This window comes from Paenibacillus paeoniae (assembly GCF_003388735.1).
GTDB lineage: Bacteria > Bacillota > Bacilli > Paenibacillales > Paenibacillaceae > Pristimantibacillus > Pristimantibacillus paeoniae.
In genome coordinates this window covers 173,015-288,357 of record NZ_QUBQ01000006.1, presented here as the reverse complement: position 1 = coordinate 288,357, position 115,343 = coordinate 173,015, and the positions used below count along the sequence as shown (strand labels likewise).

Here is a 115,343-nt window from a genome sequence, read left to right as displayed (position 1 = left end):
TAATGTTGAAGTAGCAGAACTTTACTATGAAATGAATGAATATAATGAGTCAATATTATGGTTCGAAAAAGGTTGGAATGAATATTATAAGCAGCCTAGTTGGGTTGAAGAATACATATATGTTTTGATTAAAACTAATCGAATGGAAGCTGCTAAAGAAAAGCTGAAAATAGCGATGGAAGAAAAACAGTTAGAAATTGAAGGTAGTGAGCAAGACGAATGTAATGAAGTTTGGACGCAGCTAGACAAAGATATGAATATACAACATTTGAACGAAGAATATATGCAATATCAATCTTTAATAGAGCGTATTTTATCGGGATATACTCCAAAGATAAAGTTTACAACATCGCTTTACTCAGGATGCTATTTATTTGGTTGCAAACGCCATAATAACACTTAATATGGACAGTAATAGCATCGTAATGGATGTTTAGATTTGAATTGAAAGGAATAAAAATTTCAAGACAATATGAGTTTCTTTCTGATTTAGAGAGGAACTATTCGAGAACAATTTCCTTTATTGCCGTTTGAGGAAACAATTGTCATTGCAGATGGATTAGGTCTTAAACATCCTACAAACCCAAAAACGAATGAGCCAGTTGAGATGAAAACGGATTTTTTATGAATTTTTGGAAGAATCTAAACGAGAATTCTTCCTGTCTTCTGGTAGCGTGCCAGCTAGAATTAGGGTAAGGGGCAAAAGTTGAAGATTCGGCAACGAATTAAACAACTTTATTATCTCTATACAAATACAGGGAATATCAGTTTATAGACTCTGCCGAAATCGTCTCACACCCGTTGAATAACGCAAACTTTTGGAAACAACTGTTCAAGGCTGTTCGCAATTGTGTTGTTTGCTTCACACCTTTCTCGTACCAGATGTTTTTAACAACGAGCGTTCTAGTTTTTCGCTCCGCGATTATCTCGGCTCGTCCAATGAAGCTCTCTCCATATAATAGAGGCAGTACATAATAGCCGAATTTTCGTTTGATTGCAGGAGTGTAAATCTCCCAGGTGTAATCGAAGTCAAACAATTCGTTGATAAGTTTTCTGTCCCATATGAAATTATCTAGCGGGGCAATAAGCTCGCAACGCAATTTCGGCTCCTGATTTTGCAGAACGGCTTCAATAAGCGGTAAATCCTCCGCGAGGCAGTACAGCATATCCTTCATTTGTTCCACGGCAACAGCAACAATGTGAGCTTCCTGTAATAGCTGGCGGAAAACTTCGTTACGCTGTGCTGCTTTCAACCCCCATATGTTCAGCCATGCATCTGACGCACGATTCCATAAGAGACCAACAGAGCTAATTCGACGAAGTACCCGCCACTTATGATGCTCAAGCTCATCCTCCAACGGCTCTGATGCATTCAGTAGATTTGGTTGTATGTACTTCTTGGCGATATCGTAATATTTACGTGTTCCTTTTTTATGATGGATAATCAGCTCACCCGTCGAATACATCTGTTCCAGCACCGATCGAGATGAATTGTTTCCACCGCTCCAATGGATGACCGATTGCCAAGAGAAATCTCCATCCAATTTTAAATCATTCGAACTTAGCGCACCGTGATTTTGGATATGAGCCCGTACTTGCGTTGTCAACGCCTCCATTTCGGGATAGCGTTCGGCATGTTGTCGGGCGGCTTGCCTGTATCTCTCAAAATACGGCCAGTCCTCGACAGGGATAATGGCCAGGTTCTTGTCGGGATAATCGACAAGGCTTCTATCCTCATAAAGCAACTCGGCGAGCATTCCCTTGGTAAATCCCTTAATTCGCGACTGTAGCACCAATTCGGCATTTTTTCCGCAAACATCGATGGGGTCGTATTGAATACAGTTGACCTGCCGAGCAAAATCCAATACGCCCTGCTTCCCACTAAATTTATATTTGCCCAAAAGTCCATGCTTCAACAACAGAAATTGCCGTGCCTGGCGGTTTGTTAATTGAATCATGCTTGTTCGCACCTACCTCTAGTTAGTTTTTTTATTATATTACAGTGGAAGCTGGAGGGGAAAAGAAGGCGTGGAGAAAAATGTATTTCACGTACTCGCTGAGGGTGCTTCTTGTACTTTTTATTGGCTGGCTTGAGTCCAATGTATACCGAACTCAAACCAACCAATCAGCCGTATAATAAAAACTCTAACTTTAAGGAGTCACTACCAAGGAAGGCATCTTTTCGGTATTGCATTTATTTTGTTGGATCCATCACAGGCGGTACTGGAAAGCCTGCTTGACGTAATAGCAGCAGCATCATTTGGCCGCGGTGATGTGTTTGGTGGTCAATTAAGAAACGTAATACTGCGCCTTTTGTTGCAAGACTTGCAATGTCCCTTTCACAGCAACTGCCCATTCCTTTAAAAAATCATCCACTTGTCGATACATCCAAACGTCTCATCCATCATTCACTTCTCTTTTATCATACAAAATATTTGCTCAAAAGAAAAGAAAAATGCGAACTCTTGTTCTTAATCAAAAATGCGTACAAAAAATCTATATCCGCTAAACTTGAGAATACCACCAAACAGGTTAGCGAGGTATATAGATGCACGATCTGGGTGTTCTTCGGAAGTTGGAAATACTTTTTAATTTCGAGTTTTACAATAGGAAAGAGTAGAATTTTTTTGAAATATTGTACTTATAGTAACGGAGGGCATTAGTTGAAAAAGGCTCAATTAATTGATCAATCTTTTTTAAAATGGAGTTTTTGCATTTTCTGATAAATAAAGGTTGAAGGTGATTTTACATTATAGTTAAGTTCTTCTGTCCAATTACATCAAATAAACAAGAAAGAATCCCGATGAGCATATTTGCATCATCGGGATTCTTTGATTTAGTTAACTAATCCGGTTATTACCATTGCTGTGAGCCGATCCATCAATCCTATTTCCTTAAAGGGGTGTCTAAGGTGTTGACACGTCTAGGCTTAAGCTATACAAAAGCCACCTATACCTTGGCCCGCAACACCTCAAGTAATAATTGATCGCTTGTTTCTTCAGGTATAAAGTTTTTCAGTTCAATCTATATAGTATATAAGGATTGCGGCATTATATTAGATTACTAGAGTAGTTTTGCGTAGTTCATAAGCCCTAGTTTCCTTTCCCGTTAAGCAAAATATAGATTTATTTGCAACTTTATGTTCACATATGCCTGGAAATCAGGCTATACTTAATTTGGCAATTCTTCGTTTGTTTATTTTTTGTCCATTATCGAGTGGTAAAATAGGAAAGAAGCACTAAAGGGATGAATAGCTTTAGCAAATCTAAACAACAGGAGGGAAATTAGTGAGTAAACGGTGGCTGAAAAAGCTAGGAGTTTCCATGCTTAGCTTCACATTGATTGTTTCGCTAATCTCTGCAGCAGCAATACCAATTCATGCTAGCGCAGCAGAAGCAGTTGAGATTGGAATTGATGTACAGAAGGCCTATGATGTAGATGTCGTACTAGCGGTAGATAATTCTACGCAAAATATTGATACTTACAAAGAGGATCTTCAGCGTGCATTAGAGCTTAGAGGCGTAAATGCCAGCAATCTTAACATTCAATCTGTACAAGTAAATGAAACGAACATACTAGAAGGAAAATTTGAGCTTAATCTATACTGGCCTGCCTCAGGAAAGGATATGGATGCTCATGTAGAGTTCTGGAATGCAACTAGCAAAGTGGATGAACTATACTACTCAAAGAAATTAGTATATGGTAGCACATTGGACTATGACGATAGAACTGGCGGAGTTGGGGAAATTATTTCGTTAAGTCTGGACACCATTCCAGCTAATATTGTGGAGCTTAAAGTATACATTAATCCATTCTCAGGTTCAGAAACATCCACTATGTACTTACGTAAAACAATAAACAACGTTAAACAAGAAATTATTCGATATTCTGGCTATGTAACTTATCCTAATAAATTTTATTTTGGCAGCTTTAAGCGTAACCAGGATTCTTGGGATTTCCATTATAATAATGGAGCAATTTTTGCAGGTAAAGAGGTAGAGGTTATTTCAAAGGATTTCATGGAGGTTCTTCGTGAACCAGATTGGAGACCTTCAGCTAGAAAGTATATCGTTAACCTGAATGACCAGACGGTGCCTGATTTTGATGACTCCATTGCACTAGGCGAGATTGTGACAAGAATGGACAATGACCAAATCCATTATATTGGCTGGGGCGAAGATACTGACGGTACGGGAACGAATGACTTAACACAAAATCAAGCGGAATCCTTCATTAGAAAAAACAACGATAAGGGTACGTTTGTTAATCGCTCGGGTTCAACCTATCAGCAGCAAGTAGAAGCAATGGCTGATTACATTGCGAATCAATCGCGTAATGAAGCTAATAATGAATATTTGGAACTTGGTCAAAATTACGATTTAATCGTTTCTCCATCCTCCGAGCTTACGAATACGAAGGATGAGGATTGGCCACAAGGCAAATGGAGAATTGAGCATGACCCAAGCATTTATGATAATAACACAGGGGTTGTCCCATATAGCGGACAGTACTTAGATGACTTCCTTCCTATTTTCAATAAAGTTGGACAGTACGATATTTATTATTCAGACGTACTTGTGAAGACGCTATATGTGCACAGAAAACCAGTGAGTCGCTTCGATGTTGAGGTTAACGGTAATAACGAGGTTTCGTTAACGAATTTATCGTATGACCGCGATACGCAAGCTCAGAATAATGGCATTGAAGAAGCGATTTGGAAGTGGAAGCTTACGACTGATGAAGAATGGACAAGTGGCCAGCCTGAGCGCTTTGTGCCTAACCAGGATTACATTATTCAGCTTATGGTTAAGGACTATCAAGGCACATGGAGTACTGCTCGTTCACGTTATCAATCGACACAGTCAGGTGCAGGAAAGCCAATTGCTGATTTTGAGCTAAGTGCGAATCAACTCGTATGGCCGGAAAGTACGATAGAAATTGAGAATACAAGCTATGATCCTCGTAGTGCGGACATAACAGAGCAGCAATGGACCGTAACTAAAAATAATGATGTTGTCTACACAGGCAACTCACCAAAGCTTGATTTCACTAGTGATGGTGTGGGTACGTATAAGATTTCACTAAGAACGAGAAATGAAAGTGGTACGTGGTCAGAAACCTTTAGTCGCTTTTTGAAAATACTTCCTAACAGTCAACCTACGATTTCTAGCATTGGCAATCAATCGGTTACTGAAGGAGTAACAAAAGAAATTCCATTCCAGGTAACAGATGAAGAAACGGGTCCTTATAGTGTAACTGTAGTAGGCTCCTCCTCTAATACAACCATTATTCCTAATGAGAATATTGTTGTTACTGGAAATGGAAAGGATAGAGTTGTATCTATCACGCCAGTATTTGGACAAGCGGGTGTTGTCACAATCACATTGTCAGCTAATGATGGTGATATGACTGTTCAGCAAACCTTTACGATCACTGTCGTTGAAAAGTCAGCTCCAACCATAAGCAGTATTGAAGATCAAAGTATAAATATAAGTGATCCTTCGGATGTCATTGACTTTACGATAGGTGATGAGATTTTTGGGGCTGATCTGATTCATGTTACAGCTACTTCCTCTAATCAAGAGCTGATAGCTGACGCTAGTATTGTAATTGGTGGAAGGGATGAAAATCGTACAATTAGCTTTACTCCCGTTGCTGGTGCTTCTGGAACTGCTGATATTACGATTGAAGCAACTGATCCAAGTGGAAAAAAAGCAGTTCAAATTTTCACGGTTACGGTAAGTGATTTAGTACCGCCTAATATTGTTAGTGTTAATGTTGTTGATCCTGAGACTCGTTATAAAGCAGGAGACGTCATTCTTATTAAAGTGACTTTTGATGAGGATGTTAACGTTACGGGCTTGCCTGAGCTAGTACTGAATTTTGGCAAATCAACGCCTGGTTATGCACCCTATTCAAGCGGTAGCTCATCTAATGAGTTAATCTTTGAATATACCGTACAAGATGGTGACGATACAGAAGAAATTCGTATTGCAGCTGAACAGGCGCTACAACTAGCTGGTGGAACGATTAAGGATGGAAATAATAACAATGCGAATTTAGCATTGCCAGAAGACTTTGTTTGGGACACGCTCACTATAGATACGATAGCTCCAGATAGACCGAGTATAGAGTCTCAAACGGTGAAACCTGGTACAAGCATTGAAATTACATCTGATGCACCATCTGTAGGAGAAACAGCTTGGTTAGCACCTAGTGGTACGACAAGCTTTCAAGAAGGCTTGACCATGACGAAATTAGTTGGCGATGGATCGAGCGATACTATTCGAGCGCCTCTAGCAGAAGGAACATACTATTTGTATGTGATTGATGCTCACGGCAATATATCCGATGCTTCTGAACATGCAGTCATTGTAGATAACACGCCTCCTAATGTGGCTAGTATTCATTTACCAATAGCTAGAGACAACGTTATTAATTCATACGAGGCTGAACAGCTCATCGTTTCTGGTACAGCTGAACGAGATGCAAAAGTTGAAGTAACGTTCATAGATGAAGATTCAGAGACAATCGTTATTACAACATATGCTGATGGAAATGGTAATTGGAGCATTGATCCTAGCGATATTAGCTCTTTAGCTGATGGAGCCATTACGGTTAGTGTGAAAGTAATTGATGCAGCAGGTAATGAAAGTGTAGAGATCGAGCAAACCATTCAAAAAGACACCGTTACGCCTATTAACCAGGATGATGTACTTTCCAGTAATCAAGTCCTTAAAGGCAATAAAGTAATTACACTGGATGCAGCAGCTGGTGAAGGTTTGACTATCTTTGTAGCACCGCATGGAACAGCGCCAGAAGATTTAGTCGCAAATGGTACTACGATTAAGAGCGTTCCAGGAACTTATGATACGATTCATGCACCAACAACTGACGGCATCTATCATATTTATATTATGGATGCGGCAGGTAATGTATCAGAGCCTAGTAATGCCACCATTGTTGTTGATAATATTGCGCCAACGATTAATTCATTGAATCCAGATACAACAGACTGGGTGAAGGATTCGGTACTAATATCGATTGATGCTACGGATAGTGATGGCAGCGGGATTGCTAAAGTGAAGTATGCATATGGCCTTCAAATCGCTATCTATTTCATGGCAAATGGTATCTCTGTCAATGATAATAGTTTTGAAGTTGATACGAATGGTATTTATACCGTTTATGTTCGTGATTACGCAGGCAATGAGAGCATTCAGTTTATCCAAATTACCAATATTGATAAGGAGAAGCCAACTTCACCTGGTATACAGCTTCAGCCTAATCGAGATTTCTTTAACGGTGACTACACGATTTCAATCACTCCTGGTCAAGACACAGCATCAGGAGTAGATTATACAGAATATCGTATAACAGGCGCTGCTCAGGAAGATTGGACGGAATACGATGAAGCTCTAGTGTTTACTGAAGCGGGTACGTATACAATAGAAGCGAGAACCTATGACAATGTAGGAAATGTTAGTGATATTACTGTACGTACAATTGTTATTAATCGAGAGCTTACGGTATTCCCAACGATAAGTATCTCACCTGACAGAGCATTCAGTAATGAGAATATAACGGTAACCATTACAAAAACATTTGATGAAGAGCATCAGGATGAGGGCGAAAATTCTGTTATATACTACAAAATTCCTAGCCTCGGTGTGGATGAATATGTAGAATACACGGGAGCATTTGACATTACGGAAGAAGGAGAAACCGTAATTGAAATTATGGTTAAAGATAGAGCTGGTAATGAAGTTACTACAACAAAAGTTGTAAATATTGATAAGACAGCGCCTATCAATCAAGATCAAGTTCTTGAAGAAGATGTCCTTGCTCAAGGCAAGACGTTGATTACGATTCAGCCTTCTGATGATAGTGAAGATACAATTTGGTTAGCACCAGCCGGAACGACTTCGTTTACGGAAGGTACAACGATGACAAAAGCTTCTGGTCATTCAACTCAGATCGTTACACCATCCCTGGACGGAGATTATAAAATCTATGTTGTTGACAAGTCGGGGAATATTTCATTAGCTAGTGAAAAGACTGTGACAGTTGATAACATACCTCCAGCGGTAAACGGTATTGAGGATGATAAGATTTACAAGGAATACCCGACGGTAAGCTTTGGAGAAGGGGCGGCTACATTAAACGGCGAGCCGATTGAGAGTGGCACCAAGATTGAAGCGAACGGGGAATATACCTTTGTCGTAACGGATGCTGCGGGCAATAGTACGGTTATCACGTTTGTAGTGGACTATGACAAAGAATCTGTTGATAAGGACACTGCTGCGTTAGAGCTAGGCTTTGCTCCTGGTGATCATCCTGAATGGGTATCTACTCATATTTCACTAAGTGATAAAGGATTTTTTGATAGCGAAATCGAGTGGACAAGCAGTCACAAGGATATTTTATCCGTTGACGGAAAAGTTACACCTCCTTTGGTAGATACTGAAGTAACATTAACAGCAAAGATTACTAAGGGCGAATATACGCTAGAGAAGACCTTTACTGTGCTAGTTATGGCAGACCCAGTTAAGCCTGTCATCGCATTAAATGGCAGCAGAAACGTTATTGTAGAACAAGGTCAAATCTATGTAGAGCAGGGCGTTCAAGCCAATGATAACATAGACGGCAACATTACTGATAAAGTTACGATGAGTGGATTTATTGATACTAAAACGATTGGTGTATACACATTAATTTATACAGTATCAGACCAAGCTGGTAACATTACTCAAGTAGAACGTACCGTTACAGTTGTGAAACCATCAGTTCCAGCTAGTACAATTGTTCAAGTGGATGGTGATCAAAAGTCTACAGATAATAAGGTTAGAGATGCATTGCGAGAAGCTAAGAAGCAAAAGGCAGGTAAGATCGTACTTGTTGTTAATCAGTCAGTTGAGAATGGTGCTCCTGTTCAAGTTAGCATTAGTAAGGATCAACTGAAAACAGCATACGATCAAAATACGAAAATGGAGCTTCGTGCCGATAATGCTTCCATTGTTATACCGATTCGCGACCTTGATCTAACTCAATTCACAGGAAGCGCCAGATTAGAGCTAGTCATCAAGCAGGTGGATGTTGATCAAGCAGAAAACCAAGTATTAGTAACAGCTATTCAAAAAATGAATGCGAATTTTGCTATTTACGATAATAAGGTTTTCGACTTTAAGATGAGAGTGATCGAAGAAGATTCTCAAGGCAATGTTATTCGTACAAAAGAAATTAAAAATTTTCAAACAACAGAGGATATCGTATTAACGATTTCTGTTGGTACTAACATTGCTCAGCAGCTGAAATTTATGACCTTCTACTTCAATGAGACTTCAGAAGAGTGGGAGTATATTAGAAGCAGCTATGATCAGCAGTCTGGCAACATGACCTTATTAACAAATCATCTTAGTATTTACTCGGTTATGAGTGCGACTAAGGCTCAGAAGCAAGCAGAGCTAGTTCATATTTTGAACAAAGAAAATATAACGATCCAAGAAGTGCGCAGCATTATTGAGGATCCAGATATGGACTTTGATCAAGAAGCAATGAATAAGTATGATGTATTTACTGATGTTCATAAAAACGCTGTAGCTCAAGACATTATTAATAAAAAGCCGAATGGCGGTTATACGTATCCCTCGCTTAGCACGCAAGTCATTACTAGCGTGAATGATAAGCACAATTCAATTATTACGGATACAGTAAAGCCTGTCATAACCCTGTCTGGTCCTAGTACTGTGTATGTAACTAGAGGCAGCGCGTATATGGAGCAAGGTGTAACAGCTATTGATGATCAGGATGGTAATATCACTGGTCGAGTCATTTTAATAGGTTTAGTAGATACAACACAAAACGGAACCTACATTCTGCGTTATCTGATTACGGATATGAATGGTAATCAATCTGAAGTTAAGAGAACGGTAATTGTACGTAATCCTAGCTCCGTTGAAGAAGAGGTAGTAGAGGTAGTAGAGCCAGCATTGCCAGTAGTCATTTTGGATAGCCAGAAGGATCGTTATGTGATTAAAGAAAACAAAGATAATACGATTGTGTCTAAGAAGGAACCACAAATGAATATTGTGGGTAACATCTATACAATAGAAGCTGTTTCCAATGCAGCGACTGGACAAATCGTCGTACAAATGAAGTACGATCCAAGTCAGATTACTAACTTGAATCAGCTTGCTGTTTACATGTACGATGAGGTTGAACAACGTTGGGTATCTGTTGGTGGCATTATTGATGCTCAAAATCATACGGTTACGATTAAACTAGATTCCCCGGCAACAATCGCTTTAATGGAAAACAAAAAGATATTTAATGATCTAGATGGACATTGGGCAAAGGATATCGTTGAATTCCTGGCGGCAAGACAGATTATTACTGGCGACAGCGAAGGAAACTTTAATCCTAATATGGGTATTACGAGAGCTGAATTCTCAACACTAATTGTAAGAATGCTTAATCTTCCAATTAATGAATCAGCAAGTCCATTTACCGATGTAACAGGCCAATGGTATGAAGCATACATTACCACCGCTCAACAGTTTGGAATTGTTAAGGGTGTAAGTGATACTAGCTTTGATCCTGAGCGAGTTGTTTCTAGACAAGAGATGGCAGCTATTATTATTCGAACACTTAAGAAATATAAGGATGTAACTTTGACCGAGGAAGATCTTAAGTCTATAGCTGAATTTGCAGATACAGATAACATAAGCGCTTGGGCGTTTGAAGATGTATATGCGGCAAGAAAGCTAGAGCTAATGATCGGCAGAGAAGGTAATAAATTTGCACCTCAAAGTCCAACGCTAAGAGGCGAGGCAGCTTCAGTTATTTATAAGCTGCTGAAGGAGCTTGGACTAATTTAATAAGTAATGATAAAGGCATCCTATCTGTCCTTCGTGGACAGGTAGGATGCCTTTTGATTTAATTAAACGTATTTCAATTCATGATTAAATAAACGATACATGTATAGTACGCAATAATCCCTGCCTTCGATATTGTGCTGGAAAATCGTAACCCATCTGCGGAAACATTAATATCTACTCGTACACAATATAAGGCTCAACGTACTGATCAGCGCTTGACAGTCAAGCTAATTCATTGATGGCGGTTAAATTCCACGAAATTGTCATCTATATAGCGGCTTTTCATAAGGGAACACGTTCTTTGACGGTCATCATAGTCCGTTAGAAGCCGAAATGCTGCGATATGAGATTGTAACGGTCAAGAATGCCCCTTACAGGCTGAAAAAGGGGCGATTGAGGGGAAAAACGTATTCTAATAGCCACAAATGACCTTTAAAATCGGGAATATTTAAAAATCAGCCTCTAAAGGTCAGCGGTGACCGTTAGAGGCTGGCTCCTTCCGTAGTTGGAAGACTTCCTAGTTTTCACTGTTGTGATTGACGGATTTCGCATCGCTCTATTCCTCTTTTGTTGTTGGGCAGGATGCTCAACCATACAGGATGGGCAAAGAGGTGTTCCGTTTTCAACCTTGATTTATTCGTCAAGCACTGATTTTTTTTGAGCCCAATATAATGTGAACTTTTTTCTCACATATACCGCATGAGAGTGTAACAACTTTGATTATGAATGATGTGCCAAGTAGGCGACGAATTGCTAAATGCTTCACGTCGGCTTGCTAAAACACTAATTTGCCTCCCTCATCCCGACTTCGTTTTTCCCTCATTCGTTCGCCAAAAGCACCCTAAAAGAGCCTCCAATATTACTTGCAAATAAAACGGCATAATTCGAAAGTCGACTTCACAAAAACGTTAAAATTCCGCAAGGCTTGATACTGCGCGAATTTGACTGATTCTTTCATAATTCTTTTATTGGCCGTCTCTATAATGAAGTGTATTAGTTGTGCAGTTGCAGAAACCTATCCGCTTAGTAGAGGAGAAAAATCATGAAAAATTCAGTCATATGCCTATTAATTGCATTATTTGCGTTCGGGACTTCATTCTCGCAGATTCGAGCTGTAAATGCAGCCGAGAACGACTTTACTTTTACAGTCGGTTCCAACGGAGCAACGGTTGTGAGCTACGGGGGCACGGATCTGGACGTGATTATTCCCGCTACGTACGAAGGGACGGCTGTAACCGAGATTGGGAGATCAGCATTTGATACGAACGGTACGGGCAAACCTAAAATTAGGAGCGTCGTGATTCCGAACAGTGTGAAGGTCATTCAAACGTATGGATTTCGTTATACTAGCCTCACTTCCATAGACCTTCCTGACAGCTTGTTAACGATTGGCGCCAGCGCCTTCGAAAACAATCCGCTTACAACCGTCGTTTTTCCGGACAGTGTGACGATGGTCGGCAACTATTCATTTTATATGAATAGTTTGACATCGATTAAATTATCGGAAAATCTGAAGACGATTAATGGCGGGGCTTTCGACACCAATCACCTTACGAAACTGGTCATCCCGGCTGGTGTTACGAATGTCGCCAGTAGTTCGTTCTATAATAACAGATTGACAAGCGTAACAGTGTTAGGCAATGCAACAACTTTTGGGACAGGCGTATTTGCGGGTAATCCGGGCAATCTGAAAATATTTGGAACTGCAAATTCTCCCGCAGCCGCTTATGCGGCGAACAATGGACATGCGTTTGTGGACGGAACGGGATTGTTTCAAGCGCTTGCTAGCGCTAAGTCATTGTTGAAAAGTTACCCGTTGGGCACCGGAGTAGGACAAGTGCCGGCGAATGCCTATAACGACTTGTCTGCAGCCTATGACGCAGCCAAGCTTTTTATCGACGGAATCGAGAATGCCACCGTCGCCTCTGACCTGGCTGACGCCGCAACCCCACTGACCTCTTCAATCGCGGCATTCAATGCGCAAATTGTCCAAGCCGGCAATCCTGCGGCGTTGGGGGCGGCGATCGCGGCGGCGCAGCAAGCGTTAACGGATCATCCGCAAGGCGTAAACGTGGGACAAACGTCGGCGGGAGACCGCAACGCTTTGCAGAACGCAATTGCTGCAGCCCAGCAAATTTTCAATCAGGCCTCCCAATATCTGCAGGACGAATTGGAAGCGGCTGTCGCTAATTTGGAAACGGCGATAGATACATTTGAAGACATGATTATCTCATCCGGCGATCCGACAGCGCTAGCCGAGGCGATCACGTCGGCCAAGCAGGCATTGACGGATCATCCACAAGGCGTCAACTTGGGGCAGACGTCGGTGGAAACTCGCACTGCTCTGGAAACGGCCATCGGAACTGCGCAGCAGATTCTCGATAACGCGAGCCACTACACGCAGGATCAACTGGATACTGCTGTGAACCAGTTAAATTCAGCGGTTCAAGTCTTTAAAGCCGCTGTACTTCAACCGGGTAATCCGACGGCGCTGGGCGCAGCGATTGTGGCGGCGCAGCAGGCGTTGACGGATCATCCGGAAGGCATCAACGTGGGGCAGACGTCGGCGGGAACACGCACCGCGTTGGAAACGGCCATCGGAACTGCGCAGCAGATTCTTGATAATGCGAGCCAGTACACGCAGAATCAACTGGACACTGCCGTCGGTCAGTTAAATTCATCGGTTCAAGTCTTCAAGTCCGCTGTTCATCAACCGGGTATTCCGACGGCGCTGGGCGCGGCGATTGTGACGGCTCAGCAGGCGTTGACGGATCATCCGGAAGGCATCGACGTGGGGCAGACGTCGGCGGGAACTCGCACCGCGCTGGAAACGGCCATCGGAACTGCGCAGCAGATTCTTGATAATGCGAGCCAGTACACGCAGGATCAATTGGATACTGCCGTCGGTCAGTTAAATTCATCGGTTCAAGTCTTCAAGTCCGCTGTTCTTCAACCGGGTAATCCGACGGCGCTGGGCGCGGCGATTGTGGCGGCTCAGCAGGCATTGACGGATCATTCGGAGGGCGTCAACGTGGGACAGACGTCGGCGGGAACTCGCACTGAGCTGGAAACTGCTATCGGAACTGCGCAGCAGATTCTCGATAATGCGAGCAATTATACGCAGGAGCAACTGGATATTGTCGTCGGTCAATTAAATTCAGCGGTTCAAGTCTTTAAAGGCGCTGTCCATCAACCGGGCAATTCGACAGCGCTGGGCGCGGCGATCGCGGCGGCGAAGCAAGCAAAGACGGATCATCCGCAAGGCGTCAACGTGGGGCAGACGTCGGCAGAAACTCGCACCGCGCTGGAAACGGCCATCGGAACTGCGCAGCAGATTCTTGATAATGAGAGTAATTATACGCAGGACCAACTGGATATTGTTGTCGGTCAATTAAATTCATCGGTTCAAGTCTTTAAAGCCGCAGTTCTACAACCGGGCATTCCGACGGCGCTGGGCGCGGCGATCACGACGGCGCAGCAGGCGTTGACGGATCACCCGCAAGGCGTCAACGTGGGGCAGACGTCGGCGGAAACTCGCACTGTGCTGGAAACGGCCATCGGAACTGCGCAGCAGATTCTTGATAACGCGAGCCACTACACGCAGGATCAACTGGATACTGCCGTCGGTCATTTAAATTCATCGGTTCAAGTTTTTAAAGCCGCTGTCCTACAACCGGGCATTTCAACTTCGCTGGTTACAGCGATCGCGACGGCAAAGCAGGCGTTGACGGATCATCCGCAAGGCGTCAACGTGGGGCAGACGTCTGCTGGAACTCGCACCGCGCTGGAAACGGCCATCGAAACTGCGCAGCAGATTCTTGATAACGCGAGCCACTACACGCAGGATCAATTGGATACTGCCGTTAACCAGTTAAATTCATCGGTTCAAGTCTTTAAAGCCGCAGTTCTACAACCGGGCATTCCGACGGCGCTGGGCGCGGCGATCACGGCGGCGCAGCAGGCGTTGACGGATCATCCGGAAGGCGTCAATGTGGGGCAGACGTCGGCGGAAACTCGCACCGCGCTGGAAACGGCCATCGGAACTGCGCAGCAGATTCTTGATAACGCGAGCCACTACACGCAGGATCAACTGGATACTGCTGTAAACCAGTTGAATTCAGCGGTTCAAGTCTTCAAAGCCGCAGTTCTACAACCGGGCATTCCGACGGCGCTGGGCGCGGTAATTGTGGCGGCGAAGCAGGCATTGACGGATCATCCGCAAGGCGTCAACGTGGGGCAGACGTCGGCGGAAACTCGCACCGCGCTGGAGACGGCCATCGGAATTGCGCAGCAGATTCTTGATAACGCGAGCCACTACACGCAGGATCAACTGGATACTGCTGTAAACCAGTTGAATTCAGCGGTTCAAGTCTTCAAAGCCGCAGTCCATCAACCGGGCAATCCGACAGCGCTGGTCGCGGCGATTACGGCGGCGAAGCAGGCATTGACGGATCATCCGGAAGGCGTCAACGTGGGGCAGACGTCTGCAGACGACCGCGCTGCCCTGCAGACCGCAATAGATGCGGCGCAGGCTATTGCCGACAATGCGGAAAACCAAACTCAGATTCTATTAGATGAGGCCGCTGCGAGTTTGAGCAATGCTCTAGCGGAATTCAAAGCCGCTTGGGTGGAGTTGGTACTGACCGCCTCGGCTAATGATTTGTACGGCACGGGCGACACGCTTCGCTTTACGGTACTTTACGGATACGAAGTAACCGTAACCGGGACACCGGTCGTTCCGATCATGGTCGGAGACGATTCCGTCACTCAGACGGTATATGCCTCGTATACGGGGGCGCAGGGCACCGCTTTGACGGAACTTGCTTTCGAATACGAAGTTTCGGCCGGGATCGCGGATGTGGACGGTATTGAAGTTGCTGCTGCGCTTGTGCTCCCGAACGGCGCAAATATCGTTCGCACCTCCGGCGGGGCCGCCGCTTCGCTGACGTACAAAGCACCGGACACGAGCGGAATACGTATTGTGGCGATACCGCCCGATGTTACCCTGACGGTTGCACCGAACGGTTTGGCACGTAAAGCGATCAGCGTGACGGCAAGTGTGTACGGAGTAGCTGCGGGTAATGCGCTGACGGAGCTCCGTTGGCTGTCTGGAAGCCTTAGCGAGGCTGATTTTGCTGGAGGAACGGAAGGAACCGATATTTTGGCCGCACGTCAATTTACCATAACTGCCAACGGCCACTATACCGTATATGCCCGAGACGAAGCGGGCAATGAAGCAGTGAAAGCCATTACCATCACGGGCATCACAACACCGTCTTCGTCGAATGACGGCGATCAACCGATCACATTGGAGACGACCGTGAAGATAAATCAGAGTGCTGGGATTACTGTTCTTGTCGATCCAACCGACATCGAAGGGGTCACGCGTTCGGACGGCACTATGATCGAACAGGTCATTCTCTCAGAACGGACGAGAGAGCGAGTGCTGGAACTCCTGAAAGATGCGAAGGAACCGTTTGTCAGCATTGAAATCGCCGATCGGGAGCAAGCGGTACAGACCCGTTTTCCGGCTGACTGGATCGCGGATATGGCCAAAGACTATCCGAATGCGATTATCGAGGTGAGGCTGAACAACTCCAGCTTTCAATTGCGGGTAAGTGCGATCGATCTGACCGGTTTGGCGGAGCGTCTTGACGCGAAAGTATCGGATTTGACTGTGAGCATCATTCAGGAGCAGGCCGGGGAGGATGTTCGACAGGAGATCGATCGGATTGGCATTTCCCAAGGTTTTGTTGTATTCGCCAACGTCATCGACTACAAGGTGACGGCTGAAGCAAACGGTCAAACGTTGGAGGTGCGCGACTTCGGCGGATCGTACTTGATCCGGACTATTAAATTGGACGGAGAGAAAACGAACCGAAACTTGGTTGCCGTTCAGTATATCCCGGCAAACGGAACCATCGTTTTTGTTCCGGCACAGCTGAAAACCGGTCCAGACGGTACAACGGAAGCGATTCTGAACGTGCCACATAACAGCTTGTACACAGTCGTAGATGTGCAGGCCCGAAAGTTCGCAGACTTAAACGGATACTGGGCGAAGGCGGATGTAGAGCATCTGGCGTCCAAGCTGCTGGTGAACGGCGTGGCGGCTGGCCGTTTCGGGCCAGCGGGAACCATTACTCGAGCGGAGTTCACGGCCTTGCTCGTTCGCGGTCTGGGGCTGTCCGTGAGGGAGAGCGAGAGCGGTGCCCGTTTTGCGGATGTCCCTGTGTCCGCATGGTATGCGTCTGCGGTTGATGCGGCGGTGGCGAGCGGGTTGGTGAGCGGCATCGGTGATGGCCGTTTTGCGCCTAACGACCCGATTACCCGCGAGCAAATGGCCGTGTTGATCGGCCGCGCCTTAGCCTTCACCGGACATGGAAGCGGTGGCAATGGACAAGAGGGCGGTCGCCTGGCCGCTTTCACGGATCGAGACTCCATTTCTTCATGGGCAAAAGCGGCGGTAATCCGAGCATCGGAAGTCGGCATTATGAAAGGGAATGAAGACGGACGCTTCGCGCCGACAGAGTATGCAACGAGAGCGCAGGCAGCGGTTATGCTGAAGAGGTTCCTGCAATACGTACATTTTATCGATTAGTAGTTCCAAAAAGAAGAATTCATAGATGTAACCTCTTGAAAATCCAGTCCGTTTGACGGCGAGCTTACACAGCTTTATTTCTAAGGGAAAGTCTCTGCCCGAATGATGGTGTTTGCGTTCAGTAGCATTATGGACAGATTATTTGATGTCTGTGAGATTGGAAATAGTGTGAACTATTAATGGGATTACGCTAACGGAGAACGATAGCTCAATAAAAACTAGAAGGCAGCCGACTAGCGTGATCGGCTGTCTTTGTTCTATTAACGGACAGGATAACTCCAATAAGTGATATTTAATGTCGGACCAAGATCGGTATGATCTCCTGGAAGAGATTGACGATGCTATTGAGAAATCGGGACCGTCACCTATAGATAAAGAAGAAGCTGCAATGAGAATCCGATCATTAATAAGCACACTTTTTAAAACGGTTTATCAGTGTTCCAATTGCGGTAATTTCTTCATTGATAATAATTATCCTAGGCTAGAAATGTTCAGGGGAGCTAATCAAGTTAATAAAAACTTATTGGTGTCAGCTTTAGGGGACAAGTGGAGAGGTTTTATATATGCGGAGTGGAAAGATAATATTCCCGATTGGCAAACGTCCAATGGAACCCTATATAACGAAACGAATTCAAGCGCTCTAACCGGGCAATTGATCTCGTTAGATTTCCCGATAGGGCGTATCTGAGTGAAGGTAAAAACTTATGATCAATTGAACAATTAGGAAGAGTCAATGGTGAGAGGCCGCTACAATCGTAAAAAAGTCCTTTAATTTGTGTCCAGGTACCTGACAGAAATCCAATGGTCCGTTATTTCAAAAGGGTAGAAACGGATAAGCCAATCTCAAATATGAAGCAAAAAAGCCTTCAAAACCACGGAGAAAGTGGGTTTGAGGGCTTCTCTATTGCTTGAAATCCTGTCTATAGTGGGGGCTGAAAAATCATAAAACAACTTTTGGGATAACCCCTTTGAAGGTGTTTAAACATGTATCACTATATGAGAATAGTTGGTTAAATAAATTGCAACTTTTCAAGCAGGCGTACGATAAGCTGAGCACATTCAGCGCGGGTTAATAATTGTCGTGGTTGAATGTGTTTAGTACCATCACCTTCAACAATATTTGCTTGTAGTACTTTTATAACAGAATTTTTGGACCAATCTGAGATAGCGTTATAATCCGCATATTGTTGCAAATGAATTGAATCTGAATCTAAATCTGTTTGCTGTGATATATTTAGTGCTCTTGCAATAATGACAAAGGCTTGCTCACGTGTAAGTAATTGCTCAGGGTTAAATGTTTGATCTTCAAATCCTTGAATTAAGCCGTATGAACTGGTTGCTCTGACGGCTTGTTCGTACCATGTGTCTTGATGGACATCTGTGAAAGTAGAAGGGTTTAATACGGACGTTGCGCTCGTCAAGCCTAAGCCACGCGCTATAACAGCCGCAAATTCTGCTCTAGATACGTTTTCCGCAGCATTAAAATTCCCAAATTCATCACCGTATACTATTCCATGAGTCGCAAGTTTAGAGATAGCCTTTTCTGCCCAGTGACCATTTGTATCAGTAAAAGTTACTGGTTTACTTAAAACTGGAACAACAGTTCCGGTTGAAACAGTGTGAATGATCATAAAGTCCTTGCCATTCTCGGTTATTACTTTTGAAGGTAACATGTGTATACTTCCATCATCTTGCAATAGTAAAGCATTCCATACGGAAGAGTTAGTAGATAGATCGTTTAATGGTAGTTTTAAAGTAGCATAGCCTGGATGGGTATATTCATTATTTTTAATAATTGTATTCATATCAAATGAAAATGTAATTGGATCTCCTGACAAAGATAAATGATGTTTTTCTGCGTACATTAATAACTCTTGCCGTTTAGTTTGGTCTGATGAATGAAGCTGAATCTGTATGGTTTCGGGATTGTTTAGAGATGTTGTGTTTATTTGGTTGAGAGGTAATTCCAATTTGGCTAATCGAGTACTCAAACTCAATATTTTATGATTTTGTTTCATTGATTCAAGGATGGTACGATCGAACGTCACATTTACAGAATCAATCTGTGGAGCGTTGATTGCGATTATATCGTTATTCGTTAGTTTTGATACTAACGAATAGAAGGGTCCTTCTTTAATTACAAAATCAAGATGCCGTAATTGATTTATCGTAGAAACAGGAAAATCACCTAAAATCTCGCCATTAATATAAACAGAGTTTTCATTTGTTGGAGTAGTTATCTCTACTACTGGAGATGATGGTTTCGGTACGATATTGTTTACAACATAAGAACTTTCATCAGATATATTACCTGCAAGGTCACTTGATCGAGCATAGATTGTACCATTTTCAATCATTTTTATAGGCGTTGTATATAGGGTCCAGGCTCCGTCATTCATTTTATATTCTTTAACATGTGCATCATCTGGATAACTAATTGTTACATTGACGGGTTTACTTGTGTTTGCTGTTTCGTCAGCACTGAAGGTCGCAATTGCTGGAGGGATAACGTCGACCCATTTTGCATAAAAAATAATATTGCTGCTAACGGTATGGGGAAACGTAATTTTGTTTACAAAAAGCTCATCACTATACCATCCATCAAACAAATAACCTTCTTTAGTTATAACAGGTGGTGTTGTGATGACGCTGCCCATAGTAAGTCTAGAGTCGAACACAGTTTCTCCTACATTGGTAACGAACTTAACAGGGAAACGTAGTGGTCCAACAGTAAATGTTTCTGACTTTTGTGAGTCGGTATATTTATCTGAAGTATCCGTATACTCCGCCGTAAATTGCAAGTTACTGTTGGCTGGTACGGTATCAGCTGCAATGGTCCAAGTTACAATGCCTTCGCTATTTGGTGATTGCGCAGCGTATAGTGTATCTGCTTCATCACTTAAACTCACAGAACCTATAGTTACAGGGGTGCCAGATAGTGCATTGGATACTTTAGCTTGTACCTCAAACGCTTCTTGTCCATATAAGATTGAAGGCGACGTGGTTAGCGTTAGTGTGGTAGAGGCTACTTGCAAATCCAATAAATTTTCCCAAGAAACATGAATGGTATTATTACTTTGACCTATTAACGTAACACTTTGAGTAAGTTCATCGACAGTAATTCCTTTAATATATCGTGCGCCATTAAAACTTCTAAAATTGAAAATATCACCTATTTCATTATAGGAAGCAATCGTCATGGTTGTGTTATTGTTTGAATCACGGTAGACCCAGTAGGTAAACTCTCCCCATTTAATGACTGGGCAACTATTACTTGGGGTTTCATCAGCTGCATTGCAAATTAGAAGTGTATCTGGAGGGGTATATGAAGGTTTGCTATTGGTTGGTAAATATTCTACTGAAGGAGAATCAATAGGTTCAGCGTGCACAGTATACAATGTTACTCCCGGTACGATACTAGCGGAGTAGAGCAAGAAAACAAATGACAAAATGATTAATGAGAACTTGGAAGATAATTTCTTAGTGTCCATATTTCAATAAACTCCTTTTAAATGTGATAGTTGAGATATTGTGCATAGGAAAGAGCAGCTTGGTAATCGGGTTGTGGCTCCAATGAACTGGCTAGTTTCTTCATCTTGCGGTGGAGACACGTTTCTCCGTGACAAAAAACAGCAGATAGCCTCCTTTCCGCATTTTAGGTACAAAGAGATACCTCTTACCCCTATGTATGTCGAAGCGATGCACACGGTAGCCTGAACGGTATGCTTCATAGCGTCAAGGTTCCATTAAAATGAGGGCAGGTCATCGGTCAGTTCGTAGATACCGATGACTTTGCCTTTTTACTTTTGCGAACTTAATTGTACGTTTTTTATTCAAAATGTTACATTCACTGGACATCCTTTTCGAGTGTAGCATACTATACTTGCTCTAAATTTAAAGAATTCTTTAGGTTCAAAACCAAAATTAGCGGTTGACGAATTGAAATGAGCGTAGAACGGGGGGAAATGAAAAAGCATCTGCAAATCCTGTATGTTGTAAGTCCTGCCAAACAACATAAGGATGTAACAGATGCCACTCCTGTATATTAACGAACTGCTCGGATCACCAGAGCTACACCTTCATAAAATAGTTTCCACGATGTTCAAGTTTGCGCTCATGTTAATCCAGGTTCCCAGGAATCGAGTCCTAGCAATTTGCATCCTAATGGGGAGAGATAGGTCTGAAACGGTTTCGCATGCCAATACTGCAATCTTTCTTGTATGGTCACGTCATGGAATTGATTAGCGGGGATCATGGTCAGGGGGAGCCAAAATGAATCGAAGTCTAGATCAAGGTCAAGGTGACATCTCTCCGCATCGAAAATAATGAGATCGCACATATGTATTCTCTGAGGGCTATTGCTATTATGAATCGTTATCTCTGTTTGCAGGCATACTCTTCCTTGAATTTTAGTAGTCTCTTTCGGATCAAGACTAACCATTAAGGCCTGGTCGCCGAGAACTTCGCTGAAGGCATGATAGACAGGCTCATACATTCGAAGATCCCATAACGATTGATGATGAGTTGAATACGCGGCATTCATCCCGCCTCTTATCAACCATTGCATATAACGGAGAACGTGAAAGTGAGTTACGGCTTTGGGATATACAACATAGCCGTGTTGCCGCCAGTTGGAACCATGCTTTTCATTCGGTATGTCCAATGTATTTTCCCGCCCTTCATCAAGAAGTTGTGATCATTGTAGCAGATGATGCCTTAAAAAAACAAGTTGAAATCGCATGACAAACACTTATAATGACTTATGAATACTTAAATATTTGCAAGAGGTGGTGAGGGTGCCTTGTATCAGGAAGAACGTCTTAACAAAATTGTTGATTATTTAAAGCAGCATGGGCGTATTAGCATCCAAGATATTTGTCATTTTTTCGAAGTATCCCGAGACACAGCTCGTCGTGACCTTTTAAGGATGGAAGAGATGGGCCTAATCATTAGAACGCATGGAGGAGCCATTCTCCCTAAACAAGCGAATAAAGCTCATGAATACAGAGAACGTCTGGTACGTGAATCCGAAGAGAAGCATAGGATTGGGGTTTTTGCGGCCTCTCTAGTCAACAATGGCGACTTCATTCTGATGGATGCTTCAACAACGGTCCAATTTGCTGCTGAACATCTTACTTCTACTAATGTAGTCGTTGTTACAAATTCAATCGATAACGCGGATGTGCTCTCCAAAAAGCCTGCTGTTCGAACGTATCTTCTTGGCGGAGAATTACATTCTCAGCATAGATTCTTATATGGACAAGCGACTATCGACAAGCTAAGGGATTATCAAGCAGACAAATTGTTTCTTGGGGCTTGCAGTATTACATCTGATGGACTCTTTTACCTGAATGAAGAAGATGGGTTTGTCAAACGTGAAATGATTAAACGAGCAAGTCAAATTATCGTATTAGCCGACCATACGAAATTCGGAGTACCTATGTTCTATCGGGTCTGCGGGCTTGAAGCTATTGACTTGCTGATAACGGATAAACAACCTGAACAAGCTTTTGTAGAGATTCTTCAACAAAACAATGTTGAGTTGTTAGTTGTTTGATCAAATACTATACCAGTGAGCACATTCGAAGAGATTGGAGATGAATATATGACGGAAGAAGAACGAATTTTTAAGGGGATTTTATTTAGTCCTGGTCATCCCGAATTAAAGGCTATAAAGCGCCGTGCACATAACCTTAGCAGTCAATATAGTCGCACTTTTGAGGATCAGACAGAGGAACGCGAAGAGATACTTGAACAGCTGCTTGGCAAGATGGGGGAACGCAGCTTCATTCAGGGACCTATTTTCTTTCATTACGGGGTTCACACAGAAATCGGAAAGCACTTCTTTGGCAACTACAATCTTACCGTGCAGGATGATGCCAAGGTTACTATTGGGGATAATGTCAGTTTTGGTCCAAATGTAACGATTGTGACACCCATTCATCCGTTCATTGCCTCTGAACGCAGGCAAATGCTTGATCAAAATGGCGATCCTAAGTCGCTATGTTACGCCAAGCCAGTGACGATCGGCAACGATGTATGGCTCTCAGCCAATGTAACGGTATGCGGCGGTGTTACCATTGGAGACGGATGCGTAATAGGAGCAGGTAGCGTGGTGACTCAAGATATCCCGGAAGGCACCTTTGCTGCAGGAGTTCCATGCAGAGTAATTCGCCAGATCACACAAGCGGACAGTATGCAATTTAAACCGGAAGTGTTGGCGGATTGCCGTGTGATTTCGGATTTAGAGTCATAATGATAGAAGTTTATGATGAGGAGCCTGCCAAACAGTGGCAGGCTTTTTCTAATGCCGATCAAGCCAGTCTTGCAGCAAAAAAGCTCTGAATGAGAGCTAAAATTAGCAGTCTAAATGCGTTATCTCTATAAAAAACAGTAATATGCAAATTGTGAAGTAGATAGATGCTTCGTTATCTGCCATGCTTGATGGGATTCACGTATTCTAAACTACATGGTATGGAGGATAAAGAATGAAGCTGAATAAACAAGTGAACGTTTGGTGGAGCTCTGAACAGGAAGCACGCAGCCAACAGTGGTTTTTTGAGGACTTATCTAACCGTTATTGCTTGGAGCAGCAAGAAGCATCAGAGGTAGGACTGCCCGCTGTCGCAAAGTCGAATGAGACGACGATCGCTATTTTTCCAGAAATTACGTACCAGCAAATATTAGGTATTGGCACTTCCATGGAAGAAAGCACGGTATATAACTTGGCGAAAATGTCACCAGAAAAGCGTCTTGAGGTATTGAAATTGCTGGTAGATCAGCAAGACGGCGCAGGATTTAATTTGATCCGTATTACGATAGGCACTTCGGATTTCACGGCGCAAACTTTTTATTCTTATAATGATTTGCCAGAGGGCGAAACAGACTTTAAACTGGAGCATTTTTCTATTCAGCGTGATATTGATTTAGGTATAATAGATACAGTACAAGAGTTGCTTAAATTGAATCCGGAACTAAAAATATTCGGTTCCTGCTGGTCGCCGCCTGCCTGGATGAAGACAACCGGCAGTATGAATCGGGGAAGCTTAAAGGAAGGGATTCAATACGTAGAGGCTTATGCCAAGTATTTATGCAAAGCTGCAAGCGCTTACGAATCCCTTGGCATCCCGCTTTATAGCATGACGATGCAGAACGAGCCATTATTGGAGATTGATTATCCAAGCTGCTATATGTCTCCGGAACAACAAGCAGAGCTGGTTGTAATATTAAGGCAGGAGCTTGATGCGCAGGGGCTGGATGTGAAGCTATGGATCTTTGACCATAATTTCAGCGATGCATGGGGCTACACAACACCAATACTGAACAACAAGGCGGCTAATGAAGCGACAGCGGGTATTGCACTGCATGATTATGAGGGAGAACCAGCTATCATGACCGAGCTTAAAGCCGCTTACCCGGACAAGTCGATTTATTTGACCGAACGGTCATTATGGGGTGTATATGGAGCCGATCGCATCCTGCAGTTTTTCCGGAATTGGGCTTCAAGCTACAACGCGTGGGTAACGATGCTTGATAGTACAATCGGCACACATCAATGGGTCGGTACCCCGGATCCAACACTGCTGGTGCAAGACGCCAGTAACACTGATCATTACTGGGCAACACCTGAATTTTATCTAACTGCTCAATTCTCGCGCTTTATAGGGGCGGGCGCCTATCGAATTGAAAGTACACTAGGCTCGGCCGAGTCAGTTACCAATGTCGCTTTTGTCAATCCGGATGGATCGCTTGTTGTTGTCATTGTCAATCAGACAGAACTAGAACAGGCTTATCGCCTTGTAGCCGGGGGCTGGCAATATGGATCATCATTGCCTGCCAAATCAGCAGCTACTCTTGTTATAGCAGATCGGGGATAAACAAAGGAGCCAGATGTGATGTTTGCCGGATTACGATCGAGAAAGTATTTGCAGCGGATCCTCCTTTCACTTGCATTGTTTGCTCTATTTGTGTTGGTTGTTTATTCAGCATTCATGTATGTTACGATGAGAACTGCTATATTAAAAACACTTTCTGAGGCAAACGAGAAAGTATTATCGCAAGTCCAGTACAATGTCAGCTACATGGATGAGATAGCGAAAAATATGGCAATGTCCTTGTTTTTTGATAATGAGGTCATTCCATTGTTGTATGGCAAAAGCTTCGACTATGCGGATATTTCATTCAAATTATGGAAGCTGGATAAAATCGTAGACTCCTCGACCTATTTGCATTCGATTACGGTTTACAATGCCTACACAGACAAATATATTTCGACTTACCGCCCCTTTCAGGATAACTTGAATGGTGAAATTGCGTCTTATGAGCATCAACTCGCTGCATATCCTGAATGGCCCAAACTAACGATGATTCCGATCCAGGAAAAATCGGGTTCTGGTCAAATGGATGGCGAGGAGGTGCCCATTTCCTATTTTTCATATGTCTTGTATGATCAGCAGGGGGATACGCCTGGAGGGAAGAGTAAGCTCATTTTAAATGTGCAGGCTTCTTGGCTGTTCAATAATATTCAGAACGTTAATGACTTGGCATACAAACAAAGCAATACCTTGCTGCTGCTTGCTGATGAAGGACAACTCTATGCTGCCGACCGGCATGCAGGAGAAACGATACCTGATGCACTTATTGCCAGGCTGCAAACCAGTAACACAGAATTTGATAGCTTCACATTTGGTCGAGGAAGCGATAAGTCGATTGTGACCTTGATGCCTCTTGGCGTACAGAATTGGAAGATTGTCAATATTCAATCCTATGCTTTAGCCCTAGAGCCGCTCGCCAATATTCAAAAGACGATGCTGGTATCGATGCTTTTCTTTCTCTTACTGTCGCTTGCCCTCATTTTTCCGATATCGCAAAGGCTGTACCGACCTGTGGAACGCATGGTTCATCAAGTGAAAGGTTCTCCGAGCACAGAGATGGCTCAAGGGGCTGCCGATCACGATGAATGGTCCTACTTGAGTGGTGTATATACCAATCTGGTACAGCGAGTAGAACAAGTGAAACAGCATTATTCCAAAAATAAGAGCATGATTGAGCACTTTCATATTCATAATCTATTAACGGACAGTACACATTTGACACGGGAGGGCTTCGAGCAATGGGTGACGGATCGTCATGCCCATATGAAACCGGAAGGGCCGTTTTGTGTCTGTGCTTTGCAAATTGATGGTTACAAGCAAAGAAAAGTTCAAATGAAGGGCAAGGAGAACGACCTATATGTATTTGCAATAGGCAACATTACGGAAGAACTGCTCGCTGCAAGCTGTGATTGTATTTGGACGTATATGGGTGAGGGACTGTTCATATTTTTGGTCGTGCCCGATGACAACGGGCCGGGGCGCGAATTATATGGGGATGCTTTTTCTGAAGCGCAACGCGTCATTCAGTCTTATTATGGCTTATCTGTTACGTTATCCTTGAGTACATCTGTCCCATCCTTTGTGCAAATTACAGAGGCCTATTTGGAAGCCAGGGAACTGATCCAATACCGGATGCTGTATGGTTACCGTGCATTTATAACGTCAGAGAGAGTTGCGCAGCACCGTAACAAGAGGGCACTAGAGTCGATTCCTGCGCAAGAGAAGCGGATCATTGAAGAATTAAAGAGAGGGAACAGCAAGCAACTAACTGGGCAGATCGAGCTGTTTTTTGAGCTGTCCATGCAGCTGTCTTATGCGGAGTTTATACAGGCCGTATTGCATTTAACAATGGCAACGGTTGGAGCCATACAAGATATGAATGATGTGCGCCTACATCCGGTTCGAGTGGAATTGGTCCATTTGCATAAAGAAGTGATGGATAAGGAAACGATAGGGGAAATTAAAGCTATTTTTCTGGATTTGGCAGCTCGCCGAGTGCATGATACGGAGAGTTTGACCCATAAAAAAACAGAAATGATCTGTGGGACCATTAAAGATATTATTGCGGAGAATTGTGCGGATACAGAGTTCTACCAGCAGTCTGCAGCGGATATGCTGAAGATGTCCTCAGCCTACTTAGGGAGGCTGTTTAAACAAGGAACAGGACAGAGTTTCACGGAGTATTTAAATGATATTCGGTTAAGCAAAGCATTGGAATTACTTGATTCTGACCATATAAGCATTAATGAAGTGATGGAACAGTGCGGGTATCGATCGCAAAGCCATTTCTTTAAACTCTTTAAAATCAAATACGGTACAACGCCAGGGGAGTATCGGTTGAAACAAATTATGAAGAAGCAGGAGAAAGTGCAAGCAGAGCACTCCTGACGATTACAAGCTACACTATGCTCTTAGGCGGCAGCGAGCAGGACGGAATGGTACTATCCATTCCGTCCTGCTTTTCTGTATGGAGCTAAACAGGAGCATGGGAGGCCAGACAAAGCAAAATAGGATAGTAAACTGCAAAATCAGCATGTAAGAAAACAGTAAAGTACATTTTGTTAAGTGGTGCACCGCCCATTGTCTGAGCATAATGAAGGGCAGAGGGGAGGTGATAAAGTTGAAACATCCGTTGGCAAAGCAAAGTGTGTTCAGGCGTAACCGTGAACTATTCTTTCTCAGTGTGCCCGCCCTTGTGTTCAAGTTGATTTTTCAATACTTGCCGTTAGTGGGATTGATTTTAGCATTCAAAAACTTCCGCTATAATCTCGGGATTTTCGGCAGCCCATGGAACGGCTTGGACAATTTCAAGTTTTTCTTCGTTTCTGATAATGCTTGGCGTATTACTCGCAATACCATCCTGTACAATGCGGGCTTTATTATCATTACGCTAGTTTTTGCATTATTGTTTGCTATTTTGCTTAGTGAGCTGTCCAGCAGAGCCATCAAGCTGTATCAGACTGCCTTATTTCTGCCCTACTTTTTATCCTGGGTAGTCGTAGGTTATGTGGTACTGGCCTTTCTGGAACAGGAGCGCGGATTTCTGGATCAAATATGGCTCCTGTTTGGTTGGGATCCCATTAGCTGGTACCAGGAAGCGGAACGATGGCCCTATATATTAAATGGCGTGAACTTATGGAAGACAGTAGGTTTTTCCACCCTTGTGTACTATGCAGGCATTTTGGGAATCAATCCTTCCTATTATGAAGCGGCCCGTATAGATGGTGCAGGAAGATGGCAGATGATGAGGAGCATTACACTGCCTTTATTGACTCCCCTAATTATCGTACTGCTTATTATGGCGATTGGAGGAATGTTCCGCTCTGATTTTGGTTTGTTCTACTTTGTGCCTAACAATTCCAGCTTCCTGTATTCAACGACGGATGTCATTGATACGTATGTGTTCAGAGCTTTGCGTACAGTAGGCGATGTTGGCATGTCAGCTGCGGTGGGACTCTATCAGTCCGTTGTAGGCTTTTTGCTGGTCGTTCTGTCCAATTGGATTATTCGCCGAATAAATGAAGAGAATGCGCTGTGGTAGATGCAGAATAAGGCGCAAAAGGGCTGGTGAATAAACTAATCAGGAAGGAGCGAGTAGCAGCTATGAGGCCGTCTCTTCGTATAGTTACACATCTTATTTTTGTTCTCGTCACGGTTGCGATGGTGCTTCCTCTGCTGCTAGTTGTGATGGCATCGTTTTCTAGTGAGGATTCTATCATTAGAAAGGGATATCGTCTGTGGCCAGAGATATTCAGTCTTGAAGGGTATAAAATCGTCTTTCAATATCCGGGTATGCTGCTGAATGCTTATTCCATTACAGTTATGGTTACCGTAATGGGAACGATCATCAGTTTGCTGCTTACGGCAATGATTGCTTATGTCATGGCGCGCCGAGACTATGCGTATAGGAAAGCAACTTCATTTTTCGTTATTTTTACGATGTTGTTCAATGGCGGTCTGGTTCCCTTTTATATTTTGGTTGTGAAATATCTGCACCTAAAGGATACGCTGTGGGTCTTGATTTTGCCCTATCTGGTTAATCCGTTCTATGTCTTAATTATGAAAGGGTTCTTTGATCGGGTACCCATTGAAGTGGTGGAATCGGCCAAAATAGATGGAGCCAGTGAGTATCGTTCCTTTTTTACAATCGTTTTGCCTTTGGCAACACCAGCACTTGCTACTGTAGGGCTATTCATTTCATTTGTTTATTGGAATGATTGGTGGCTGGGACTATTGTTTATTGACAATAACAAACTTGTCTCGATACAGTTAATGCTATATCGAACGATGAATTCGATTGAATTTTTCGCCGCAAATGCAAGGTATATGAGCGGTCAGATTGATGTGACCAAATTTCCAAGCCTGACAGCGCGAATGGCTTTAGCCGTACTTGGCGCAGGGCCAATGATGTTTATTTTTCCGTTTTTCCAGCGGTATTTTGTGAAAGGGCTTACAGTGGGGTCCATAAAGGAATAACGTTGCACAAACCATAACAGGAGGGCGCACCATGATGGAATGGAGAAGGGGCAAGGCAGGACTTATTTTAATACTGGCGATTGTCGTCTTACTTACGGCTTGCTCAGAACGGAACGCAAATCATTTGCCAACGAAGGAAACGAATACACCAACGAAGGAAGCGCCGGAGGCGAGCCAGCAAGCGGGCGAATTACCGGCTGTTGAATTGACATGGTATTATCCGCAATGGAGCATACAACCGGAAACAGCCTCAGTTGAAGCAGAAATCAATAAAATTACAACTGCAGCGATTAATGCAACCATTAAGCTGATGCCAGTGGATGGAGGCAGCTACGAGTCGAAATTGCAGACCATGGTGGCAGCTTCAGAAAAGTTTGATATGGCCTGGACTTCATTTTGGATGTTCAATTACGCGCAGAACGCGCGTCGAGGGGCTTTCATCCAAATCGATGAGTGGCTTCAGTCCTCTGCATCCGAATTGTATGCCAGCATGCCTGGACAGGTATGGGACGCACTGAAAGTGGATGGAAAAACATATGCCATTCTAAACTATCAAACGATAACCAATAAAGAAGGTTTTCTGATTCAAAAGCGTTTTGCCGATAAATATCAGTTGGACGTCAATACGATAAAGACAGTCAAGGACATGGAGCCGTTCCTGCGGAAGATTAAAGAAAACGAGCCAGACATCATTCCATTTGCCTTGACTCGCAACGGCAATTTCGAAAACATGAAGACGACCTACAATCAATTGGAATTCATATCGAATGAAGCATTGGCTGGCATTTATCGAACAGATTCCGATATAAAGGTCGTAGATATGGTCAAGACGCCTGAATACCGTGAATATCTGGACTTAATGCACAGTTGGTACAAGGATGGATTAATTAATAAGGATGCGCCTGTTGTAAAAGCACTTGATGAACGCAAGAAAACAGGTCAGATTGCGGTTTCATTCGAAAATGTGTTGAAGCCGGGCAAAGAGGCTGAGGAAAAAAATGCTTCTGGCGGACAAGATATTGTGCTGGCGCCTACTTCCGATCCCTTCGTTGGAACGAATACGATCATACAGTCGATGCAGGCAATCAGCCAAACTTCCCTTAATCCAGAGCGAGCTATGATGTTTCTGAACTTGTTAAATACGAACCCGGAGCTGCTTAATCTGGTCAGCTACGGCATTGAAGGCAAGCATTATGAGAAGGTTGCCGACAATATCATCAAACCGCTGGAAGAAGGGGGCTATAACCCCAATCAGACGTGGGTTTTTGGAAACGGTTTCATTGCTTACCTGCAGGAAGGGCAGGATCCGGAGACACAATCGCTTACCCTTCAAGAAAATAAACAGGCGCAATCGTCGCCTATACTGGGCTTTACATTCGATCCTGAACCTGTCCAAACGGAAATAGCAAATCTGCAGACGGTCAATGACGAATACGGTCCGCGTCTTAATACCGGATCCGTTAGTGCGGATGAGAAGCTGGAGGAGTATATCGAAAAACGGCAGCGTGCTGGCATCGATAAAGTCATTGAAGAAATTGAGAGGCAATTGCAGGCTTGGAAGTTAGCAGTGGCTCAATAAAAATAATTAGGTTATGGGAGGATGTTTGGTATGAAGAAATGGAAGCGTTCTGGTATCCTAGCTGGTTTACTTGCATTCACGCTCGTATGGTCGAATTTATCAATAGTACCTACTGAAACCGTATCTGCAGCAGGAGAAACCGTACAGGTATGGCTCACAGATTCGGGGTTGTCGAGCAAGCTGGCTCCCCAAGCATCTCAGACTTTCTCCAAACATCGCAACCATGGCTACAATGCTATTTTTGTAGATGAGAACAGTACATTTCAGACTATTGAGGGGTTCGGGGCTTCGCTTACCGATTCCTCTGCCTACCTTATTAATGAAAAATTAAGTCCATCAGCAAGAACGGCCGTCATGACCAATTTATTTAGCCCAACTAATGGAATAGGCGTCAACTGGCTCAGGCAGCCGATGGGGGCTTCAGATTTCTCTCATGTAGGCAATTATAATTACAAAAACTCGCCCACAGCTCCATTTTCCATTGCTCATGATGAAATCAATATCATTCCATTGCTCCAGCAAGCGCGTGCCTTAAATCCAAACCTGAAAATTATGGCTTCGCCATGGAGTGCGCCAGGTTGGATGAAGGAAAATGGATCCATGCTTGGTGGAGATACTGCCAAATTGAAGACAGCCAACTATGGTGATTTTGCTACTTACTTTGCTAATTTTGTGGATGCCTACAATAGTAAAGGGTTGCCTATATACGCCGTTACACCGCAAAACGAGCCGCGCTGGGCGTCTACGGGTTATCCAGGGATGTATATGACCCCACAGGAGCAGGCCAACTTTGTGAAAAATAATTTGGGGCCGGCGCTTAGCGGTAAAAACGTTAAAATTTTTGCCTTTGACCATAACTGGGATATTGATTATTTTCTGCCTGAGTATTATACAGATGCAGCGGCAACTGCATACACGGATGGCTCCGCTTGGCATTGTTATGGCGGCGAGGCATCGGTTATGTCTACTATGCACTACCGAATCCCGAGCAAAGGCACGTATCAAACGGAGTGTACCAGCGGCATATGGACAGAACAAACAACGGGGCAATTCGATGTGGATATGAAAAATTTGACCAAAACGATGCGGCACTGGTCCAAAAACTTTATTGCCTGGAATCTTGCATTAGACACGAATAATGGACCTACCAATGGCGGTTGTACCACTTGTACAGGTCTGATTGAAATTAATCAGGCATCGGGGAATGTGAAGTATACCGAATCTTATTACTCGATGGGCCACTTTAGCAAGTTCGTTCTGCCGGGGGCAGTTCGCATTGCTTCAACAGGCTACGCGTGGGGTCTGCATAATGCAGCTTTCAAAAATCCGGATGGAAGCAAAGTGCTAGTTGCTTATAATGAGACGAGCTCCGATCATTCGTTTGATGTGGTATGGGGCGATCAGTCTTATTCGTACACGCTTCCTGCCAAATCAGCAGCTACCTTCAAATGGTCCGGAACCCAATCCAAACCTGCGACTGTCATTCCAGGCGACAGAGAGCTGCGTGCTTCTTCTTATCATGAAGCATTCGATATTGTACCGCAGACAAGTGAGGATACTCATGGCGGCCTGAATATCAGCTTTACGAAAAACAACAGCTGGCTGTTGTATAAAAATGTCGATATTGCCGGCATCAATGGCGTAACGGCCCGCGTGGCCAATGGCCATACCAACACCTCGATTGAAGTGCGGACCAATAGCCCTAGCGGTCCTTTGCTGGGTACAATTCCGGTCAATGGTACGGGTGGTTGGCAGAATTGGACTTCTGTCTCTGCATCCTTAACAGGTGCCTCGGGGGTAAAGGATATCTATCTTGTATTCAAAGGCGGAGCAAATCTGAATTCAATTCAATTTACTTCTGCGAACTTGCTCCAGAACCCTGGTTTTGAAAGCGGGAATACAACGAATTGGAGCGCGTGGTATCCATCCGGGGCCGCAAGTGTGCATAGCGTAGACAATGATTATCCGCACAGCGGCACTTACAAGCTGGTCCATCATAATGCGGCAGCTGCTTATCAGCAAACGACTTACCAGGCTGTGGGAGTCAGCAACGGCGTTTACCGGGCTACGGTATGGGTTCGTTCCAGCGGCGGGCAAAATCAGCTAAGGCTTGAGGCAAGCAATTATGGAGGAGCAGCACGATATGATTCTATTGACGGGCTGTCCATACCATGGAATTGGACACAGCTAGTTATAGATAATATTAATGTCACGAACGGTACCATAACCATTGGCGTACATTCCAATGCGGCAGCTGGAAACTGGGCCGCTATTGATGACTTTAAGCTAACTAGATTACAATAACCGGTGTAGCTTTCGAGAACAGCTGTTCATTACTGAGCAGCTGTTTTTTTTGTGACAACAAAATAGACAGACTAGGATATAGCTTAGGAAGCGGGCATTATAGTGACTTCGTTCTTACGGGGCAAAGCCACTTTATTGAGTTTCAAGTCGTTATTTTTGAGCCTGTTCATTATGAATAATATCATGAATTTGTTTTTCAAAGTTTACATCAGTAGGGGATAAAGGCATATATAAAATCAATATGTTATTTAATTGATACACGTAGGGAGGGACGTTAAATAGATCCTCTATATGTACACTTTTTAAAGCTTCAGCAAGATCATCCTCCGCTTTGAAAACGTAAATATATAAGCTATCATCCAATAATTCATAGACTCTTGGTTCTATGCTCATTACAATGGGGTAGCTATCTCCGGCTTGAGGTTTGAGATGGAGTTCTGCCTCTTCGAATAGTTGGGTAATGGTCGCTAAATCATATACTTTTGAACTATTGCTGCAGGCCGTAAGTAGAATGATTAACAGAACTAACGGGGATATTAGGGTTTTCATTTTCAACGTAACGACTCCTCATATATGCGCCTTGGTAAAGCTCACCTCATTGGCAACAGCTAAAAAATCTTAAAATCTCAGATGCCCACAGTTGTACCTTCGTAGTAGCATTGAAATTTTAGATGAAAACTATCTATTTATGTTCATTTTATGTGATGTTTGAAGAGAGGTAAATGATTTTAAGAAATAAATTACAGGAGGTATTCAACAGTGTTTGAAACCTGCTTGCCCAACAAACGCCGCTGCTGCTTTTGGATGAGCCGACGACCTATCTGGATATTGCACATCAAATTGAACTGCTCGAATTATTTACAGATCTCAATGAACAAGGTCATACTTTAGTGGCGGTGCTTCATGATTTAAACCATGTAGCCCGTTATGCCACCCATCTAATCGCGAGGAAGGAAAACTCTCTCTATCTACTTGAACAAATGTTCACCTTTACTAGAACTTAATTTCATGTTGATGTATCGATGACATTTCGGAACTACTCTATATGAGGCCATGATTCTAGTATTGATTCTAGTTCATGGATTCCCAAGGTAAAGAGAGGAGACAAAAAACATGCAGGGATGGATTTCTCGAATGAAGAGAAAGACAGGCATGGTGCTGGCAGCTGTTTTGCTAGTTGGCAGCACGCTCAGCAGTATCGGCGCCCCGGTAAAGGCGGCGGAGGCAAGTCATGTAGTGATTTCACAGGTGTATGGAGGCGGAGGAAACGCCGGAGCCGAGTATAAGCACGATTTCATCGAGCTGTACAATCCGACGAATCAACCCGTCACGATGACGGACTGGAAGGTGCGATATGCAAGCGCAACCGGGACGTTCAACGATGAGACGAATGTAACGAAAATTAGCGGAACTATTGACGCCAAAGGGTATTATCTCATACAGCAAGCGCCAGGAGCAGGCGGTACGAAGGAGTTGCCGACTCCAGATGCCAGTGGAGCTCTGGCTATGGCCGGAGCAAACGGAAAGGTAGATTTGGTAGACGGAACCGGCAGCACGATCGATCTGGTCGGCTACGGAACTGCCAATCAATCCGAGACAAGCCCAACTCCAGCGCTGACCAATACAACGGCAGCGATTCGGAAAGCAGCTGCGGGCGCACCTAGCTCCAGCCGCGGCGAGGATACGAACAATAACTTGGCAGACTTCGAAGTCAAGTCGCCGGACCCGCGCAACAGTGCCTACAATGAGCTGGCGGTAAGTGCGGTAACGGCTTCGCCTGCGCCTAATGCATGGCCTGCAGGTACGGAAGTGTCGCTGAACACAGCTACAGCAGGCGCATCCATTGAAGCGGCTGTTGGAGCAGGTACTTATGCACCGTATACAGGAGCGATCGTCCTTAACGAAGCGACGACGATCAAGGCATACGGTAAAGCGCCAGGCATGTCGGATAGCCCGGAATCGACTTTCGACTATACGATTCTGGAGAAAACGGATGTTGCTACGGCCCGAGTGAATGATAAGGGACAAAATGCATGGACGGAAGGCGTCGTAACGTTTATCGAGGGCGCTGAGATGTACATTCAGGATGAGACAGCAGGCATCGTGCTGTATGGCTACAACAATTTTGCCAAAGTCGGCGATCGTGTTGAAGTTGGCGGTGTCATGGACATTTATAGCAATCTGCAAGAGCTGAAGCCTCAGAGCGGGCTGACGTATAAGGTTGTCCAAGAAAATGTTGGATTGCCGGAGCCAAAGCTGGTTACGGGAGCTGATCTGTCGACAGCAAACGGCGAGGCACATGAAGCAGAGCTGGTTACGCTGGAGAACGTAACGATCGATAGCGTGAACGGCAGCCGAGTAACAGCAAGCCAAGGCGGCGCGAGCTTCACGATCTACTCCAGTCTGTCCAAGTTGAAAGCGGGCGCGACTTTCGAGAAGATTACAGGCGTGATCAAACAATTCAACGCAGACTATCAGTTTATTCCGCTTGGCGAGACAGCACTTGTCGAGAACATGCTGTCGGTTATGGCAAGTCCCGGAGCGGGCCGTATTATAATCGGCGGTGACGTGACGCTTACAAGCCCAATGAGCGGAGCGAAGATTTACTATACGCTGGATGGCTCCACTCCAACATCTGCAAGCAAACTGTACGATGGACCAATTAAGGTAAATGCAGATGTTGTCATCAAAGCCATTACAGTTGCCGGCAGCGAAGTGAGCGGAGTCTACACGTTCGCCTATGAAGTTTCTGAGCAGCTGCGCATTCACGATATTCAAGGCGAGTCTCATTCATCCGAGTATGCTGGCCAGCAAGTATCCGATGTGGAAGGCATTGTCACGCAATATGGATACACGTTCGCCACAGGCGCTTACAAAGGTTTCTTCATGCAAGATCCGGAGCCTGACGATAACGACAATACATCCGAAGGTATTTTTGTCTACAGCACGAGTGAGTTGCTGAAGCCGGCCGTCGGCGATCTGGTTGCCGTATCGGGTATGGTGTCCGAATTCAATGAAGGCAGCGCCAGCAATCTGACTTCGACACAAATTACGATGTCGTCGAGAACGATCAAGCCGGATCATCATTACAAGATGCCGGAGCCTGTTGTTTTGGGCAAAAACGGAAAAGCTATTCCTTCTTCAATAATCGACAACGATGAAATGAAGGAATTCCAGCCGGAAGAGGATGCTATCGATTTCTACGAATCGTTGGAAGGCATGCTCGTTACGTTGCCGACGCCAACCATTCTTAGCCCGTATTGGACAAGCGGTGGCGGCAATTCCATGCTGTACAACATCCCGACACGGATCGAGAATGATGATGCGGACGTTATTACGCCTGCTGGAGGCCTGGTGCTGAAGGAGCAGGACAACCTGAATCCGCAGCGTCTGCTGATCGCATACGGAAATCCGGGTCAAGAAGTGAATACAGGCGATAAATTCGCAGGAGACGTTACGGGTGTAATCGGCTACAACAACGGCAACTTCAAAGTCATCCCGGCCAACGGCAGCTTGCCTACCATTACGCGTGGCTCGTTCCAACAGGAGATGACGACGATTGATGTCGATGACAGCAAGTTGTTGGTTGCTTCTTACAATATCGAGAACTACTATCCGGGCGTAGGAGCAGACAAAACGAACAAATTAGCAGAATCCATCGTTTCCAATATGAAAAAGCCGGATATTATCGGCGTCGTTGAGATGCAGGACGGCAACGGTGAGACCGATAATGGCATGGTTGAAGCTGATGCATCTGCCTTGATTGCAGCGATTCAAGCAAAAGGCGGCCCCGAATACATCTACACGGACATTGCGCCACAAAATAAAAAGGACGGCGGAGCGCCGGGCGGCAATATCCGCGTTGGTTTCCTGTATAATCCGGATCGCGTAAGTCTGGCGGACAGTGCCAATGGCAAGGGAAGCGCGACCCAAGCTGTTCAATATACGGCTGCAGCGGATCAATTGACACACAATCCAGGCCGAATTGATCCGACGAACGAAGCGTTCGCGAGCTCGCGCAAGCCGCTTGCGGCCCAGTTCGTATTCAATGGCAAAAAAGTGATTGTGATCGCAAACCATTTCAACTCCAAGTCCGGCGACAATGGGCCGTTCGGTGTCGTTCAGCCGCCAGTCCTGTCGAGCGAAGCTCAGCGTCATAAGATCGCAGCCGTCGTCAACGACTTCGTGAAGAATGTGCTGGCGCAAAATCCGGATGCCAATATCGTCGCATTGGGCGACTTGAATGACTTCCAGTTCACCAAGACAGCGACGATTCTGAAAGGCAACGAGTTGGACAACCTGATCGACAAGCTTCCGCTGAACGAGCGTTATACTTATACGTTTGACGGAAATTCACAGGTGCTCGACCATATCCTGGTTAGCAAAAATCTGACTTCGCGCGCAGAAGTAGACGTTGTTCACTTGAATGCGGACTTCTCGCCTTCGGCTGGTCGTGTATCCGATCACGACGCGGTTATGGCGCAGATTGATCTGAGAGAGGGCTTCCCGCTCACGATCCTGCATACAAACGACACGCACGCGAACCTGGATACAACAAGCTCGCCGAATAGCATCCTGCGCCGTGTAACGGCGATCAAGGAAGCTAAGGCCAGCGCGACGAATCCGATTCTCGTCGATGCGGGAGACGTATTCTCCGGCACGCTTTACTTCAACAAATATTTGGGCCAAGCAGATTTGGAATTCATGAATTTGGTCGGTTATGATGCGATGACGTTCGGTAACCACGAGTTCGACAAAGACTCGAAGGTGCTATCTGACTTCATCGGCAATGCCGAGTTCCCATTCGTGTCATCCAACGTCGACTTCTCGGCGGATGCCATTCTGAAAGACATGTTCAAGAGCGAAATTGGCAAGCCAGGCCTTAAGAAAAATATTTACCCGGCCATTATTATGAATGTGGACGGCGAAGAGGTAGGCATTATTGGTTTGACGACAGAAGATACAGCGAATATCGCTTCTCCAGGCGATGTTAAATTCAAGGACGCGGTTAAGAGCGCTAAAGATACCGTTGCCATGCTGGAAGCGGAGAACATCAACAAGATTATCGTTCTTTCGCACTTGGGTTACGAAGCAGATCTGGAGCTTGCGAAAGCAGTCCCAGGCATTGACATCATCGTAGGCGGACACAGCCATACCAAGCTGGATGAAGCCATAGTAGACCGCACTCAGCCGAATGCACCAAAGCTGATCGTGCAGACCGGTGAGAAAGGCCAGTTCCTCGGCAGATTGAAAGTTCTGTTCGATGAAGCGGGCGTATTAGTAGATTGGAATACAGAGCTGATCTCTATTGATGCGAAGGATGGAGCCAACTATGTCATCGCTGAAGATCAAGAGGCGAAGCAGATTCTCGATACGAAATATAAGCCGGGCATTGTAGAGCTTACAGAAACTGTGGTTGGTCAGACCAATGTCGTACTAAACGGCGTACGGACGGATGTACGCTCCAAGGAAACGAATCTCGGCAACCTGATCGCTGACGGCATGCTTGCTGCGGCCAAGGCGGCAGGTACAAATGCAGTCATCGCTCTTCAGAACGGGGGCGGCATAAGAGATTCCATTAACGAGGGTCCAATTACGCAAGGTGAAGTGCTGACGGTGCTTCCGTTCAATAACGACCTCGTTACAATCATGCTGACAGGTCAAGAAATCAAGGAAGCGATGGAGAATGGCGTCTCCACGATTACGACAACGAAGGACGGTCGCTTCCCGCATATCGCGGGCATGCGCTTCGATTACGACTCGACGAAGCCGGTGAACGAGCGCGTTGTGCGCATCGAAGTGAAGAATGGCAACCGCTACGTACCGCTTGATCCGAAAAAGACTTATGAGGTGGCTACGAACGCATTTACAGCCAAGGGCGGCGACTTCTACGCTTCCTTAGAGAAGGCATATAAAGAAGGACGCGTCAATCTGCTGTATCTGCCGGATTATGAGGTGCTCACGAATTATATTCAGAAAGCAGGTACAATTACGGCCAAGACATCTGCTGTAGAAGGCCGCATCGTTGACTTGAAAGGAAGTCCGCTTCCGACACCGACACCAACGACACCGACTACACCAACGACGCCGGAACCTACACCAACACCAACGCCGACACCGACGCCAACGCCAACGCCGACACCAACACCGTCGCCTGAGGTATCGTTCGAAGATGTAGGCAGCCATTGGGCTAAGGAATCGATCAGCAAAGCAGTAGCTGCTGGCATAGTGAATGGGTACGGGGATGGCAGCTTCCGTCCAGACGGACAAGCGACTAGAGCAGAGTTCATTACGATGGTCGGTCGAGCGCTTAAGCTCGAAAATACCGCAGGCGGAAGCTTGAACTTCGCGGATGCCGGACAAGTGCCGGCATGGGCGCAAGCCTTCTTCGCCCAACTGATTAAGGATGGAGTCATTACGGGCTATGAGGATCATACACTCCGTCCGTCGAAGTCGCTGACGCGAACGGAGATGACCGTTATTCTGGTCCGTGCTCTCGGAATTAAGGTAGATCCGAACGCGAAGACGTCCTTTGCCGATACCAAAGACATTCAACCGTGGGCGCAGCCGTACATTGCGGCAGCAGTGGAAGCTGGCCTGGTTGAGGGGATGGGCGGCAACAGATTCGCACCGGAAGCCAAAGCGACTAGAGCCCAAGTAGTGACACTGCTGCTGTCTGTGCAGGAGTATGTGAAGGGCAAGCAAGAGTAAGGTATTTATCCATCTTTTCGTTGTAATGTATAGCGTCCCGGCTCACGATCATGCGTGAGTCGGGACGTTTTTATATGCGTGTGGTAGTCATTGTCAATTGAACATTCGTCTAGTATATTTTAGAAGGAGAATCTCGGCAGAAAAGAGTGGACATGATGGCGGATGAACGATTGGACGACAAGCTTGGCAAGATGATCGATGCGGCTAGGATGTATTACGAATGGAATCTGAATCAAGAGGAAATTGCCCAGAAGCTCGGCGTATCGCGGCCAACCATATCAAGGTTCCTGCAGCAGGCGAGGGACGAGGGTTATGTGCAAATCAAGATTGTCCACCCCAGTGAAAGTTATGACGCGCTAGCGGCAGGGCTGGAATCGAGGTTCGGATTGAAAAAAGCGGTCATTGCACCGGTATCGAACTACGATAACGAGGTCGTCAAAAAATATATTGGTGAAGCGGCGGCCAATTACTTGTACGATACGGTGGAGGATGGTGACGTTATCTCCGTCACTTGGGGGACGACTCTGTATCAGGTGGCCTTGCAACTGAAGCACAAGCCTCTCCGCGATGTTAAAGTCGTACAGCTTAATGGCGGCGTCAGCCATTCGGAGACGAATACGTATGCGCATGAGGTTGTCCATTTGTTCGGCAAGGCATTCTGTACCATGCCTTATTTCATTCCACTGCCTGCTTTGGTCGATCATAAAATCGTTAAGCAGACAATTGAGATGGACCGCCATATTAGCGGGATATTGGAACTTGGCAAGCAGTCCAAAATCGCCGTAGTCACGGTAGGTGCGCCAAGCGAAGATTCAGTTCTGATTCGGACGGACTACTTCACCGAGGAGGAGAAGAATATCATTCGTGCGAACGCAGTAGGCGACATTTGTTCCCGGTATATCAACCTTGCTGGAGAGATCTGCTCAGAAGAGCTTAATCAGCGTACGATAGGCATTAGCCTGGACGAGCTCAGGCGGAAGGAACGATCTATACTCGTTGCAGGCGGGGCGAATAAGATTGCTGGCATCATTGGCGCCCTAAAAGGCGGTTATGCGAACGTGCTTGTGACGGATCATATTACAGCGCGGCATTTGCTGGAGCGTGGGGAGTAACGGAAGTAGAGTAATCATTTAAACATATAAAAGATGAGTCATATTCAAAGCGGATAATAAACTCGTCTTTTTGCGATAGGATAGAATGCTCTTTGTTTTATAAGTGAACGGCTTCATGGCATCCGCCAAGAAGAATTACTATATTTAATAGTAGATAAAAGAAAAACTTTCTTTCTTTTTTTACTTAAAATTGTAATGTATAACAAGCTCGTATATAATCTTTTTACTACTAAAGAGCGATGTGAGCTAGTGCGAATCAGTAGTGCGAATGTGAAGCGCACATAAAATCCCTAGGAGATTCGCACCTCTAGATAAGTTTTAAAAAGACTATGTGTCATGAAAAAAAATTATAATGAGTAAAAAATTTGTTTAAATGATTGAATATTTCATTAAATTGATTGTTCTACCCATTTTGGGGTGGAAATCGCTGTCGCACCCTACGCGGGTGCGTGGATTGAAATCTAATATTATGCCATCCAAGTCTGAGGTTGGAAGGTCGCACCCTACGCGGGTGCGTGGATTGAAATTGATATGTCGTCACGTAGTTTGAATTTGAAGGGGGTCGCACCCTACGCGGGTGCGTGGATTGAAATTCATATTGCACCCGCAAAGGTTCATCCCGTTGCAAGTCGCACCCTACGCGGGTGCGTGGATTGAAATAGGGTAGTATCTAGTTTGGTCACTGGATATTACGTCGCACCCTACGCGGGTGCGTGGATTGAAATCTGCAAACGGTGAGTATAAGCAGCCACGCTTGAAGTCGCACCCTACGCGGGTGCGTGGATTGAAATCCTACTTGTTGTGGCGTAAGTTGATGAAACTTGAGTCGCACCCTACGCGGGTGCGTGGATTGAAATAAAGCACGAAGGCGGTAGACCGCAATACGAAGAGGTCGCACCCTACGCGGGTGCGTGGATTGAAATTCTCCTGGTCTTGTGAATTGTAAAGAACCAATCGTCGCACCCTACGCGGGTGCGTGGATTGAAATACAATAATATAAGTGTGTGATTTGGGTTACTCGTGTCGCACCCTACGCGGGTGCGTGGATTGAAATTTTTAGCAGGGCATATCGAAAAAGCACCGCATGAGTCGCACCCTACGCGGGTGCGTGGATTGAAATAGCTCGATTGCATCAATCGTATGCTTTAAGCCAGGTCGCACCCTACGCGGGTGCGTGGATTGAAATTTTCGCGTTTTTAACGGTAATGCCGTACTCGCCGGTCGCACCCTACGCGGGTGCGTGGATTGAAATTGCAGGAATCTGACATTGATCTCAATGAAAACTGGTCGCACCCTACGCGGGTGCGTGGATTGAAATCAGGGGTGTTCGCCAAATAGTGTAACAATCATCGTCGCACCCTACGCGGGTGCGTGGATTGAAATTCTGGAGTATCGTTGCTCTTTGGATAGCGATACAGTCGCACCCTACGCGGGTGCGTGGATTGAAATAGGGCAGGAATAAACAGTGGGCTTTTGTTGTGAAATGTCGCACCCTACGCGGGTGCGTGGATTGAAATGTATACCGCGTTGATCATAAGGTTCAATGTCTGTACGATCCCTAGCTCATCGCCCTCATATTTACTTTTATCTATGACAGGATCAGTCGCAACTTCTTTGAATTCATCAGCAGTTGATGTCTTATTCCCCAAAAACTATCTTCCAAAACTAACCTCTCCATTCAATTATCCATGCCAAATATCAAGACTCTAAATAGGATCGAAAGATTTCTGGGAATGAATAGAATAAATATAGTTTCTGAAATGTCCGCTCAACTTTTATATGATACAATATAGGGAAAATTTTACTAATAGTTTAGAACTAGAGGAGATGGGTTTTATGAAGAGTTTATTTCGAAATTTTGAGTTTAAGCAATTATCTTTGAGTTTAAGCGGTCCAGGGATTACGGTCGAAAGAAAAAATAATGCACTCGCTTATTTAGAAAATCAAAGTGATGAGACTAAACAAGAGGTGCTGAGAGAGCTGTTTGTGATTAGACATTCACTTTCTGAGTTTTATTATAGGTATAAATCTATTGAAAATACGAATTGGGATTTAGATGAAGATGAGATGAAAAGTGAGATAGCGGAAAGGTTGTTTTCAAGAGTTTTTGATTTATATGAAAAAATATCGAAAGATATTTTGGGAAGCAAATATTTCGTTTTAATGAGAAATGAACAAAGAAAACAAATTATTGAAGCATTTGATTATGTGATCAGTGAAAAGGTGTCCCTAGAGGAAGATAGTGACTATCCATTTGATGAAGATGAGGAGTATGCTTTTATCAGCCAATTAATTGAATTGTTTGAAGAAGTCAGCGACACAATAGATAACACCATGGAAAGCTTGTTACTAAAAAATTAAGTTAGATTCAATCGCAACGTTTAATCGATTAGGATAACATCGGGGACGTTCATTGATTTCCTACAACCAGTTGTTCAAGAGACGGTACATACAAGTACATGGATTCCTGCATCCTTTGCTTGTCATGAACACACGACAAAGCGGCAGCCAGGACTTGAAGTCCATGGCTGCCGCTTTTTATTATCTGAAAATGCTACATCTGGTCTATGAGCTGTGCCTGCTCAATCGGGATCATTGGATAAAGAAGAAAGGAAATGATACGAGGATTGCTCCGGTTTTGTTTTTTTGCCGTATTTGCTTGTGAGCTGTTCTAAGTAAGCCTTCAGATCCTTGGCCTCATCCGGCGTCATGAAGAGGTCGGTATTCATTAAGAGGGCGATGCCTGCTGATTTGGAGCGTTTATTGTTCAGATATCTTTCTTTGCTTTCATCGAATGTCCGGGCGATCAGCTTCTGGGCTTCGGAGGCATATACTTCCTTGATAGAGTCATCTACGATATCTTGATTAACCTCAATCGTACCTTCAAAAGCTGTATAATATTTGGCCGTAATGCCATTAATGAGTTTGGTCTCCGCCAGCTCCAAGAGCCCGATGCTCTCCAGCTTGCGCGCATGATAGTAGACTTTGGCGGGAACTTCTCCAAGCTTATCGGCAATTTCCTTGATCGTAGCCGGGCGTGAAGTCTTACGGTACTGGTTCATAATCTTCATACGGTAAGGATCGGAGAAAATCCGGATCTCCTCGATCGTCTTCAACACTTTTTTCTCGATAACGGCCACTCCTGTCTCTTGGAGAAGTATGGTTGAGTATTCAGTATACTATATTTTCATAAACTTTTTTTGGGTCAGGAGAAAGATAGGCGGAATCATTACAAGTATGCCTGCACTCATAAAGAGCCATTCCACATCTACAAAGCTTCCGGCTGCGCCAACGCCAACGGAGCCGAGTGGAATAAAGGCCATGCCGACCATGCTTGATACGGAGCTGACACGGCCGAGCATCGCCTGGGGAGCGGCCTCCATCATATACGTAGCCGCAGTTGTACTGATGAGTGGAAGGGCAAGCCCGCTGGCGAAAGCACCGCATCCCGCAATTACAAGCGGCAGTATAGAAGTGGAAGACGGAATGAATAAGCAAATCTGCCCTGTTCCTAGCAAGAAGCAACCAGATACGATTAGTGTACTTTTGCGAAACCGTGGTCCCCATATGCCTAGTCCAAACCCGCTTAGAATCATGCCGAGTGTCATTGCGCCTCCCAGCACACTTTGCGTTGCCGGACCTGCTTGAAGAATCTCCTGAACATAGACCGGCTGCATGACATTAATCGGCGTCAAGCCCATATTGATAACGGCGCTTGTGCTTAGGGTATAGAGCAAGATGCGCTCAGACCGGACGAATTGCAGACCTTGCTTGAGTTGCTGCCAGAATCGCAGCGGCTGAACTTCTGTTGCCTTCAAAGACGGTCCAACTTCCTTTCTCACGGAAGGAATTCGAATAAACAACACGATGAGAGCAGATACCAGAAAGGCTCCGGAACCGCCCCAGATGGCGCCGGCAAGTCCTATCCATGCAATGAGTGGACCAGTTACGGCCAGACCGGCAAGCTCGGCTACCCTGGAGGCGGAAGTAATGAGAGAATTGCCGCTGAGCAGCAGCCGCTTGGGCAGCAACCTTGGGACAAGCGAGGTTTCGGCTGGGGTAGAGAAGCATTCGAAGGTAGAATTCAGGAACGTAAATAAAAACAGATGCCAGGGTAGGATCCATCCTTTAATGAACAGAAAAGCGGTTAAAGCTACAATTACGAATCGCACAGCATAAGTCATTACCAGGAGCGGTTTTTTTGGCAAGCGGTCGACAAGGACGCCCGCGAACAGGCTGAACAAAATGCCCGGCACAAAATTCATAGCAAACAAGCTGCCCATGAGCATTTTGGAGCCGGTTAGCTGATAGACCATCCAACTGTAAGCAATGTAATCAATGGAATGCCCGAATCTCGTTACCATTCTGGCGAGGAGCAGAATAAGGAAGGACTTGTGAAATCTTAATGCGCTCATAGTAGATGATGTAGTGGTATGGGTGTGAGTCTGGGATGCAGGGACACTCATCTAAATCCTCCATTCAACGACGGTCATGAATAAAAGTGATCTTCGTTCAATTTTTATTAACGTTAAAAATAATTTAACGTTAATAAATGTTTAATGCAAGCTCTTTTTTTATCTGTTCCTCAACGCCATCCCGTCTGGGCTATCTATAACGACTTCATTTTGAGTTGTATGTTTCGCTTCATTTACCGTGTTAGCGATGGAACGAAGGCTGTTTTGGTGTGTCTTTCTTTAGGGGAGCGGGCTGTTTTTACATATACCACAATTGGCAAATACAATAAGGGGTGCAGAAGACACTCCTTGGAATGATAGATGAGCGTTATTTTTATTAATCCGCTTAATAAGGTACCCTAATACTACGGGCCTTTAATAAGACTGGATACTGGATCAATCATTTCCGTTTTCAAATAGAGCTGCAAAAGGAGGCACCGACTGTATGAAATCTAATCCGTCCGAACGTATAAAATTTCCGCCGGGATTCTGGGAGGGCGTCCGTCTCGTAGGCATTGCAGCGCATGACATAGCACGTAAAGCAGGGCTGCCCCTTGCGATTATGAATGAACCGGTCGTGACGACCGCCCATTACTTTGCGATCTGGCAGGCTTATTCCGATCTGATTGGCGATACGGCTGAGGGCATCATCAAGCTTGCTACCGCCTTTGAAACGGCCAAATACCCGCCTACGGTATTAGCGACTTATCATGCGCGCGATTATCGCGATGCGCTAACCCGAATGGCACGCTATAAGCAACTATGTCCTCCGGAAAGCCTACATATCACCGAACATGGCGAGAAATGTACCATCGAGCTGGCCTGGCTGTATACAGAACAACCTGGTCCCGCTATGTTAATCGGGATTACGCTGGCTTATCTTCTGGAGCTGGGGAGACGGGGAACCGGGCAGTATTTGACCGCTCAGCTTGTTGAGTTTTCACAGCCAATGGGAGATGTTCAAGCTCTTGAAGCTTATTTCGGCTGTCGTGTCCGTATTGGTGGAGGATCTAATCGGTTAACGCTGCATCGAAGAGATCTGGACCGTCCTTTTGTCTCCTACAATGAAGAGCTGCTGGAAATCCTGACTCCCGTACTGGATCGCTCGCTCGACGAACAACTGAACAGCGGTTCCATGACCGAGAAGGTCAAATGGATCATGAAGCGCAGCCTTGCTGGAGGAAGTCCCGATATGAGGAAGGTGGCGAAGGAGCTTGGGGTAAGCGATCGTACCTTGCAGCGCCGGCTTTCGGATGAACATACGAGCTTCAAGCATCTGCTGGCAGAGGCCAGACATGAGCAGGCGAGGCAGTACCTGTCGGACCCATCTCTCGATATTAAAGAAGTGGCGTTCCTGCTGGGCTATGAAGATCAGAACTCCTTCTACCGAGCCTTCCGTTATTGGGAAGGAGATACGCCTTCGCATTGGCGAACAGAACATTTAGGTACAAATGAAATAACAGGAGAACAGATTCCCTAGGTGGATGGGTTGGCGTGTGTTGCTAGAATTTTGGCGTCATGTGCTAGTTACCGGACCACCTGCAGGAGGTAATATAGTTCCTATCCGAAGCTCAGGACTTAGTCGTGAGTGATAAGCAACGGGAAGGGGATTATAGGATGGACATGGGACTAACGAATAAAACAGCTTTAATAACAGGATCAACAAAAGGCATCGGCAAAGCCATAGCCTTCGAACTGGCCAGAGAAGGTGTGAATGTGCTCATTAATGGTCGGAAGGAAGAAGAGGTCGAGCGGACGGTGCAGGAGATAAAGTCTGCATTCCCGGAGACTTCTCCTCAGAATGCTACAGCCGATCTTGTAGATGCGGAGCAAAGAGAAGCATTGTTCCAGAAGTACCCCGCCATTGATATCCTGGTAAACAATATGGGCATCTATGAACTGATGTCCTATGAAGATATTGAGGATGAAGTGTGGGAGAAATACATTCGAACCAATGTTCTTGCTGCTAATGGGCTGACCAAGTTTTATTTGCCTGGTATGCTGAATCGCAATGATGGCCGGATTATTTTCATCGCTAGTGAAGAAGCCGTGATGCCTTCCGGACAAATGCCTCATTATGCCGTAACCAAATCGATGTTATTGTCATTAGCCAAAAGCTTGTCTAAATTAACGATAGGAACAGAAGTGACTGTCAATACGATCATGCCGGGACCGACACTTTCTGAGCAAGTGTATCAGATCATCGACGGTTTATATTCGAACGAGGATATGACTTTTTCGGAAAAAGAGAAGCAATTTATGAAGACCAATCTCCCTCAATCCGAAATACAGAGGTTCATCAAGCCTGTTGAAATAGGCAGATTGGCTGCCTTCGTATGCAGTCCTTATGCATCTGCTTTTAAAGGTTCACCGATTCGTATGGACGGTGGAATGGTGCCGACTATTTTTTGACGAAAGTTGTGTACGTTAAAAGGACGAGCCCTATCCGAAGTGGATAATCGCTCGTCCTTTTTGTTATAGGAGGGACGGTTTCACTTACTCTGCCTTGCGATGAGCTGTAATCATCCACCATACTCCGTACTTGTCGGCAACTTCACCTAAGAACAAGCCGAACGGCTGGAACTCGAACGGGTATTTCACCTGGCCTCCAATGGAAAGCTTCTCGAATGCTTCACGGGCTTGAGACTCGGAATCCAGCTCCAAAGACAGATAGAGGCCTGACCCTTGCGTGAACGGCTCCATGGCATCCGCCAAGAAAATGAAATTGTCGCCTGCGACTTCAATACACATATGCATGACTTTGTCTTTGGCTGCATGTTGAGCGCCCATCGCTTCCTCGTGAGTTAGTATGGACATCACTTTACCTCCAAGTGCGTCTATGTAGAATTCACCCTGAGTTTTGGCGTCCTCCGAAATAATATATGGCTTTAATTGTCCCATTCACAGACATCCTTTCTTGATCAGATTTTAAAAAAGTCTCAAACATACTATACCCGATAATCTTCAGCCTCATTTCTTTTAGATTGCTATGATACGAATGAATGTCTTTTAGGATGCTTACAATGGCAGCAGCGAGAGATAGTGTTGTTTTAGAGGGAATGATGCCAACGGTATAAGTTCAAGTTGAATTTTCTTTTTTTGTTTGAAATTGTAATGTTCAACTGGTTCGTATATAATCTTTTTTACTACTAAAAGGTGAGGCAGGACTAGTGCGAAGCAATGGTGCGAATGTGAAGCGAACATGAAATCCCTGGGGGATTCGCACCTCTGAACATGTCTTGAAAAATACTTTTTGGTATGATTAAGGTATAAAATGATTATTTCTTTCATTTTAATGATTTTATTTATCGTAAAAAAGATTGAATAACTCTTTATGGGTTGAAAATCGCTGTCGCACCCTACGCGGGTGCGTGGATTGAAATTTAATCTGCTTAGCGTTAGGGAATCCGATCTGCTGTCGCACCCTACGCGGGTGCGTGGATTGAAATCACCTTTCGAAAGGCTACAAACCGATAACCAAAGTCGCACCCTACGCGGGTGCGTGGATTGAAATCACCTGCTGATTGAGTCGGTTGTAGGAAGCGTTGGTCGCACCCTACGCGGGTGCGTGGATTGAAATCATTTTTCCCGCCTTTGGACTTTGGAATGACATGGTCGCACCCTACGCGGGTGCGTGGATTGAAATTCCTTCCTTCGTCGTTTTAATAGAAGTAGTATTAGTCGCACCCTACGCGGGTGCGTGGATTGAAATGAAATGTACGGGACCGGAAGCCATGACGACGTTGTCGCACCCTACGCGGGTGCGTGGATTGAAATCACGATAGCCGACGCGACCTTACGCCGATATTCGTCGCACCCTACGCGGGTGCGTGGATTGAAATTTTTTCGTATTGGGACGGAAAGCAGACGGACTTGTCGCACCCTACGCGGGTGCGTGGATTGAAATATGGACATTGAAAAACAGCGGAAGAAGCCGTTTGGTCGCACCCTACGCGGGTGCGTGGATTGAAATCTCGGGCTGGCGAATACATCGTCGTGGTCAAAAGGTCGCACCCTACGCGGGTGCGTGGATTGAAATATTACGTCAGTGGTATGAACAGCAACAGCAGAAGTCGCACCCTACGCGGGTGCGTGGATTGAAATATTACGTCAGTGGTATGAACAGCAACAGCAGAAGTCGCACCCTACGCGGGTGCGTGGATTGAAATTTAACTCTCAACAAATCATGTATGAACGTGCCGTGTCGCACCCTACGCGGGTGCGTGGATTGAAATCCGACACCGCCGCCAAACAAGACCGAGCAATTTGTCGCACCCTACGCGGGTGCGTGGATTGAAATCCTCCACGCGTTAGCGGGGCGTTAGCGGGCAGCGTCGCACCCTACGCGGGTGCGTGGATTGAAATAGCAAGTTAATAATCAGCCTGCTTTACCTGCACGTCGCACCCTACGCGGGTGCGTGGATTGAAATTGGCTTGGAGAGAATGATGTATATGCGCATCAAGGTCGCACCCTACGCGGGTGCGTGGATTGAAATTCATTGCGGTCGCATATTCGCGCTTACAGCACCGTCGCACCCTACGCGGGTGCGTGGATTGAAATCGAATGCACATGTTCGGCGGATATACACCGGTGTGTCGCACCCTACGCGGGTGCGTGGATTGAAATATCATATTGGTGTTGATCCGCACGCCATCTCTAGTCGCACCCTACGCGGGTGCGTGGATTGAAATATCAGCATCGCTCAGCGATACCGGGGTGCTTGGGTCGCACCCTACGCGGGTGCGTGGATTGAAATTACAAAGGCTCAACAAGGAGGTATCTACGGATGTCGTCGTACCCTACGCGGGTACGTGGATTGAAATGGAAAGTTACCCTCGACTGTAAATGTGAATGGTGGTCGCACCCTCGCGGGTGCGTGGATTGAAATAAAACATGAAGGTCAAGTCGCTGGAAATCATGGAGTCGCACCCTACGCGGGTGCGTGGATTGAAATTGGGCCAACGGGCAGCGCTCTCTATGGTTTGACGTCGCACCCTACGCGGGTGCGTGGATTGAAATGGCAAAGGCCTCCCTCTCATCTGCCGGAACAGAGTCGCACTCTACGCGGGTGCGTGGATTGAAACCCATGACAGCAATGCAAGACACGATCCGAAGGTTGTCGCATCTTACGCGGGTACGTGGATAGAAATCGTCTGCCGATCCGAGAGCCCATCGGAGTTAATCGTCGCCCCCTAAGCAGGTGCGTGAATTGAAATGCCATTCTCTGTAGTATCACAGTATTGGATTTAGTTGTGCCCACACGAGTGTGCGATGTGAAATTTGGCACGTGTGCCGGTGATTTGTCTTTCATTGATAGTCGCCCTCATGCGGACACGTGAAAGGTATAAATGGACTTTACTCTCACAAGATGCCTATCTTTTCAATCATATATTTTGAAGCCAAACCTCTGCAATCAAATATGCAGAGGTTTATTTTTGTCCACTACTATTTCGACCCTCATTCTCCATCTTTGAATGTATATCCAAAATAAAAGAAAATTTAGGAGGAAACTGTTTGTTTTTGACGAATCTTATAACCTAAGCACCAGGTAATTGGACTCATCTGTCAGAGCGTTGCCATTCTGAATGGAGATAAGGAGAATTTGCATGGACTATATTGCACATATCCGAGAGAGTGACGGACAGATCCAGAGTGTAGAGGAACATCTATTGGGGGTTCAGAAGCTAGCAGAATCATTTGGCGAAAAAATCGGTGTAAAGCATATCGCAGGTTTGGCTGGTGTATTGCATGATATGGGCAAGTATACAACGTTATTCAGAGATTACATATGGAATGCGGTGCACCATCCGGAGCTTCCATCCCGCAGAGGGAGTGTAGACCATTCTACTGCTGGCGGTAAGCTGCTCTTCAATGAATACCATCAAGGAAATCCTGATATGCATAACTGGATGCTTTCCGAAATTATTGGAAACGCTGTCATATCTCATCACTCTTACTTGCATGATTTTCTGGGACCGCCTCATGTTTCCGGTTATTTGAAAAGAGTAGAGAGCACCCCAGAGCAATTTCAGCAATCGGTGGATCTGTTTTTTGAACATGTGATGAGTAAGGAAGAGTTTGATCAATACGTGAAGAAAGCATCAGAAGAACTAGCTGCATACTTGCAAAGGGATTCTTCAAGCACCAGAGAAAATAAGCTAATGTTTCTTGGCAAATATATATTCAGTTCATTAATTGATGCAGACAGGACTAACACCAGACAATTTGAAGAGAATAGCGTTCCCGAGGATAAGTTGGACGAATGCGTTAGATTCCAAAATTATTATGAAAAGCTAATGGTCAGAATCCATGAACTGCAAGAAAACGGAAAGGAGCATGGTTCAACCATCATACAACAGTTAAGAAAAGAGATGTCAGAGCGATGCGAGCAACACGCCTCAGCCCCCTCGGGCATCTACACGTTATCGATTCCAACAGGCGGTGGGAAAACACTTGCCAGCTTCAGATATGCTCTCCAGCATGCGATTCAGAAAAAGAAAAAGCGAATCATTTATATTGTTCCGTTCACGACAATTATTGAGCAAAACGCTGAGGAAATCCGAAGGATTATCCAGGATGACGCGCATTTGCTTGAACATCATTCGAATGTGATTGATGATCTTGACGACAATGATGAGTCGCAGGATGGATATATGACCAAGCAGCAAAAGCTTAAGCATGCTAAAGATAACTGGGCGTCTCCTGTTGTTTTTACAACGATGGTTCAATTCCTGAATGTGTTTTATGCGAAGGGGAGCCGCAATATACGAAGGCTTCATCATTTAGCGGAGTCGGTCATTATTGTAGACGAAGTACAAAAGGTGCCCGTTTCTTGTGTTTCTTTGTTCAATAAAGCAGTTAATTTTTTGAATGTATATGGCAATTCTTCGATTATCTTATGCTCCGCCACGCAACCAGCGCTTGAGTTTGTTGATCATAAACTGCACATTCAAGCCGAGGGCGAAATTGTAGAGAATCTGGAACAAGTCATTAACGCATTCAGACGAGTAGAAATTATAGATAAGGCAACAGGTGAAATATTTGATCAGGGAATGCTGGAGCAACTTGTGCTGGAGCGGTTGAGTGAAGTTAATAGTGTGTTAATTGTGCTCAATACCAAGTCTGTTGTGAGAGAGTTATATATGGCTTTGTCTCTGAGAGAGATTCCAGTCTATCACCTGAGTACGTCTATGTGCGCGGCGCATCGGAAAGTTATTTTAGGCAAAGTGAAAGATCATTTGATTCGTGAGGAAAAAGTGATCTGTATAAGTACGCAGTTAATTGAAGCGGGAGTGGATATCAGCTTTGAGTGTGTCATTCGCTCGCTTGCCGAGTTGGACTCTATTGCCCAGGCGGCAGGAAGATGCAACCGGCATGGCAGAGATGAGTTGCGTCAAGTATACGTCATTAATTATGGAGAAGAGAACTTGAAGTATTTGAAAGAGATGAGTATTGGCAAGGAAATCTCCAGAAAGATGCTTATTGATCTCAAGAGTAATCCGAAAATATACGGAGGTCATATTCTGTCGGCAGAAGCCATGGAGTGTTTCTTTAAAGCCTATTACACGGAGCTGCAAGCCAATCTGAACTATGATGTTCCCGAGTTGAAAAAGGACATGGTGGAGCTGTTAACAGTTGATCGCCACAACAATACCTATTACAAATCCTATAAGAATGAATTGGAGAAAGAGTTAGAACTATACAACTTGCACAGCTACAGAACGGCGGCAAAGCATTTTGAAGTAATCAAGAATCGGACGACTACTGTACTGGCTCCTTATAGTAAGGAAGGCAGAGAAATCATTGCGGAGCTTAATGGAGCAGGAACTATCGAGCAACTATCCCGGATTTTGCGGAGGGCACAACAGTATTCTATTAATCTCTGGCGATATGAGCTCGATGAATTGAACCGCAATGATGGAGTCGAAGCGCTGCTTGATGGCAAGGTACTGGTCTTGCGGGAGAGTGCCTATAACGAAGAATTCGGATTTGATCGGCATAATGAAAGTCCGATGAGAGATGCGTTTTTTTAAGATGGGTAGGTTGAGTATGTATAAGGAGGTGAGCAAATGAGAAACGCGATGGAGTTTAAAGTATATGGAGAGTATGCCTTGTTCACTGACCCGCTAACTAAGCTTGGGGGCGAGAAGCTGTCGTACAACGTGCCCACTTACCAAGCGCTTAAGGGAATAGCCGAATCAATCTACTGGAAGCCGACGATAATCATCTACATTGATGCAGTTCGTATTATGAAGCCAATCCGTATGGAGTCGAAAGGCATCCGGCCCATTGAGTATAGCGGAGGCAATACGCTTGCCAACTATACGTATCTGAGAGATGTGGAGTACCATGTTCGCGCCCATTTTGAATTCAATGAGAATCGACCGGATATGGCCTTCGATCGCAATGAGCATAAGCATCATAACATCATGTTGCGATCCCTTGCTGCGGGCGGGCGAAGAGATATTTTTCTGGGAACGAGAGAATGTCAGGGATATGTGGAACCGTGCAATTTTGACGAAGGTGAAAGTTTCTATGAACAATACGAGGAAGTGCCGCTAGGACACATGGTTCACGGTATTAATTATCCGGATGAGACAGGTCGAGATCAGTTGGAAGTACGGCTATGGCATCCTGTCATGAAGAAGGGCGTGATTGAATTCATCCGTCCGGAGCGTTGTGAGCTGGTCCGCCCAATTATGGATATGAAAATGAAACACTTTGATCATACCAATGTTAGCGCGGTGGAGGACTGAATCAATCAGGAGAGAAAGGAGGGGAAACGATGAGTTGGCTGCTTCATTTGTATCAGACGTATAAAACACATTCGAAACAGGTTGGCGTTATTGAAAAGCGATTCAATGATCAGGAATATACGTTGCTGCCTGTTGCTCACACCACACAGAACGCGCATATCGAAGTTACAGTAACACGAGATGGTGAGCTTCATTCCGCAGAGGTTATAACGATTAAAAGTGATATGAGTACTCTCATTCCTTGTACCGAGAAGTCGGCAAGCCGTGCCGGTTCAGTAGTCGCACCTTATCCCTTGCATGACAAGCTTAGCTATGTTGCCGGAGACTTGATTGCGTATGGCGGGGAACAGAAGAAAGAAGATCCTTTTGCAGCCTATGTGAAGCAACTAAAAGGATGGGCTGACTCTCCTCATGCGATTGATAAGGTGAAGAGTATTTACCAATATGTGAGTAAAGGCACTCTTATTCAAGATTTGGTGGAAAAGCAAATTTTGCATGTGGATGACCGCAATCGGTTAATCAATAAATGGGATAAGTCCAATGAGGGCACTAAGCCTGCTATTTATTCCGTGCTAGCCGGGGATGTAGACAGTGCATTTATTCGTTTTAACGTTTATGCGCCAGGTGAACATTTGACTGACGTTTGGAGAGATTCCGAGATGTATGAATCTTTCATTCAGTACTATAACGAGCAGCTAGGTGATATTGATCTTTGTTACGTAACCGGGGAGCTAATGCCCGCAACGGACAAGCATGCCAACAAAATCCGCAATGCCGCGGATAAGGCGAAGCTGATTTCTGCCAATGATTCAAGCGGATTCACCTTTAGAGGACGCTTTAGTAAGAGCCAGGAAGCGGCAAGCATCAGTTATGAAGTATCTCAGAAAGCGCACAACGCACTGAAATGGCTAATTAATCGACAAGGTAAAACAATCGATCAGCGAGTTTTTCTAGTATGGGGCGAAGAGCGGACGGATATTCCAAGCTTTGCGGACGATGCTTTTGACACAGCGCCTTCGGCAGCGGTCGTGAAGCAAGTAGCCTTTACTAATCAAGAGTTTGCGATGGAATTTGCCAAGGCGCTGGACGGGTACAGCAACCGTATCGACGGAAAATCGGATGTCCATATTATGGTGTTGGATTCCGCTACCACGGGCCGGATGGCTGTTTTGTATTACCGCAGCATGGACAAGCATTTGTACTTGAATAAGTTGATAGATTGGCATACCTCCTGTGCTTGGCTGCATCGCTATCGTAAGAATACATCAGGTGAGTGGGTGCAATTCTATGGTGCGCCATCGACCAAAGATATTGCTTTTGCAGCTTATGGCCCAAGAGCAAGCGACAAGATTGTAAAAGGACTAGTGGAGCGTATGCTGCCCTGTATCGTAGATGGGCGGGATATACCGCTTGATATAGTGAGGAGTGCGTATCATCGAGCTACGAGGCCATTATCGATGGAAGAATGGGAATGGGAGAAGACATTGAGCATTGCTTGCTCTTTAATCAATAGAAAGGAGAGATCAAGTATGGCTGTCGATTTTCAAAATACCAAAAGAGATTATTTGTTTGGACGTTTGTTAGCGGTGGCAGATGTATTGGAAAACCGTACGTTTGCCAAAGGTGAAAAGCGACCGACTAATGCTATTCGCTATAAAACGGCATTCTCTCAACATCCAGAAAGAACATGGTTAACCATAGAAAAGAGTCTTACCCCATATGTTATGAAGCTTGGCCCTGAGGCCACTGACCTTAACAAACTCATGGATGAGATACTAGATAAACTCTCACAGGTTGAAGAGTCATATAAACCTTTATCATTTGAATATTTGCTTGGATTTCATAGCCAACGCCACGCCTTATATCAAAGCAAGGACAAAAAGAATGAAGCTGTTGAAGCTTCCCAAGAATAAGGAGAGATGAATATGCCTATTTTGGATCACAAAATCGACTTTGCCGTTATCTTTTCCGTATCTAACGCTAATCCCAATGGAGATCCGTTTAATGGCAATCGGCCTCGTCAAAACTTTGACGGTAAAGGCGAGATGTCGGATGTCGCCATTAAACGCAAGATTAGAAATCGTCTGCAGGATATGGGCGAATCTATCTTCGTCCAGTCCAACGATCGCAGGACGGATGCCTACAAAAGCTTGAAAGAACGAGCTGAAGGGGTAGAGGAACTGGAGAAAATTATGAAATCCAAAACCGGCTCCAGCGAGCAATTCGCTCAAGTCGCTAGTGACAACTGGATTGATGTCAGAAGCTTCGGGCAAGTATTTGCGTTCAAAGCTGATAGCAAAGGCAACGGTGTTTCTGTAGGAGTAAGAGGACCGGTATCTGTTCATCCGGCTATTAGTATCGATCCTATTGATATTACAAGCCTGCAAATTACGAAAAGCGTAAACTCGGAATCGACAGGAAAGGAAAAGAGCTCTGATACGATGGGGATGAAGCATCGGGTGGATTCGGGTGTGTATATATTCTATGGCAGCATCAATACACAACTGGCGGAGAAAACGGGTTTTACTTACAAGGATGCCACCAAGATTAAAGAGGCGCTTCGAACATTATTTGAAAATGATGTGTCCTCAGCAAGGCCGGAGGGCAGTATGGAAGTTCGTCGCGTCTACTGGTGGGAGCATTCATCCAAGCTTGGTCAGTATTCGTCGGCCAAGGTACATCGTTCTTTGCTTACAGAGAATCTCCAACACGAAGCTAAAGCTTTCGAAGATTATTCATTTCAAATTTTGCCTTTGGAAGGTCTGAAGGTCGAAGTGCTGGATGGGATCTAACGAAGATCACGAGCTGTTGTTGTCCGGTATCCAACACTTTCAATTTTGCAAGCGACAGTGGGCAATTATTCATATTGAGCAGCAGTGGGAAGAGAACGTCAAGACGGTCGAAGGGCAGCATCTTCATCGGAAGGCGGATCAACCGTTTATTAGAGAGAAGCGTGGAGATAAGCTTATTGTAAGAGGGATGCCTGTCAGATCAAGTGAGCTTGGTCTGACAGGAGTGTGCGATGTCGTTGAGTTCATTCGAGATGAGCGCGGCGTTGCCATTCACGGTTCGGAAGGAACCTATCTTCCGTATCCTGTCGAATATAAGCGCGGCAAGCCAAAGACAGGCGAGGAGGACATTGTGCAGTTGGTGGCCCAGGCGATATGTCTGGAAGAGATGCTGCTGTGCGAGGTTGGGGTCGGATACTTGTTTTACAATGAGATTAAGCACCGGGTTGAGATACCAATTACTTCTGAATGGAAGCAGAGGGTCAGGTCGATCGTAAGCGAGATGCAGGATTATTACAAGCGTCGCCATACGCCGAAAGTGAAAACGGGTGCTTTTTGCCGGAGCTGTTCTTTGCAGCATATTTGTGTACCGGAGCTGATGAACAAGCGTTCCGTCAAAAGCTACGTTGAAGGGAAAATCGTGGAATGAAGAAGCTTCTGAACACCTTATATGTCACGCAACCGGATGTCTATTTATCTTTGGATGGGGACAATATTGTTTTATTGAAGGAGCAGGAGAAGCTGGCGCGTATGCCGCTCCATAATCTGGATTCTGTCGTAGCGTTTGGTTATACGGGAGCCAGCCCGGCGCTAATGGGATATTGTGCGGAGCGCAATATCTCATTAGTCTTTATGACAATGAACGGACGTTTTCTGGCGAGAGTCATTGGTGAGAGCAACGGCAACGTTGTGCTGCGCAAGAGACAGTATCTTTTGTCGGAGAATGAAGCTTCGTCGGCGATGATCGCTCGCAATTTCATTATTGGGAAGATCTACAATCATAAGTGGATGCTGGAGCGTACGACAAGAGATTACGCCATGCGAATTGATGTTGCCGAATTTAAGGCAGCTTCCCAGCAGTTATCTGCACTGATGAAGGAAGTTAGAGTTTGCGAAGATTTGGAGAGACTGCGAGGGTTAGAAGGTCAAGCAGCTGTAACATATAACAAGCTGTTCAATCATATGATTTTGCAGCAGAAGGAAGACTTCTATTTCCGCACCCGCTCGCGTAGGCCTCCTCTGGATCGTGTGAACGCGCTGCTGTCCTTCGCCTATTCCTTACTTGCCAAGGATACAGCAGCTGCGCTTGAAGGTGTGGGATTGGATTCATATGTCGGCTTCTTACATCGCGACCGACCGGGACGAGCGTCTATGGCACTGGATTTAATGGAAGAGTTGCGTGGGGTGTTTGCGGACAAATTTGTACTGTCTTTAATTAACAAGAAGATGCTGGATAAGCATGATTTTCAGGAAAAGGAGAACGGTGCCGTTTTATTAACTGATGAAGCTCGGAAAAAGTTTCTGACCGCATGGCAAGCTAAGAAGCAGGACAAGATCACTCATCCCTATTTGGGCGAAAAGATCTCTTGGGGGCTTGTCCCGCATGTGCAGGCCCTATTACTGGCACGGTATTTACGTCAAGATTTGGACGAATATCCACCTTTCCTGTGGAAGTAGGCGATTGAATTGATGGTGCTCATTACGTATGATGTCAGAACAGTGACAAGTACGGGCCAGAGGCGATTAAGACAAGTCTCGAAAATATGTCAGAATTACGGACAACGTGTTCAAAACTCTGTGTTTGAATGTGTAGTAGACGCGGCTCAATTCACCTCATTAAAATTACAGTTGATGGATATTATTGATCAAGATGAGGATAGTCTGAGATTCTATCAGCTAGGCAATCAGTATAAAAACAAGGTTGAGCATATCGGTGCAAAAGCCTCATTGGATGTGGAGGGCCCGCTCATATTCTAGTGCGATATTCTGGTGCGAATGGGAAGCGCACATGAAATCCCTGGGGGATTCGCACCAATTTTGAGCGTCGGCAAGACACTGGATAGTTAGGAAAAGAAGTTTTTTCAGCCAGTTTTATCTTTATTGGTATAATAGTTATGATTTATGATTGAATAAGTCGTTATTTTGACGAAATACATCATAAATCGCTGTCGCACCCTACGCGGGTGCGTGGATTGAAATCCCTTATCTCCTACAACTACGAATCTACCGTTACGTCGCACCCTACGCGGGTGCGTGGATTGAAATATTTGCGTGGTAGCCTGATCATTCAAATCCATGAGTCGCACCCTACGCGGGTGCGTGGATTGAAATTCTTAATATCCTATTATTCTCTTGCAACTCCGTAGTCGCACCCTACGCGGGTGCGTGGATTGAAATCATATCCCTCTGAACAAGACGCTTGACGTAGCCTGTCGCACCCTACGCGGGTGCGTGGATTGAAATTAGAGCAGCAAACGGCGACAACCCTACGGCCATCCGTCGCACCCTACGCGGGTGCGTGGATTGAAATCCGATTTAGCCTTGCTGGCCGATCACTCTCGTAGTCGCACCCTACGCGGGTGCGTGGATTGAAATTCCGGCGTCCCCCCGTGCCTTGATGCCGAAAAAGGTCGCACCCTACGCGGGTGCGTGGATTGAAATCTATAGCATCATCAGACAAATACTGATCCATCAAGTCGCACCCTACGCGGGTGCGTGGATTGAAATTTAATCACAACTGTTGAACCCATCTTCCGTCCCCAGTCGCACCCTACGCGGGTGCGTGGATTGAAATACTGGACGCTTTACGGCCAAGGCGCAGCCGGACTGTCGCACCCTACGCGGGTGCGTGGATTGAAATTTCGGCTACTGGAACGAAAGAATGTAGATCCTCGTCGCACCCTACGCGGGTGCGTGGATTGAAATTTCAAGAATCAGACATTGATCTCAATGAAAACTGGGTCGCACCCTACGCGGGTGCGTGGATTGAAATTTGGACGCGCTCTTGCTGGAGCTTCCACCCGTTGGTCGCACCCTACGCGGGTGCGTGGATTGAAATTGCGCGGCCAAGCCGTACCGATCCCGACCACAGGTCGCACCCTACGCGGGTGCGTGGATTGAAATACCTCTTTAAAATAATGTCAACTGCACAAATTCAGTCGCACCCTACGCGGGTGCGTGGATTGAAATTCCGAAAACAAAAAAAACGGCTAGAGCTGAGTGGTCGCACCCTACGCGGGTGCGTGGATTGAAATCGCGTGCTCCTGATCTCCCTGCAGCGGACACAACGTCGCACCCTACGCGGGTGCGTGGATTGAAATCAATTCAGCTCGGCTCACCAGGTCTCACCTTCCTTGTCGCACCCTACGCGGGTGCGTGGATTGAAATGATATTGATGATTAACGCTCGGCACGACGCCGGGGTCGCACCCTACGCGGGTGCGTGGATTGAAATAAAAAGGAAGTTTATGCGGAGCTGGAAGGCGTCGGTCGCACCCTACGCGGGTGCGTGGATTGAAATTTAAACTCTCCAGTGACATAAGCGTCCACGCCCTGTCGCACCCTACGCGGGTGCGTGGATTGAAATTATGATTTTGTCGCGGTGATGACGGTTGACGAACGTCGCACCCTACGCGGGTGCGTGGATTGAAATTGTCAGTTGACCTGATCCACTGAAGGTGATGAAGGTCGCACCCTACGCGGGTGCGTGGATTGAAATGGTAATGCCGGAGCAGAGGCAAAGGACGGGGTAAGTCGCACCCTACGCGGGTGCGTGGATTGAAATAATATGGGGTATGGTAGATAATAGTCCTATAGAAAGTCGCACCCTACGCGGGTGCGTGGATTGAAATGGCGATTGGACCATACAGAATCTATTGAGCTGGAGTCGCACCCTACGCGGGTGCGTGGATTGAAATCCATGCTGCGGATATGTCGCGAGAAGGTCTATGTCGCACCCTACGCGGGTGCGTGGATTGAAATCGGCAACAAAGTATTGAGGTCACCGAGAGGTACGTCGCACCCTACGCGGGTGCGTGGATTGAAATGTCTCATGCCCGCCTGCATCAATTGCCAATATGCGTCGCACCCTACGCGGGTGCGTGGATTGAAATTTCTTGGATCTACAAGAGCGAAGTTCAACACGTAGTCGCACCCTACGCGGGTGCGTGGATTGAAATAAATGAAGGTGATGTTTTACCTGGTAGTGATGAAGTCGCACCCTACGCGGGTGCGTGGATTGAAATCGGGCCTAGTGCTTGCGCCTGGCTATACTCATAGGTCGCACCCTACGCGGGTGCGTGGATTGAAATGATAAGGCGCTTGTCTCGATCAACGAGATCAATCGTCGCACCCTACGCGGGTGCGTGGATTGAAATATTCGGATAAAAGTTTAGCCGCTTTGAAAGAGGGTCGCACCCTACGCGGGTGCGTGGATTGAAATCTCGATCTGTTTTTTTGTTTTTTGAATGAGCTCGTCGCACCCTACGCGGGTGCGTGGATTGAAATATTTTTCAACAAGTCACACCGTCCAAATGGTTGAGTCGCACCCTACGCGGGTGCGTGGATTGAAATCTCAATCGATCCGTTGAGGGTATCCATTTGCTGGTCGCACCCTACGCGGGTGCGTGGATTGAAATTAAAGGAATTACAAAAAGAAATAGGAAGTGTAAGTCGCACCCTACGCGGGTGCGTGGATTGAAATATACTCAATACTTATGCCTGCTATATTACATACGTCGCACCCTACGCGGGTGCGTGGATTGAAATGGGTTTAGGTCTTGTTTTTTGGGTTAGGAACAGCGTCGCACCCTGCGCGGGTGCGTGGATTGAAATAAGCGATTGGGTGAGTCGTCGTCCGATCTGCTCGTCGCACCCTACGCGGGTGCGTGGATTGAAATCCCGCAATCACATGAACAATCCCAGTAGGCTTTAGTCGCATCCTACGCGGGTGCGTGGATTGAAATACCAGTTGGTCAATCGATACGCCAAGTGCGTTAGTCGCACCCTACGCAGGTGCGTGGATTGAAATCTCAGCCCTTGTCATGGGGCCACATATGCGCACTTGTCGCACCCTACGCGGGTGCGTGGATTGAAATAAAGTTGACAGTCTACATGAACTGCCAGATTAAGTCGCACCCCACGCGGGTGCGTGAATTGAACTAATAATGTCTAGAAATTCCGGTGTTTGATATAAAGTCGCACCCCACGCGGGTTTGTAGATTAAAATACTCAATTGTTTATGCTCAAAATAAAAGATGCCAAGACCATTCGAACGATCGAATGGTCTTGGCATCCACTTAACTATTTCTCTCCACTTTCTCCCCAATCCACGACTCGTAGCATTTCACGACAGCGCTTAAGTCTTCTTCGCCGAGTCCGTTGTTGCACGTAATTTGGAATAGCTGTTGAACAGTCGCTTGGATGGGAGAAGGTACTTGCAGCGATTGGGCAAGTCGGCCTGCTAACTTCACGTCCTTGAACATCAGCTGAGCCATGAATTGAGGCGAGAAGTCGCGGTTCAGGATGCGGGGACCTTTCACCTCCGCGGCGGCGCTGCGAGCTCCCCCGCCTGCAAGTATCTCAAGGAACAACTCGGGGTTGCCGCCGGACTTCTGAACGATAGACATCCCCTCTGCCAGTGCTGCTATATTGGCAGCGACGATCAGATTGTTTGCCAGCTTCGCATTGGCCCCCGTTCCGCTCGGCCCCATGTAGAGAGCTTTTCTACCCATCAATTCAAATAGCGGCAGGCATGTCTCGTAAGCTTCTTGCTTGCCCCCGACGATGAACGTTAATATGCCCTCGATAGCACTCGGCTCGCTTCCAGCTACGGGGGCATCAAGCATATCTACACCAACAGCAGCGAGACGCTCTGCCAGCATTTTAGTCGTATCCGGGTAGATCGTACTGCAATCCACAACAATCTTCGGCGTGCCGAATGCATCATCCGTACATGCGGATAAAATGCCGTTCTCCCCCAAATATACAGTTTCCACCACCGAATCATCCGTCAGCATCGTGAAGACGATATCCGCTTGCCCGGCTGCTTCCTTCGGAGTCGATACAATCGTGACCGATTCCAATTGCTCAAAGTCTCGCGCTCTGTCGCGGTTGCGGTTATAGACAGCCAGCGTATGTCCTGCGCGTTGAAGATGCATAGCCATCGGTTTGCCCATCGTGCCTAGTCCGATAAATGCGATTCTCATAAGTCATTCAGCCCCCATTGTTTGGTTGATGATAGGTTGTTCATTCCGAAAAAAAGGTACTCCTATAATAGCATAGCGATACCAAAAAAACAGGTTTTGGAATCGGTGAAAAGAGTTCTATTGACACGTATATCGTTTAACGATACACTACATTTAATGATATATCGTTTAATGATATAAAGGGGGTTGCGATTTGCCGCGAAATGATTCTTTGGAGATGGGCGAGCTGACGGATACGGCGTTCTACATTTTGCTGTCCGTTGTCGAGCCTAAGCACGGATATTTAATTATGCAGTCGATTGAGTCGATGACCAATCAACGCCTGACGGTGGGGCCGGCCTCTATGTATACCACGATCAAGAAGCTGTTGGCTGCCGGACTTATAGAGTTGTTCGACGACGATGATGACAAGCGCAAGACTTATGCGGCTACCGCCAAGGGGATGGAGCTACTGAGGAAAAACGTAGAGTGGCGCAAGGATATGGTTCGCCATGCGGAGACCATTTTTCAACTAAAGGGAGTGATAGAAAGATGACAGAAACAAAGTATGTAACCAGCGGCGGCTTGGCGTTTACAGAAGTACGCGATATGAAGAAGCTAGGGAAATATGCCCGGAAAGGCTGGCTGCTCGAGAGCTTCGCTCCATTCGGATACAGGCTGAGAAAAGGGGAGCCGCAAGATCTCATATATAGCGTAGATTATCAGGAGGCTGCTGACGCCGACTACGTTTCCCTATTTGAAGAGGCGGGATGGAAGAAGGTTTGCTCGACGGATACGGACGGCTTTCATATCTTCAGCGCTCCTCCGGGCACTAGACCGATCTATACCGACCAGGCATCACTTATGGAAAGGTACGAGCGTGAACAGAAAATGACGGGCAAGACTGCGCTTCCTCTACTGATTGTTACCCTTGTATGTCTGTTTCTTCGAAGTGTAAGTTTAAATGACTGGATTCCCAATATATTGGGGCAGATTGGTTTGATAGCCGGCTTAGTCTCATTGGTTCTGCTCATCTTTCCGGGCTTGCCATATCTCTCTTATTCCATCAGGCTCAATCGTTACCGGAGCGGGAAGAAGCACATCTAACGGCTCGGCAACGGATTGAATAGTGAAGGCGACCGCTCCTGAGAATGGTCGCCTTCGTTGTACTAGGTTAAATGTTAATCAGATGAATCGTTCTACTGTACCAGATCTGAGATGGATATCCGGTCTAGCAGCAGGGGGGTCAAAGGATCTTTTTCTGGCAAATACGATCCGCCTGTAAAATAAAAGCTTCCTTTATGATTGCCGGCCAGACTGATTTTCCCGGATTTCACAATCTGCTTGCCGTCCGTCAAATGAAGATAGAAGCTATAGTTGGTTACGCCGTCGTATTCGTTCACATAAGAGGATTTCACTCGATGTCCCGTCAGCGTATGGCCTAGCTGCTCCCACTCCTTCATATTGGCGATGAAATTCACTTTGCTTCTCTCATAGAATTGCTCATCGCTCATGTCCCCGTATTTGTCGATAAAGTCCTGCGCATTTTTCTTGTCCGTCTCGCTCGACTCCGGGAACTCCTCTTCCTTAAAGGCCAATGTGTCCGCCGAGTGCTTCAGTCCTTCTTGAATGTCGTCATAATAGAAGTCCATATTGAGATAGGAGAATGCACGATCATAATCTCGCTTCTCCAGTGCCTTCAGAAATTGGCTTGCCGCATAATGATCGTAGAGATTGGTGTAGGAGATCCCCTCACCGCGATACTGGTTGATGCCAAGCAGCAGCAAAGGAATTAACAGCAGCAGAGGAACAAGGGATAGCAGCCATCTTCGCTTTATACGCTTTAGCACTTTTTTGGCGGCGCGGTCCCGATGTTGTGGCTCTTTCAGTCCTTCATTCTGCTTTGTAATCTCTTTCTCTCCAGGTGATAGATCGATTGCGATCGGCTGCGCCATCGCCTCACACTTCTTCCGGCATGCCGGGCAGTCTGCCAGATGCTCATCAACAAAGGCGCGGCTCTCCGCCGAGCATTCCCCATCGACATAAAGCGGCAGCAAGTCGTATACGATATTGCATAAATTGTTCATTGGTGCGCCTCCATTTCCGTTACGATTCGCTCTTTTGCGCGGTAATAGGTCATTTTCGCCCAAGATTCGGTTTTGCCGAACAAGCTCGCAATTTCTCTGAATTTGAGCTCGCCGAATACTTTCAACGTGAACACTTCCTTATAAGGCTCCGGTAACGCATGCAAGATGCGATGAACGAATATGGCCTGTTCCTTCTGAAGCATCCGGATGGTAAAGTCGTCCCCTGATTCGATCTCATCCCATGCGTACTCGTCCGCTCTCCGTTTGTTCTTCTTGTATTCGTTAAAATATAAGTTCTTCGCAATCTGGCACAGCCAGCCGTACAGGGAGGCCTGACCCTTGAATCGATCGATGTGGAGAAAGGCCCGATAGAGCGTCTCCTGCGTCAATTCTTCCGCCAGCGCTTCATCGCGGGTGAGGGATAAGAGGAACCGATGCACAGGAGCCGAATATTGTTGATAGACATCAGAGAATTGCTGCAATTCATCACCTCGTTTTCCCATCTCCGCCTGCACCGTCCTTCTATTAGACTATTTAAAGGTGAAATAGACACAAGTTTCATGAAAAAAGTTCCCATTCACTCTTGATTCGCACCGACGACCGGAAGGAATCTGACGATGTTTAATCGATGAATCAGAGATTTTTGGCGTTGTATGAGCCTCCTAGAGTGTATGAAATAAAGCTCACAAAATCTATAACGACTGTTCGACAAATACCGACAAAATTAGGTGGCGCGAATGAGACGAGACGACGTATCGGACAATCCTGCGCAAATGATATGATGGGAGAAATCCGAAAGGGTTCGTTTGAGACAAAAGAGTAGTGGTGTTAATTAGACGTTGGCTATGTGTTCGAATGACGTCAATCTTGTTAAAGTTTGGAATAAATGTTGACAATAATATTTATCGTAAGTAAAGTTATTGACATGAGTTAACGAAAAAATGAGGATGATGCTCGTGGTTATAGCGGATATTTCATTAAGGGAGATCAAGAAGGCTAGAGCCAAGATTGCTTTATATGAAGCTAGCGTGTCCTTAATGGAAGACAAAATGTTCCATGAAGTGATGCTGGAAGACATTTGTCGACAGGCCGAAGTGTCGCGCGTTACGTTTTTTAAGTTTTTTCCCAAAAAAGAAGATGTGCTCGTGTACTTTATGCGAGTCTGGTTGACGGAGCGGATTATTGAGATTGAGCAGGAGAAGAAGCAGGGCTTTGATGCGATCCGGCATTTGCTCTATAAGGTGGCGGAGCAGACGAAGGTTACACCGGGCATTCTGCCGAGTCTGATCTCGTTCCTGGCGGAGATGAGAATGCACCCTCATCTGCAGGAATTAAGCGAGGCCGAGGTGCGACTTCTCTTTCCCGATCATGAAGAGATAGGGAGCTCAACCCCCGATCTATACAAGATCTTCCATACCAGCATGGAGCATGCCGAGAAGTCGGGAACGCTGAAGGATGGGATATCGCTGGAACGTGCGGTCAAGGTGCTGTTCACGATTTTCTACGGTTCTTTTTTGACGGCGCAGCAGTATGCCTCTACCGATATTGTCGGGTTCTACGAGATTCATTTACAGCTATTGGAGAAAGGGTAGGAAAGAGGATGACTCGTATTTTCCCCGGAAGATATACGGCTGGGATAGAAGGGTCGTTCGTCGTGTTTCTTATTGGCGTACGCATTAACCGGATATGGGCGGTTCATCGGTGGCTGCCGGTTACGCTCGCCATGAGTCCTATGCTGCAGGAGCTGTATACGAACAAGGAACTGGGGTTCCTTCATTCGAGCTTCCACTTCTCTTGGCGCGGCATTACGGTTATTCAGTATTGGCGATCGTTCGAGCAGCTTGAGCATTATGCGAGGCATGGAGGGAAGCATCTGAAGGCCTGGCGTAATTTCAATCAGAAGGTAGGGGCGAGCGGCAGCGTCGGCATCTATCATGAGACTTATGAGGTGCGAGCGGGCGGCTACGAAGCGATGTACAACAATATGCCTCAGTACGGGCTCGCCAAGGCAGGCCGTCATCAGCCCATTACAGCAAGCAAGGAGACGGCCAGACAGCGGCTTGAAAGGGAGTCGGAGTTTAACATTTGAACGAGTCTTGCGCGTTCATCATAAGCATATGCCATCCCGATAGGCATGATTGAAGCAAGTCAACAATGGCGTAAACCCGTTGCTGGCTTGCTTTTTTTGATGCTTCGAACGTTTTTGAGTATGTGCGTAAATAACTGAACACAATTAATAAAATTTACTTGACTAAAGATATTTACTGCGATTCTCAAAATGGTTATAATTAGCATCGTAGGTTGTAGACTCCATATAAGGAAGGGGAATAAGTGAGGAGATGAATGAACTTCATGTAGTCATAGGTACTGGGCCTCTTGGCATGGCAGTGATGGAGGAGTTGCTGTTTCAGGGCAAAAAGGTACGCATGGTGAATCGGAGCGGACGTGCCAATGTACCTAGTTCGGTGCAGATCGTCAAGGGGGATGCAACCCATGCGACTGAGTTCGCAGCAGCCTGTCAGGGAGCTTCCGTCATCTATCATTGCGCTAAAGCGCCATATACGGCTTGGCCGGAGATGTTCCCGCCCATTATGGACGGCATTATTAAAGCAGCAGAGAACGAGAAAGCTATTCTCGTCTATGCTGACAATTTATACATGTACGGCAGCGCGAGACGGGATCTGACGGAGGACCTTCCCAATAGAGCCGACGGGCGAAAAGGGATTACACGGGCCCAGATGGCCAACAGACTCATGACGGCGCATCGAAGCGGAAAGGTGCGCGCGGCTATCGGCCGTGCTCCCGACTTCTTCGGTCCAGGCGTGCTGGACTCCGCCTTGGGAGAACGCGTCTTCCGGGCTGCGCTGGAAGGCAAGCCGGCCGAAGTGCTAGGCAATATTGACGCTCCTCACACTTATATATACATTCGTGATTTTGCCAAGGGGCTGGTGAAGCTGGGGCAGTCTCATGCATCGCTTGGTCATATCTGGCATATTCCGTCGGCAGAGACGCTGACGACGCGTCAGATTGTAGCGATGATCTACGGAATGGCGGGCAGGGAAGCCAGGTTCCGTGTCGCGCCGAAAGCATTCGTCTCGCTTCTCTCTCTGTTCAATGCGAATATGAGAGAGATCAAGGAGATGCTCTACTTGTTTGAGGATCCTCTTGTCGTCAACACGAGCAAATATGAGAAGATGTTCGGCAAGGACACGACACCTCATGAGCAAGCCGTTGCCGAGACGATGGCCTGGTTCCAGAGTCTGTCGGATCACAAAAAAATTTCTTAGGAAACAAGAGGTGAGGTCGGGTGAACAGACAGGAACAAGCAATGGACATCAACGAAATGCAGCATGCTAAAGAACCGATTGCAATCATTGGCATGGGTTGCCGCTTTCCCGGAGGCGCGCGTAATCCCGAAGCCTTCTGGAACCTATTGCAGAGGGGCGTTGACGGCATTACAGAAGTTCCTCAGGATCGTTGGAACAGAGCGACTTATTACGATCCGGACCGATCAAAACCAGGCAAGACAAATACGCAATGGGGAGGATTTCTGGAGCAGGTAGACCGTTTCGACGCCTCCTTCTTCGGCATATCCCCACGCGAGGCATCGCTTATGGACCCGCAGCAGCGCCTGTTGCTGGAGGTGTGCTGGGAAGCGCTGGAGGACGGAGGCCAGGTAGCCGCACGGCTGAAGGGTTCCAATACCGGTGTTTTTATGGGCGGCTTCACATTGGACTACAAGCTTCTGCAATTTTCAGAGAGTAACAGGCATCTGGTAGATTCGCATACGGCGACCGGCGCTATGATGACGCTGCTGGCGAATCGAATCTCGTATCTCTTTGACTTCCGTGGTCCTAGCATCTCGATGGATACGGCCTGTTCCTCCTCACTAGTAGCGGTCCACCTGGCTTGCCAAAGCTTGTGGAATGGAGAGAGTACGCTTGCGCTGGCTGGTGGAGTCAACGTGATGCTGAAGCCGGATTATTTTATCGCCGAGTCGAAGGCGGGCATGCTGTCTCCGGATGGCCGATCCAAGGCATTCGATTCCAGGGCGAATGGATATGTGCGTGGAGAGGGCGCCGGAATGGTCGTTCTGAAGACGCTTTCGAAGGCGATACAGGACGGCGATCCGATTCATGCTGTTATTAGGGGCACAGGCGTGAATCAAGACGGACACAGCTCCGGCATTACCGTTCCGCGCGGAGAAGCCCAGCGTGCGTTAATGCAGGACGTATACCGCAGAGCCGGCGTACATCCGGCCGAGGTGCAGTATGTGGAGGCCCATGGTACAGGAACGCCGGTCGGCGATCCAATCGAGGCGAACGCGCTTGGCGCATTCCTGTCTGAAGGAAGGGAAGGGGACAAGCCTTGCTACATCGGTTCGGTGAAGACGAATATCGGTCATACGGAGGCGGCTGCCGGCATCGCCGGTCTGATCAAGGCGGTTCTCTGCCTCAAGCATCGCCAAATTCCGCCCCATCTGCATCTGATTGAGGCGAATGAGAATATTCGATTCGATGAGCTTAAGCTGGAAGTCCCGCAGCAATTGATCGATTGGCCGCAAACGGACGGACCACGGCTGGCCGGGGTGAACTCGTTCGGCTTTGGCGGCACGAACGCCCATGTCATCGTACAGGAAGCGCCGGAGCTGGCAGGGGTTGCTCTGCAGCAGGGCGGAAGCAATGAGGAGCGGGATATGCTGCTGCCTCTGTCTGCCAGAAGCGAGGAGGCGCTGCGCACATTCGCCATGAATATGAGGACGATGTCGAATCGGTCTCCAGAAGCGACATCCTTGCAGGATGCCGGTTATATGCTGGCGAGACGCCGCGATCATCATGGTATCCGTGTCGCCGCTGTTGCGGGAACGAAGAAAGAATGGGCAGAACTGCTGGACGAGATTGCCCAGCAGGAGGTTTTGCCGGAGCAGACGGGATTGAACCGGGACGGCTCGGCCGCTGCGCTGCCGCCGCTGGTCTTTGTCTTCACGGGTATGGGCCCTCAGTGGTGGGCGATGGGTCGTCAGCTCATCGGCGAGGAGCCGGTCTTCCGGGCTGCGGTAGAGAAGTGCGATCAGCTGTTCACAGCGTACGCAGGCTGGTCGCTGCTGGATGCGATGATGGCGAAGGAGCCGGAATCGCGAATGGGCGAGACCGAGGTCGCTCAGCCAGCCAACTTCGCTATTCAAGTCGCGCTCGCTGAGCTATGGCGATCATGGGGCATCGTGCCGGAGGCGATTGTGGGCCATAGTGCCGGTGAAGTGGCTGCCGCTTATATCGCGGGAGCCATGTCGCTGGAGGAAGCCGCCCGGGTTATCTACCATCGCAGCCGCTTGCAGCAGAAGACGACGGGCCAAGGCAAGATGGCGGCTATCGGGCTTTCCCTGGAGGAAGCGGAGCGGAGACTCGCTCGCACGGAAGGCGCGGTATCCATAGCTGCTATCAACAGTCCAAGCGCAGTGACACTGGTCGGTGAGCCTGAGGCGCTGCGGACGCTGACGGACAAGCTGGAGTCAGAGGGCATCTTCTGCAAATACTTGCATGTAAGCGTTCCTTATCACAGTCATTATATGGAGCCATTGCGGAATGAGTTGCTGGAAGAGCTTCGCGATTTGAAGCTGTCTCCAACAGCTGTTCCGCTGTATAGCACGGCGACGGGCCACCGGATTGAAGGCACGGAGCTTCAAGCGGATTATTGGTGGAAGAATGTGCGCGAGCCGGTCTACTTCGCATCTGCTGTGCAGGATATGATTCGGGACGGGTACAGCGTATTCGTGGAAATCGGTCCTCATCCTGTATTGTCCAGCTCCATCTCAGAGTCGTTGATGAAGCTCGGACGAACAGGACATACCATTCCTTCCTTGAAACGCGGCGCGCCGGAGCGGAGAACGGTGCTGGAGTCGCTGGGATTGCTATACGAAATCGGCTACGAGATTGATTGGAATGCGCTGTACCCGGGCAAGAAGCCATTTATTCCTTATCCATCTTATCCTTGGCAACGCCAGCGCTATTGGCATGAATCCGCGTTGTCCGAACAGGATCGAATCGGTGTCGACTCACATCCGCTGCTCGGCCGCCGCTTGGCTTCGCCCTATCCGGCATGGGAGGTGGAGCTGGATGCTCGCCGACTGCCATTCCTGGACGATCATCGTATCCAGAATGCGATCGTATTCCCGGGTGCGGGATATGTGGAGATGGGCCTCGCTGCAATGCGGGAACTGTACGGCGAAGAAGCGGCTGTTCTGCAGACGGAGAGTATTGAATTCAAGAAAGCTCTCTTTATTGGAGAGGGAGAGAGCATCAAGCTGCGACTGACCCTCGATCCGAATGCCTCCCGATTCAGCATATTCAGCAGCCAGGGCGATACGGACTGGACGCTGCATGCGGAAGGCTATGTCAGGCCGCATCATGGTCAGAGCCGTGCTATAGAGCTGGACGTCTTGCAAGGGCGTTGCGGGATCGAGATTGCCCGCGAGGTGTGCTACAGCCATTTCAAGACGATGGGACTTCAGTATGGACCAACCTTTCAAGGGATTCGCCAATTATGGCAAGGTCGCAACGAAGCATTGGCTAGAATAGATGTGCCCGAGAGTTTGGCTGAGGAGCTGTCCACTTACCGGATTCATCCTGCTGTTCTGGATGTATGCTTTCAAGTAATGGCCGCAGCTCTGCCTATCGATCCGAATGCGTCTTCTGTCTATATGCCAGTAGGCGTAACGCGGGGATATGTCTATCGCAAGCTATCGGATGCGATGTGGATACATGCCGCCATCTCGGAACAGGATGCTTCGGGACTGCTCGGAGATATCCGGCTGATGGATGCTGCAGGCAATCTTATTCTGGACATTCAGGGTTGTCGTGCTGTCTCGCTTCGGGACGAATCGGCTGCTATGAATAAGCCGCAGCAATTGTACGAGCTGAACTGGGTGCAGCAGGAGCGGCTCGCAGCCGCAATAACGACGAATCAGGATGAGGCGGGCAGTTGGCTGCTGTTCATGGACAAGCATGGCGCGGGGGAGGAACTGGCTAACGCATTCGTTCGTCAAGGCAACTCCTGCATTCGGGTGTATCCGGAGCGTGCTTATCGAGCGGATAAAACCAATGGGCAATACGGTGTAAATCCTGCTTCTCCTGACGACATTATTCGCCTGCTTGATGCTGTATGCGTGGAAGAAGGCGCTAACATTCGCGGCTTTGTTCATTTGTGGAGTCTGAATGCGGCATTGAACGAAAAGGCAGACCCATCGGATTTGGAAGAAGCCGAGCAGGAGGGTGTCATTACCGTTATGCACTTGGTTCAAGCCATCGCCAGCCGCAGCTGGAGAAGGAAGCCGAAGCTATGGCTGGTTACGAGCGACAGTCAACCAGTTAAGTCTGGCTTCCACGGTCTTGCGCTTCATCAGTCTATGTTGTGGGGGCTGGCGCGGACGCTTGGGCATCAGGAACACAAGGATATCTGGGGCGGCATCGTCGACCTGGAGCATCGCGGTGTGGACCAGCTGCTGGGGGAAATCCGCCACTCGGATGGCGAGGATCAAGTAGCTTTCCGAGGCGGTTCACGTTATGTGGCCCGTCTTGAAGAGTGCGATCCGATAGTCAATATTCCGGCAGTGCTGAGGCCTGACGGAAGCTATCTCATAACGGGCGGCTTCGGCGGTCTTGGTCAGCTTGTGGCGAAGTGGATGATCGAACGCGGGGCACGCCGCCTGATTCTGGTCGGCCGTGAGAAGCTGCCGCCACGCGCATTCTGGAGGGATGCAGAGCGCGACAATCGGTCAATGGCCAAGCGTATCGCTGTTGTTCGCTCTCTGGAAGCGATGGGAGCTTCGGTGCATGTAGCCGGAATCGACATTGCAGATGCGAACCAGCTCGCCGAATTCGTGCGGACGTATGAGCTTGAGGGTTGGCCTTCCATACGCGGCATTATTCATGCGGCAGGCGTGGCGAAGCCGCAGCTGCTTGTGCAGATGACAAAAGGACAATTCAACGACGTACTGCAGCCGAAGGTATCGGGGGCATGGAATTTGCATCGTCAATTCGTGGATGAACCGCTTGATTTCTTCGTCCTGTTCTCATCACTGGCATCGGTTGTTGTATCGCCGGGACAGGCCAACTACTCGGCAGGCAATGCTTTTCTCGATGCTCTGGCGCATCACCGCAGGTCGCTAGGGCTGCCTGCGGTAAGTATCAACTGGGGGCCATGGGGAGAGATCGGCATGGCCACACAGCTGGATCTGGTGGAGTTTTTCGGCAATCGGGGGTTCCACCCTATGAGCAATGCGCAGGGACTTGAAGCGCTGGAACAATTGCTTGGACAAAGACTTGTCCAGGCGACAGTGCTCGCTGCGGATTGGCCAGTCGTCGCAGAGAAGAACTTTCCGATGGGCATTGCCCCAATCATGCTGGAGCGCTTGTCGGCGCAGACAGAGGAGGACAGAGGAACCTCTGCGTTAGCGGGTAATCATACGGGTATTCGAGCTCAGTTGGAAGGCGCCGCTGACGCTGGGGAGCGATATCATCTGCTGGAGCAGTATTTGCTGGAGGTCGTGTCGGATATTCTGCGCATTAACCGTTCGCAGTTGCTGCCGGAGCAGCCGCTTAGCCTATGGGGACTCGATTCGATGATGGCGATCGAGATGAAGAATCGGATCGAGCGGAATCTGGGCACAAGCGTCGCCGTTGTTGAATTGCTGAAGGGCTCAAGCGTATCGCAGTTGACCGTTATGTTATCGTCACAGCTAGCGGTCGAAATCAAGGAGTTGGATGCAGACTTGAAGGAGCTGCTATCGGAAGCAGATTCCCTCTCATTGGAAGAGGTTGAACTCCTGCTTCAAGAGGTTGCAGCCGGCGGGGGGCTTAAGGATGAGTGAGAAGTTGACGGATAAGCTTGCAGCATTATCGCCGGAGAAGCGGCTTCAACTGCTGGAAGCGATTAAGAAAAAGAAAGCCGGAGAAGCGGCATCCGCACAGCCGACAGTAAGGGAGCGGAGAGGCGAGGCCATTCCGCTCTCCTTCACGCAGCAACGACTATGGTTCTTGCAGGAACTGGACCCGCACAGCCCATTCTACAATATCCCCTCTGCCTTCCGTCTCTTCGGCGAATGGGAGGAGGAGCTGCTGGCGGAGAGCTTGCTGGAGATGGCGCACCGTCATGAGGTGCTTCGTACCACCTTCCGCATGGGCGATGAAGGCAAGCCTGTGCAGATTATTGCTGACTCGCCCAAGCTGACGCTGCGCTCCATCGACCTTAGAACATGGCCGGAGGATACGCGATTCGCAGAAGCGGAGCGAATCGTGAACGATGATGTGCAGCGTCCTTGCGATCTGCGAACCGGGCCGCTTTGGTGGGCGACCCTCGTTCGTCTGGAGAATCAGGAATATCAACTCATTCTGACGATGCACCATATCGTATTCGACGGCTGGTCGCTTGGCGTGTTCATCCGGGAGCTGTCATCAATATACGAAGCGTTGATGTCGGGAGCGGGCCTCTCCAAGCTTCCGTTGCCTGTGACGCAATATGCGGATTATGTCTATGCCCAGCGGGAGCGGGCCAGCCAAGAACTGCAGAACCGGCAGCTTGCGTATTGGACCAGCCATCTGGCAGGAGAGCTTCCGGTTCTGGAGCTGCCAGCTGATCGGCCGCGCCCGCCGGTGCAGACCTTCCGCGGGGCGATGCACACTCTGGTTCTGCCAAGTGAGCTGTACAACTCGCTGAAGACGTACAGCCGGAATCATGAAGCTACGCTGTTCATGACTTTGCTGTCGCTATTCAAAGTACTGCTCTACCGCTATACAGGCGTATCGGACATTATCGTGGGCTTCCCGATCTCCGGGCGGCATCTGCCGAATACCGAGCATGCGATAGGCGTATTCGTTAATACGCTGCCGCTGCGCACGTCGGTCTCCGGTCAGCTGACATTTGCAGAGCTGCTCGGCGAGGTGCGCAAGACGGCATTGAGCGCATACGAGAATCAGGATGTGCCCTTTGATCGGTTAGTAGAGGCGATTAAGCCGGAGAGAAACTTAAGCCATAATCCGTTATTTCAAGTATTGTTCACTTACCAGAACGCGCTTCCCCCTATTCGTAGTGGAGATCGCTCGATTACATATGAAGCAATAGACGGCGGTACATCTAAGTTTGATTTATCCCTCGATATCTTCGAAGGACCCGACGGTCCTACTTGTATCTTTGAATACAATACGGATCTGTATGATCGCGACAGGATCACTCGCATGGCTGATCATTTCCAGGTACTGGCGGAGGCTGTGGCAAACAACGAGCTATGCCGTATTTCGGAATTGCCGCTGCTTGCGGAGGCGGAGCGAGAACGCATGCTTGATCAGTGGAATGATACAGCGCAGTCTTATGAGCGCGGCGTGACGATACATCAATTGTTCGAGCGTCAAGCTGCACGGACTCCTAATGGAACAGCTGTAGTCATGGAAGGCAGGACGCTTACCTATCGGGAGCTGGATGAACGGGCTAATCGCATCGCGCTTAGTCTTCAAGGGATGGGCGTAGCTGCGAATGTTCGCATTGGGATTTGCGCGGAGCGTTCTCTGGAGATGATTGCAGGCGTGCTGGCTATCCTGAAAGCTGGAGGCGCATATGTGCCGATTGATCCGGACTATCCGGCGGAGCGTATGGATTACATGATAGAGGATGCCCAGCTCTCTGTCATGCTGACACAGCAATCACTGGCGGCGCGTTTCGCAGACCGTCCTCTGTCCGTGCTTTTGCTTGACGAAGCAGAGACGGGAATGCCAGATGCCAAAGGGGGTATACACCTCCAGCTAGCCAGTACGGAGGAAGATCTGGCCTATCTTGTCTACACCTCCGGAACGACAGGACAGCCCAAAGGGACGATGGTAAGCCATGCGAGCCTTGTCAACGCCTATTACGGCTGGGAGGATGCTTATCGTCTTCGGTCGGATGTCAGAGTCCACTTGCAGATGGCGAGCTTTTCTTTCGATGTATTTACAGGGGATTGGGTTCGGGCATTATGTTCCGGGGCCAAGCTTGTGCTGCTGAAAAAGGACACGATGCTGGACGCACCGCGTCTGTATGAGCTGATGAAGAGGGAACGAGTCGATTGTGCGGAGTTTGTGCCGGCCGTATTCCGGAATTTGATTCGCTATTTGGAGGAGTCGACGCAAAAGCTGGATTTTATGCGTGTATTGTGCATCGGCTCGGATCGCTGGTATGTGCATGAGTACAAGCATTTCAGACGGTTTTGCGGCTCCCACACGCGACTGATCAATTCGTATGGATTGACGGAGGCGACGATCGACAGCACTTATTTCGAAGGTGATGTCGCGGCGATGTCGCCGAATCAGCTGATTCCGATTGGCAGGCCTTTCCCTAATCAGCATACCTATGTGTTGGATGCCGAGGGGCAGCCTGTTCCAGTCGGAGTGTCGGGCGAGCTTTATATCGGCGGACGCGGCCTGGCAAGAGGATACTGGAATCGTCCGACTTTGACGGCGGAGCGCTTTGTTCCTCATCCGATCAGCGGTAATGAAGGAGCACTTCTGTATCGAACGGGAGACAGGGCTCGTTATTTGCCTGATGGCAATATCGAGCTTCTGAATCGAATGGATAATCAAGTGAAGCTGCGCGGCTACAGAATTGAGCTGGGCGAGATCGAGACGGCTCTGAACCGTGATCCGTCCGTTCGGGAGTCCGTCGTACAAGTATGGGAGGATCGGCTGCTGGCTGCTTGGATCGTGCCGAAGACGGGTATGACGGTCAATACGGATAGACTGCGAAGCGCCGTTAAGCTGAGCTTGCCGGATTATATGGTTCCGGCCTCCTTCGTTGTATTGGATGATCTCCCGTTGACGGCCAACGGAAAAGTCGATCGTGGCGCGTTGCCTGCTCCTACCTTGCTATCGGAAGAGGATGGCTCTTACGCAGCGCCCCGAACCTTAATTGAAGAGAAGCTGGCGGGCGTATGGGCGGAGCTGTTCCAGGTAAGACGAATGGGCATTCATTCGGATTTCTTCGTCAACGGCGGCCATTCACTTCTCGCTATTCAACTGATAGCCTCGATCCGTCAGTTGTTCCAGGTGGACTTGACGCTGCAAGTACTGTTCCAGGCCCCGACTATTGCGGAGTTGGCAGCAGTTATTGCGGAGAAGAGCGGACAGCGGCAAAGCTATGAGGATGCGGTGCAAGCTCTGCCGGAGCTGCAGAGGGATCCCAATGGAAGGTTCGAGAAGTTCCCGCTGACAGAGGTGCAGCAGGCTTATTGGATCGGGCGCAATGAAGCATTCGAGATGGGCAATGTATCTACTCATAGCTATGACGAGCTGGAGGTTGAGCCTATCGATACGGACCGCTTCCAATTGGCCTGGAATCGGCTGATACAGCGGCATGATATGCTTCGCGCGATCGTTACGGAGGACGGCATGCAGCAGGTGCTGGAGCATGTGCCGGATTATGAGATTGCCATTCTCGACATGCGGGGACAATCGGCAGAGGATGCCGAGACTGCGATTGCAGCGCTGCGGGATGAGATGTCCCATCAGATGTTGAAGACAGACAAATGGCCTGTATTCGATCTGCGCTTGACGTTGCTTGACCATGGCCGGGCTCGCATCCATCTCAGTTCGGATGCACTTATATTCGATGCCTGGAGCTATGTTATTTTGCTCAAGGAGCTTTCTCAGCTTCATCAGAACCCGGATGCCGCTTTGTCTGAGCTAGATCTCACGTTTCGGGATTATGTGCATGCGGAGGCCCGCTTGAAGGAGACAGAGGCTTACCATAAATCATTAGCTTATTGGAAGGAACACATTCCTTCCTTGCCGCCGGCGCCCGAGCTTCCTATGGCGAAGAGTCCGGGGGCGCTTAAGAACCCGTACTTCACAAGACTGCATAACCGTCTGAACGCTGACGTCTGGAGCCGACTGAAGTCCAAGGCTACGCGTATGGGGCTGACGGCTTCCGGCGTACTGCTGTCAGCCTTTGCCGAAGTGCTGGCAACCTGGAGCAAGAATAGGAGCTTCTGTCTGAATCTGACCTTCTTGAATCGTCTTCAGATTCATCCACAGGTTCACGATATCGTGGGCGAATTCACCTCCTTGACCTTGCTGGAGATCGATCACCGTGATGGCATCAACTTCGTCGACCGGGCTGGAAGGACACAGCAGAAGCTATGGAATGATCTGGAGCATCATCATGTGAGCGGCGTTCATGTGCTGCGCGAGCTAAGCCGTGCGCAGGGCGGATTGACCAGGGCGCTTATGCCGGTTGTCTTCACGAGCGCACTGACGCTGCCTATCCCGGATCGTAAGAGCAGCGGATTCGATCTGAAGCCGTTCTACAGCATTACGCAGACGTCTCAAGTTTGGCTGGACTGCGGCGTGTGGGAAGACGATAACGTGCTGTATTGCAACTGGGATGTTGTCCGCGAGCTGTTCCCGGAAGGTATGCTGGAGGACATGTTCGCCGCTTATTTTGGACTGCTGCATCGGCTTGCCCATCAGGATGATATCTGGCATGAGGGATGGGTTATTCATCCGCAGGAACAAGGAAGCACTGGCAGAACTCAGGAGCCGGACTTGGCGGGGACGTCTGCTCCACAGCTCTTTGGGCCTTCCGCAGCAGCTAGCGGTCAAGAACTGAAGGAGAGGCATACAAGCCTCGAAATGCCGGACATCATGGCCGCAAACAGGACAACTCCGCTGCTGCATGAACAGTTCAGCGAGCAAGCACGACTTGATCCTAAACATATCGCGATAGCGACTTCCCAGTTCGAGATTACCTACGGCGAGCTTAATCGGCTAACCAATCGGTATGCACGTCAGTTGCGCAAGGAAGGTGCGGCTCCTGATCGGTTGATCGCCATTGTAATGGAGAAAGGCTGGGAGCAGGCTGCGGCTGTACTCGCTGTGTTGAAATCCGGGGCGGCTTACCTGCCGATTGATCCGGATATGCCGCAGGAGCGCGTGAATGTTTTGATCGAGCAGGGTCAGGTAGAGATCGTGCTTACGCAGCCGTGGCTGGAGCAGAAGTTGAATTGGCTCGGTGAGCAACGGATCTGCATAGGCGTGGAATATGATGGATTGCCGCGTCTCCAGGATGATCCGCTGGATTCGGTTCAGCAGCCGGAGGATCTGGCTTACGTGATCTATACATCCGGTTCGACAGGGAGGCCGAAAGGCGTCATGATCGATCACCGGGGCGCGACAAATACGATATGGGATATGAATGAACGATTTAACGTGTCTCGTTCAGACCGAGTATTTGCCTTGTCCGCACTTAGCTTCGATCTTTCAGTCTATGACCTGTTCGGGACGCTGGCAGCGGGAGGGACGATCGTTATACCGGATTCAGAGCATCGTAAAGATCCTGCGCATTGGCTCTATATGATGCGTAAGGAAAGAGTGACGATATGGAATTCGGTACCAGCCTTGATGAATATGCTGGTGGAATTCGCTTCTGGGCAGAAGGAGAGGCTGAACAACCAGCTCCGTCTTGTTCTCATGAGCGGAGATTGGATTCCGCTGGCTTTGCCGGAAGCGATTCGGGCATTAAGCGAGGACGTAGAGTTGATCAGCCTGGGAGGCGCGACGGAGGCTTCAATCTGGTCCATTTTATATCCGATTGATCATGTGGAACCTGGTTGGTCCAGTATTCCGTATGGCAGGGCGATGCGTAATCAAGGTATGCATGTGTTGAATGATGCGATGGAGCCCTGCCCGACCTGGGTTCCTGGACAGTTGCATATAAGCGGCATTGGCCTGGCCAAGGGTTATTACGGAGATGAGGAGAAGACGGCGGCAAGCTTCGTTATACATCCACGTACCGGTGAGCGGCTCTACCGGACTGGCGATATTGGAAGATGGCTGCCGGACGGCAATATTGAATTCATGGGCAGGGAAGACTTCCAGATCAAGCTTCAGGGCTACCGCATTGAATTAGGCGAGATTGAGACGGCTCTCGTCCAGCATTCGCAAGTTCGTGAGGCGGTCGTGGCCGTGGCGGGTGTAGGGGGGCAGAGGAAGCTGGTTGCCTACTTGGTTCTTCAACAAGAAGGGACGACGGATCAAGAGGAGATTCGCCGTTATCTGGCGAATAAGCTACCAGACTATATGATTCCGTCTTACCATATGGTGCTGGATGCGCTGCCGCTTACGGCGAACGGCAAGATCAATCGCAAGGAGCTGCCGAGCGTAGAGTTCGCAGAGGTCGCTTGCTCGATCGAAGCTATTCCTCCTCGAACGGAGATGGAGGCCCGAATAGCTGCAATCTGGGTGGAGCTGCTGAACCTGGAATCCGTAAGCGTCTTCGACAACTTCTTCGAGTTGGGCGGCGATTCTTTGCTGGCCGTGAGGCTAATGGTCAGGCTTCAAGCCGATACGGGCTGTCCGCAGCCGCTTCGGGTGTTGTTCGAGCAGCCGACCATTGCAGGGCTTGCTGCGCGCATGAAGACATGGAATGAACAGCCCGTAGCATCCCTATCATGATTGGAGAGAGCCCGTTATGAATCCACAAAGCATGGACAGTTCTTGGCTGCATATCCCGAATCCGAGACCGGATGCCCGCCTGCGTCTGGTCTGCTTCCCCTATGCGGGAGGCAGCGCGGCTATCTACCGAGATTGGCCGACGGCATTATCGTCAGAGATCGAGGTTGTGGCGATTCAGTTACCGGGACGTGGCAGTCGATTCTTGGATAAGCCTATCGGCGATCTCACTGGGAATATAGAGCCCATACTGGCTGCGTTAATTCCTTATCTGGAAGACAAGCCGTTTGTCTTATTCGGCCATAGCATGGGCGCGATGCTCGCTTACGAATCGGCGAAGAGGCTGGAGCGTACCCTTCCCGGCAGCCTCAAGCATCTGTTTGTGTCGGCCTTCCAGGCCGTACAGCTGCCGAGAACAGATCGTGAACGCTATCTGCTGTCCGATAAGGAATTAAAAGAGGAACTTAGACGGCTGAACGGCACTCCGGAAGCTTTGCTGCAAAATGACGAGCTGATGGAGCTTTATCTGCCGACGATTCGCATGGACATGCAGTTATGCGATACGTATGCGTATGAAGAATGTTCGCCGCTTGCCTGTGCTTTGACCGCATTCGGCGGTGTGGCTGACACTGGCATCTCGGAGGAAGATATGCAAGCTTGGGAGACTCAGACAGGAGAAGCATTCGAGCTCTACATGCTGCCCGGCGATCACTTCTTTATCCATAGCGAAAGTGAGCAACTACTGCAGTTGCTGTCCCGCAAGCTGGAGCAAATTCTTCATTCGTCTGCGTTGTCTTAGAACACGGGAGAAGCTGTTACTACACGCAACTTGAATTGAGACTTCTCGATGTTGTGGGGCGATATGTCCTAGTGCGAATGTGAAGCGAACATAAAATCCCTGGGAGATTCGCACCTCCGGATAAGTCTAAAAAAAGTTAAGCGATATGAAAAAGATAGAAAAATGATAGTAAACATCATTATAATGATTATATGTTTCATTAAAGTGAATGAGTTGCTCCTTATAGGTTGAAAATCGCTGTCGCACCCTACGCGGGTGCGTGGATTGAAATATGAAAATGACATTCGAAGCATTTAGCATAAGAGGTCGCACCCTACGCGGGTGCGTGGATTGAAATAGGCATTCACTCGCATTGTAGCAGAGAGGGATAAGTCGCACCCTACGCGGGTGCGTGGATTGAAATCATATGAGGACAGTAGCAGCCGAAGAGGAGGAAAGTCGCACCCTACGCGGGTGCGTGGATTGAAATACCTTCGAAAGTTAGGTCGTATTTGTTGGACAGGTCGCACCCTACGCGGGTGCGTGGATTGAAATACCTCCTCTCTATAACCAATATTACACTATGGTGTCGCACCCTACGCGGGTGCGTGGATTGAAATTCAACATATTTGTCGAATTCGTCCAACCATTGCAAGGTCGCACCCTACGCGGGTGCGTGGATTGAAATTTAATAAACTAACACTAGCTGATCGTATAAAGGGGTCGCACCCTACGCGGGTGCGTGGATTGAAATATCGCGATACCCAATAGAACGAATGCAGCTACAGTCGCACCCTACGCGGGTGCGTGGATTGAATCTTGGGCCAATAAGCTGCAAATGCGAGATGACGGGTCGCACCCTACGCGGGTGCGTGGATTGAAATCTCCAGCGCGCCGTCAATGCTGAAGGAGCTAAGAGTCGCACCCTACGCGGGTGCGTGGATTGAAATGCTTCGAATGTAAGGCGGGGAAGCGGGATCGGAAGTCGCACCCTACGCGGGTGCGTGGATTGAAATCAGTCGGCCAGAGCAATCCTGAGCGGATAATAGGTCGCACCCTACGCGGGTGCGTGGATTGAAATAAGAACGCCGTCCATATCGGGCAATCCCTTGCAGGTCGCAGCCCACGCGGGTTCGTGCGCCAAAGGACCTTGAATTCCACTGCACGGTGGATTTTGAGGTTTTTGTTTGTATCAGAAATTCATAATTACGCAGAGTTCTTGTATGGGGTTGATACCAAGCACATGGAGGGAAGAATGGGCGATAACGCCTCGAATCGTATATGAGCGATAGCCTTTTTAATGCTGAGCTATACAGCTGATTTCCAAAAAACAATTCCAAAAAAGGTAACTTTATGATGGGAGTAAGCGTCTAACTAAAGTGGGAATTTTCTTAATCATTGGAGGATAAATGTATGCAATCAAGCAAGCGAATATTAACAATTATGCTGTCCATTGCCTTACTGGCAACAGGCGTCTATACATGGCCGGAGACGGCTCGCGCGGCAGCAAAGGCGATTACCGTTACCAAAAATAACTGGGAGCCCGTCGAATTGAATCATTTGCCGATCCTGCAGAATGGATCTGCACTATTGCCCTTAAGGGAAATTGGAACATTGCTAAACAGCAAGACGACCTGGATTCCGGAAGGCAAGCGCATTGTCATTACGAATCCGGAGACGCGAATCGAGCTGACGCTGGGCAGCAAGCAGGCGAAAGTTAACGGCAAAAATATGGCCATGAGAACGACTCCTTACAATAAAAATGGCGTGGTCTATGTGCCGATCCGATTTATCGGCGAAGCGTTTGGTGCGAAGGTAGCCTGGCATGACAAGGAACGCCGCGTGAATCTCGACTTGGAAGCCAAGTATGTGTATGCCGTGCAGGGCGCAGCGGCCTATTGGCTGGAAAAGAAAAATGGCAAGCTCTATGTGGCAGAGAATGCTGATTCCGTCAAACTAATTTCGGATACGAAGGCTGAGGTGCTGGGTTATTCGGAATTTACGATTGATTCGTTATCCGATAAGGTAAAGGTTCTGCAAGTGTACGACAACTATGGAGAACCTAGTGTACATAGCAACACTTTCAAGATGGTACTTGTCAATCATAAGTTGGTACTGGAAGCTAAGGCGTATAATTTTGGACATCAGAATCGAAATATTGCCAGATCGAAAGGCAATCATGCTCTCCTTATGAACGGTGCAAATCTCTACGAAGTGAATCTGGATGGGAAATTGGTAGGCGAATACGATCTGAAAGCTATTACGGGCTACGAGGATGACAACTTCCAGGTGGAGTGGTACGACGATCATTATATGGTCGTGCGTCCGGAGAGGACAGGATGGCTGACGCTCGTAGACCGCAAGACCAAAGAGACGACACTGCTCGCTAAAGCTTTACTGGATGAAGAACATTGGAAAATCTATCAATCGCTTGATCAATTCAGCCCAGAATTCTATCAATGGGACGGCCTTAAAGTCATCGAGATTAAAGACAACAAGCTATTGCTGGAGCATTATCTGTTTCTCGGCAATAAAACAACGGAATATACCTTTAATTTGGCTAGCAAATAAAGACTTGAAGCCGTCCTTGGATCATGTTCCTAGGACGGCTTCCTTCTTTTGAAAAGTAGTTAGCCGCATAAAAAATTTGTTACTTCATTTACCGTTGTTTCGTTAATACAATTATCTAACAGGAGAAGGATGGATGGAGATGGAAAATCGCAATTTCGGTTCCTATGACGTGCCGCCAACCCTACAGGAACTTATTCGCTTGAAGGACGAGCTTGGCGGGGATGATCAGTTTTATCTGGGGTTGAATTTTTATTTGGAACTAACCACTTTGAGATATTTTAATACACCTTGTGACGTCGTGGTATTTGGCTCAACTGGGATGGACGGCATCCATTACGGTTTTCTGACCGAATTTGGCACGGTGGATGACTTGGAGCAGGCGCCTGTTGTCTGTGTGAGTCCGATGAATTTTGACGGTCCTACTAAAATCATCGCTTCTGACATTAAAGAGTTTCTGAGCATTGCGTTGACAGATGAGGAACTGTTCTACAATACTTTCGCAACGGAAGAGGATTACCGTGCCGCGAAGCAACGTTGGAAGGAGGATGAGGAGTCGTCACCTTACGGACCAACGGAAGAAAAGATACAGCGGAAAGAGGCTATTATTCGGTTGATAAAAGAGCGTATTACATTGCCGCATATCGAGAATCCGTACAGGCATTTGGATCGTCTGGACCAGCAGCGCCAAGAGAGAGTTGCCGTTAAGACGCAGGACTTGCTTGGCGTAATCGGCGAATTCGAGGAAGGCGAGGTCCATATTCCGTATTACGTCCATAAAGATGAAGACCTCAATATAGACGAACTGAGACAGTATATGAGCAAAGCTCCTGCAGTTTCGAAGCTGGCTATGGTTCGTGATCTCCAACTGAACTTTGTTCTATGGCATGAAGAGAAGATTCGAGAGATTGTAGCGGATAGCTTGAACTCTTTGAATTTAAAGGATGAAGTGAAGCGACTCCATGAATATGAATGATAGAGATGACCGAATGGTCAGAGCTTACAGGATAAGCACGTTTGCCGGGAATATTAGTTATATCCAGACTCTACCAACCGCTGGATGAAGCGTTACTTTACAATAGTGTTAAAATTGGCATGAGGTGAATGTCGTGTATGAGGAAACGCTGGCGCTTCGTTCTGTCCTGAATCCCCGTTATTTGGCGGCACAGCTAAGCGGACAGTATGATCTGGGGCCATGGAGCGAATGTGTATACTGGCTTCGGGGACTGAATGATACCTACCGGGTACGTGCGGAGAGTGGGCTGTACATTCTTCGAATCTATCGAACTGAGATTGCTGAGGCAGATGTGGCATACGAGACGGAAATGTTGATACAGTTAACTACTTTGTTGCAAGGGGCGGGCACTGCTGTTGCGGAGCCAATCGCGATGCGAGATGGCGGATGGTATACCATACTGGATGCGCCGGAAGGACGGCGTGCTGCTGTGTTGTTCCGCTATATGGATCTACCGGAGAACGGGCTAATGGACGAAGCTTCTTGCTTTGCCTTCGGCAAATCGGCTGCGGAGCTGCATGCCGCGATGGACAACGTAAAGCTGTGGCAACCCAGAATGCTCCTAGATACAGATTTCCTTATCGAAAAACCTCTGCAGCGAATCATTCATCATATTGGCAAAGAACATAAGGCAGTGCCATTTCTGCGGAGATTTGCCCGTGAATTGCATACTCGTGTGAGTGAGGCTGCGGAGCAAGGGCTGGATTGGGGACTTTGTCATGGTGATATGCATGGCAATAACAATGCATTTCAGAATAGCAGTGGCTTTGTACATTATGATTTTGAGTGGGCGGTGCCGGGCTGGCGCGCTTATGATTTGGCGCAGGTTCGCGTGCGCAAGAGACAGCCGGAAGCCAATCAGGAATTATTATGGCAGGCGGTGCTTGCGGGCTACCGCTCTATTCGGGATTTTTCGAAATACGATGAAGCGGCGGTGGAGCTCTTCACTGTGGTACGCCGCTGGTGGGTGATGGGTCTCGATGTGATGTTTGTACCGAACGATATGGGTGCGCTTGATTACGGAGAGGATTGGCTGCGGGTCTTTCTGGAGGAGTTCAAATCGACCGAAATGACTGCAAAAGCCGGTCTGAAGGATTAGTACTACAGGGATCGCCATAAAGGCGACTTGGAGGGCCAGGATGATCGGAAGCGTGCGTATGGATAGATGATATAAATGCAGCAGGCAGCGGAATGATTCCGCTGCCTGTTCGCGCTAGCTCCAATGCGCCGGACGTATTAGCGTTGGCGGTATGCGGGTAGAGGCATCGCCCTTAGCCGAATTGATCTGGGCTTGCGAGAGATAGAGGCTGCCAGACAGATCGGCACCACGCAGGTCGGCGTCCCGAAAGTCAACGCCAATGAGGTCGGCTGCTCGTAAATTGGCCTTGCTTAAGTTGGCGGCAATCATATAAGCGCCGCGCAAATTGGCTGCCCGCAGATCGGCGCCCTTCAAGTTGGCGCCAATAAGGTCTGCTCCGCGGCCATACGTTTTCCTGCGGGCAGCCGAGCCTTTCATCCGACTCAGCTCGTCTTGCCGGACGAGCTCGCTGGCACGAAGCAGCAACTGATTCACTTCCGCCCGCCAGCTAGACACATCCAGCTTGAGCAGCGAGTCTGCATCGAGGGAGATGAGACGCTCGGTCTCGGCAATTGCTGCCTGCAGCTCGGGATGAATCTCGGCCGCTTCTAGACGGGATAGTGCCTCATTCATATACCAGAGCAGCTCATGAAGCTGCCACATGGCGGGGAACACCTCGAACATGAGCTTTGACGATTCCGGCTGCTTGCGCCAGTCGCGGCCTCCGAAGGTGACCTGGGATATCTGCTGGCCCGCGCCGAAGCAGTCGTAGACTGTACAGCCTTTGAAGCCCAGCTTTCGCAGATCGCGGTGAACGCCGCAGCGGTAGTCCGCTTGCAGATTCGAGCAAGGTTGTCCTGCGGCCTTGTCGATAGCGAAGTCAGCCGATGCTGCGAATGGCAATGCCGTACAGCATAGGCCGAAACAACGTTCGCAGTCCGCTCGCAGCCGAGAATAGCTTTCGTTGGACGCACTTGTATCAGAATAAGACATGATGCGCCTCCTTCGTTGACTAGTATTCTTTATGGTAGCATAGAAATAGGGTCAATTGGGAGACGAATAGAAGAAGGAGAGGGAGAGAAATGAGAAGCGAGCAAGAAATGATGAGCCTGGTTCTTGGCATGGCAGAGAACGATGAGAGAGTTAGGGCGGTGACGTTGGAAGGTTCCAGGACGAATCCTAACGTACCCAAAGATTTATTTCGCGATTACGATATCAGCTTTCATGTGAAGGATATGCAGTCGTATATCGATCAGCCGGATTGGGTTGATGCGTTCGGAGAGAGAATCATCATGCAAATGCCGGAGGCAATGGCGATGTTTCCCCCGGAGCTAGGCAATCGTTTCTCCTATTTGATGCTGTTCAAGGACGGCAACCGTATCGACATGACGCTTATTCCGCTTGAGGAGAAGGACGATTATGTGAAGGAAGACAAGCTGATGCAGGTTCTGCTGGATAAAGACGGTCTATTCCCTGATGTGCCGCCTTCGACGGATATCGATTACTGGGTGAAACGACCATCGGCAGCGTTTTTTGCAGATTGCTGCAATGAGTTCTGGTGGGTAGCGACGTATGTTGCCAAGGGGCTGTGGCGGAAGGAAATGCTGTACGCCCAGGATCATTTGAACAATTTGATGCGACCTATGCTGGTGAAGATGCTGGAGTGGCAGGCGGGCATTCGGACAAATTTTTCACTAAGCGTCGGCAAAAACGGAAAGTTCCTGGACCGCTACATTCCGGAAGAAAGCTGGCAGAAGCTAATACTGACTTATCCGGCAGGTACGTATAAAAGCGTGTGGACAGCACTGTTCCAGATGGTTGAATTGTTCCGAGAGACGGCTCAGGATGTGGCCAGCGAGCTGGATTTCCTTTACCCGTTGGAAGAAGAACAGTCGGTGACGGCTTATTTGGAGAGGGTCAGAGGGCTGGATCCAGAGGCGAAGAGCATGTAGCGTTCGCGTTATAAACGGTGAGAAGAGGGCCGCCCAGCGGTCCAAAACGTCTGATTTTTCGCAAAATGGACGCAAAAATAGCCAATTCTGTGAAAACGTTAATCCTGTAAGCGCTTTGAGCTGTGATATAATCTCCGGAGAGCATGGATAACAGGTTCCGCACGGTTCCAATTGAAACGGGAGGTTACTATGATCAGAAGAAGCATGCCGATCGGCAAGCGCACGCTTATGGTATTCATTGCGATGCTGCTGCTTTGCGTCGGACCGCTTTCGGTCGTGGCGGCGGATATACCGCAGGTTACGAAGAGCATCACAATCACACTCGATGGAGAAGCAGTGGACATAAAAGAACCAGTGCGCAAGCAAGACGGACGAATTTATTTGCCCGTGGCGCGAGTGGCAGAGATGTTCGGCGCGAAAGTGAAATGGGATAAGAAGAACGAAGAAGCAACGATACATACATTATTGGGTGATACGATCGTACTCGGCAACGAAGTGCCTACCGTCTACTTTAATGAGGAACGCTATAAGCTGGAGGAGACGCCGTTCCTGGCTGACGGCAAAATGTACATTCCTCTGCGCTATGTAGCTGAACTGCTTCATGCCACGGTGAAGTGGGATGCAGAGACGGATACGGCAGAGCTGACGACGGTGAAACCGGCAGTTGTGACAGAGGAATTTGGTCTGGCCGAGATTGCCAAGGAAACTGGACATGGCAAGGCGAAGCTGCTGGAGCGTAATGGCCTGGATGACAAGGACGAGATTAAGGCTGGTACGAAATTGCGCGTGGTGATGCCTTCCGTGTTGAAGAACAAGGCACAGGCTTTTACCGAAGAGGATATGACGCTGCTGGCGAAGATTACACAGGTAGAGTCTGGCTATGAGTCCTATGCAGGACAACTGGCCGTCGCCAATGTGATCCTCAATCGGGTGAAGGACTCACGTTTCCCGAATACGGTGAAGGGAGTTATTTACTCCGGCAAGCAGTTCCCGCCAGCCCACAATGGACAGCTCGATAAGAGCAAGCCTAATGAGAGCGTCCTGCGGGCTGCCAAGGATGCCTTAAACGGTAAGAACAACGTGGAGGATGCGGTTTATTTCTTCAATCCGAAGGTATCCAAAGGTGAATTCTGGTCTAATCTGAAAGTTATCGTAACGATTGGACATCATAGTTTCGCCAAATAATCTTGAAGATTGCCGTTACTCTGAACAGACCGATTATGGTTAAAAACCATGATTGGTCTTTTTTTTGTTTCTTACAGCATTTTCACAGAGGGCAGTCTCGGTTGCTAGTCTTTGAATTTTTTTCATAAGAACTTCGGTCCATCAATGTAGGTTTAAATCTCCTAAAATCCCGAAATATGTCGAGAAAACCTTTGAATTCATAGGGAATATATGCTAGTCTCGTTCATGGGTACATGGTCATAGGACAAAGGAGACATGAATATGAGTGAATTTGGTTATTACAGAAAGCGCGGTCGTCTCATTGTTATGTCTATTTTGGGCATTGCAGGGGTATTGATCGGGCTATATTTGATTGGTCTGGCTTGGAGCAACGGCGACATTGGAATAGGACTAATCGGCAGTCTCATTGCAATTATTTTTGTTGGCGTTGCTATTTATAACATGAGAATCTTACTGGCCGCTTCCCCTGTGCTTACCTTGTCCGAGAAAGGTATTCTCGATCGGTCCACTTATATGTCCGGAGGATTGATTCGATGGGAGGAGATTGAGCATATCGGAATTGAACAGCTGCAGGGCTGGGTTTTTCTCGTCATCCATACGTATGACCGGAAGCTTATGATCAATCGTTATAGCGGGCTCAAGAGGTTGCTGATTCTCTTTAACAAAGGATTAAGTGATGGGCAAGTACATATTCCATTCAGGCTGCTGGCATGCGAGCCGGGTGAATTGCTAGAGAATGTAGCACGTTTTTATGGGGAAAAGGGTCAAGCGGATACAGATCTTTATATAGACAGTCAAATAGGGGGCTAGGATGTTGCGGAGATTATTATTTTTATTATTGGCATTCATGCTTGTATTAACGGCATGTAAGACAAGTAATGAGGGAGATCGGTCAACGAAACCGGAGAGTACGAAGGTTGTGGACGTGGAGTTTGCTTCCGGAGTAACTGTTCTGGATTTGAAAAAGAAATATGGATCAGATCAAGAGAAGTCAATTATGCCTATTTACAATGTGGAGCAGGATAAGGAGTTTATTTTTGACTTTAATTTTGAACTTGTTGGATCAGGGATTTTAGCTAATGATTTGGTCTCCGTACATACCGATCAGAAGGCGCTTCCGGAGAGCATAATCTTGTCTTTTGCCTGGGACGAACAGAAGGATGGGATAACAAGCGTATCGCTTAAACCGCATTCCGGCATTATGCAGACGGAGACTATGAGCAAGAACAGTGCTTCGACATGGGGCGGTGCGCCAATCTACTATATTCGCATTAATTATGACATGGATGCCACAACCCCGACAAAGCTGGAGAAGCCGTTGGTCATTCCGTTTACTGTGAAATCGGATCTGCCTGTCCCGACGCTTCAGTACACGATTGATCCTACAGGCCGCTTGCAGCTGTCTTGGAATGAGGTAGAGGGTGCGGAAGGCTACCGGGTCTATAAGCGTATGAAGCCGATTCTGGATACTCACTCCAATCTGCCCTTGAGTAGCGCGGAGGAAGCTTATGTGGGCCCTGGCCCGAGATTGCTGGCTGAGGTAACTGAGACGGAATTCAACGACTTTATGCAGGATGGCGAAGGCGGACTGCTGATTACTGCGGCTTTGGATGGAAGCAACATGATTAGCGCTCAGAATCGTATGGTCGACGGTGAATATTATGTTACCGCTATTGCGGGAGACAAGGAATCCGGCTTCAGCAAGCCGGTAAATACAGTTCCATTATCCAAGCGATTGCCGTCGCAAATGACGGAAAGTATTGTCTATGCAAGCTACCCGACGGTAAAGGAACTGCCGGAAACGATTGATGTGAAGTTTATAGATGGATCGATCGTGCCTCGTCGAATGAATTATTTGACAGACGATGTCGTCATTGAAGGCAATGGATCGGCCGTTATTAAACATACAATTGATGGTACAGCCTTCAGCGGTTTCATTATCGTTAATTCCATTACGAAGGAAGAGCTTGATGCCTTGTCCGAGCGAACGGAGAAGGAAGCAAGCGGTTATGTTCCTCCTAGCAACACGACGGATCATGTGCCGGATCCGAGTGTCCCAACGATTATTGCAGACGCGCCTGTGGAGGATGACGGAACGGAGGTCGTTGCAGCCCAAAGGGATAATACGGACAAAACGGTAGGGGAAGGAAACGCCCAGACGCTGACAGTACCTGCTATTATTGCGGATGTGCCGGTTAATGCCGATTCAGCTATCGAAGAATATCTTGCCCTTGGTCTGATTGACGGACAGGAGCAATTGTCGATGAAGGCATTCCCGGAGGCGCAAAACTTCGATACATTGTCGGATGTACTCAGCAAGGTAATCTATCAGAATCCGATGATTCTAGGCGTTAAGCAATATGGCTATGATTATAAGTCGCTTACATTATTCATCGGGTATGAGGATGATCGCGATACGATTATCCGCAAGCAAAAGGAGATTGTCGGGGAAGCAGCCACGCTGATGACGACGATCTTCAAGGAAGGTATGTCAGAGGAAGAGAAGCATCAGGCCTTATATGATTATTTGAATGACAATACGGTATATGACGATGCCGCACTGGAAGAAGCGGAGAAGAACGGATTCCAGACTGTTGATCCGAAGTTTAATGATTCTTTTACAACCTATGGAATTCTAGTGAAGAAAGTAGGCGTATGCGCGTCTTATGCCTCTACGTACAAGATGCTTAGCGATCTAGCCGGACTGGAAACGGTTGTTGTATCAGGGGACATGGGAGGCGTGCCGCATGCCTGGAATAAGGTGAAGATCGATGGAAATTGGGTTCATGTCGATGCAACGAACAATGCGACGAATACCGGTATTCCATATCTGCTCTATAACTCTAGTGACGATACGGCTACAGCCTTGAATTTCTATGTGGATGAAGGTTATTGGTTGGATCATGAGCTGGATCAATTCGAATCGACTGATAATTCCAGGGACTATTATATAGTGAACGATCTGGAGGTTGATTCTGCGAATAAGTTTACGTCCAAAGTAGCTAGTCTGTTGAAGACAGATGATGGTGACAAAATTATTGTGAGGATGACGGCGACACTGTCGGAGGATGAGCTTATGGACTCCCTGATCAAAGCATTCGATCAAGCTTCGATAACCGATTTGTCGAATGTACGAATTAACTCTCTAGGCACGTACTATATGATTCGGCGGTAGTTGCTCCGAAGCAGCATATGGACTGCCATGGATGAAAGAGCAACGAGTCATATAGTCTGATGAAGAAGTTTTTAGGTGAATAAAGCGAAAAGCAGCGATTCGAGGGATGTCGAATCGCTGCTTTTTCATGCAGGATTGGGGACGATTGGCGAAAATTCACCACAACGATTGAACAGCTTGGAACGTCTCCACGATATCCCCATGTACGGTGATGTCGAATAAGCCGTCCATCTCAGTCGTCTCACGATTTATGATGGCTCGGCGGCCTTGTCCGTGTTGACCGCTGTAGCGGGGCAATTCCTTAACGGGGTATACCTTTAATGACGTTCCGATAGCCAGGAACAAATCAGCTTTGGCGGCAGCATCGAATGCCTCCTCCAGATGCTTCACCATACCCTCGAACAATACGACATCCGGCTTCAAAATAAAGCCATCCTTGCCGCAGCGCGGTATGTCCTCGCTGAGAAGATGATCCAGGCCGTAAGCTGTGCGACACTTCGGACAATAGGCGGTGTGGATGGAGCCGTGCACGTCAAGAATGCGGCTGCTGCCGGCTTTGCTGTGCAGCCCGTCAACATTTTGCGTAATAATCGTAACTTGTTTGCCGGTCTGCTCCAGATCGCGCAGAAACAGATGGCCCAGGTTGGGCTCGTACTGACGAATGGCGTGGAAGTGAAATATGCTTTTGAAATGTACCCAAAAGGTTTTGGGATGCCGGTGATAATAAGTTTCCGACAGGATTGCCTCAACATCCAGCTCTTGATCGTAGAGGCCGCCACGAGACCGGAAGTCTGGAATTCCGCTCGCTGTACTAATGCCGGCGCCAGTCAGAACGGCAATGCTGTTCGCTTTCTTCAGCGCGCCCGTCAATTGCTCGATCGCATTCATATTTGATCGCTCCTTCATATCCTGCTGTAATCCGTTAGTCGGAATCTTCCCACTCCAGACCTTCGATCGTCTGCAGAAATTGAACATCGTCCTTTAACACTTTGTAGAAGGTGGTAGGGCTAGCATCTTTGAATAGGGTAACATATTTTTTATCCTCTGTTACATCAAGCCCAATGATGCCTCCATCCTTATCATAAAATCGTACACCAATGTGCCCGGCGGAAGAATGGCTGTTCACTTTCCTTAATTTAGTATTAGACAGATCTTCCAGAATGCTCTTAAGTTTTCCTCCTAATAGTTTACAACGATTTCATTCTATTAAGAAGACCAATTAAGCCTATGTGACCTAAAGATGAGATCCCCACCTTGAGGTTTTCCCGGTTTGTATAATGATCGCCCTCCGTGTTAGCATTTATTTGAGAGAGTGATTCGGTATCCCGAAAGGCTGATTTTCTTGTGCAGGTTATTGGTGATAGGCTGTCGCGAATCATAGGAGAGAGTTGTCACAAGCGAGAATGGGACTAAGGATAAACAGAAACGGAGTGTTGTAGGTTTGCAAAAGCTGCTTGTTATCGGAAGTGTAAATATGGATGTTGTGAGCAATGTGAAACAATTCCCGCTGCCCGGGGAAACCATTCATAGCAGTGACATGAAGTTTGTACCCGGTGGAAAAGGGGCCAACCAGGCTGTGGCTGCCGCCAGAGCGGGAGCACCGTGCGTGATGATTGGCGCCGTAGGCCTTGATCCCTTCGGAGATACGTTAATTGCTTCCCTATCGGAGAAGGGGGTTGATGCGAAGTCTGTTTTGCGTAAGGAAGGGACTTCCGGCATCGCGCTCATCACGGTAAGCGAAGAGGGGGAGAACAATATTATTTTGTCTGCAGGCGCAAACGGGCAGATCACGGAAGAGGATCTCGCCTCCGTGGTACAATGGGATGGTGCTTGTGCGGTGCTGTTGCAGAATGAGATTCCCTGGGAGACGACGCTTGCTGCGCTTCGCAGTGCGAAGGAGAAGGGCGTCCGCGCTTTCTTGAATCCAGCCCCGGCAAGGGCGCTGCCAGAAGAGTTGTTCTCGCTGCTGGATACGCTTATCGTTAATGAGACGGAAGCGGCAGTCGTCACCGGTGTGAAAGTAGTCGATGTCGAAACAGCCGAAACGGCAGCAGATTGGGCCCTTGCGAAAGGCGCATCCAGCGTCATTGTGACGCTGGGCGAGCAGGGCTGCTTCTATGCCAGTGCTCAAGGCGCACGGGCAGCTGTCTCTGCCTTCCGCGTCCAGCCGGTCGATACGACGGCTGCGGGAGATACATTCATCGGCGCTTACGCTGCCGCTAGCGCAGACGGATTGGCAACGGAAGAAGCGCTGGTATTCGCCGCTGCTGCTGCTGCGCTCGCTGTAACTAGACACGGCGCTCAGTCCTCGATTCCGGATAAGGCAGAGATTGAGGCGTTTCTAGCTAGTCGCTAGCGAGTGATATCACGGAATACGAATGACATCGGCGTGTGGCACAACTAATTGAGCTGGGTCTTCACTACAAATTTGGATGGTAGAAAGCATTATTACTATATACGATAGAATTCGAGCTGCTGAGAAAGCATCAGCATACTAGCGGCTGGATTACATGGTAATAGAGTTAGCCTTCCCGGTTTGTGGAGGGAAGGAAGAAGCCTGCTGTCCGATCGGACAGCAGGCTTCTTCTGCTTATTGGCTGTCATCTTGAAATTCATTGAGCTTGCTGTTACGTTAATAGAAAACAAGTTGTGGAATGCGGGGAATGAACGCGTGAGAATCTATGGAGCTATAGAAGGCGGAGGCACAAAATTTGTATGCGGTCTCGGCACGGAGGACGGAACGATAAGAGAGACGGTGACGATACCGACGACCACACCGGAGGAGACGATGGGCAAGGCGATGGCTTATTTTGCAGACAAAGGGATCGAAGCCATCGGAATTGGGACCTTCGGGCCTATCGACGTCAACGTTGCCAGCGCTACATATGGTACCGTTACAAGCACGCCTAAGCCTTATTGGAGCGGCTATGACATCGTTGGCCATGTGAAGCGGGAGCTGAACGTGCCTGTCGGATTTGATACCGATGTCAATGCAGCAGCATTAGGCGAGCTCTTGTGGGGGGCAGCCCAAGGCTTGAAAAGCTGCCTGTACTTGACGGTCGGAACAGGGATCGGCGCCGGAGCGGTTGCGGAAGGTAAGCTTGTTCATGGTCTTACGCATCCGGAGATGGGGCATATACTCGTTCGCCGTCACTCCGAAGACCAATACGCTGGGGGTTGTCCTTTCCATGGCGATTGCCTGGAGGGGCTTGCCTCAGGGCCGGCTATAGAGGCACGCTGGGGCACAAAAGCGTCCGAGCTCGGCGAAGAACATGCCGCATGGCGTATGCAGAGCTACTATATCGCTCAGGCGCTTGTGAATTACACGCTGATTTTATCGCCGGAAAGGCTGATACTAGGCGGGGGCGTCATGCATCAATCGCATCTGTTTCCTCTCATACGGGAGCAAGTACAAGGGCTTCTGAACGGATATGTGCTTCATCCCGCGCTTCATGAAGATATTCATAGCTATATCGTAAAGCCTGGTCTTGGCGACAAGGCGGGAATTAGCGGAGCTCTAGCTCTGGCTGTGAAAGCGGCGGAAGCTTGAAGAAGTTCTATTAGAAGAACAAGAATGATTTTTCAATAAAGAAGCAGCCTCTAAACCCGCAGTATTATGCGGGGGTGGAGGCTGCTTCTTATGTCGGGATTTAGTCTCGGGAGCCCCCTGTCAGACACTTGTTGCCTGGATGGAGCTAGGACTCAGCTTGTCGGAAAGTTAGGCGCGAAAGAGGTTTTCCGCCAAGCGGTTCGCCGCTGCAGATGTAGATAAACTCTGTGCTTCTGCCAGGTCGTACACACGAGTCAGCGTCCCATAGATCGATTCCACGTTGCGCTTCGCTTGAGCAGCATCGCCACCGCTCAGTTCGGACGCGGTCACGATAATGCCGCCCGCATTAATGACATAATCGGGGGCGTACAGAATGCCACGCTTTCGCAGCTTGTCGCCGTGCCTCTCTTCGGCCAGTTGATTGTTGGCCGCTCCCGCCACAATTCGGCAATTCAGCCTGCCGATTGCACCATCGTCCAGCACGCCTCCGAGCGCACAGGGGGCGAGTACGTCACATGGAACCGCCATAATATTTGCCGGTAAGGAGACGCTTGCTCCGAATTCCTTGGCGGCCTTGCGAACGAGTCTCGCATCGAGGTCCGTCACCGTCAGCCTTGCTCCAGCTTCCTTCAAGTAACGGCAGAGCTGATAGCCTACTTTGCCTAGTCCTTGTACGGCTACGCTCCGGTGAAGCAGCGACTCAGAACCGAACAGGCGCCGAAGGGATGCGCCAATGCCGAGAAATACGCCATAAGCTGTCATCTTGGCGGTCAGATCGCCGACCGCTCCAAGCGAGCCGCTTGTATCTGTAACGAAAGTCGTCTCTTGACGAACGGTATCCATGTCCGCCACGGTTGTTCCAAGGTCCATGCCGGTAATGTATTGGCCCTGCAGCTTCTGGATATGCTTTCCTAATGTGCGAAACAAGGCATCGCGCGGGCCAGCATCAGGGGATGCCAGAATGACGGCTTTGCCTCCTCCATAGGGAACCCCAGCCAGCGCGGATTTGTAGGTCATGCTTCGGGCCAGTCTGAGCGCGTCTGCGACGGCATCCTGGTCGCTGGCGTATTGCCGTATTCGGCAACCGCCAAGCGAAGGGCCGAGACTCGTATTATGAATGGCGATGACAGCTTTGAACCCGATCGACCGGTCCTGCAGGAATAGAAGCTGCTCGTATTCGTCCCTCCATGCGTCCATCCTCTCGCCCCTTTCGAAACTCCGATGTGCTACAGCTTATTCGGTAGAGCGGAACCCGGATTGGACACAGTTGGTGTAACGCCTGATAGGAGGGACGGAATCAATCATTTATGGACGAAGCAGCGATGTATGCTTTATTCTATAGGTCTGATTGTTCAATGTGGGAGAAGGGGATAGCGCATGATATCATTACTATTAACCGTAAAGCGGCTGTTTAGCGCGCTATGGCGGTCATTCAAACTGAAAAATTTTCAGGCATTATTTATGCTGGTCATAGTCATGTTATTGTCAGGCACCGTGTTTTTTGTCAGGAACGAAGGGCTGTCCATCGTCGACGCCTTGTATGTCTGCGTGTTGACGCTTAGTACGGTGGGTCACCCGACTTTCGAGCCTCAGACCGAGCTGGGCAAGGTGTTCATGATGCTCTATGTGGTCGTAGGCACGGGATTGTTTCTTGGACTAATTGGACATATTGCCTACGCTCTTATCAAGCAGCCTGAACGCAAGACAGGGAAGAAGGAAGAGGAGTAAGCCGCCAACGACAGCTCCGAGCGAAAAGCATATAGTTCAGAAAGTGAAGGCACGCAATCGGAAATTGCGTGCCTTCTGCATAGAAAGGTTAGAGGACTTGAGCTTTCTTCAGTTCGCTCATGATGGCGATGAGTGCGTTGAAGCTTTGATGCATAGCGGCATCAGAGCCGAAGTTCAAGACGATGTGGGTATCACTTGCAGGATCGCAGTGCAGATGGGCCGCCGTAATACCCAGATGACCCCTTAATCTGGGGTATCCCCGCAGCAGAAAAAACAGCCGCTCGAACTGGATTTCCATCATGCCAAGTCCGTAATGAATGCCGGGGCGGAACTGATGCGGGAAGGAGGTCACTGTTTGCAGGGTAGAAGGGTCATACAGCCTACCGCCATGAAGCGCTTGGCTGAACACCAGCAGATCGTCGGTTGTTGAGACAATTCCTCCACCAGACCAGTCGCAGCTAAGGCTGTTGAAGCCGCTTATATCGTGCTTTTTGAACCAGAGCGGAGAGATGGCAGGGGCAGGTACATTGAGAGGTTCGGTATAGAACATCAAATAGGTGTCCCTCATGTTCAGCGGTTCAAAGATGCGTGTACGAAGCAGGCTGCCGAATGTGCTGCCTGTCACCTTCTCAATGAGCTGTCCCAGCAGTATAAACCCGGTATCGGAATACTGGAAGCGGCTGCCGGGAGGGCTGACCGCCTGCTGGCGTTCTCGGGTAAACGCAATAAGCTCGGAAGGGGTCCATATCCGGTTTGGCTCAGATAGGATGCTGTCGGCGAAAGACCGTCCGCTGTTGACGGGACCTTCAAAGTAGTCCCCGATCCCGGATGTGTGGCCGAGCAGGTGGCTGATCGTCACATCGCCGGCATAGTCGCGTCCTTTGTACAGGAACAATCTCTCCAGTTCTTCCTGCTTAAAGTAAGAGCTAATGCGGTCATGCCATGTAAGCTTCCCCTGATCGACGAGCATGCCTATAAGCGTCATGGTAAAAAGCTTGCCGATGCTGGCGATGTGATACGGTCTGGACGTATCGGGGAATCGGTAGTCGAGCCCCGATCTTGCGGAGCAGATACGGCCTTGTAGCGCGGCTTGCTGGCCTTTAGGCATACCTATACGCTTTTGCTCATACTTACGAAAGATATTGTCCAGTCGCTGAGTCAGCTTGCTGATGTTTGGTGAGGCTAAGTCTGTTTTTGCCGCCATTTTATAACCTCCAGTCACCTAAGTCGTTCTTTTTCTTATCCCTAATAGATATATTGCTAATAGCAGTATTTGATTACTGCTGCAATAGGGACGAAATGGCGGTGACAGGGATGGAACATGTGATCTTGGGACTATTGATGATTCAGAGACAGACGTTATACGAGCTGCACCGAAACTTCAAACGAGGAATCTCCCTATTCTATAGCGCAAGTTACGGCAGTTTGCAGACGGCACTGAGAAAGCTGTTAGGCAAAGAGTGGATCTCTTGCGAGGAACTCGCAGAGAACGGTAGACTTAAGAAAGTGTATCATGTGCTCCCGCAAGGCCGTGAAGCGTTTCTTCACTGGATGCACAGTGAGACGCCGGATCAAAAGTTGGAAGTAACGGTATTGTCGAAGCTATTCTTTCTTGGTCATGTGGAGCATGCGTCGGACAGGGAAGTCATCATTGCCGAGATGATGGATAAGATGGAGCGGGCGCTGGCAGCTCTGGAGCGGATGGAGCAGGAATTGGAAGGGGTGGAGGTACCGCAGCAATATCGCGACCTCTTTCATTATCAGCTGCTGACACTCAATTACGGCCTGGGAGCGCATCGCTACGCAAGGGATTGGTTCGGAAGACTAAGGGTGGAATTGGAGCGGAATTAGCCAGAGAATAGGTGAAAAATACGGACTTCTGCGAAAGTTTCTACTATTTTACACTTATTTGTGGTATCCTTAGACGCTATACACGATAACAACACATACAGTGTTCAAATAGGAGAACGACATAAAATGAATTTTCAAGATCTGAAGCTGATTCAGCCCATTTTACAAGCATTGAGCAAAGAAAACTATACAGAACCAACCCCTATTCAGGAGCGTTCGATCCCATCCGTGTTAGCGGGCCGGGATTTGCTCGGCTGCGCACAGACGGGTACGGGCAAGACGGCAGCATTCTCGTTGCCGATGATTCAATTGTTGAGCAGCGGCATGGAGAAGGCGAGAAAGGATCGTCCAATTCGTGCATTGATCCTGTCACCGACAAGAGAGCTGGCGCTGCAAATCTCGGACAATATTCAAGCGTACAGCCAGTTCACCAAGCTGAGCTGTCTTGCGATTGTAGGCGGTGTCTCCCAGAGCGGACAGGAACGCGCGCTTGCTCAAGGCACCGATATTCTCATTGCGACGCCGGGTCGACTGATGGACCTGCTAAATCAGAAAGTCCTCAACCTTCAAGCTGTGGAGATGCTCGTATTGGACGAGGCGGATCGCATGCTGGACATGGGGTTCATTAACGATGTTAAAAAGATTATCTCCAAGCTGCCTGCCAAGCGTCAAACATTGTTCTTCTCGGCAACCATGCCGCCGGAGATTGCTCATCTCGCAGACAGTCTGCTTACCGATCCTGTTAAGGTTGAAGTGACGCCGGTATCGTCCACAGTGGATCGTATTGCACAATCCTTGTATCTGGTGGACAAGGAGAACAAGCAGTCGCTTCTGAATGATCTGTTGCAGGACAAGTCGATCGTATCGGCATTAGTATTCACGCGTACGAAGCATGGCGCAGACCGTGTAGCCCGCGGGTTGAACAAGCAGCGGATTACGGCACAAGCTATTCACGGCGACAAGTCGCAGAATGCTCGTCAGAACGCACTGAGCAACTTCAAGAGCGGTGCGACTCGCGTATTGGTAGCGACAGATATTGCAGCCAGAGGCATCGATGTCGAGGAATTGTCGCATGTCATCAACTTCAACCTGCCGAATATTCCGGAGACGTACGTTCACCGTATTGGTCGGACAGGTCGTGCGGGGCATGACGGAACCGCTATTTCTTTCTGCGAGAAGGATGAGCTTCCGTATCTGAAGGATATCGAGAAGCTGATCAAGAAGAAGGTGCCTGTCATGGATGGACATCCTTATCCGATGCAGGGGGCGAGCGCCGCTTCGTCTGCTGGAGCGCAGACTTCCTCGAAGCCGTCCGTTAACAACGGTGGAAACGGATCGAAGCCTCGCCGCAAAGGGAATAAACCGCAAGGCGCGGAAACGCAAGCTGGCTCCAATGCGTCCAGCCAGCCAAAGCCGCAAAATAAGGCTCAATCCGTGGACGCGCGACAACAGGAGAATAAGCCGAAACGCTCCGGCGGGTCAAAACCGCAAGAGAATCATAGGCAGCCGAAGCCGCAAAGCCAACCCAAGGTGGATCAGCCACCATCCACAAAGACGGATCGTCCTCGTCAGGGACTGAACCAGCGTCAATCGAACAAGCCGAGATCGCAGCAGCCGAATAGGTCTGCTTCGTCGAGCAGCTACTCGAAGCCGCAATTGCGTCAAGAAGTGCATCAGGAGTCTGGCACCATTATTTCGATTCTGCCGTCCCCATGGGCTTCATCTCCTTCCAGACCAAGACGATAGTCTACGAATAATTTTCCAGCATAATGCTGTCCATTTCAGGAGACTATTCCTAAAGTGTCGTTATTTACTTGAACGATGGCTTTCCTGATTGAACATAACTGTAAAAATGAATAATGGCGGTGCTTTGGAATTGATTCCTGGCATCGCCTTTCTATGCGTACAGTCTATCTTTCCAAGAAACGGTTCCTTTTTGTTGAGCACATATCTGATTGCATATCGTTACCCGAAGACATGTTATTGACTTTCTTGGCCAATCATTTATAATATCCAGTAAATATCTGGATGTGTAACTGGCGAGAACGTAGATTACTACGGGGGAGCACATCTATCATACGAGCCGTTCGCCTGGGCAAAGCATTTGATCATGGATCGAATGCTTTTTTATGTTCAAAGGAGCGATTGGGATGGAGAAAGCAAAAAATGTAGCGGTGTTGATGTACGAGGGAGTGGATACACTGGATTTGGCAGGACCATTCGATGTAATTGCCGTTTCAAGCAATTGGGGGCAAGATTTCAACGTCTATACAGTAGCTCTGGAGCAGAAGGAGTATCGATCTGTTAGCGGGATTACGTTGGTTCCGACCTATCATGTACACAATTGTCCAAAGGCGGATATCGTAATCGTGCCGGGAGGCTGGGGATCGCGGACGGAGATGCATAACGAGGCGCTAACGGACTGGATACGGGATGTATCGGAACAAGCCGAGCTTACGCTATCCGTCTGTACGGGAGCGTTGCTGTTGGCCAAGGCAGGCTTGCTGGAGGGCCTGTCGGCAACAACGAATAGCCGTGCTATTGATTTGCTGCGCGAGGTTGCTCCGGCCAGCACCCGTATTGTAGAGGGCGTTCGATATGTGGACAACGGCAATATCATCCTGTCAGCTGGTGTGACGGCGGGTATCGACGCAGCATTGCATGTGGTGGAAAGGCTGATTGGTGAAGAGAGGGCGCTTGATACAGCAGTGAAGCTTGAATACAACTGGAATCGTGAAGATCCTGTATGGATCGCAGGGTAGCAGTTTGTCATTCGCAGAGCGACAGTGATAGGTTAGGGTTCAGGCTGCATGGATATATTACATTTAGTGAGCTGTTGTTCACGATCGAATCGTTATTCAGCCCGGCGCTTATTGTGGTGCGGGGCTGTTTTTTATATTTCCGTGCATTTCACTATATCCTGCATGCAACTGACCGGGCCATGTCTTGAACTTCCGGAGAAACGTGATATGGTGAGTTACAGAAAAAGCGAATGGGCAAGTCGGAGAGAGGCAGAGAGCTTGAAGCTTATCATAGACCAATAATTGGAGTGGCTGATCGCCCAGATCCGGTTGTATTCGTTCTCCATCATAGGCAAGAAGGATGGGCGCCGCCACCTTATCCGGCTGGAGGATGTAATAGCCGATACAGTCGCTTACGGCGCTGTATCGGCTATTATACTTAACTGGGTAGATTAACGGAAGGAATGTCCAGTGGCCGCATCGCTGTCGGCACCGCATGATTCCCGGATAATCAGCTTTGGGGAGTGGTTGATGCTGAGCATCTCCTCCGAGCCGTTAATGGCGCTAATTAATTGCATGACCGCCATTCGGCCCAAGTATTCATTGTGCTGATCTAGTGAGGTTAATCTTGGTATGCTGTAATTGCTCTGCAGGAATTGATCGCAGCTCGCGATTGCGATATCTGCCGGACAATCCAGTCCGCGATCCCTCATGGCCCGAATGGCGCCAATCGCTACCATGTCGTTAATGGCAATCACCGCTGTAGGCAAGTGATCAGCCGAAGTATGGAGCAGATGATTCATCGCGGAGTACCCGTCTTGCGCATAGTAGTCGGAGGTCACGATATGTCGCTCGTCCAGCGGCTTGTTCAGCACCTGCAGACTATGCTTGAAGGCGTCGATTCGAGCTGTCGTAATGCGAATTCCGGGTTCCCCGCCGATAAAGCCGATTCGCTCATGGCCCAGCGCGATAAAGTGATGGACGATGGATGTTACGCCCTGCTTCAGGTTCCGCTCGATGAAGAGACAGTCGCATCCCTCAATCTTGGAGCCGACGATGACGACAGGCACTCGCTGCTGCAACTGGTTGAGCATATGGATGAACGAATCGGATACATCTTCTTTGTCGATGTTGCCGCCGAGTATCAGTACGCCATCCACCTGCTTCTCCAGAATCATTTTGAAGTAGTCTTCTTCTGTCAGATGAAGCTCATTCTGAAGCTGATGACGAACGAACATCGTGTTGAACAGCAGTGTCGCATATTGATTCTTCAGCGCGAAGTTCTGCACTTCCAGAAACAAAGAAGCGAAGTAAGGATTGGTAATGTCCGGAAGTATAACGCCAATATTCTTCGATGTATGATTAACCATGCCTCTGGCGAACACGCTGGGCGTGTAGTTGTATTCGTCAATAATTTGCTGAATCTTTTCCCTCTTCTTGGGGGATACGGATGGACTGTTGTTAAGCACGCGTGAAACAGTGGACACGGAGACGCCGCTTTTTTGGGCAATTTCCTGAATGGTCATTTTCGTTTTCAAGGGGGCACATCCTTTGGCCGATGCTTGATATAGCTAAATTTTAACTCAAGTAAGCATTTTATTCAATACAGCTTTGGTATCGTTACCAAGAAGCCTTGAAGCTATTGATGTGATTGAATAATTTATGTTTTTTGCGAAAAATCGCGTAAATATGCTGTTGACACGACCTTTTTCATTTGTTAATCTCATGACAACAACAAATTTATTCATTCATTTTTGGTAACGATACCAAATGGATGGGAGGTGCAGCTGTGGAACAGCAAATTCAGCAATCCATTCTCGCAGTCGATTTGGGCGGTACATCGATTTTGCTCGGAGAAGTTTCATTGGACGGCAAGGTGCTGCATACGCAGTCGTATCCAACCGATACGGCGACGCAAGCAGCTGCCATGGAGAATATAGGGAAAGCCATTCAGCATTATATAGATACAGTGTCAAGAAAGGCACGCGAGCTGGTGGCAATCGGAATTGGTGTAGTGGGTAGAGTGGATAGAGCGAACGGCGTGTGGATGGAGATTGAACCAGGCAAAACAAATCCGACGGATGTAGCCCGGATCATCGAGCAACGATTTGGCTTGCCATGCGGAATTGACAACGATGTCTCATGCGCGACGCTTGCAGAGCTCAAGCACGGATGGGGCACTGAGTCGAAGGATTTCATTTATTTGAACGTCGGAACAGGGATTGCTGCAGGCTTCGTCGTCAACGGTGCGATTATTGAAGGCTCACACTTCAACGCCGGAGAGATCGGTCACATGGTCGTAGACATGAATAGCGATGCGATCTGCGCATGCGGCAGAAGAGGCTGTGTGGAACGGCTGGCATCAGGACTTGGCTTGCATGAGCGTGTCATTAGCTTGAAGGGCGAGTATCCCGATACCGCCATTGCCATAGAAGACGGCCAAAGAGTATCGGCCCAATCGATCTTCAAGCATGCCGCTGAGGGCGATCCGCTGGCGCAGCGAGTCACCGAGGAAGGTTCAAGAGCGCTGGCCGCCGCGATCATGAATATGGTACGGGTCTCTGATCCGGATACGATTGTGCTCGGCGGGGGCGTTGGCGGCAATGCTTATTTCACAGAGTTGGTAGAGCAGCATTTGAATCCGAAGACGATGCGCTTCGTAACGAACGGAATTGCACGTACGAAACAATCGACTCCGGAAGCGGGACTTGTAGGAGCAGCCATGGTTGGTTTGGAAGCATGGACTTTGAGAAGAGGAGTGTTGTCTCATGATGAATGACAGTTTCAAGCAGGATATTAAGCAGTCGGGTTATCTTCACCGCCCGCTGCCGATTTATCGGGAACGGTCACTGGAGAAGGAACAGGAGGAGCAAGTTGTTCTCTCCCGGGAGACCTTGTTCGACGCCAGTACCGGTGGGGATCATCAATGGGTTCACCATGGTGTAGGGTCGCTTCAACCTTCAGATCAATGGATCAAGCTTGTGTCTCCTTCCATCATGCCGCATTGGCCGGAGGGAGCACCTGCTGACGGAGACTATACGAACTTCGGCAGCGCGTGGATGACCTTGAAGCTGGATAGAGTGAACTGGGAGTCGTTCAATCGAATTACCCTTAACCTACGCCCTCAATTCCATGGCGTTCCGAATACCTATATTATGATCAAGTTCAAAAATGAAGGCGCTATCCCCATTCCAGATCTCTACCATCGGGAAGGCGTCCATGGCGTCAACATGGATAACCACGATTGGAACACGGTTCATCTAGATATTCAAGAGCTGCCGAGAGATGTGATTACGGAGTTAACTATCGGTTATTACTTGAACGGCAAGGAGCGGGCAACCGGCGAGGCGATCGAGCTGGAGCTGAAGGATATTACACTGGAGAAAGTAGAAGGACATCATGTGTCCAAGGGCTGGGTGCCGAAGCAAGGAGAGATCGTATATTCCCATAGCGGTTATTCGATCGATGGGCATAAGACGGCCTTTGCTGTCGGCCTTACGGGAGAGCGCTTTCAATTGATTAATGAAACTGGCGGAGCCGCCGTTTTCACAGGTGCGCTGGGTAAGCTGGAGACCGATTGGGGAACGTTCCAGGTCATGGACTTCTCTGAATTCAAGCAGAGCGGTCGTTATAAACTGAGTGCGGGCGGCAAAGTCACAGAGAGCTTCTCTATTGGGGTTGCATCCGGTGTATGGCATGCTTCCATCTGGAAATCGTTGAACTTTATCTTCTGTGAACGCTGCGGTTATCCCGTTCCGGGTATTCACGGCAGCTGCCATGCGGATATCGTGGCGAAGCATAAGGACACCTTGTTGTCGTTCAATGGCGGCTGGCATGATGCGGGCGACGTCTCGCAGCAGCTCATTCAGACGGCGGAAGTGACACATTCGCTATTCGAGATGGCTGACCAGGTGAAGCCATTTGACGAGGATTTGTATCTTCGCTTGCTGGAGGAAGGCGAGTGGGGACTTGATTTTATACTGAAGACCCGTTTCGGCGACGGCTACCGCGCTACAAGCGCAGGCATCACAAGATGGACGGACGGCAGAATCGGCAATATGGATGATGCGGAAGCACGCGTTCATAACCAGGCTTATGAGAACTTCTACTGCTCAGGCATTGAAGCCTACATTCATAGCCGGATAAACCATCAACCTGCGCTATCGAATCGACTGCTGGAGATGGCCAAAGAAGATTTCCAATATGCGCTGGATGAATATAAGAAGCATGGCTTTAACCAAAAGCCGATCTTCTGGGAACACACGTATCAATCGTCGGAGAGCCTGTATATGGCTACGGCATCATGGGCTGCATCGATGCTGTACAAGGCGACGAAGGATAGCTTCTATGCGGAGAAGGCTGCCGAATTTATTGCTTTCGTCAGAAGATCCCAGGAGCTTGAGGGTATCCAGCTGGACAACGGTTCCAAGCTGAGAGGCTTCTTCTATCGCAACCCGGGGAAAGAGGTTGTGCAGCACTTCAACCATCAGGCTCGCGAGCACTTGTATTTGATGGCCCTCTCGGCCATTCACGAAACACAAGGCGATCATCCTGAAGCGTCGGATTGGCTGGAGTCGATAGAGGCTTATGGTGAATACGTGAAGCGAATGGCAGAGTACACGCTGCCATACCCGATGCTTGCAAGCGGTGTCTACCATGTGAACGAGCATCAGGATGACAAGAGCTTCAACTATCAGCATCTGCTTATCGATCATCAAGCGAAAGTGGATTATGGCGACCAGCTTAAAGCAGGGGTGAAGCTGAACGATTCGTATTACTTGCGCAGATTCCCGGTTTGGTTCTCGTTCAGAGGCAACAATGCGATTATGTTGTCGCAAGGGAAGGCGGCTTCCATAGCGGGTCTTCACTTGAAGGACAAAGCGCTGCTGGATATTGCAGAGGGTCAGCTGCGGTGGATCGTAGGGCAAAATCCGTTCGGTCAATCCATGATGCACGGTGAAGGCTACCGTTATGCGCAGCAATATTCGGTACTGTGCGGCGAGATGACGGGCGAACTGCCGGTCGGCGTTCAGACATTCGGTAATGAGGATGAGCCGTATTGGCCGCAATTCAATAATGCAACTTATAAAGAAGTATGGACCGGCGTTGCGGGGAAATGGATGTCTATCGTAGCCGATCTGTACGCAGCGGAGGTGTAACCGATGAAACCAACGATGATGACGTATGTCAATGAAGAGAAGGATATGGCGGAGCGAATACTGGCCGCCTATCCGGACAATGTTCAGAAGTTCGCCGAGCTTGCCTCGGGCAAGCAGGATTGGCTGCTCGTAGCAACCGGCTCCAGCTATAATGCCGCCCTTAGCGCCAAGTATGCCATTGAGCGCTGGGCAGGCGTACGGGTGGAGCTCAAGGAGCCATTTCCATTCACCTATTACGATAAGCTGAGTCCTTACACGGATCTGGCTATCGGTATCTCTCAGAGCGGACACAGCACATCCACAATCGGTGCGCTGGAGCGCGTCCGCCGGGAGGCGGGGCTGCCTGTCATTGCGATGAGCGCCGACATAGCCAGCGCCATTAGCGAAGCAGCCGATCTGACCATCGATATCGGCTGCGGTGAGGAGCGGGTCGGCTATGTGACGAAGGGCTTCCTGGCTACCGTTCTTACTTTGATGCTCGCAGCTCTGCGTACCGCGGAGCTGAATGGCAGCTTAAGCGCTGTTGAGGTTCAGATGCAGCTCGATGCGCTGAAGCGCGCGGCTGAAGCGATTCCGACAACGATTGCCCGCACGGAAGCGTTCTTCGAGACGTTCCGCGAGGAGCTTGCCAGCGCGCCGCGATTCACGGCTATCGGCTATGGGCCTGCCGTGGGGACGATCAAGGAGTTTGAGACCAAGTTTGTCGAGACAGTCAGAGTACCTTCGCAAGGCGTAGAGCTGGAAGCGTTCATGCATGGTCCTTATTTGGAGGTCAATCCGGAGCATCGTTTCTTCTTCATTGAGACGGAGAGCGCGGTCAAGGATCGCCTGGAGCGTTTGCGCAGTTACGAAGAACGTATCTCCAAGTACGTTTACACGGTCACAACGGGCAGCTCATCACAGCCGCAAGTGCTGGGACTGGATCTTGCCATAGATGAATATGCCGCGCCTTTTGCGCTTATTATACCTTTTCAGATTCTGGCCCATCATATAGCGGGAGCAAGAGGCATTGATCTGACGAACCGTATTTATACCGACTTTGGAGTGGCTATGAAGAGCAAGACGCAGCCGGGCAATTACGCTTAGGCTGGGGCGAGCAAGGGTTAGAAGGTTGGCACATCAACATCCGGGCACATCACACATCGTAAATATCGTGCTGATCGATTTTGCTTAACGAGTAATATCCCATCGGTTTAAGGCGACCTTCGCTTTGGACATATAACATGACATGGAAAGGGGTAATACAAGCATGACGAAAGCCAGAAAAACAACGATGCTTATTGTGTCCGCGATGCTCGTATGCGGAACTATTCTAGCAGGCTGCAGTTCGAAGAAGACGAACTCGGAGCCTGCTTCAAGCCCATCCGCTTCGACAGCGGATTGGGAGCTGGGTTCAGCGCCGTTTGAGTTCACGATGTACGGGCACTATGACTGGTATGATGTACCGGCATGGGACAGCACAGTAGCAGGAAGATGGATTAAAGAGAACAAAGGGGTCAACATTGTTCCGATTGCGGCAAGCGGCAACGCCGACCAGAAGCTGAGCACGATGATTGCTTCGAACTCATTGCCGAATGTGATGTGGATGGACCGTGGTGCAGAGGTAGAGAGACTGCGTGAAGCAGGCATGCTCGTTCCATTCGATGATTATTTGGACAAATACCCGAACTTGAAAACCTGGATGGGCGATAACATGAACTTGCTTCGCTCCTCCGACGGCAAGCTGTATCAGTTCCCGAACTGGTATACCAACCGTCCGAACGGCAATGCAGGTTATGTTATTAACAAAAAAGTCTACGGCGAGCTGGGATCGCCCAAGCTTGAGACGACTGACGACTTGTACGATTATCTTGTGAAGGTAAAGGCGAAATACGGGGACAGCATCATTCCGTTAGAGCCGCATCTGGCAAAAGATTTGCAAGGTCTCGGCGTGCTTTATACGGGATTTGCTGAAAACGCTCTCTATGAGTTTTTGGGTATTCGTGCTGTACCGCAAGGCGATAAGCTGACATCCCTATTCACAGACCCGACTTTCCGTGAAGCTCAGCAATACATCTCCAAGCTGTATAGGGAGAAGCTGATTTCTCAAGACGCGTTCACTCAGACGCTGGATCAGATCGAAGAGAAAGTAATGCAGGGCCGTGTAGCGGTCTATGCGGGCTCCAACCCGATTGCGATGGATGCCCATCAGGAGCTGTCGAAGAACGATCCGGAAGCCGGTTATTTCATGATCTGGCCGATTCATAAGGCGGGACTGGACAAGAACAAAATTTACCCGGGTACCTACTCAGCGCTTGGCTGGAACGTAAGCGTTATCACGAAAACTGCGAAGGACCCTGAGAAGATCTTCGCATTCCTTGACTGGTATACTGGTCCTGAAGGACAGGCGCTTCTCTTCTTCGGTCCGGAAGGAAAGAACTGGAAGGGATTTGATGAGGACGGCCATCCGATCTATACGGATGAATACGATGCCAAGGAAGTGCTGGATCTTCAGCAAGCGCATGACCGCATTATGTGGAACGGCAACACAGGCTACATCGATCCGGCTAAAATGAAGTACGAAAGCAAGCTGCCGCCTGAAGAGCAGAACTGGGCAGCTCGCTATCAGAATGAAGTGACTTGGCCGACTCAAGCTGACGTTACGGAATACATTAATCTCGATCCGGAGCCGAACAGCGATCTGGGCTTGGTGAAGCAACGCGTGGACGATATCTTCACACAGGCTTATGCGCAAAGCGTTATGGCGAAGAGTGACGAAGAGGTGCTCAGCATTCTAGACAAAGCGGAGCAAAACGCTCAGTCCGCAGGCTACGACAAGCTTCTTGAATGGCGTACAGAGGCGTGGCAAAATAACAAAAAGCTTATTGCTGGGGAATAATACTTTTATTCGATTACACATAGCGGGGTAAGCGAACGGCCGCCTCTCTGTAGAGCAATCTACGGGAGGCGGCTTTTTCATGTTGACAGGATTGTTCTTAACGATCTGGAAAAAGGGATTGTCCGTTTGCACGGCGTCAGGTATAATGGGCATACCTTTCACAGAATCGACACTTTATAGTGCGGGATGCAATATAGCTTTAGCCAAGTAGAGGGAACCTTTTTAACGAAAAGGTTCTTTTTATATACCATTAAAGACGTTGGGAGCGGGTACGTATGGAGCATTATCTGTATACGACCGCTACAGGCATTAGGGTGGATTCGCCGGAGCAATTTCTAAGCCTGACACTTTATCGCGAAGGTTTGCATCAAAGTGTCATTTAACTATACAAACATTTGCTGAACCGATAGCCTGCGCAGGCGGCGGTAACTTAAAACATCGCATTCCATGGATTGTATCGTTGCAGCAAGAGAAAGAAGGGATTCGATGTTTCGTCGTTTCTTCGGGACGGTTACCCAATACCATCCTATTGTTCAGGTGCTGCTGGCCGGCACCATCTTCGCCAGAATAGCCAGCTCCATGAGCTTGCCATTCCTCGCGATCTACTTACAGGCCGCGACCGATATGAGTCCGACTATGATCGGTGTTACGATTGGCATTGGCTCGCTTGCGGGCATGCTGGGCGGATTTTTTGGCGGATATCTATCCGACCGGTTCGGCCGCAGAATTATTATGCTTGCGGCCATCTATATGTGGGGCTTTGTCTTTTTGGGCTTTGCCTTTACGGGCATCCCGATGATATTCGCTCTGCTTAATGCCGTTAACGGACTGTGCCGTTCCTTCTATGAGCCCGTATCTCAGGCGTTAATGGCAGATATGACGGAGAAGGAGAAGCGGTACAATGTATTCTCCCTTCGCTATATGGCCATTAATATTGGCGTATCGGTCGGTCCATTGCTGGGAACGTTGTTCGCTGCGATGAACGGCCGCTTGCCGTGGATCATTACCGGATGCATCTATATATGCTACGGCATTCTTCTGCATGTGCTGCTGAACAAGTTCGGCATTCGCCGCATTGAGGGCGAGAAGAAGGAACCGGTTACGATGGCTCAATCATGGGGCGTCATTCGGAAGGACGCAGCTTTCCGGTACTTCATTATGGGGGGAATCATTAGCGCCATCTCTTACTCACAGATGACGTCTACTTTGTCTCAATTTGTGAATGGGCAATTTGCGAGTGGCGTTGCCCTGTTCGCGTGGATGATGTCGATCAACGCGATTGTCGTGATTGTATTCCAGCTTCCATTCTCGAAGTGGGCGGAGAAGAGGTCGCCTATGACTGCCATTACGGTAGGCAGCATCAGCTATGCGATCGGTCATATCGGGTTTGCCTTTAGCGACAGCTGGTGGATGCTCATTGTATCGATGATCGTCTTCACCTGGGGGGAAATATTGACGTTCCCGGCCGGCGCGATCATTATTGACCGGCTGGCGCCGGATCAGATGCGCGGTACTTACTTCGGCGCGCAGACGTTCACCAATCTGGGCCATTTCCTGGGTCCATGGGTAGGCGGCATGCTGCTGCAAGGCTATGGCGGGCAAACCTTGTTTATTGCTGTTGCGGTCGTCTCAATTGTATCCATCTGGTTCTATAGGCTAGGCGAGAATCGAACGATGAGGCGAGATATGAATGCCAGTACGTAACGAGAATTGTTCGGGAGTTTATGTTATAAAGCGAATATCATAATGAATGAGCAAGCCTATAAGGTTTGCTTTTTTTTATCCCACATCGGACAGGACGGTCAATGAGAATGGAATATGAGGGTTACATTCCCAAAAAAGGTATGTTAGAGTGAAAGGGGTCCATTAACTGAATGGACGATGGATAGTTGCAGCATGGGATTTTAGACAAACAAGTTTCGAGAAAGGGGGCATGGCAGTTCTATGTCATTGCAATTGGGATCCCCTCAGAATGTCATATTAATTATAGCTACCGTTCTTGGATGGGGTGTCGTCTTTTATTGGATCCTTCGCCAATACAGGGGGATGAAGGAGAAGCCCGTCATTTGGAAAATGCTATTTGCTACTCTAGTTGGTATCTTTTCGGCTTCCGGCAATTTTACGATAATGTCCACCACCGTCAAGCTGTCGATCTTACCACTGGGTGTATGGGTGTTATACTTTTTTTTGAGGAACGGCTCTTGGAGCATTTACCGCAAGTTTGCATGGATCGGGTTCTTTTCTAGTTATATTTTTGTGGCGACGACGCTGCTGGGAAGCCTGCTGCATCATGTCGTCTATGATAAGTCAGATCCGTTCACCTATGTGGCGGATACTGGTAAAGCTCAATTGGTAAGTATCCATCCCTCAGCGAGCGATGTGACATGGGACCAGCATGCATTCCAGGACGGAATGAGGGTTCTTGAATTTCAGCAGTCCCGCGACACGTTGAATTGGTATTATGAATCCGCGGTTGAGAACGGAGTTAATTATGGAAATGAAAGGTTTCCCTATGCGGTAGTTGGGGCCAAGTCGCGTTGGGGAAGCGGTTATGAGGCATCCCTGTATCTGGAGTACGATGGAAAAGGATTATTGATTCAAACGCCGGAGCGTCATTATTATTTCCGTAGTGAAGAGCCTCTTTTGGATGTGGAGGTGACCATTCGTGAAGATTAAAGCGTTCATCTTTATAGCAATAGGGCTGCTAGCTGCTGCTTACTGGTATAGCCAATGGGATGGAACACCGGGACCGCTCCCCGACAAGCAGTCTATCATACATGCAATTGACCGTATGTCTAACGAAATCAAGGTGAAGCAACTGGCTGCTATTGAACAGCTTGACAGCAGGCATATCTTCGTACCGTTTATTTCATTGTACGGGGAGCATGGTATGAGTTTTTGGAAGTGGGAGCAGAAGGAGTGGAAGCTGATCCGGATCGACAACAACGGTATGCCGCATATCTGGAAGCTCGACGGTAAGGATCCTGCGAAGCATGTAGTGGTCTATCATGCCGATCCAAAAGACGAGATAGAGAAGCTTACCTTTTACTTGCTTCGGAACCGAAACGCCTATTTCCATAGCGGACAGTATTTCTACGTGCCGCGCGTCCAACTGGAGCTGCCAATCTCGATAGGGGAGAAAAACTATGGAGCTATACCGTTCCCGGAGGAATGGCTGCAGCTCATGGAATCGGACAGGAAACAATCCCAGCCATTAGGGAATGCTATGCACTCCATGTTCAGCGGACAGCAGCGATCTACGATGTATGTAGGCTATCAGCCACACTACAGAGGCGGGAGAGCGCCTGAGGGGCGCGGAAGCTATTCCAAGAGCGGCGGAGCGGACGTCACATTTATTCCGATTATTAATGAATCTGAGCTAGAACGTCCACGTCCATTTCCTTAAGCTTAAGTATGTTGGAATAGTACTAGATGATACAAGGGGAACTGAGTATGCGTATACGGAAATTGCATGAAGGAGAACAAGCGCCGTTGGAGTTGCTTCTGCTCGCCGATCCTTCTCCAAAGCTTGTAAAACAATATTTGAGCAGAGGGCAATGCTATATTGGAGAGTTCGAGAATGAGGTCATCGGGGTGTATGTCTTGCTGCAGACCAGACCGGGGACGGTCGAGCTGGTTAATGTGGCGGTAAGTGAAAGTCATCAGGGCAAAGGTATTGGAAGGCAATTAGTGAATCATGCCATTGAGCAAGCAAGGTCGGCCGGATATCAAACGATTGAAATTGGGACCGGCAATTCCAGCGTGGGACAGCTTGCGTTGTATCAGAAATGCGGGTTCAGAATAACGGGCGTAGATCGAGACTTCTTCATTCGGCACTATGCAGAGGAGATTTTTGAGAACGGGATACAGGTCGTAGACATGATACGATTGTCGCAAGACCTGAAGTATCCCGTTTCATATAAAAGTTCTATATAAGAGCGGCTGTCTTTCGGTATCTTAACGAACCGGATGATGGCCGTTTTTTGGCGGGGATAGAGAGGGCTAGTCAGATATACGGCTATTTTTAGAAGTCTGGGATTATGTGTGAATCGTATGATTATGATTATTGTTCGTGCGCTTCTGAATGCTGTGTACGCCCATAATGACGGCGACCAGTTCATAGCTGTCGAGCTCGCTTGCGTTGTTTTGCAGACGGAATGCACCAGGCTGGAGCCAACTGCTTATCTTCTGAAACGTGGCAACGGTCCTCTCGTTCCGGTCTAATATGGCATAATCCTGAGAGAAGGCAGGAGATTCAATCATATAAATGCCGCGGTAGCCCGCATCGTATTCATAGCGTTTGCTGAATAAGGAGAACCTGGCCCGTAGAGTGCCCCGTTCTTCACCAGCAGCATCCGACACCTCCCACGTGTTGCCCATAAATCGGAATTGTCCGGTGCAGCGCAGACTGGCGTT

69 protein-coding genes, 3 pseudogenes, 4 CRISPR repeat arrays and 1 riboswitch (2 of these 77 running past the window's edge) are annotated in these 115,343 nt (G+C 48.1%); of the genes and pseudogenes, 55 read left to right on the top strand and 17 right to left on the bottom strand.

Going from position 1 to position 115,343, the window contains the following annotated elements; genetic code table 11:
* Nucleotides 1–403, top strand: the end of a protein-coding gene (locus DX130_RS23150) for a tetratricopeptide repeat protein (protein ID WP_133297967.1). It extends 467 nt beyond the left edge of the window; 403 of the gene's 870 nt are visible here — the last part of the coding sequence; the start codon falls outside the window, past its left edge; its stop codon occupies nt 401–403.
* 41 nt (nt 404–444) lie between these two features.
* Nucleotides 445–625, top strand: a pseudogene (locus tag DX130_RS27350) (heteromeric transposase endonuclease subunit TnsA); the annotation flags it as partial.
* Nucleotides 626–764: 139 nt separating this feature from the next.
* On the opposite strand, the gene DX130_RS23140 reads toward DX130_RS27350, so the two are convergent.
* Complete coding sequence (locus DX130_RS23140; protein WP_116049424.1) at nt 765–1,958, bottom strand: winged helix-turn-helix domain-containing protein; 1,194 nt, start codon at nt 1,956–1,958, stop codon at nt 765–767.
* 236 nt (nt 1,959–2,194) lie between these two features.
* Nucleotides 2,195–2,314 (bottom strand): annotated as a pseudogene (locus tag DX130_RS27125) (DinB family protein); the annotation flags it as partial.
* A gap of 973 nt (nt 2,315–3,287) precedes the next feature.
* Here DX130_RS27125 and DX130_RS23130 point away from each other — a divergent pair.
* From DX130_RS23130 to DX130_RS23120, 3 genes are all read left to right on the top strand, one after another.
* Nucleotides 3,288–10,877, top strand: a complete 7,590-nt coding sequence (locus DX130_RS23130; protein WP_116049422.1) for an S-layer homology domain-containing protein — start codon at nt 3,288–3,290, stop codon at nt 10,875–10,877.
* 1,042 nt (nt 10,878–11,919) lie between these two features.
* A complete protein-coding gene (locus tag DX130_RS23125; protein ID WP_116049420.1) occupies nt 11,920–17,475 on the top strand; it encodes an S-layer homology domain-containing protein in 5,556 nt (1,851 codons plus the stop codon).
* Nucleotides 17,476–17,770: 295 nt separating this feature from the next.
* Nucleotides 17,771–18,163 (top strand): hypothetical protein, encoded by a 393-nt coding sequence (locus tag DX130_RS23120; RefSeq protein ID WP_240644665.1) that lies wholly within the window; start codon nt 17,771–17,773, stop codon nt 18,161–18,163.
* 322 nt (nt 18,164–18,485) lie between these two features.
* Here the strand turns inward: DX130_RS23120 and DX130_RS23115 are convergent, their stop codons facing one another.
* Nucleotides 18,486–20,966 (bottom strand): S-layer homology domain-containing protein, encoded by a 2,481-nt coding sequence (locus tag DX130_RS23115; RefSeq protein ID WP_116049419.1) that lies wholly within the window; start codon nt 20,964–20,966, stop codon nt 18,486–18,488.
* 1,310 nt (nt 20,967–22,276) lie between these two features.
* On the opposite strand from DX130_RS23115, the gene DX130_RS23105 reads away from it, so the two are divergent.
* The 8 genes from DX130_RS23105 (at nt 22,277) to DX130_RS23070 (ending at nt 33,708) form a co-directional block, all read left to right on the top strand.
* The gene (locus DX130_RS23105) at nt 22,277–23,032 is read left to right on the top strand and encodes a DeoR/GlpR family DNA-binding transcription regulator (protein WP_116049415.1); all 756 of its coding nucleotides are present in this window, start codon (nt 22,277–22,279) and stop codon (nt 23,030–23,032) included.
* Nucleotides 23,033–23,080: 48 nt separating this feature from the next.
* Nucleotides 23,081–23,731, top strand: coding sequence for a sugar O-acetyltransferase (locus tag DX130_RS23100; protein WP_116049413.1), 651 nt, complete (start codon nt 23,081–23,083; stop codon nt 23,729–23,731).
* Nucleotides 23,732–23,963: 232 nt separating this feature from the next.
* Nucleotides 23,964–25,352: a glycoside hydrolase family 30 protein gene (locus tag DX130_RS23095; protein WP_116049411.1), complete on the top strand. Its 1,389-nt coding sequence runs from the start codon at nt 23,964–23,966 to the stop codon at nt 25,350–25,352.
* 225 nt (nt 25,353–25,577) lie between these two features.
* Nucleotides 25,578–27,737 carry a helix-turn-helix domain-containing protein gene (locus tag DX130_RS23090; RefSeq protein ID WP_165861425.1) on the top strand — a complete coding sequence of 720 codons (2,160 nt, stop codon included), beginning with the start codon at nt 25,578–25,580 and terminating at the stop codon, nt 27,735–27,737.
* A 205-nt stretch (nt 27,738–27,942) separates the two neighbouring features.
* Nucleotides 27,943–28,890, top strand: a complete 948-nt coding sequence (locus DX130_RS23085; protein ID WP_116049408.1) for an ABC transporter permease — start codon at nt 27,943–27,945, stop codon at nt 28,888–28,890.
* A 26-nt stretch (nt 28,891–28,916) separates the two neighbouring features.
* Nucleotides 28,917–29,825 carry a carbohydrate ABC transporter permease gene (locus tag DX130_RS23080; protein WP_338068658.1) on the top strand — a complete coding sequence of 303 codons (909 nt, stop codon included), beginning with the start codon at nt 28,917–28,919 and terminating at the stop codon, nt 29,823–29,825.
* Nucleotides 29,826–29,856: 31 nt separating this feature from the next.
* Nucleotides 29,857–31,404 carry an ABC transporter substrate-binding protein gene (locus DX130_RS23075; protein WP_116049404.1) on the top strand — a complete coding sequence of 516 codons (1,548 nt, stop codon included), beginning with the start codon at nt 29,857–29,859 and terminating at the stop codon, nt 31,402–31,404.
* A 30-nt stretch (nt 31,405–31,434) separates the two neighbouring features.
* Nucleotides 31,435–33,708 (top strand): carbohydrate-binding protein, encoded by a 2,274-nt coding sequence (locus DX130_RS23070; protein WP_165861424.1) that lies wholly within the window; start codon nt 31,435–31,437, stop codon nt 33,706–33,708.
* 150 nt (nt 33,709–33,858) lie between these two features.
* Here DX130_RS23070 and DX130_RS23065 read toward each other — a convergent pair whose 3' ends face one another.
* Nucleotides 33,859–34,263: a hypothetical protein gene (locus DX130_RS23065; RefSeq protein ID WP_116049401.1), complete on the bottom strand. Its 405-nt coding sequence runs from the start codon at nt 34,261–34,263 to the stop codon at nt 33,859–33,861.
* 218 nt (nt 34,264–34,481) lie between these two features.
* Here DX130_RS23065 and fecE point away from each other — a divergent pair.
* From fecE to DX130_RS23045, 4 genes and pseudogenes are all read left to right on the top strand, one after another.
* Nucleotides 34,482–34,673, top strand: a pseudogene (gene fecE / locus DX130_RS27490) (Fe(3+) dicitrate ABC transporter ATP-binding protein FecE); the annotation flags it as partial.
* A gap of 148 nt (nt 34,674–34,821) precedes the next feature.
* A complete protein-coding gene (locus tag DX130_RS23055; RefSeq protein ID WP_116049399.1) occupies nt 34,822–40,419 on the top strand; it encodes a 5'-nucleotidase C-terminal domain-containing protein in 5,598 nt (1,865 codons plus the stop codon).
* 152 nt (nt 40,420–40,571) lie between these two features.
* The gene (locus tag DX130_RS23050) at nt 40,572–41,531 is read left to right on the top strand and encodes a sugar-binding transcriptional regulator (RefSeq protein ID WP_240644664.1); all 960 of its coding nucleotides are present in this window, start codon (nt 40,572–40,574) and stop codon (nt 41,529–41,531) included.
* A gap of 429 nt (nt 41,532–41,960) precedes the next feature.
* Nucleotides 41,961–43,048: a CRISPR direct-repeat array (repeat unit 32 nt; unit sequence GTCGCACCCTACGCGGGTGCGTGGATTGAAAT).
* A 319-nt stretch (nt 43,049–43,367) separates the two neighbouring features.
* Nucleotides 43,368–43,892: a hypothetical protein gene (locus DX130_RS23045; RefSeq protein ID WP_116049395.1), complete on the top strand. Its 525-nt coding sequence runs from the start codon at nt 43,368–43,370 to the stop codon at nt 43,890–43,892.
* Between the two features lie 221 nt (nt 43,893–44,113).
* On the opposite strand, the gene DX130_RS23040 is transcribed toward DX130_RS23045, so the two are convergent.
* Together DX130_RS23040 and DX130_RS23035 are read right to left on the bottom strand one after the other, a co-directional pair.
* On the bottom strand, nt 44,114–44,671 hold the full coding sequence (locus DX130_RS23040; protein ID WP_116049393.1) for a winged helix-turn-helix domain-containing protein: 558 nt from the start codon (nt 44,669–44,671) through the stop codon (nt 44,114–44,116).
* A gap of 39 nt (nt 44,672–44,710) precedes the next feature.
* Nucleotides 44,711–45,997: an MFS transporter gene (locus DX130_RS23035; protein WP_116049391.1), complete on the bottom strand. Its 1,287-nt coding sequence runs from the start codon at nt 45,995–45,997 to the stop codon at nt 44,711–44,713.
* A 433-nt stretch (nt 45,998–46,430) separates the two neighbouring features.
* Between DX130_RS23035 and DX130_RS23030 the strand changes: the two genes are divergently transcribed.
* Together DX130_RS23030 and DX130_RS23025 are read left to right on the top strand one after the other, a co-directional pair.
* The gene (locus DX130_RS23030) at nt 46,431–47,465 is read left to right on the top strand and encodes an AraC family transcriptional regulator (RefSeq protein ID WP_116049390.1); all 1,035 of its coding nucleotides are present in this window, start codon (nt 46,431–46,433) and stop codon (nt 47,463–47,465) included.
* Between the two features lie 137 nt (nt 47,466–47,602).
* Nucleotides 47,603–48,397: an SDR family NAD(P)-dependent oxidoreductase gene (locus DX130_RS23025; RefSeq protein ID WP_116049388.1), complete on the top strand. Its 795-nt coding sequence runs from the start codon at nt 47,603–47,605 to the stop codon at nt 48,395–48,397.
* An 84-nt stretch (nt 48,398–48,481) separates the two neighbouring features.
* Here the strand turns inward: DX130_RS23025 and DX130_RS23020 are convergent, their stop codons facing one another.
* The gene (locus DX130_RS23020) at nt 48,482–48,886 is read right to left on the bottom strand and encodes a VOC family protein (RefSeq protein ID WP_116049386.1); all 405 of its coding nucleotides are present in this window, start codon (nt 48,884–48,886) and stop codon (nt 48,482–48,484) included.
* Nucleotides 48,887–49,336: 450 nt separating this feature from the next.
* Nucleotides 49,337–50,809: direct repeats of the CRISPR family, unit length 32 nt; unit sequence GTCGCACCCTACGCGGGTGCGTGGATTGAAAT.
* A 783-nt stretch (nt 50,810–51,592) separates the two neighbouring features.
* On the opposite strand from DX130_RS23020, the gene cas3 reads away from it, so the two are divergent.
* Genes cas3 through cas2 form a run of 7 tightly spaced genes read left to right on the top strand, consistent with a single transcriptional unit; the run spans nt 51,593 to nt 59,508 of the window.
* Nucleotides 51,593–54,019 (top strand): CRISPR-associated helicase Cas3', encoded by a 2,427-nt coding sequence (gene cas3, locus DX130_RS23015; RefSeq protein WP_116049384.1) that lies wholly within the window; start codon nt 51,593–51,595, stop codon nt 54,017–54,019.
* Between the two features lie 36 nt (nt 54,020–54,055).
* Complete coding sequence (cas5c, locus tag DX130_RS23010; RefSeq protein WP_116049383.1) at nt 54,056–54,742, top strand: type I-C CRISPR-associated protein Cas5c; 687 nt, start codon at nt 54,056–54,058, stop codon at nt 54,740–54,742.
* A 29-nt stretch (nt 54,743–54,771) separates the two neighbouring features.
* A complete protein-coding gene (cas8c, locus tag DX130_RS23005; RefSeq protein WP_116049381.1) occupies nt 54,772–56,655 on the top strand; it encodes a type I-C CRISPR-associated protein Cas8c/Csd1 in 1,884 nt (627 codons plus the stop codon).
* A 12-nt stretch (nt 56,656–56,667) separates the two neighbouring features.
* Entirely contained in the window at nt 56,668–57,534 is an 867-nt protein-coding gene (cas7c, locus tag DX130_RS23000) for a type I-C CRISPR-associated protein Cas7/Csd2 (protein ID WP_116049379.1), read from the top strand.
* A complete protein-coding gene (gene cas4, locus DX130_RS22995; RefSeq protein ID WP_116049378.1) occupies nt 57,524–58,180 on the top strand; it encodes a CRISPR-associated protein Cas4 in 657 nt (218 codons plus the stop codon). The genes cas7c and cas4 overlap by 11 nt, the downstream gene beginning before the upstream one ends.
* Nucleotides 58,177–59,208, top strand: coding sequence for a type I-C CRISPR-associated endonuclease Cas1c (gene cas1c, locus DX130_RS22990; protein ID WP_116049376.1), 1,032 nt, complete (start codon nt 58,177–58,179; stop codon nt 59,206–59,208). Before cas4 ends, cas1c begins: the two co-directional genes overlap by 4 nt.
* A 9-nt stretch (nt 59,209–59,217) precedes the next feature.
* Nucleotides 59,218–59,508, top strand: coding sequence for a CRISPR-associated endonuclease Cas2 (gene cas2 / locus DX130_RS22985; RefSeq protein WP_116049374.1), 291 nt, complete (start codon nt 59,218–59,220; stop codon nt 59,506–59,508).
* 190 nt (nt 59,509–59,698) lie between these two features.
* A CRISPR array of direct repeats spans nt 59,699–62,757; the repeat unit is 32 nt; unit sequence GTCGCACCCTACGCGGGTGCGTGGATTGAAAT.
* Nucleotides 62,758–62,827: 70 nt separating this feature from the next.
* Here cas2 and DX130_RS22980 read toward each other — a convergent pair.
* The gene (locus tag DX130_RS22980) at nt 62,828–63,736 is read right to left on the bottom strand and encodes an NAD(P)-dependent oxidoreductase (RefSeq protein WP_116049372.1); all 909 of its coding nucleotides are present in this window, start codon (nt 63,734–63,736) and stop codon (nt 62,828–62,830) included.
* Between the two features lie 193 nt (nt 63,737–63,929).
* Here DX130_RS22980 and DX130_RS22975 point away from each other — a divergent pair, with 193 nt between their 5' ends.
* Both DX130_RS22975 and DX130_RS22970 read left to right on the top strand, forming a co-directional pair.
* Nucleotides 63,930–64,271: a PadR family transcriptional regulator gene (locus DX130_RS22975; protein WP_116049371.1), complete on the top strand. Its 342-nt coding sequence runs from the start codon at nt 63,930–63,932 to the stop codon at nt 64,269–64,271.
* A complete protein-coding gene (locus tag DX130_RS22970) occupies nt 64,268–64,822 on the top strand; it encodes a DUF2812 domain-containing protein (protein ID WP_116049369.1) in 555 nt (184 codons plus the stop codon). Before DX130_RS22975 ends, DX130_RS22970 begins: the two co-directional genes overlap by 4 nt.
* Before the next feature lie 92 nt (nt 64,823–64,914).
* On the opposite strand, the gene DX130_RS22965 is transcribed toward DX130_RS22970, so the two are convergent.
* Together DX130_RS22965 and DX130_RS22960 are read right to left on the bottom strand one after the other, a co-directional pair.
* Nucleotides 64,915–65,802 (bottom strand): zf-HC2 domain-containing protein, encoded by an 888-nt coding sequence (locus DX130_RS22965; RefSeq protein ID WP_116049367.1) that lies wholly within the window; start codon nt 65,800–65,802, stop codon nt 64,915–64,917.
* On the bottom strand, nt 65,799–66,305 hold the full coding sequence (locus DX130_RS22960) for an RNA polymerase sigma factor (RefSeq protein WP_116049366.1): 507 nt from the start codon (nt 66,303–66,305) through the stop codon (nt 65,799–65,801). Before DX130_RS22960 ends, DX130_RS22965 begins: the two co-directional genes overlap by 4 nt.
* Before the next feature lie 453 nt (nt 66,306–66,758).
* Here DX130_RS22960 and DX130_RS22955 point away from each other — a divergent pair, with 453 nt between their 5' ends.
* The 9 genes from DX130_RS22955 (at nt 66,759) to DX130_RS22915 (ending at nt 86,729) form a co-directional block, all read left to right on the top strand.
* Nucleotides 66,759–67,394 carry a TetR/AcrR family transcriptional regulator gene (locus tag DX130_RS22955; protein ID WP_420818551.1) on the top strand — a complete coding sequence of 212 codons (636 nt, stop codon included), beginning with the start codon at nt 66,759–66,761 and terminating at the stop codon, nt 67,392–67,394.
* Between the two features lie 8 nt (nt 67,395–67,402).
* Nucleotides 67,403–67,891 (top strand): DUF4188 domain-containing protein, encoded by a 489-nt coding sequence (locus DX130_RS22950; protein WP_116049364.1) that lies wholly within the window; start codon nt 67,403–67,405, stop codon nt 67,889–67,891.
* Nucleotides 67,892–68,141: 250 nt separating this feature from the next.
* Nucleotides 68,142–69,089 carry an NAD-dependent epimerase/dehydratase family protein gene (locus tag DX130_RS22945; protein WP_116049362.1) on the top strand — a complete coding sequence of 316 codons (948 nt, stop codon included), beginning with the start codon at nt 68,142–68,144 and terminating at the stop codon, nt 69,087–69,089.
* 20 nt (nt 69,090–69,109) lie between these two features.
* The gene (locus DX130_RS22940) at nt 69,110–74,668 is read left to right on the top strand and encodes a type I polyketide synthase (protein WP_240644663.1); all 5,559 of its coding nucleotides are present in this window, start codon (nt 69,110–69,112) and stop codon (nt 74,666–74,668) included.
* Entirely contained in the window at nt 74,661–81,272 is a 6,612-nt protein-coding gene (locus DX130_RS22935; RefSeq protein ID WP_116049360.1) for a non-ribosomal peptide synthetase, read from the top strand. Before DX130_RS22940 ends, DX130_RS22935 begins: the two co-directional genes overlap by 8 nt.
* Nucleotides 81,273–81,288: 16 nt before the next feature.
* Nucleotides 81,289–82,068: a thioesterase II family protein gene (locus DX130_RS22930; protein WP_116049357.1), complete on the top strand. Its 780-nt coding sequence runs from the start codon at nt 81,289–81,291 to the stop codon at nt 82,066–82,068.
* A gap of 239 nt (nt 82,069–82,307) precedes the next feature.
* Nucleotides 82,308–83,128: a CRISPR direct-repeat array (repeat unit 32 nt; unit sequence GTCGCACCCTACGCGGGTGCGTGGATTGAAAT).
* A 332-nt stretch (nt 83,129–83,460) separates the two neighbouring features.
* On the top strand, nt 83,461–84,618 hold the full coding sequence (locus tag DX130_RS22925; protein WP_116049356.1) for a copper amine oxidase N-terminal domain-containing protein: 1,158 nt from the start codon (nt 83,461–83,463) through the stop codon (nt 84,616–84,618).
* A 133-nt stretch (nt 84,619–84,751) separates the two neighbouring features.
* Nucleotides 84,752–85,591, top strand: a complete 840-nt coding sequence (locus DX130_RS22920) for a hypothetical protein (RefSeq protein ID WP_116049354.1) — start codon at nt 84,752–84,754, stop codon at nt 85,589–85,591.
* Nucleotides 85,592–85,724: 133 nt separating this feature from the next.
* The gene (locus tag DX130_RS22915; protein ID WP_116049353.1) at nt 85,725–86,729 is read left to right on the top strand and encodes a phosphotransferase enzyme family protein; all 1,005 of its coding nucleotides are present in this window, start codon (nt 85,725–85,727) and stop codon (nt 86,727–86,729) included.
* Between the two features lie 114 nt (nt 86,730–86,843).
* Here DX130_RS22915 and DX130_RS22910 read toward each other — a convergent pair whose 3' ends face one another.
* Nucleotides 86,844–87,701 (bottom strand): pentapeptide repeat-containing protein, encoded by an 858-nt coding sequence (locus DX130_RS22910; protein WP_116049351.1) that lies wholly within the window; start codon nt 87,699–87,701, stop codon nt 86,844–86,846.
* Between the two features lie 89 nt (nt 87,702–87,790).
* Here DX130_RS22910 and DX130_RS22905 point away from each other — a divergent pair, with 89 nt between their 5' ends.
* The 4 genes from DX130_RS22905 to DX130_RS22890 all read left to right on the top strand — a co-directional run bounded on the left by DX130_RS22905 (nt 87,791) and on the right by DX130_RS22890 (nt 93,020).
* Nucleotides 87,791–88,660 carry an aminoglycoside 6-adenylyltransferase gene (locus DX130_RS22905; RefSeq protein ID WP_116049349.1) on the top strand — a complete coding sequence of 290 codons (870 nt, stop codon included), beginning with the start codon at nt 87,791–87,793 and terminating at the stop codon, nt 88,658–88,660.
* A gap of 189 nt (nt 88,661–88,849) precedes the next feature.
* Complete coding sequence (locus DX130_RS22900; protein WP_116049347.1) at nt 88,850–89,845, top strand: cell wall hydrolase; 996 nt, start codon at nt 88,850–88,852, stop codon at nt 89,843–89,845.
* Nucleotides 89,846–90,106: 261 nt separating this feature from the next.
* Entirely contained in the window at nt 90,107–90,655 is a 549-nt protein-coding gene (locus DX130_RS22895; protein WP_116049345.1) for an STM3941 family protein, read from the top strand.
* A gap of 1 nt (nt 90,656) precedes the next feature.
* A complete protein-coding gene (locus tag DX130_RS22890) occupies nt 90,657–93,020 on the top strand; it encodes a transglutaminase domain-containing protein (protein WP_116049344.1) in 2,364 nt (787 codons plus the stop codon).
* A 156-nt stretch (nt 93,021–93,176) separates the two neighbouring features.
* Here the strand turns inward: DX130_RS22890 and DX130_RS22885 are convergent, their stop codons facing one another.
* Nucleotides 93,177–93,908 (bottom strand): NAD-dependent protein deacylase, encoded by a 732-nt coding sequence (locus DX130_RS22885; protein WP_116049342.1) that lies wholly within the window; start codon nt 93,906–93,908, stop codon nt 93,177–93,179.
* A 34-nt stretch (nt 93,909–93,942) separates the two neighbouring features.
* The gene (locus DX130_RS22880; protein ID WP_116049340.1) at nt 93,943–94,146 is read right to left on the bottom strand and encodes a hypothetical protein; all 204 of its coding nucleotides are present in this window, start codon (nt 94,144–94,146) and stop codon (nt 93,943–93,945) included.
* 315 nt (nt 94,147–94,461) lie between these two features.
* Here DX130_RS22880 and rbsK point away from each other — a divergent pair, with 315 nt between their 5' ends.
* Together rbsK and DX130_RS22870 are read left to right on the top strand one after the other, a co-directional pair.
* Complete coding sequence (rbsK, locus tag DX130_RS22875) at nt 94,462–95,376, top strand: ribokinase (RefSeq protein ID WP_116049338.1); 915 nt, start codon at nt 94,462–94,464, stop codon at nt 95,374–95,376.
* Nucleotides 95,377–95,691: 315 nt separating this feature from the next.
* On the top strand, nt 95,692–96,570 hold the full coding sequence (locus DX130_RS22870) for an ROK family protein (protein WP_116049471.1): 879 nt from the start codon (nt 95,692–95,694) through the stop codon (nt 96,568–96,570).
* A 168-nt stretch (nt 96,571–96,738) separates the two neighbouring features.
* On the opposite strand, the gene DX130_RS22865 is transcribed toward DX130_RS22870, so the two are convergent.
* The gene (locus DX130_RS22865; protein WP_116049336.1) at nt 96,739–97,767 is read right to left on the bottom strand and encodes a Leu/Phe/Val dehydrogenase; all 1,029 of its coding nucleotides are present in this window, start codon (nt 97,765–97,767) and stop codon (nt 96,739–96,741) included.
* 180 nt (nt 97,768–97,947) lie between these two features.
* On the opposite strand from DX130_RS22865, the gene DX130_RS22860 reads away from it, so the two are divergent.
* Nucleotides 97,948–98,298 (top strand): potassium channel family protein, encoded by a 351-nt coding sequence (locus DX130_RS22860; RefSeq protein ID WP_116049334.1) that lies wholly within the window; start codon nt 97,948–97,950, stop codon nt 98,296–98,298.
* 88 nt (nt 98,299–98,386) lie between these two features.
* Here the strand turns inward: DX130_RS22860 and DX130_RS22855 are convergent, their stop codons facing one another.
* On the bottom strand, nt 98,387–99,502 hold the full coding sequence (locus tag DX130_RS22855) for a serine hydrolase domain-containing protein (protein ID WP_116049333.1): 1,116 nt from the start codon (nt 99,500–99,502) through the stop codon (nt 98,387–98,389).
* A gap of 110 nt (nt 99,503–99,612) precedes the next feature.
* Between DX130_RS22855 and DX130_RS22850 the strand changes: the two genes are divergently transcribed.
* The 3 genes from DX130_RS22850 to DX130_RS22840 all read left to right on the top strand — a co-directional run bounded on the left by DX130_RS22850 (nt 99,613) and on the right by DX130_RS22840 (nt 102,911).
* Nucleotides 99,613–100,149, top strand: a complete 537-nt coding sequence (locus DX130_RS22850; RefSeq protein WP_165861423.1) for a PadR family transcriptional regulator — start codon at nt 99,613–99,615, stop codon at nt 100,147–100,149.
* 126 nt (nt 100,150–100,275) lie between these two features.
* Nucleotides 100,276–101,895 (top strand): DEAD/DEAH box helicase, encoded by a 1,620-nt coding sequence (locus DX130_RS22845; protein WP_116049329.1) that lies wholly within the window; start codon nt 100,276–100,278, stop codon nt 101,893–101,895.
* A 276-nt stretch (nt 101,896–102,171) separates the two neighbouring features.
* A riboswitch (ZMP/ZTP riboswitch) is annotated at nt 102,172–102,253 on the top strand.
* A gap of 46 nt (nt 102,254–102,299) precedes the next feature.
* On the top strand, nt 102,300–102,911 hold the full coding sequence (locus DX130_RS22840) for a DJ-1/PfpI family protein (protein WP_116049328.1): 612 nt from the start codon (nt 102,300–102,302) through the stop codon (nt 102,909–102,911).
* A 431-nt stretch (nt 102,912–103,342) separates the two neighbouring features.
* Here the strand turns inward: DX130_RS22840 and DX130_RS22835 are convergent, their stop codons facing one another.
* On the bottom strand, nt 103,343–104,416 hold the full coding sequence (locus tag DX130_RS22835; protein WP_116049469.1) for a LacI family DNA-binding transcriptional regulator: 1,074 nt from the start codon (nt 104,414–104,416) through the stop codon (nt 103,343–103,345).
* 263 nt (nt 104,417–104,679) lie between these two features.
* On the opposite strand from DX130_RS22835, the gene DX130_RS22830 reads away from it, so the two are divergent.
* From DX130_RS22830 to DX130_RS22795, 8 genes are all read left to right on the top strand, one after another.
* On the top strand, nt 104,680–105,669 hold the full coding sequence (locus DX130_RS22830; protein ID WP_240644662.1) for an ROK family protein: 990 nt from the start codon (nt 104,680–104,682) through the stop codon (nt 105,667–105,669).
* A complete protein-coding gene (locus DX130_RS22825; protein ID WP_116049467.1) occupies nt 105,662–108,049 on the top strand; it encodes a glycoside hydrolase family 9 protein in 2,388 nt (795 codons plus the stop codon). Before DX130_RS22830 ends, DX130_RS22825 begins: the two co-directional genes overlap by 8 nt.
* A 3-nt stretch (nt 108,050–108,052) precedes the next feature.
* Complete coding sequence (locus tag DX130_RS22820) at nt 108,053–109,135, top strand: SIS domain-containing protein (protein WP_116049324.1); 1,083 nt, start codon at nt 108,053–108,055, stop codon at nt 109,133–109,135.
* 163 nt (nt 109,136–109,298) lie between these two features.
* A complete protein-coding gene (locus DX130_RS22815; RefSeq protein WP_116049323.1) occupies nt 109,299–110,927 on the top strand; it encodes an extracellular solute-binding protein in 1,629 nt (542 codons plus the stop codon).
* A gap of 486 nt (nt 110,928–111,413) precedes the next feature.
* Complete coding sequence (locus DX130_RS22810) at nt 111,414–112,631, top strand: MDR family MFS transporter (protein WP_116049321.1); 1,218 nt, start codon at nt 111,414–111,416, stop codon at nt 112,629–112,631.
* A gap of 240 nt (nt 112,632–112,871) precedes the next feature.
* Nucleotides 112,872–113,603 carry a hypothetical protein gene (locus DX130_RS22805; protein ID WP_116049319.1) on the top strand — a complete coding sequence of 244 codons (732 nt, stop codon included), beginning with the start codon at nt 112,872–112,874 and terminating at the stop codon, nt 113,601–113,603.
* Complete coding sequence (locus DX130_RS22800; protein WP_116049317.1) at nt 113,593–114,333, top strand: hypothetical protein; 741 nt, start codon at nt 113,593–113,595, stop codon at nt 114,331–114,333. The genes DX130_RS22805 and DX130_RS22800 overlap by 11 nt, the downstream gene beginning before the upstream one ends.
* A 47-nt stretch (nt 114,334–114,380) precedes the next feature.
* A complete protein-coding gene (locus tag DX130_RS22795; protein ID WP_116049316.1) occupies nt 114,381–114,863 on the top strand; it encodes a GNAT family N-acetyltransferase in 483 nt (160 codons plus the stop codon).
* Nucleotides 114,864–114,965: 102 nt separating this feature from the next.
* Here DX130_RS22795 and DX130_RS22790 read toward each other — a convergent pair whose 3' ends face one another.
* Nucleotides 114,966–115,343, bottom strand: partial view of an LURP-one-related/scramblase family protein gene (locus DX130_RS22790; protein ID WP_116049314.1) — the 3' portion only. Its footprint extends 129 nt past the window's final position; the window shows 378 of its 507 coding nt (coding positions 130–507); its start codon lies off the right edge, out of view; it ends in the stop codon at nt 114,966–114,968.

Coding starts and splice junctions, on each gene's coding strand:
- DX130_RS22950 (WP_116049364.1), top strand. CDS start 67,403: ATGACTCGTATTTTCCCCGGAAGATATACGGCTGGGATAGAAGGGTCG.
- DX130_RS23025 (WP_116049388.1), top strand. CDS start 47,603: ATGGACATGGGACTAACGAATAAAACAGCTTTAATAACAGGATCAACA.
- DX130_RS23020 (WP_116049386.1), bottom strand. CDS start 48,886: ATGGGACAATTAAAGCCATATATTATTTCGGAGGACGCCAAAACTCAG.
- DX130_RS22960 (WP_116049366.1), bottom strand. CDS start 66,305: ATGGGAAAACGAGGTGATGAATTGCAGCAATTCTCTGATGTCTATCAA.
- DX130_RS22835 (WP_116049469.1), bottom strand. CDS start 104,416: ATGACCATTCAGGAAATTGCCCAAAAAAGCGGCGTCTCCGTGTCCACT.
- DX130_RS22805 (WP_116049319.1), top strand. CDS start 112,872: ATGTCATTGCAATTGGGATCCCCTCAGAATGTCATATTAATTATAGCT.
- DX130_RS23070 (WP_165861424.1), top strand. CDS start 31,435: ATGAAGAAATGGAAGCGTTCTGGTATCCTAGCTGGTTTACTTGCATTC.
- DX130_RS23050 (WP_240644664.1), top strand. CDS start 40,572: ATGATGGCGGATGAACGATTGGACGACAAGCTTGGCAAGATGATCGAT.
- DX130_RS23140 (WP_116049424.1), bottom strand. CDS start 1,958: ATGATTCAATTAACAAACCGCCAGGCACGGCAATTTCTGTTGTTGAAG.
- cas1c (WP_116049376.1), top strand. CDS start 58,177: ATGAAGAAGCTTCTGAACACCTTATATGTCACGCAACCGGATGTCTAT.
- DX130_RS22810 (WP_116049321.1), top strand. CDS start 111,414: ATGTTTCGTCGTTTCTTCGGGACGGTTACCCAATACCATCCTATTGTT.
- DX130_RS23100 (WP_116049413.1), top strand. CDS start 23,081: ATGACGGAAGAAGAACGAATTTTTAAGGGGATTTTATTTAGTCCTGGT.
- DX130_RS23120 (WP_240644665.1), top strand. CDS start 17,771: ATGTCGGACCAAGATCGGTATGATCTCCTGGAAGAGATTGACGATGCT.
- DX130_RS22860 (WP_116049334.1), top strand. CDS start 97,948: ATGATATCATTACTATTAACCGTAAAGCGGCTGTTTAGCGCGCTATGG.
- DX130_RS22970 (WP_116049369.1), top strand. CDS start 64,268: ATGACAGAAACAAAGTATGTAACCAGCGGCGGCTTGGCGTTTACAGAA.
- DX130_RS22815 (WP_116049323.1), top strand. CDS start 109,299: ATGACGAAAGCCAGAAAAACAACGATGCTTATTGTGTCCGCGATGCTC.
- DX130_RS22795 (WP_116049316.1), top strand. CDS start 114,381: ATGCGTATACGGAAATTGCATGAAGGAGAACAAGCGCCGTTGGAGTTG.
- DX130_RS22910 (WP_116049351.1), bottom strand. CDS start 87,701: ATGTCTTATTCTGATACAAGTGCGTCCAACGAAAGCTATTCTCGGCTG.
- DX130_RS22900 (WP_116049347.1), top strand. CDS start 88,850: ATGATCAGAAGAAGCATGCCGATCGGCAAGCGCACGCTTATGGTATTC.
- DX130_RS23125 (WP_116049420.1), top strand. CDS start 11,920: ATGAAAAATTCAGTCATATGCCTATTAATTGCATTATTTGCGTTCGGG.
- DX130_RS22920 (WP_116049354.1), top strand. CDS start 84,752: ATGGAGATGGAAAATCGCAATTTCGGTTCCTATGACGTGCCGCCAACC.
- cas5c (WP_116049383.1), top strand. CDS start 54,056: ATGAGAAACGCGATGGAGTTTAAAGTATATGGAGAGTATGCCTTGTTC.
- cas4 (WP_116049378.1), top strand. CDS start 57,524: ATGGGATCTAACGAAGATCACGAGCTGTTGTTGTCCGGTATCCAACAC.
- DX130_RS22980 (WP_116049372.1), bottom strand. CDS start 63,736: ATGAGAATCGCATTTATCGGACTAGGCACGATGGGCAAACCGATGGCT.
- cas3 (WP_116049384.1), top strand. CDS start 51,593: ATGGACTATATTGCACATATCCGAGAGAGTGACGGACAGATCCAGAGT.
- DX130_RS23055 (WP_116049399.1), top strand. CDS start 34,822: ATGCAGGGATGGATTTCTCGAATGAAGAGAAAGACAGGCATGGTGCTG.
- DX130_RS22845 (WP_116049329.1), top strand. CDS start 100,276: ATGAATTTTCAAGATCTGAAGCTGATTCAGCCCATTTTACAAGCATTG.
- DX130_RS23115 (WP_116049419.1), bottom strand. CDS start 20,966: ATGGACACTAAGAAATTATCTTCCAAGTTCTCATTAATCATTTTGTCA.
- DX130_RS22850 (WP_165861423.1), top strand. CDS start 99,613: ATGGAACATGTGATCTTGGGACTATTGATGATTCAGAGACAGACGTTA.
- DX130_RS22930 (WP_116049357.1), top strand. CDS start 81,289: ATGAATCCACAAAGCATGGACAGTTCTTGGCTGCATATCCCGAATCCG.
- DX130_RS22820 (WP_116049324.1), top strand. CDS start 108,053: ATGAAACCAACGATGATGACGTATGTCAATGAAGAGAAGGATATGGCG.
- DX130_RS22865 (WP_116049336.1), bottom strand. CDS start 97,767: ATGGACGCATGGAGGGACGAATACGAGCAGCTTCTATTCCTGCAGGAC.
- DX130_RS23035 (WP_116049391.1), bottom strand. CDS start 45,997: ATGAGTGTCCCTGCATCCCAGACTCACACCCATACCACTACATCATCT.
- DX130_RS22885 (WP_116049342.1), bottom strand. CDS start 93,908: ATGAATGCGATCGAGCAATTGACGGGCGCGCTGAAGAAAGCGAACAGC.
- DX130_RS23090 (WP_165861425.1), top strand. CDS start 25,578: ATGGCAATGTCCTTGTTTTTTGATAATGAGGTCATTCCATTGTTGTAT.
- DX130_RS23030 (WP_116049390.1), top strand. CDS start 46,431: ATGAAATCTAATCCGTCCGAACGTATAAAATTTCCGCCGGGATTCTGG.
- DX130_RS22945 (WP_116049362.1), top strand. CDS start 68,142: ATGAATGAACTTCATGTAGTCATAGGTACTGGGCCTCTTGGCATGGCA.
- DX130_RS22840 (WP_116049328.1), top strand. CDS start 102,300: ATGGAGAAAGCAAAAAATGTAGCGGTGTTGATGTACGAGGGAGTGGAT.
- DX130_RS22965 (WP_116049367.1), bottom strand. CDS start 65,802: ATGAACAATTTATGCAATATCGTATACGACTTGCTGCCGCTTTATGTC.
- DX130_RS23045 (WP_116049395.1), top strand. CDS start 43,368: ATGAAGAGTTTATTTCGAAATTTTGAGTTTAAGCAATTATCTTTGAGT.
- DX130_RS22825 (WP_116049467.1), top strand. CDS start 105,662: ATGAATGACAGTTTCAAGCAGGATATTAAGCAGTCGGGTTATCTTCAC.
- cas8c (WP_116049381.1), top strand. CDS start 54,772: ATGAGTTGGCTGCTTCATTTGTATCAGACGTATAAAACACATTCGAAA.
- DX130_RS22890 (WP_116049344.1), top strand. CDS start 90,657: ATGTTGCGGAGATTATTATTTTTATTATTGGCATTCATGCTTGTATTA.
- DX130_RS22905 (WP_116049349.1), top strand. CDS start 87,791: ATGAGAAGCGAGCAAGAAATGATGAGCCTGGTTCTTGGCATGGCAGAG.
- DX130_RS23095 (WP_116049411.1), top strand. CDS start 23,964: ATGAAGCTGAATAAACAAGTGAACGTTTGGTGGAGCTCTGAACAGGAA.
- DX130_RS22895 (WP_116049345.1), top strand. CDS start 90,107: ATGAGTGAATTTGGTTATTACAGAAAGCGCGGTCGTCTCATTGTTATG.
- DX130_RS22925 (WP_116049356.1), top strand. CDS start 83,461: ATGCAATCAAGCAAGCGAATATTAACAATTATGCTGTCCATTGCCTTA.
- DX130_RS22935 (WP_116049360.1), top strand. CDS start 74,661: ATGAGTGAGAAGTTGACGGATAAGCTTGCAGCATTATCGCCGGAGAAG.
- DX130_RS23085 (WP_116049408.1), top strand. CDS start 27,943: ATGAAGGGCAGAGGGGAGGTGATAAAGTTGAAACATCCGTTGGCAAAG.
- DX130_RS22855 (WP_116049333.1), bottom strand. CDS start 99,502: ATGGCGGCAAAAACAGACTTAGCCTCACCAAACATCAGCAAGCTGACT.
- DX130_RS23075 (WP_116049404.1), top strand. CDS start 29,857: ATGATGGAATGGAGAAGGGGCAAGGCAGGACTTATTTTAATACTGGCG.
- cas7c (WP_116049379.1), top strand. CDS start 56,668: ATGCCTATTTTGGATCACAAAATCGACTTTGCCGTTATCTTTTCCGTA.